Genomic DNA, 115,343 nt, shown 5'->3' on the forward strand with positions numbered 1-115,343 from the left:
CTCTATGCTTTGAAACACATGGACGCCTCAAAACTAAAAATGACACCCGCCATCACAACGGCGCTAAACAAAGTGCTGGAGCAAAAGAAGGGGAAGATCGAATTTGTGGAGCTTGTCACGTTGTTCAAGCTGCAAAATCGCTCGAACGATCTGCTGCAACTGGCGATTCACTATCCCGACAGTGCAGTCGGAAAAGAATCGGCAAAAGTGCTCTTGAACTGGAACAAGACCGACCTGATGCAAAAGACCATCAACGGCAGCAACAAAGACAACGCCCAGGCAATGGTGAAAGCCCTGTGGCCGCTGATGTATAATTCGAAAACCATCTCCATCATGGAGTCGATCATGATGGACAGCACGAAGGACATCGAACTGCGAAAACTGGCCGTGAAAACCTTTGGCGGTCCGTGGGAAGCCGAAGACCGTTTGCTGGAGTTGGCCAAGGAGAACAAGATACCCACCGACCTGCAAACGGCGGCCGGCGGTGTATTTCAAACGGCATGGCGTGGCACATTGCGAGAGGAAGCGGCCAAATATCTGAAGCTCCCGGGCAGCAAAGCCGGTACGGCACTTCCGTCCATAGCGGTCCTCGCAGACAAGCACGGCGACGCTGCCAAGGGACAGCAAGTCTTTAAGACACTTTGCGTCACCTGTCATAAAGTGAAAGGCGAGGGCGTGAGCTTTGGGCCGGAACTCAGCGAGATCGGCGACAAGCTCCCCAAGGAAGCGCTCTACACATCCATTCTCTTTCCCGACCAGGGCATCAGCTTTGGCTTTGAGGGCTACCGGTTTAAGCTCAACGACGGTTCTTCTGCTTTCGGGCGTATCGTTTCTGAAACAGAGGACAAGGTAGAGGTGCAATACATGAGCAACCAGCAAACGGTGGCCAAGGAAAACATCGCGTCGCGCACCAAGCTGGAAACGTCGCTGATGCCTTCCAACCTGCAATCGTCCATGACGGAAGAGGAATTGGTTGATCTTGTTGAATACCTCAGCACGTTGAAGAAAGACGAGCGCGTCAGTAAGAACTAGGACCATCTTGTCAGACACAAAAAAAGAGGCTATCCCCTTAGGACAGCCTCTTTTTTATTCGCGTTGCGCGATTTAATTTTTCTTCTTCTTCAAGAAATTCTGGATCTTTTGTTTGGCTTCGTCCTCCACTTTTTTCTGAACGTCTTCGGTGGTAACGGGTTTTGCCTTGGCGGTATCGGCAGCAGCAGTTTTGGTGGTATCCTTTTTCTTGGTACCTAAAATGTCGCCGACAATTTTCTCAGCATCGGTTCCTTTCACGGCTTTCTCCAAGGCTTTTGTTCCTTCTTCCTTGGCCACGTTGGTCACCGCTTCCTTCACTTGTGCTTTTTGTTCCTCCGACACCAGCGACGCTTTGGGGCTGTTGTAGTTTCCACCCAAAGCGATTGTCACTGGAACGTTGCCGTTGGGATCGGTCTTGGCTCCGCCCGAGGTGTTTTTAGCAATGAAGGCATTGTACTCTGCGCCCAGTTTCCCAGCGGGCACGTCCATCTTCAGGAGGTAGGCAAGCGAACCGTCGAGGCCCGTGCTGCCGGCGACGTTGGTCTTATAGTTTCCAAACTTCACGTCGAAGGGCTTTACATTCAAGCGGCCGTCTTTGATGCTGGTGGACATCAACACATCCTTCAGCGTCACCTCGTCTGAGTTTTCCAGTTTGGTGAGCGAGGTAATGCCGGAGATCAGTTTGGATTGCGTCAGGGCTGCCTGGGCGATCTTGATGAGACCGTCGCCGCTCACCGTCGCCATATTCGGCATCATGGTGGGCAACAGTTCGCCGCTGAGCTTGAAGTCGGTAGAGAATTTGCCATTGATCAAACCGGCAATGGGTGCATAGCTTTGCACGATCGATGACTTGTTGGCGGCTTCCTTCATCGACACGCCATCGATCTTCAGACCGAGATCGTATTTGGGGTGTTTGATGTCTTTCGTATTGTAGGTTCCGTTCACCACAAAGCCTCCACCCAGCATGTTGAATTTCAATCCGCTGAGGTTGGCCACACCGTCCTTCACGATCACATCGCCCGAGGCGTTGGTCATGTTGTAGTCCATGAATACCACTTTCTGAATATTCGACTTCAATACAAAGTCGATATTGTCTGGTACCGGAAGCACGCCAAGACTAGCAGTGTCGGTGGTGGTGGTCGTCTCGGTGTCGGTCATGAATTCGTTCAGGTCGAGCAGGCCGGAGCTGAAGTTCACATTTCCCTTGATGGTTTCATTCTTCCCAAACACATAGCCGAGGTAATTCAGCACAGAGCCGTTCACACTGATGTCGCTACGTCCGATTTTGCCTTCCAGCTTTTGCAGGTCGATCTTCTTGGGGTCGAAGACCATGGTGGCCTGTGAAAGTGTTACGGCATAGGGCAGGTCCTTTGACGTGTACTTGAAATCGGTCAGCGACGCTGTTCCGCTGGTGGGCAGGCGATCGTATTTTTCGGCCTGCAGGTCGGAGTATTTTCCTTTGGTTTCCAGATCGGCTTTCACTTTTCCGGCCAGGTTCATGCCTTCAACGGGGAAGATCTTCGTGATCTTTTCGATATCAATGCCACCCTTCGCTTTCAAATCCCAGGTGTAGTCGTCAAGATTTTGCAAGGCCAGGTTGGCGTTGAAACGTTCGCCGTCCATGAGCATGGAAAGGTCTTTCACGGTGATGAACGTCTCGGCCATTTTTCCGGAGGCATTCTTTATCGTGGAATTAAATTTCAGGTCTTCAATGGGAATGGGAAACTGCGAAGATTTCACATAGCCATTGGCCAGCGACATGGAAGCGTCGATGGCCGGGATGATTTTCTTCAGGCTGTCGTAAACGCCTTTTGCGCTGAGGTTAAGGGCATAGTTGCCTTTCATCTCCAATCCTTCCATGGGGAACATCTTGCTCAACTCGGCCAGGTTTAGCTTAGCCATCACGTTGGCGTCGAGGTTGGTGGGATACATTTTGGTGATGAGCGCTTTAGCATCTACGGGGTTGGTGCCGAAATCGAGGTGAAGTTTTTTCAGGTCGATCACGGTGTTGTCGATCACGCCGTCTTTGTTATCCACCAACAGGTCGACGTTGATGTTGTTAATGGCCGTGGGCAGCTCGGGATATTTGAACATGGCGTCCTTCACCAACAGGTTCACGTTGAAGGCAGGCATTTGTTTTTCGCTGTAGGTACCTTTCACAAAACCATTAAAGGCTAGCTCGCCCTTGGTCTCGATGTTGTTGAAGCTTTTGGTGTAAATGCCCGGCACGAGCGAGAGCAGGCTCTTGAATGAATTCTCGGGGCTCTTGAACGAGATGTCCATGCCAAAGTCTTTTTCATTCATCTTGAACCAACCGTCGAAGCTCATGGCAAAGTCATTGACCTTGGCTGAGTTTTCTTTGAAGGTGTATTTGGTATACTGTTCCGCAATGGAGATAACCGCATCGATCTCGACGTGTTTGTTCGTCAGGTAATCCGTGCCGCCATAGCCTACCGTGACAGAGTCCGCTACGGTTTTTGTTTGCAGATCAAAAACATCTTGGGTGAAGTCGCCGCTGCCGGAGTGGTTCAAGCCCTTCAATTCCATTTTAAAAGGGAGCGACTTATCGTCATACACCAACTCGCCGTCCTGGATTTCCCAGTGGTCGATGCCGAATGAAAATTCGCTTGAACCTTCTTCTGTGGTCGTGGTATCGGACGAAGGGATGGCAATGTCGTAGTTGGCGCGGCCATCTTCCATCACGAGGACGGTGATCCTGGGACGCACCAGGGTGATCCCTTTCAGCCGCAGCTGGCTTCCAAAAAGAATTTCTTTCAGGTTCACCTCCACTTCAAATTTCTCGGTGGCAAAAAGCATTTCGCCTTCAAACGGTGCGCGATTGATCACGCCCAAATCGCTCATCTCCGCGGTGATGTTGGGGAAATTCCGGAAAAGTGTCAGATTAAATTTATCGACGTCAAACATCACATCGGCGTTCACCGACTTGGCCAGTTCCTTCTTTATGGCGGCCTGGATGTCATCTTTAAATACAATAGGAATGATAAAGGCAGCAGCCAGGATCAACACAACCAATCCACCGATGACAATAAAGGTCCATTTAAGCGCTTTTTTCATATATGAGATATTGTTTTTGAATAACGATTCAGGGGTTAAAGTTACTAAAGAGAAGATTAAATCTGCCTAACGGAACGGCATGTTAAAATCGTGTGCCGGTCGTTCAAAGAATTTTCTTATTCTGTTACAGGCCGTTAGGAGCCTTCGTCGCTTAAAAAAGCTTGAGGAACCAATCCATCAGTTTGCGCACACCGGCCGTGTAGGGCGGGTAAAACACGTTGGCCGTGGTGAACCCACGGCGTTGTTTCAGCACGGCCTTCTCGTTCGAAAAGGCCAGGAAACCCGCATAGCCATGCGATTTGCCGATGCCGCTGTTATTCACACCACCAAACGGCAAGTCGGGGTGCATAAAATGAACCCCGCAATCGTTCACACAGGCGCCGCCCGATGACGTTTCTTCCAACACGCGCGTCTCTGTTATTTTATCGTTAACAAACACATACAGTGCCAAAGGTTTCTGTTTCCCGTTCACGATCGCCAGGGCTTCGTCGATCGTGTCATATGCCAGCACGGGCAGAACCGGGCCAAAGATCTCTTCCTCCATCACCCTTGCCTGCAGGGGCACGCCGGTAAGGATCAGCGGGTGAATGAAACGCGACGCCGCATCCATCTTTCCGCCGAACTCTATTTTCGCGCCTTGTTGCAGTGCATTTTCCACCAGCGCATGGAGGCGTTCAAAATGTTTTTGATTGACGATGCGGCAGTAATGCGCAGAGTTTTCGAACGGCTCGCCTTTCTCGGTGAAAAGCAATTGAGTTTGTTCCATCAATGCCCTCGTAAAATCGGCCGCTTTTGTTTTGTCTACCAGCACATAGTCGGGGGCGAGACAGGTTTGCCCGTTGTTCAGGAACTTGGTGAAGGCAACGCGTTTGGCAGCGTCTTTCACATGGGCCGACGCGGTCACGATCGCCGGCGATTTCCCCCCCAACTCCAGGGTCACCGATGCCAGGTTTTCGGCCGCCGCCTTCATCACCAACTTACCAATGGCCGGGCTGCCTGTGAAAAAAATATGATCAAACGGAAGCTGCAAAAGCGCCTGCGAAACTTCCGGCCCTCCTTCCCACACGGAGACCACGGCACCCTCAAAGATCTCCTCCACCATCTTGTGGATCAGCACAGACACGTGCGGCGTAAGTTCCGAGGGCTTTATGATCACGGCGTTGCCCGCCGCCAGCGACGACACCAACGGACCCACACAAAGGCTGAACGGATAATTCCAAGGCGACAGGATCAGGCACACGCCGCGCGGCTCATATTGGATAAAAGAGCGCGTGCCCAATAGTGTTAGCGGCGCATCAATTTTTGTTGGCAGCGTCCACTCCTCCAGGTTGTCCAGGGCGTGCTTCAATTCTGCCAGCACGTGGTAGATCTCGATCGCATCCACCTCCGTGGGATTCTTTCGGAAATCGGCATACATGGCTTCCTGGATGTCGCGGCGGTGATCGTGTATCCAGGCCCGGAGTTTTTCCAGGCGGGCCCTCCGGTTTTGGATGGGCTCTTTGCGCAGGCTTTTGACGGCCGCCTGGTGGCGCGAAAAGTCGTCTGCAGGGGAAATTACTGCCGGGGTGGAGGCTATGGCTTGCATCCCTCAAAATAGCCAAAAAACCACCACTTCGCCTCATACATTACGCCCAGGTTATTTAACATGGATATTTGTTAAGTATATATTATATTTAATAATAGAAATTTAACATTAACGTAACATGAGGAGTTGGGTGGTTATTTTTCTGATCCCCTTTATGGCTTTTGGCCAGGGAGAAGAAATTGGACAGACGTCCCGCCTCACCTATTATTTCTCCCTCTACAGCCAGGCCGACGGCCCCACCACGGTCGATGTGGACGCGATAGTCGATTTTACCAACAAGCTTGAGCAAAAACGTACATCGTTCCGCAAGGAAAAAGACTTCCTGGAATATCTCTTTGTCAAGACGCATCGCCAGTTCCTGAAGACCTATGTGGAACAATCTTCTTTCCGCGACCTGACGGAAAATAAGAAGTACAATTGCCTCTCGGGAACGGCGTTGTATGCTTTGCTGCTCGACCACTTCCATATTCCCTACCGGGTCATGGAGACCAACTATCACATCTTTGTATTGGCTACAACTGCCGAAGGCACAGTGTTATTGGAAGCGACAGACCCGCTGCACGGTTTTGTGGACAAGGACAAAGTTGTCGAGGCGAGGATCGAGCAATACAAACAAAACGCACTACGCAGTGGCGCTCCATCCAAGACCTACTATAAATACGAAGCCAATCTTTACAATGAAGTGAACCTGGATCAGCTGTTGGGATTGTTGCATTATAATTTATCCGTCGTGGCCTTCAACGCGCGCGAATTTCCCGTGGCCGTTCAGCACTTGGGCAAGGCGTTGGATCTCTATACATCGCCACGCATAGAAGAGTTTTCACGCATCCTGATCCTCTCCGTGGTGGGAAGCGACCTGGATGTGTCGGTAAAAGAAAAATATCTGCGCAGCATTCAATCGCTCCGCAAGAAGCAGCTTGCCATGACGGCCAGCGTCCAATAAAAAAATCCGTTTCTTAGTTCTCGAGAATGCGCAGCTCCACGCGACGATTCAGGCGGTGCGCTTCCGGTGTGTTATCCCGCGACAGCGGCTGGCTACCACCGAAGGCTTTCGTTTTGATACGGCCCTTGGCGATATCTTTCTCTACCAGGTATTTCTTCACCGCGTCCACGCGCATCTGCGACAGCTTCAGGTTTTCTTTCGGGTCGCCCTGGAAGTCGGTGTGACCTTCCAATTGAATCACCATCTTTTTGTTTTGCTGCATCATGTTCAGCACGGCCTCCAATTCGGAATGCGAGTCGGGGCTGAGCCGGGCCTTGCCTACCTGGAAGATCAGGTTGTCGAGGCGGATCACCTTTCCCACTTCCGTTGACGGTGCCGAACTGCCCGTGGTGAGTTCGATGTCTTTGATCACGTTCTTTCCGTCTTTCGCTTCGGCGGGATCGAGCATGTATTTGGCCACCGAGTAGCCCGGGGCCTCCACGATGATCGAATATTTTTCGTTGCCGAACATCGGAAAGGAATACGCATTGTTATTGAGCACCCCAACCTTGTTGCCATAGGGCAAGCTTTGGTAGGTGATGCGGGCCGTCACCGGTTCTTTGGTGCTGGCGCTGAGGATTTTTCCTTGGGCTACAATCAGACTGTCTTCCGTTTGGCAAAGGGAACTCGTGGTGATGAAGAAAAGCGGGAATACCAGCTTAAAAAATTTTCTTCCCATATAGGTTTATGTTTAAGATTATAGTTTCAAAATCTTGAATTCAACCCTACGGTTTTTCTTTCTGCCCTCTTTTGTTTCGTTCGACTCTGTAGGCTTGGTTTCTCCAAAGAACAATACGGTCATGCGGTCTTTGGGTACGCCTTTATCACTAAAATATTTCATGACGGCTTTCGCTCTCCGTTCCGATAAGCCCAGGTTGTATTGCTCAGGACCCGAGGTATCGGTGTGGCCGGAGATCTCGATCTGCATGTTCGGTTTCTCTGTCATTAAAGTGACCACGCGATTCAACTCCGGGAAGGATTCCGACTTGAGGGTGGCTTTGTCGAAATCAAAGAACACGTTGTTCAACACGATCGTGACATTCTCGGCGATGGTCGCCACGGCGATCGGATCGAGGTTGAAGTCTTTGGCAATGACCTGGTCGGCTTTGATGTCGCGGGTATCCAGGTTTTGACTTTCGGAAAGTTTTCCATCCGCTTCGGCGCGCAGGCCATAGAGGTGGCCGGCAGGGAGTCTGATCTCATACTCGCCGGTCTCGGGATTGGACTGGGCTATGCCCACGCCTTTGCCGTCGGGCAGGCGTTCATACACGATCTTGGCACCCAGGGGCTGACCGGTAGTTTTGTCCACGATCTTGCCGCGCACGGTGATCCAAGGTTCGGGATTTTTGATGATGGGCAGCTTCACGCGGAAGATGTCCGTGTTGGTTTCGCTCACGCCGCGGGAATAATAGGCAAACTCGCTCGAGGCAGGTATGTTGAAGAAGAGGTCTTCCAGGGGCGAGTTGATCTCCGGTCCGAGGTTTTCGGGTTCCGACCAGTTGGTCCACGTGTCATCCAGGCGTTTGGACACGTAGATGTCGCTGCCGCCGTAGCCGCTGAAGCCGTTGGAGGAGAAGTATAAGGTCTTGTCGTCGGAGGCGAGGAAGGGAGCGGTTTCTTCGTTGGCGGTGTTCACCACGTCTCCCAGGTTTTTGGGTTCCGTCCAGCTGCTATCCGATTTCATAAAGGAAACATACAAGTCGCGGCTGCCTTTGGTGTCCTCGCGCTCTACCGACATGAGCAATGTCTGGCGGTTGTCGGTGAGGAAATAGTTTGCCTTTTCGTTGTAGTTATAGTCGTTGTCGATGTTGAGGGCTTTGGGCTTGGTCCATTGGCCATTCACATTCGAGCTGATGGAAACACCGGCCTCCATCTTACCATTCTTTGTGTACTTGTTACCGAGCAACATGATGGCTGACTTGCCATCGGGGGTTACCGAGCGGATTGTGTTCACAAAGTTCGGTCCGGCGTTGTTGAACTCGCGGCCCATGTTCTGGGCCAGTTGCCAGTGGCCTGCCGAATCCAATTGAGAATACCAGATGTCCTCCTTGTCGTTCACACCACCGATATTTTGCGGGTGGTTCTTCCGGCTGAAATAGAGTGTCTTTCCATCGGGCGACAGCAAGGGGTTTAATTCGCTGTACTCGCTGTTCACATTCTTGTCCAGGGCTTCGATGAGAATGCCGGATGCCAGCAGTTGCATCGTCGGGATGTCGGCGATGATGGGATAGTTGGAGTCGGAGATGGCCACAGCGTCGATGCTGTAATAGTCGGGCACGGCGGCACCGTCGAACTCGATCTTGATGGCAGCCACCTTATAGGGCGTGGGGTCCATGAACAGGTTCAGCATCCGGCCCTTGAGGGGTACAGCGCTGGGGTTGAGTGTATTCACGACATATTCTTTGCCGGCTTCATCGTAGGCCAGCACGCGGTAAATGGCGCTGGGGTTGTGAGACTCGGCGATGGCAATCTGACGGATGCTGATGGGGTTGTCAAAACCCAGTTTCAAGAATTCTTTGCGTTTGGGTTTGTCGGGAGCCCAGGCGTTTGGACTTTGACCGCCGGCCGGCAGCACGTTGGGCTTGCCCAGGGCCTGTTTAGCCGAGTATTGGACGGGCGTAAGCTCTGATGAAAACTCAATAACTTTGGATGCCCATTGAACCACTTGGGCTTTTGATGTAAGGGTAATTCCCGCCAATAAGATTAGGGAAAGTAGAAAACGCTTCATGCACACGTCGGGTTAAGAATTCTAGTTTTAAACTTAGCTAAAAAAATCAAATTTCGGCCCAAAACAGTACATCAAAAAGGAATTAAAATGCTAGAGTCCAATGTTTGAGGCCCCCAAGCCTTTACCTATCCTTTATTCCAGCGAGTGTTTGTTAAACAACAGGAAGCCCACGTGTAACAAAATCCCCAACTGGTTCTCTTTGTCATCATAATAATTGACGCAAAGGCTGAGGGGTCCGATCGGTGAGTGGAAGACAAGATTGGCCGAGCCCGCGAAGAAGATCGTGCTCAGGTCTGCTACATTCACGGCTTCCTGGTCGGCGTTCTCACGCAGGTATTCCCAGGGTTTGAACAGGTAGGCTTCCAACCGAAAATCGAGCTTGCTTCGAAGGGAAAACACGTTGCGTATGCCCCCTGCGAGGTAGTTGAAGGAACGGAAGTTTTGCAGGATCAGCGTCCGGCTGTCCTGGATGGGAAAGAAGGAGGGCGCATTGATGATGGTGCCAAAGTAGTTTTGAAAGGCGGGCTGGTTGGAGATCACACCTTCCACCAGGAAACCCAGCTTATACCAGCCAAAGTTCACATACTGTTCGGCCGACCCCCTCAGCCGGAACCAGGAGTGATGGAGCGACACAGGCTCTGTCTTCACCGAAGTATTGCCTGGCGTGAACCGTTCCCGCACGGAAAAGTATTCGCCGGAAAACGAGTAGGCCCTTCCCGCTGAAGCATATTGCCGCCGGTTCAACGTGTTGGTCGAGAAACTCAGACCGGTTTTGTATCCACTCAGCCGGAGTTCATCCGGTTTGTCGGTGCTTATAAAAACTTCTCCATTGATATAACGGTCATAGGTGCTGATGCCCTCGATGCTTGCAATGGCCTTGAATGAATTTTTTACCGGCACGCCAACGTGCACGCCATACTTCCGGTTGATGCGGCGGAGCACGGTGGGCGACGAAACGGTTGCGAGGAGATCGTCGTTGTTCAGGTAGTTCCAACTGTCGAACTCCACGAGAGGCTCTATATAAAATTGGTATGGAAAATCCAGGCGCACTTTGGCGAGGGCCGATTTATAAAAATTGCCGGTTTGAAAACCCACCGACGTGTGGGTCAGGATCTTATTAAAGGAGTAATAATTCAATCCCAGAAAAACGTTGCTGATGTCGCGCGTGGCAATCACGCCGCCAAAGCCGATCTGAAAATTTTGCTGGGGACGGCGCGTGAGTTGGAAATTGAAGTTGTTCTTCTCATGATTATACAGTATGCCCGGGTAGGCGTTGCTGAAATAATCCTCCGACACCAGGTTGAAGTAGCCTTTTTTGATTTCGCTGTAGGTAAACTGATTTTGGTTTTTCCGGTTGCGGAAGATCGCGCGTATATACCCCCGTTGGTTCGAGTTATAGCCTTTGAAAAGCAAGGCATCGAAAGCCATGGGCACATTCTTGTTGTTGAATTGGTTGCGTTTCACCATCACCTCCTCGCAAGCGGCCCGTGCGGCGATCTTCTGTTTGATCTCGGGCATCTGGCGCATCGTTTGCGCATAGCCGCTGTCGATGAAGCTTTTCACCTGCGCGAAATCATAGGACGTGAAGCCTTTCAGGTTGGGCTGGATGTATACGCCGTTTTTCGGAATGCGCTTGGGATCCGACTTGTCCAACAGCAAATACAGCAGCGAGTGCGAGATCAGCCGCTCGTCCTGATCGTAAGGATATTCATCAAAGATCTTTCCCGACACATTCACGCCTACAATGACGTCGGGTTTGAAATCGCGCTGGGCAACGTCTACCGGAAAATTGTTGTAGACCCCGCCGTCGAAAAGATATTTGCCGTCTACGCGGATGGGGTTGTAAAAAAACGGAACGGTTTGCGTGGCGCGGAGGGCGTCGCTGAGCGAACCTTTGGCGAGGATCACTTCGTTTTGGGTGAAGATCTCGGCCGCCACGGCGCGGAATGGCACAAACAGGCTGTCGAAGTTGTTGCGCGAGATGGCCGAGGCCTGCGCCATTTTTTCGGCCAGCACAAAATTGAGCGACACGTCGTTGGCGATGCTGGAGTTGAGCTGAAAATTAAAGGTGGAGTCGAGCGCCAGGTTCACTTTCAGGAACTGTGGCGTTTCTTCGGGGCGATGGTAGTAGTAATTGTAGCCGGTTTCGGGGAGGCCGTTGATCCAACGCAAGAATTGATCGGAAAGCACAAGGTCTTCGATCGCCGAAGGGCTCATGCCGGCGGCGTAGCATCCCCCGATGATTCCCCCCATGGAAGTGCCGACTACGTAGTCGACGGGAATTTCATTTTCTTCCAGGGCTTTCAGCACGCCCACGTGGGCCAATCCTTTGGCAGCGCCTCCGCTGAGCACAAGCCCCACCTTTTGAGCGTGGACGAGAACCGTCGCAGAGAGAAAGCATACCAGTAGCGCGTGTCGCTTCATGAAACATTTGTTTAGCAAAAAAAGCTAAGAAATGCACATGATCTCCAAAGTGGAGCAAATAAAAGAAATGAGACGAAAAAGAATTAAAGTGAAGCGATCGGATCCTGCTTCTGTTCAGGGAACGGAATGGCCTCCAGCTTCTTGATGAGATCATCCTTCACCTTGTTGAAGTCGGCCACATGGTCTTTCTTCACCGGTTCGGAAGGGGGAAGCTCAACGCGCAGGGCGTCTACTTGCACACCGTTGCGCCAGAAGCGATAGCAGAGGTGCGGGCCGGTGGCCAAGCCTGTGCTGCCCACATAGCCGATGGTCTGGCCTTGTCTCACCCGCGTGCCGGCGCGAACGCCGTCGGCGATGCGCGACATGTGGAGGTATTGTGTGGTATAGGTGCCGTTATGGCGCACTTTCACGTAGTTGCCGTTGTTGGATTTGTATTGCGCTTCTTCCACGATGCCATCGCCCACGGTACGGATAGGCGTGCCCACAGGAGCGGCGAAATCGGTGCCCAAGTGTGCCTTCCAGCGCTTTTGCACGGGATGGAAACGGCTCATGGTGTAGCGTGAGCTGATGCGTGTGAATTCGATGGGATATTTCAACAATGCCTTGCGGGTGCTTCTGCCTTGATCGTCGAAGTAGTCAACGCCGTCGCCCTGATCGAAAGGGACTGCATAGTAGGGGCTGCCAAAGTGTTCGAAGTAAATGCCGTTGATTTGCTTGATGCCTACGGATTGTCCTTCTACTTGCGCTTCTTCATAAATGAGTTTGAACTTGTCGCCTTTTTGCAGGCGCTGGAAATCTACCTGCCATCCGAAGATGTCGACAAATTTATTGGTGAGTTCGTGGGAGATGCCCAGTTCTTCGATGGTCTCGCTCAGGTTGGAGCGGATCTCGCCGGCAACATTTTTTTCGACGATCACCACATCGCGTTTGTGCACATCTACCTTCAGCGAGTCGCCAAAACGGAAGATGATGTATTCGATGGGGTTGGGTTCGTATACCAGCACTTGCGCCGTTTTGGCCGAGTCCTGGTTGCAGAGCAGTGTATATTTCTTGTTGGGGGCGATCTTGCGCACATCGAAAATGCTGCGCGAAATCAGCGATACCTGGTGGATCAGCTTAGCGGGTACGTTGTAGGCCGTGAGGATGTCGCCCAGGCGCTCGTTGCGTTTGATCTTGTCTTCAATAACGGTGTAGTTGTCCACCACCATCCCGTAGAGGATGCTGGGTTCTTTTACAACGGCCTGTTGCACGGTGTCGGCTTTAGCGACTTCCGTTTCGACCAAAGTAGGAAGGTAATACTTGTTGACGAGCACGACTGCTACGGCGAGCAGGGCAATGACTAAAAATCCAAACCAGCGTTTTTTTTGCATGAGGGTCTTGTCTTTTGGCCTTTCGGCATTAAAAAATAGAGTGACAAAGATACAAAGTTTAAAAAATTGACCTACGCGATGTAAGAAACACCTTGTAATTCAAATATAAGGGTTTGTTTGAGAATTAAAAATCTCACTGAAGGGGTCTTAACCCTTCTGGATCTGGGCATTGTGCAGAAATAAACCCAGGACTGGAATGTGCGAATTAGGAGTTAAAACATCATTTTGATGCCAGCTCCGAGAATTTCTTCTTGGCGCTGTCCAGGAACTTCACGAACTCCTTTACATCCTTTTTATACCCGTAGGGCGACACCAATACTTTTTCATCGTTACCCTCCAGGATGTAGAAAGGCTGCGCATTGTTGTTGAGGTTTGCGATTTGAAGATCAGCATTTTGCTTGCCGATCGTCTTTTTCACTTTGTTGTCATATTTAGAGGTGTACCACTGCGACTCGGGGAGTTCGGTTTTGTCGTCTATGTATAAGGCGACGACCACGAAGTCGTTTTGGAGTCTTTTCAATACCTCGGGGTCGGACCAGACCACGGCCTCCATTTCGCGGCAATTGGTGCATCCGTGACCCGTAAAATCTATAAAAAGAGGTTTTTTCTGTTGACGGGCGCAGGCCAGGGCCTGGTCGTAGTCAAAATAGCCCTGCAAACCGTGGGGCAGGTGGAGGAACTCGGCATACTTGGGCTCGTCACAGATCTGGTTTGCCGGGGTATTGCGCGAGATCAAATCAAAGTCATGGGTATAGAGCGGGGGCAAATATCCGGCGAGGGCTTTCAGGGGCGCACCCCACATGCCCGGAATGAGATAAACCAAAAAGGTGAAGGACGCCATGGCCAATACCAGACGGGGAACGCTCACCCGTTTGTCTTCAGCGTCTTTGCCCGTGTCGCCCGGAAGGCGGAAAGCTTTCATAAGATATAGACCGAGCAAAGCAATGACGACGATCCAAATGGCAATGTTCACTTCCCGGTCCAGTATTCTCCAATGAAACGCCTGGTCGGCGATGCTGAGGAATTTAAACGCCAGGCCGATTTCAATAAAACCCAACACCACTTTTACGGCATTAAGCCAGCCGCCCGATTTGGGCAGTGTACTTAGCCAGCCTGGAAAGAAGGCAAAGAGCGTAAACGGAATGGCAAATGCGAGCGAGAATCCGGCCATGCCAATCACGGGTTTGAGAACCTCGCCACCGGCCGACGACACCAGGATGCTGCCTACCAATGGACCCGTGCAAGAGAACGACACCAGCACCAGTGTAAACGCCATGAAGAAAATACCAACCCAGCCGCCTTTTTCTGATTTCTGATCCATCTTGTTGATGAACGTGCCGGGTAATGTGATTTCAAACAATCCCAAAAAGGAAAGGCCAAACACGATGAACACGGCAAAGAAAATGATATTGGGTAGCCACTCCGTTGAGAGGTGGTTGGCGGTTTCAGGACCCATGAGGGGCGCGACGGCCAGACCGATCACGGTATAAATGGCAACAATGGAAAGTCCGTAGACGATGGCGTGCATTTTTGTTTTGCCTCCGCCGGTGAAGAAGCTCACCGTCATCGGCATCATCGGGAAAACACAGGGCGTTAGCAACGCTACTAGTCCCGCTACAAACGACAACAGGAAAAAGCCCAGAAAAGAATTTTTTGACGGATCGTCTTTGATCAGCGAAGGATCTAATTGGGGGCCTTTGTTTTTGCCGTAGGTTTTTGCCGGCGATGCATTGCCAACGGTGGCGTTGGCAGCTGAGTCGACTTTTGTTGTGGCGGGGATTGCTTCGAAAGTCGCTGGCTCCGGAGAAGATACCTGAGCTTCGGTTTTTATCTTTGCCGGTGCGGGGTTGGCGGATTTTTCACCGGAGTTTTTTTTTTTCGCCCGTTACCTTTACCGGTCCCACCTGCAAATCGCCCATGATGGGAACGCATTTCCCTTCTGCTGTCGAGCAGGATTGCCCTTCATAGCTGGCGCTGATCTTCAAGTTTGCCGACAGCACTTTGATCTTTTGACGAAACTCGCCCGTGCCCTCAAAGATCTTCACATCGCAATCGAATTGCTTGTCGTGTTTGGTGTGGTCGCCTACGCCCCGGAGGCCGCCGACTAAACTGAAGCTGGGATGTTTCTCCAGCGTCACGCTCATGGGTATCGGACCGCAATCCTCATCGAACCCGACAGAATAGAGGTACCAGTCTTTATCGATGGTGGCTTTAAAAACCAATTCGATCTCGTCGCCGACCGCTACCGGTTTGGTGGGTGTTTCCACGGTGAGCTTGGCGGGCTGCAAAAGCTGCGCCTGGCTCACGCCGAGCAGGAAAACACTAAAAATGAGGCTGAATGCGAACCGTTTCAACATGGGATCAGATTTTCGAAGTGCTAAAATAACGAACGGTTTCTCAAAAAAGTTGATGCCACTCGTGTAAAGGTATTCCAGGCGACAATTCTACACGTCTATTTCCACCTGGTGTTTCAGGATATCGTCCAGCGTTTCGCGTTCGCGAATCAGTTTGGCCTCGCCGTTGATGACCAGCACTTCGGCCGGGCGGAGCCGCGAATTGTAGTTGGACGACATGGAAAAACCGTAGGCGCCTGCGTTTTTCAAGGCCAGGACATCGCCTTCGCGAACCTCGTTGAGCTTGCGATCGGCCCCAAACGTGTCGGTTTCGCAGATATAGCCCACTACGGTATAGACTTTGTTGCCACCCTTCGGATTGGAGACGTTGAGAATGTGGTGGTAGGAATCGTACATCATGGGCCGGATGAGGTGGTTGAGTCCCGAGTTCACACCCACAAACGTGACGGTGGGGGTGGACTTCACGATGTTGGCTGTCACCAAAAGTGTTCCGGATTCGCTGACGATATATTTTCCGGGCTCTATCCACAGCTCCAGTTTGCGTCCGTAGTGCTGGCAGAAGTCGGTGAATATTTTGGTGAGCTTCAAGCCCACGTCGTATACGTTCGTGACCATGTCGCCTTCCTTGTAGGCCACTTTGAACCCGCTGCCAAAGTCGATGAACTTGAGATCGGGAAAATCGTTGGCTACGCTGAAAAGGATCTCGGCCATTTTCAGGAAGATATCCGTTTCCGTGATCTCCGAACCGGTGTGGACGTGGAGACCGTGAATTTGTATGCCGTATTTATCCACCACCTCGCGGATCTGCGGAAGCTGGAAGACCGAAATACCAAACTTGGAGTTGCTGTGGCCGGTGGAGATCTTGTAGTTACCACCCGCCAGAATGTGGGGGTTGAGGCGGATGCCACAGGGATATGTGCCCTTGTACTTCTCACCAAACTTTTGAAGCGACGACAGGTTGTCGAGGTTGATGCCCAGCCCCATGCTCACGCCTTCCGCGATCTCGCTAAAGTCGACGCCGCTGGGCGTGAAAACGATTTCGTATGGGGTGAAGCCTGCCTTGAGGGCGATGTGGGCTTCCTGGAGGGAGACCACTTCGATGCCGGCTCCATTTTTCCGGATCAATTTTAAAATGGAAAGGTTGGTGAGGGCCTTGGCGGCGTATTTAATATTCACGTCCGTTCCCGAAAAAGCGTTCCGCAGACTTTTGATCTGGTCGGCGATCTTGTTGGCGTCGTACACATAGAGTGGTGTGCCGAATTGCCGGGCGATGTCCAGCACGGGGAGGCCTTGGATCGAATAGGTTCCGTCTAACAATTCCATTGGTAAAATTAAAAGTGTCAAATATACCGCACGGGGTCTTATATTCTGCTTTCCCCTTATTTAATTTGCCGCATGCAATTATTTTTTAGGGAATACGGCGCAGGCCGGCCGCTCATTATCCTCCACGGACTGTTCGGCTCCAGCGATAACTGGCTAACCCAGGCCAAACTTTTCTCCACCCAATTCAAAGTATACACCGTCGACCAGCGCGATCATGGCCAGTCGCCACACAGCACAGCCTTCGACTATCCCTCGATGGTGGCCGACCTGGCTGAATTTATCGACACGCACAACATTCAGAATCCGGTGATCATCGGACACTCCATGGGGGGCAAAGTGGCCATGAATTTTGCGCTGGCGCATCCCGACAAGCTGGAGAAATTGATCGTTGTGGATATTTCTCCCCGGCTCTACGACCTGGAGCACTATGTGATCGTGAAGGGACTGAACGCCATCCCCATCCACAGCATCGCCTCGCGCAACGAAGCCGACGCCCAGTTGGCCGAATACGTGCCCGAGTCCGACGTGCGCCAATTTTTGTTGAAAAATCTGCAGCGCAAGGCCGAGGGTGGATTTTCGTGGAAGATCAACCTGCCCCTCATCAGCGCCCAGCTCAGCAACATTGGGGTGGACCTTCAGGTGCAGGGAACGTTTGAAAAACCCACGCTTTTTATCCGCGGCGTCCGCTCGAAATATGTGCCCGACTCCGATTGGCCCAAGATCACCAGCATCTTCCCCAACGCCCGCCTCGAGACCATGGAAACCGGCCACTGGGTGCAGGCAGAAAAGCCCCAGGAGTTTGTGAACGTGGTAACGCAATGGTTGAACGCATAACCCGAATTTTACATGGAACGCAAAGCCCTTCATAAAGACGGCCCCATCTTTTCACGCATCGTCGTCGGCGCCTGGCGCTGGAACATCGCCGTGGAAACGGTAGCCCAACTTATTCATAAAGCCCTGGACATGGGCATGACCACATTTGACCACGCCGACATTTATGGCGACCACAGCAACGAGGAGATCTTTGGCCGCGTGCTGAAACAAGATCCGGGGTTGCGGCAGAAGATGGAGATCGTGTCGAAGTGCGGCATCAAGTTCCCGTCGGCCAAACGGCCCGAGTCGTGGGTGAAGCACTACGATACATCGAAGAAGCACATCGTTTGGTCGGCCGAAAATTCGCTGAAGATGTTGGGCACCGACCGGCTCGACCTGCTGCTGATCCACCGGCCCGATCCGTTGCTGGATCCTGAAGCGGTGGCCGAAGCTTTCTCTTTGCTCAGACAAAGCGGTAAGGTGCTGCACTTTGGCGTTTCCAACTTCACACCCTCGCAGTTTGAAATGCTGCAAAGCTATTTGTCCTTTCCGCTGGTGACCAACCAGCTTGAAATTTCCATCACCCACCACAGTCCCTTGTTCGATGGCCATGTGGATGTGCTCATGAAACACCGCGTGGCACCCATGGCCTGGTCGCCTTTGGGTGGAGGTTCGCTGATGGATCAGCACCTGGAGCAGATCTTTTCAAAGGCCCCGGCCTACCAGGCAACACCGGCGCAGCTTTCGCTGGCGTGGTTGCTGCGCCACCCGGCGTCGATCTTTCCCGTGATTGGCACGACCAAACCCGAGCGTGTGGCAGAAAGTGCGAAAGCCACCGACATTCACCTGGATGTACAGGATTGGTTTGAGATGTTGAAGGCTGTTCAGGGGCGGGAGATGCCTTAAAGGGTAAAGGGATTTATATTGGTACTGCGTTATCTTTTTTCGAACCATTCGCTGGTTTCATCCGTTTAATTTAGCTTGACCTTTTCGCTATGCGAAAGCGTCAATTATTCGATTAGTTCCCGGTTTCTCTTTTAGTTTATGTATTTTATTTTTTAGTTGTACTGCAACAATAAGGCGTACATTTTTGTATTCTTCTTTAATACCCTTCATGGCCAAATCAGCAGCGAAAAAGAAATTTGACTCTACGGGCCACGATGTCATCGAGATTGTCGGTGCCCGTGAACACAACCTGAAAAACATTTCCGTCAGCTTTCCGCGCAACAAGCTTGTGGTGATCACCGGCATCAGCGGAAGCGGCAAATCGTCGCTGGCCTTCGACACGATCTATGCCGAAGGGCAACGCCGCTACATGGAAAGCTTCTCGGCCTATGCGCGCAGCTTCATGGGCAACCTGGAGCGCCCCGACGTGGACAAGATCAACGGTCTGAGCCCCGTCATTTCCATCGAACAAAAAACTACTTCCCGCAACCCGCGCTCCACGGTAGGTACCGTCACGGAGATCTATGACTTTATGCGCCTGCTGTTTGCCCGCGCCGGCGAAGCGTTTTCGTATCTCAACGGCGAGAAGATGGTGCGCCAGTCGGAAGACCAGATCCTGGATTCGTTGCTGACGCATTTCAAAAACAAAAAGCTCGTGTTGCTGGCGCCGATCGTTAAAGGACGCAAGGGGCACTACCGCGAATTGTTTCAACAGATCCGTAAGTCGGGCTATACCAAAGTGCGCGTCGATGGCGATGTGCAGGAGATTACCGCCAAGATGCAAGTGGATCGTTATAAAATTCACGACATCGAAATCGTGGTCGATCGCATTGTGGGCGACGACAAAGACCGTGCGCGCATCGGGCAATCCATCAACAAGTCACTCAAAGAAGGCAAAGGCATCATGATGGTGATGGAAGAAAATGGAAAGGTGCATCACTTCTCCAAATTTCTCATGGACCCGAAAACCGGCCTGGCCTATGACGAGCCCGCACCTAATACGTTTTCATTCAACTCGCCTTATGGCGCTTGTCCCACGTGCAACGGTCTGGGTCAGATCGAAGAGATCACCGAAGCTTCGGTCATTCCCGACAAATCGCTCAGCATTAGCCGGGGTGGCATTTTGCCGTTGGGGGAGTATCGCGACATCTGGATCTTTAAAAAAATAGAATCCATTTTGAAGCGGTACAAGGCCACGTTGAGCACGCCCATCAAAGACATTCCCAAGGATGTTATTCAAATCATGCTCTATGGCGACGACGTGCCGGTGGCGGTGTCGTCGGTAAAATATCCGGGTACGGAGTGGAACACAAAGTTCGAAGGCATCATCAGCTTCCTTGAAAAGCAGCGCGATGAAGGATCGGAGGCCATCAAGAAATGGGTGGAGGATTTTACGATCGTGAAGACCTGTCCGGATTGCCACGGCATGCGTCTGAAAAAAGAATCGCTTCATTTCAAGATCGACGACAAGAACATTGCCGAGCTCGCCATGCTGGACATCACCGCGCTGCAGAAATGGTTCGAGGGTTTGGAGAAACGTCTCAACGAAAAGCAACGCGTGATCGCCACGGAAGTGCTGAAAGAGATCCGCAAGCGCATCGGCTTCCTGCTGGATGTGGGCCTGGACTATCTCAACCTGAACCGGCCCATCCGCACGTTGAGTGGTGGTGAATCACAACGCATACGCCTCGCCACCCAAATTGGAACGCAACTGGTAGGCGTGCTTTATATTTTGGACGAACCCAGCATAGGTTTGCACGCGCGCGACAACGTGAAGCTCATCAAAGCGCTGAAAGATCTTCGCGACCTGGGCAACTCCGTGGTGGTGGTGGAGCACGACAAGGACATGATGCTGGAGTCGGACTACATCCTCGACATTGGACCCGGTGCGGGCCGGCATGGAGGCCACGTGGTGGCAGAAGGTGTGCCGGAAGAATTCTTGAAAGGCAACAGCTCCACGTCAAAGTATCTGAACGGCAAACTCAAGATCCAGATCCTTCATGAACGGCGCAAGGGCACGGGTCAAAAAATAAAGCTCACCCAAGCGAGCGGCAACAACCTGAAAAATGTGGACCTCACCATTCCGCTGGGCACGCTCACGTGCATTACCGGCGTTTCGGGAAGCGGCAAATCCACGTTGATACACGAGACATTGTTCCCGTTGCTCAATCAATATTTCTACAATTCGCGCACAGAACCGTTGGCGCATAAAAAAATAGAAGGACTGGAGTTGGTCGACAAAGTGATCGAGGTCGATCAGTCGCCCATCGGCAGAACACCGCGTTCGAATCCCGCTACCTACACCGGCGTGTTCTCCGACATCCGCGATTTGTTCTCACAATTGCCCGAGGCCAAAATCAGAGGCTATAAAACCGGTCGCTTCTCCTTCAACGTGAAGGGTGGCCGCTGCGAGACCTGCGAAGGTGCGGGCTTGCGGTTGATCGAAATGGAATTTCTTCCCGACGTCTACGTGCCCTGCGAAACCTGCAAAGGCAAACGCTACAATCGCGAGACGCTGGAGGTTCGCTTCCGCGGAAAATCCATCAGCGACGTGCTGGACATGACCGTGGAAGAGGCCGTAACGTTTTTCGAAAATCAACCGAAGATCCTCCGGAAAATTCAAACCCTCAGCGAAGTAGGTCTCGGCTATATTTCCTTGGGACAACATGCCACGACGCTCTCGGGTGGCGAAGCCCAACGCGTGAAACTGGCGACCGAACTTTCGAAGCGCGACACCGGAAAAACATTTTACATCCTCGACGAGCCCACCACCGGCCTCCACTTCCAGGACATCGCCCATTTGCTGGATGTGCTTCAGAAGCTGGTGGACAAAGGCAACACCGTGCTGGTGATCGAACACAACATGGACGTGATCAAATCGGCCGACTACATCGTGGACATGGGGCCTGAAGGCGGTGAAAAAGGCGGACGGGTTATCGCCCTGGGAACGCCGGAGGAAGTTTCGAAGAACCCGGCCAGCTACACCGGAAAGTTTTTGAAGCTTGAATTGAAGGCCTGATCGCGTGAAAAATTTCGAAAGGCAACCGACCGATCTTTTCACGCGTGTCGTTGCGTTTTCATTTTTGTTGGGCATCGGGTTGAGTTTTAAACTTTGGGTTTCCGATCGCCAGTTTCCACTCGTGCCGGCACATTCCATTTTTCTTAGCGTGTTGCAGCCCATCGATGGCTTCTTGTTGATCGTGTTGATCGGTTCTTTGGTTGCCTTACTGTTCACAAAAAAACAATGGATCGTCGCGCTCATGTTGGCATCGCTCCTGCTGCTGGTGGCCGAAGACCAGATGCGGCTTCAGCCGTGGGTATATTTATATTTTCTCATCTTCCTTCCTTTTGCATTCCCACAACAACCCGGAGATGCAACCTTCGTCTCGCGTTATCTTCAATGGATCTTTGTGGCTTGCTATTTCTGGAGCGGCCTGCATAAGATCAATCCGAATTTTATCGATAAAACATTTCAGGATGTGCTCCGTCATTTGTTTAGCATGTCCCTTCCCGAACGGTATAGGATTTTTGGTTACGTCATCCCTTCTGTGGAGATCGGCATTGCCTTTCTCCTAGTCTTTGTTAAAACCCGGCGGGCCGGTGTGGTTGTCGCACTGGGCACCCATCTTTTTATCCTGTGGTATTTAAGTCCACTGGGCATCGACCAGAACTATGTGGTGTATCCCTGGAATGTCGCGATGATGGCTGGCGTTGTTTTACTTTTCTGGAGAAATGAGGAAACACTTTTCGCATTTCCAAAAGGGAAGGTGTGGCGCGCATTTCAGTTGAGCTCGCTTGTACTTTTATTTGTCCTGCCGTTGTTGAATCTGGCCGGCCGTTGGGATCATTATTTATCGTTCTCGCTGTATGCCGGCAAGACCCATCACCTCTTTATCGCCATCGAAGAAACGGAAGCAAAAAAATTGAACGGCCGCTACGACAACTATGTGGTGGCGTTACCCGGTGTGGCCGGCGGTCGCATCATTGGTGCCGATGCATGGTCGATGAACGAACTTCACGTGCCGGTCTATCCCGAGACGAGGATCTTCAACAGCATTGCGCGACAATTTTGCAGACACGAGATCCCGGAAGGAAAAATGGTGTTTATGGAATGCCAGTTGCCCCTTTCACAGAACGCACTCCAGACGTTTGGATGCGACCTTATTCGTCACCCTAATTACACCAACCCCTGATTTGCATTTTTGCAGGAAGCCAGTAGCTTGCAACCTGTCTCCCCACTATGAACGCACGCACTCGACAATATCTTTTCGGATTCATTTTTTTTGCCGTGGGCATCTATCAGCTCACCCGGCACGACGCCCTGGAGGCATCGCTATACATGGCCGCGGGGACGGCCTTTGTGTTCAACAGCCTGGCCATGGAGCCGCGGCTGCTCGCCTACAAAAAGGGGCTGGTCATCGTCACCTGGGCACTTATTATCGGCACCGGCCTGTTGCTGTTGTGGCTGGTCCAATTCAAATACCTCTAACCATCCACATAAAAGACCGGAAACCGTGGCGCGGTTTACGTAACTTTACCTTACGGTTAATAAGGCGTGAACAAGCACAGAGTATATTGGTCGATGCAGATTGGCGGGTGGCTGTTGTACGCCTTGGTCCAAATCGTGGGCAGCTACCTGGCATCGGGTGGAATTTCGGCTAAACGTCTGGTCTTCCTCCTGGCCGAGGCGCTGTTGTGCCTGGGGGTCACCCACGGGTTCAGGGTGCTGCTGAATCGCTGGCGGTGGCTGTATTTGCCCATGCATAAATTGCTGCCCAGTGTGTCGGTGGCCCTGTTCATTATGGGTCTGCTGGTGTATTTTCTGCGCATTCCGGTGAACCTCATGCTGGGCCGCCTGTTTAACCCCATGGATGCCCTCGATATTCAACAGATCCTGGGACAATCTGTGTTTTATATCTTCGTTTTCTTTCTGTGGACGGTGTTCTATTTCACCTACCACTATTTTGAACGCTATAACAAGTCGCTGAAGTACGAGGCTTCCATGATCGAGATCGAACTGAACAACCTGAAGTCGCAGCTCAACCCCCATTTTATCTTCAATGCCTTGAACAGCATCCGGGCGTTGGTGGACGAAAATCCATCCAAGTCCAAGCAGGCCATCAACCAGCTCTCCAACATCCTGCGCAATTCGTTGGCGTCGGACAAGAAGGGGCTTACCAATTTTGACGACGAGTTGAAGATGGTGAAGGACTACCTGGGCCTGGAGAGTATCCGGTTTGAAGAACGCCTGAAAACAGAGTTCGACATCGACCCGGACTCGACGAAGTTTCGCGTGCCGCCACTGATGATCCAGACCTTGGTGGAGAACGGCATCAAACACGGCATCTCTAAACTGACACCGGGAGGTATCATCCAGCTAAAGACCTTTGTTGCAGACGACCGCTTGAATATCCATATCCGCAACAGCGGCCACCTCATCAATGGGATCAAACGCAGCAAGTCGGGCCTGGGCTTGAAGAACACCGTGCAGCGTTTAAAACTTATTTATGGAGACGAAGCCTCCTTCCGTATTGTAAATGAAAACGATAATTTTGTACTTACTGAAATAATCATTCCTCAAATCAATAGCCATGAGAGCATTAATCGTAGATGACGAACGTTTGGCCCGCAAAGAACTGATGAAGTTGCTGGAAGACCATCCCATGATTGAAGTGGTAGGCGAAGCCATGAACGCCGAAGAGGCCACCCAATTGGTAAACGACCTCAATCCCGACCTTCTTTTCCTCGACATCCAGATGCCGGGAAAAACGGGCTTTCAATTACTGGAGGAGCTCGACTCCGTTCCCCTGGTGGTGTTCACCACGGCCTACGATGAGTTTGCTTTGAAAGCTTTCGAAGTGAATGCACTCGACTATCTGTTAAAGCCCATTCAACCGGAGCGTCTTGCCGAAGCAGTAGCCAAGCTGGCCGATAAAGAGCGCGCCAAGAACGCCGCCATCCGTGGCCCCGAAAAGAAGCTGGGGCTCAACGACCAGGTGTTTGTGAAAGACGGCGACCGCTGTTGGTTTGTGAGCCTTTCGAATGTGCGCCTGTTTGAATCCGATGGCAACTATATCAAAGTATATTTTGACAGCAACCGCCCGATGATCCACAAGTCGCTCAATGCGTTGGATGAAAAATTGGACGAGCGCGCTTTCTTCCGGGCCAGCCGGAAACATATTGTCAACCTCAGTTGGGTGGAAGGCATCGAGCCTTGGTTCAACGGTGGACTGATGGTGAAGCTTCGCGGAGGCGATAAAGTGGAAGTGAGCAGACGGCAGGCGGCGAAGTTTAAGGATATGATGAGTTTGTAATTCAACTCGATTATTTTAAGACCCTCGTTGTTCACCTTAACAACGAGGCGCTTTACCCGTTCGACTCAATGAAAAAAGTAGTTCGTGAAAGTTCACGAAGCCAGTGGTTGACGATTGTCCTTGGTCTGCCGCTGACTTTGGTTTCTGTATTCCTTTTGATAAAGGAAAATTCGTGGCAAGCTTGGACAGGAACTTTTCTTTTTGGCGCTGGCCTGGCGTCAGCCATTTACAATTTGATGACCAAGGAATACGTCTCTCCCAGTAGCCCAAGGGGTCAGAAAATGATGGAAGAAGATATCGCAGCAATGTTGGAGGACGATGGTATCTTCACATTTCATGCCGACGGATTTGCGCTAGAGATTGAAAGTAGGCCGCTAAACTATCGATGGGACGACGTTCTGAAAATAATCGCCTACAAAACTGACCGACTTACAATTGATCAAATCTGTATTGAAGTCTTTTTGCGGGATGGCCAGATGTTTCGCATTTCAGAGGAGACGTTGGGCTACTACCAATTTATGGAGCATGCGAAGCGTGAGATCACCGGACTTCTACCGGATTGGGAACTGAAGGTCGTCCATCCTGCCTTTGAAAGGAATGAAACCATTTTGTTAGACAGGTGATGCGCAAGCATTGATCTCGCCGCTGAAATTTGAAAGATTCCTAAGACGGCTCACGTCCTTCATTCATAGAAAAAAGTACTGAAATTTTACTCGGGCTTCTTTTTCTTCTTATCGAAAGCGACTCCTTTCTTCTTTTTCTTAAATGTCACCTTCGACAGTTCGAAGGAATTTTCCTTCTTTTTACCGGGCGTTGTCGTCTTCTTTTTATCAGGCGGTGTCGTCTTCTTTTTATCGCGGGGCGCTGCTTTCTTTTTCGGCTCAGGAGTTCGCTTCTTCTCATGAAACGCCCCTTTAAAATCAGGATTCTCTTTTCGTTTTTGCCAGTCGATATCCAACGCCATGGCCTGTGCCTCTTCGTAGGGCGTCTTCGTGATCTCTACTTCTTCCGGGATTTGTTTGACGGGAATTTTTTCACGGATGAGGGCTTCTATCTTTTCGATGTGATACAACTCCGACTTGGTCACAAACGTGATGGCCTTGCCTTCCTGAAATGCGCGACCCGTTCGCCCGATGCGATGCACGTAATCTTCATGCAAAGGAGGCACATCGAAGTTGATCACGTGCGACACTTTCACCACATCGATCCCACGCGCCGTCACATCGGTCGACACCAATACCCGCAATAACCCTTCTTTAAATTCATTCACCGCATTGATGCGGCTGTTCTGTCCTTTGTTGGAGTGGATCACTTTCACCGGACCCAGTCCCTTTCTTTCCACGAAATTGAAAACACTATCGGCCACTTCCTTGGTGCGCGTAAAGATCATGACGCGGTTGAACGCTTCTTTATCCTGAAGCAAGCGCTCCAGGAAGTTGATCTTCGTGCGCATGTTGGGGACGTGATACAACTCCTGCTCTACCTGCTTTGCCGTGGTGGCTTGCGGGGTGACTTCGATCTTTATGGGGAACTCTAAAAATTCAGCTGACAATTTTTCCACGCGCTCGGAAAACGTGGCGGAGAACAACAGGTTTTGTCGCTTGCGCGGCACCACCTCCAGGATCTTGCGCAGCTGGTGCATAAAACCCATATCCATCATGCGATCGGCTTCATCCAAGACCAGGAATTTGATTTGCTTGGTGGGCAGCTCGCCTTTGAGATAGAGCTCCAGAAAACGACCGGGTGTGGAGATGATGATGTCGATGCCCTGGCGGATCTCTTCGATCTGTGTTTTGGGACCGATGCCTCCATAGATCGGGAGAATGCGCAGGTCGGTATATTTTGCCAACGCCTTGGTGTGCTCGGCGATCTGGATGGTCAACTCCTTGGTGGGCGCGAGGATCACGGCGCGGGGTTCGTCGCCTTGGGCATACTTCACTTTCATGAGGACGGGCAACAGGTAGGCTGCCGTTTTGCCGGTGCCGGTTTGCGCGATGCCAATCACTTCCTGGCCGCCCAGGACCAGCGGGATGCATTTCTGTTGGATCTCTGTGGGTGTTGAGAATCCCAGGTCAGCCACCGCGTTGAGCAGCTGTTTGTTGAGATTAAAACCTTCAAAAGTTGGGATTGCTGACACTTTAGCTTTTAATTTTACCGGCGATGAAGACAAAACTGATCACCAACGCAAATATAGTCAATGAAGGCAAGGTCTTTGAAGGCGACGTGCTGATAAAGGGACAATACATTGAAGCCGTGGGCAAAGACCTGTCCTCGCGGTCGGCAGACGTGATCATCGACGCTGCCGGAAAATACCTGTTGCCGGGCGTAATCGACGACCAGGTGCACTTCCGCGAACCCGGACTGACCCACAAAGGCAACATTCACTCCGAATCCAGGGCGGCCGTGGCCGGCGGGGTGACCAGTTTTATGGAGATGCCCAACACCAATCCGCCAACGTTCACCCAAGCCCTGCTGGAACAGAAATACGTCATCGCCTCCCAAAACGCCCTGGCCAACTATTCCTTCTTCATCGGCGCCTCCAACGACAACCTGGAGGAAGTGATGAAGACCGACATCACGCGGGTGTGCGGACTCAAGATCTTCATGGGATCGTCGACAGGAAATTTATTGGTGGACGATCCGAAAGTTTTAGAACACTTCTTCTCGCGCTTCCCCTCGCTCATTGCCGCGCATTGTGAAGACGAGGGCACGATCAGAAGAAACACGGCCCTCTATAAAGAAAAGTATGGCGAAGATGTGCCCATCGCCTGCCACCCGCTCATTCGCAGCGAAGAGGCGTGCTATCTCTCTTCGTCGTTTGCCGTGAAGCTGGCCAAAAAGCATGGCACGCGTTTTCACATTCTGCACATCTCCACGGCGAAGGAAACTTCGTTGTTCGACAATAGCATTCCACTCGAACAGAAGAAAATCACCGCCGAGGCCTGCGTGCATCATCTCTGGTTCAACGATGCCGACTATGCGCGGCTGGGTACGCGCATCAAATGGAACCCGGCCGTGAAAACCGCCCACGACCAGCAGGCGATCCTCAACGCCGTGCTCGACGACCGCATCGACGTGATCGCCACGGACCACGCACCCCATACGTGGGACGAAAAGAGCAACACCTATTTCAAAGCGCCTTCGGGTGGGCCACTCGTGCAGCACAGTCTGGTGGCGATGCTGGAGCTGTATCACCAGGGGAAAATAAAACTGGAAAAGGTCGTTCAGAAAATGAGTCACCACCCGGCCATACTATTCCAGATCGAAAAGCGCGGTTTTATCCGCGAGGGCTACTTTGCCGACCTGGTGCTGGTAGATTTGGACGCTCCCTGGAAAGTAGGGCGCGAGAACATCGTGGCCCACTGCGGCTGGTCGCCCCTGGAAGGCGTGACGTTCCGTTCCACGGTGGAGCGCACCTTTGTGTCGGGGCATCTGGCCTATAGCCTGGGTGCATTCGACGAGAGCAAAATGGGCGAGCGGTTGCGATTTGACCGGAAATGATTTAGAAAATCGTTTTTGCATATTTCCGCCGTCTGTCTAACTTTGCAGTCCTCAAATGGTGGATGTAGCTCAGTTGGTTAGAGCATCAGATTGTGATTCTGAGGGTCGCGGGTTCGAGTCCCGTCTTTCACCCCAAAATACTTGTAACCCTATGTTTATCAACGACATAGGGTTTTTGTTTTAGCCCAGCGGGCGGCTGCGACGCTGGTATTTTGGCGTTCTAGCCCGGGTCTGCGTGTAAATCCTGGATTTTCTATTTTTTGCCCCGAAAGTATTTGATTTGATTGAGCCGGGTGACGGCATCTTCCTCGGAATGCTCATTGCCATCCAGAGTTTCAACGGACTTGAAATTGCCAAACCTTAGACCAACTGCGTCCTCGCCGCTTGAAAGTAAGTTATACTCCTCACACAAGTTGCATTGGCAAATTATCCAGCAGTTCGGAACTCCATCCTGCTTCGAGGTGATGTCCAGATTCAACGGAGTGTTACACGCCGTGCATGGAGAAGATCTGGTTTCAATAATGACTTCTTTCTTTTTCGTAAGACGAATCATCGTTCCCAAAAACTTACCGTACAGCCAATCGTTTAGGTTGTCCCCTATATTGATCCCGATCAACTGACCAATTTTATAAAACTCATCCCCTATAAATTCTTTCTCCTCGGTGTCGTAGCACGTTGTGTCGAATCGCTTTAGTCCTTTTATCAAGATTCGCTTCATTTGTTTTTCAGACGCATCGGACTGGGCATCGGCCAATAGTTCGTCAAGACACATATTGGTTAACCGCGTCATTTCTTCAATGACTTCCGGATCGGATGGATTAAGTCCGCGGCGCTCCCAATCGGCGCTCGTGAATTTCCTTTTTTCCCGCAACGTCATCAGTTTCTCCAAGACTCCTTTTTCTATTGCCATGTTAGTGGTCTATTAAAAATCCTACAGAAAAAATCGTACATCGTCCACAAGTTAATGTCATTTCACACGATGGCATAGACCTCTTCTTCTCTTGAACAATACTATGGAAATCCTACGCAGTGAGGACCCATCGCCTACTTTAAAGAAAAACTAAGCCAGAATCAATCTTGCGCTCCAATTATTTTTAGCCTATGTTTAATTCATGATCGCATATACTGAATTTGATGAGTTGACGCTGGAGGATAAGATCAGTACGCTCTATGAAAAAGGCACTTTTGTGATGGCCATTCGCTATTACGGCTATAAAATAAATTTATACTTGCTCGGTAATTTTTACCTCGAAGTATTCATCAATCACAAGTTCTCGCTCATCGAGAAAATAATTCCGCTGGACCGCATGCATTCGCGGATGAAATTCTATTCCGACCAGATCAAATTGCCGAAAGAAGAACTTTAAACGGCAGAACGCCTCGTTTGTTTTCGAATCGCCGGTATTTTTTTGCTCCCTTATTCAAAAAAAATAATTGCCGGTGAATGCACGGCGATGTCACGCAGGCGACATCGTTTTTGTTTTGGATCGAATTTCTTTGAAGAATAAATTCATTCAAAATTATGAAATCATTCATGACCGGTATTTTCCTGATGCTGTTGCTCGCTCCCGCATTTGGACAAGAAGTATTTTCAAAATCAGAAGCGGCTATTCAAGGTTATGATCCTGTTGCCTATTTCAAGGAGGCAAAACCTGTAGAGGGAAAAAAGGAATTCAGCTACACCTGGAAAGAATCGACCTGGCTTTTTTCTTCCGCACAAAATCTTAACGACTTTAAAGCCAACCCCGAAAAGTTCGCGCCACAGTTTGGAGGCTATTGTGCCTATGGCATGTCGCAAGGTCACAAAGCATCAACCTCGCCCGATGCCTGGACCATTATCGATGACAAGCTGTATTTGAACTATAACAAGGACGTGCTGGTGCTTTGGAGAAAAGATCCGGCCGGCTACATCACGAAGGCCAACACGAATTGGCCCACGGTGAAGAAAGAAAAATTCAAGTGAGCCTTCAGATGTGAAAAACCCACTCGGCGTATAGCGGATCGGCGGGATCAAAATCGTTGCGTACAAAAAACGGTCGCGGCAATACTTTCACACTAGAGCATTCCACCAGCATCAGGTTCCGGTATCCGGGACCTGTGCTTTTGGCGCTGTAGCCATATTCCTGCCAGCACACGATCACGATCTTGTTTTGTTTGGTGCGGCAGACACCATAGGGGTGCACGACTCTCGATCCTGTTTCCTTGAACAACTGTATGCTGCATACGCGTTTTGATTGCGCGGCGTCGTATAGTTGCTTGGTGATGACGCCGGCGTCATAGTCAGGTAAAGGCATGGCTATCCGGTTAAATTAAAATTCTAACGATCACTTTGCATAACCTTTTCATACGGCAATCCGGAAGGTGAACCACGGCATCGGGTCCATCCCCTTTTTTAAATTTTCCTTCTTGCGTTGAGTTGCCTTCGCGCTCTTAAAAGTTCGGCGACAATAAGTATTTGGAATAGAAATCGTCGATGACGCGCACAGCTTCCTCCGGGGTGTCGACCAGGTTGAAAAGATCGAGGTCTTCTTCGTTGATCATCTTGTCGGCGACCAGCACTTTCTTCCACCAGTCCAGCAAGCCCTTCCAGAAACTTTTGCCCACCAGCACGATGGGGAACCGGCCGATCTTTTTGGTTTGGATTAGCGTCAAGGCCTCTGTCAATTCATCGAGCGTGCCAAAGCCGCCGGGCATGACGATGAAGCCTTGTGAGTATTTCATGAACATGACCTTTCTCACAAAGAAATAGTCGAACGTGATGAGCTTGTCGGCGTCGATATAAATGTTTCCTTTTTGCTCGTGGGGCAGATAGATGTTGAGGCCCACGGATTTTCCCTTGGCCCGGTTGGCCCCGCGGTTACCGGCCTCCATGATACCCGGACCACCACCCGTGATGACGCCATAGCCGTGTTGCACCAGTTGATAGGCAATTTCGTCGGCCATTTTATAATACGGATTGCTGGGCTTTACGCGAGCCGATCCAAAAATGGTGACACAGGGACCGATCTTGGCCAGCTTCTCGAGGCCCTCCACAAATTCCGACATCACCTTGAAGATCATCCAGCTATTGGAGCCCTTGATCTCGGCCCAATCTTTGTCTTTGAAAGCCCTGCGGATGCGTTGCTCTTCTTCCAGCGCCTCGGGGCTTAACGATACCTCTGCATTTTTCTTTTTCGTCTTCATACCTATACCTTGTACATAAAAAACGAATATACAAGGATGAAACGAAAAACAAGCGTCTTCCACTTTTCTCTTGCGCTCGGCGCATGTATGGTTCTGTTTGGTTGTCAACCCAAACCAACGACCACCACCGGAACGACGTGGGCGCTGGTGCCGTTCGAAAAAGCCGACAGTGTGAACCCCATCCTGCTGCCCGGAGAAAATATATTCGACTGCCCCGTGTTGGGAAAGCCCGTGGCATGGGAAATCAAAGATGTTTTCAATCCCGCCGCGGTGGTTCGCGAAAACAAAGTCTACCTGCTGTTCCGGGCCGAAGACACCGTGGGCCGCTTTGCGGGTACGTCGCGCATCGGCCTGGCCACAAGCGATGATGGCCTGCATTTTTCAAAGATGAAGGAACCCATTCTCTATCCCGACAACGACAGCCTGAAACGCTATGAATGGGAAGGTGGCGTAGAGGATCCCCGCGTGGTGGAGTCGGAAGAAGGCCACTACATCATGACCTATACCGCCTTTGACGGTACAACGGCCAGGCTATTGCTAGCCACGTCGCCCGACCTGATCCATTGGTCAAAGCAAGGCGCTGTGCTGCAAGGCAGCCACAAAGATACCTGGAGCAAGTCCGGCGCCATCGTCGCGCGGCGCGAAGGGTCGAAGATCGTAGCCACAAAAGTGAACGGGAAGTTCTGGATGTATTTTGGCGACACAGACCTGTTTGCCGCTACCTCCACAGACCTTCTCCATTGGACACCTGAATTAGAAAACGGAAAACTAAAGTCTGTCCTTAAACCGCGCAAAGGCTACTTCGACAGCTTTCTCGTAGAGAGCGGGCCCTATGCCTTGCTCACCGATGCCGGCATCGTGCTGCTCTACAACGGCATGAATCACAACACGCAGGGCGACACCACACTGGCAAAGGGAGCCTATTGCGGTGGGCAGGTCTTGTTTGCTAAGAACAATCCCATGCAAGTAGTAGACCGGCTCGAAACAAATTTCATCCGGCCCGACAAGCCTTATGAGATCACCGGGCAAGTAAATCAAGTGTGTTTTCTGGAGGGCATGGTCTATTTCCACGACCGGTGGTTTTTGTATTATGGTACCGCCGATTCAAAGATCGGGGTGGCGGTGAAGCCATAGACCGGCTATTCTTTTGTGATGTTGTCTGCCCGTACACGCTCATTTTTTTGGAGCAAATTCACCAAGGCGTCATCTACGTTCGTATAGGCAAACTTGAATCCTGCCTCTTGGATTTTTTCGCTCGACACTTTGCTTCCACGAAGCACCAGGTCGGCCATTTCGCCCAACAGCAATTTCAGAATAAAGGAGGGGATGGCCGGAAAAATGATGGGCTTGTGAACCGCGTTTGCAATCGCCATGGTGAGCTCCCGGTTTGTCGCGGGATGGGGTGCTACAGCGTTGTAGGCGCCCTCCATGGCATTGTTCTCGACGGCCATGATGAAGATGTTACAAAGATCGTCGAGATGAATCCAGCTCAGATATTGATTCCCCGATCCCAGTGGCGCGCCGGCGTACCACCTTATTGGACGCAGGATCTCATTTACCACGCCGCCCTCTGCACTCAGTACGATACCAATACGAATGCGCACCACGCGAATATTTAGCTTCAGGAACGCATCCACTTCCTGCTCCCAACGCCGCGTAACCTGTGCGAGGAAATCTTCTCCCGGGGGATCGTCCTCCTTGTAGATGGTTTCCTCGTCTTTGAAGCCATAGTAGCCGACCGCGGTGGCAGAGATGATGGTCTTTACGGAGTGGTTGCCCTTTTTGAGTTCGTCGTAAAGCAGCTGCGTGGATTGGGTGCGGCTTTCGAGGATTTCGCGTTTGCGTTCTTTCGTCCAGGGCTTGTCGGCAATGCCCGCCCCGGCGAGGTGAATGATGGTGTCGGTGTCCTGGAGGGCACCGCGTTCGATATAGCGTCTGTCGATATCCCAAACGAAGGACCGGGCTATGCCATCGCGCTTTGCGCGGCCGAGATGTGCCACACGGTGGCCATGGCTATGCAACATGTTGGTGAGCCGTGAGCCGATGAGGCCGGATGCGCCGGTGATGAGGATGCTGTGCACAAATTCCACGATTTGTAAGCTTGCTGGACTTATACTCTAATTTAGGATTATTTGCATTTCTTTCCGCTTCCGCTTAACGTCTTCGGATGGACCCGGCTGCCGCCAAATCGCCCTTCCATCCCCTTAACAACGCATTGTTAGGCCTTCGTTTTCCACTTGCGCTCTGCCTTATCATAATAAACATTAGGATCGGGAAATTCAACGTACTCCTCGCCGTGACTGTTCTTCGTCCAATAGGGCTCCAGTGATTCACCCTTCACCATGCGGTCGAACAGCATGCCGCCTCGGCGAAGTAATGTGTCGGGCATCATCTTCCAGGTTCTGAAAATTTCCTCGTACTCGACTAACTCGCCCTTATCGTTCAGTTTGAATTTTCCACCCGTAGCGTGGCGCTTTCCATAGAGGCTTGCCGCTTGTTGAGAGATCAGGAAATAGGTTTCGCCATCGGCAGGATAGTAGAACTCCAGCTTGGCGCGGCTCATTTTGTCGAGATAGTATTGGTCGAATCCTTTGTCGAATTTCTCTGCGTCGGAAGTGTTTTCTGGTGGCTTGGCCAGATACCGGATCACTTTCGTCATCACCTCATCTTTTGTCGCGGCCGTCAGGTGGTCATCGGGATTATAGCTCGCTTTCTTATCACACGAAAAAAACAGGAGCGCCAGGGCAAAGAGTAACAAATGGTTGAACTTCATAGTCAGTATAGAATGGGTGTAAAATTAAAAAGACTTACCCACAGTAGGGGTAAGTCTTTTTACAATAATTCTTTTGTCCTATTTTATTCTATCGAAGCGATTAGTACGCTTTTACGCCAGGCTGGAATTCAGTCCAGCTGTCAGTCCAGTCGCTCGATCCGAAAGCACCAACATACGTCGGGGTCTTGTCGAAGAAGGTACCGAATTTCGCGTTGCTGTAGTCAGCACCAGTAGCCAGTGTTCCGGAGCCCACGCTGAAGTCGGGGTTGGTAGGATATGCACCAACCGCGCCAGCGCCCCAATAGCTGCTCAGCGGTACGCCGAAACCAGCGTAAGGAGGAAGTATTGCGCCGGCAACAGGAGATCCGGCAGTAGCCGACCACTGTGTGGCCACGGCAGCAGGAAAGAATGTGGAGTTATCGTTGGCAACGGTATTCCAGTAAGTCTTCACAGCCGTAGCGTCGCCGCTGGAAGTATTGGTAGAATATACCACGCCAATTTCACCCGAAGACGTTCCAACTTCTTTATACGTTGCACTTGCACCCGAACCGATAAGGCCCGTTGTCGTAACCGTCAAAACGTTGTTCGCCAGTACACCCAATCCAGTTTTGTAGGCTGCGATAGTAGCATCGTCATCCATACGGAGACCGGTAGTGAAGCCAGACAAATACGAGTTGAAGATAGAGATGTTCGTTCTTCTGCGGATGTGCATGGTGTTCTGGAAGCTACCCGAGATCGTACGGGAGTTGACATCCTTAGGACCGAGCACGGTGATGTTGGAGAACACGGCTTGCGTACAGCCTTCGTGGCCACCGCCGGTTACGCCGGTTCCATCAAACGTGAAGTCGCAACCATTTGTCGCATTGGCGTTACCTTGGTTATCGCTTTCAAAGGCGTTGGAACCGGATTGGTCAGCATAGAAAGGATAGCGCACTACAAGCGCGAACTGAACATTTCCACGGAAACCGAAGTCGGTATCCAAATCGTCATCCCAAGCGCTGAAAGAAACAAGGTGTTTCGCATTTACCGTACCGCCGAACCATTCGAAGCTGTCGTCGCCACCATAAGAAGATTGTACGTGGTCGATGGTCGTACCGTTACCTACACCACCCATGGTCAAACCATTGGTTTCGTTGTTAGGTGTGAGCTCGATACCGGCATATTCAATTCTAACATAGTTCAATGTTCCGCTGCTTTGATCAGCATTGGTAGTAGGCGTTGCGCTTTCGGCTTTCGACGAACCGTAGAGAACAGAAGGCGTGATACCTTCGATGCTAGGCTTCGTGTCCTGGTTCACCCATGCACTTCCCAAAAGGAGGATGCCGGCCCAGTCGCCACGGTCACGGCCGTTTGCAGGCTGTGCGGATGTGAATACTACCGGCTTGTCGGCAGTTCCGTTACAAACGAGTTGTCCACCCGGCTCAACGATCAACGCAGCTTTCGAAGCTTTGTCACCCTTGATAATGGTACCCGCGGGAACTGTCAACACGGCACCGTTCTTCACGAACACCTGGCCCACCAGCAAATAAGCCTTCGTGGCATCCAGGGTTTGGCTAGCACTGATATTACCCTGCAAAGTGATCACCGGGTTGCCCACAGTAATGGTGAATGTTACAGGAGCAGAGTTTTGATTGGAGTTATCCGACACCGAGAAAACTACCACGATGGTAGAGCCTACGACAGCGGAAGCAGGAATGGCAATGACCACGTCCTTATCTACGGTAGTAGCACCGGCCAGGTCGATGGTTTGGGTTGAACCGCCCGTAACGAGCAGTGATTTTCCACCACCCGGGGCAGTCACAGAGGCTTTCACTGTAACATTTGCGCCAGGCACGTCTTGTGCGGTGGATGTGCTTAAGCTAACGGTGGGGGCTGTTGGGGTTGATGGATCGTCATTATTACAAGCGACGAATCCCAACATCGCAGAAAAAAGGAATAGTCCTAAGATTTTTTTCATGGTGTCAGATTTAGAATGGTTCGAATTGAATGGCTCAAAGGTATGCGGACCATGTTCAATGGGTGTTAAACCCATTTTAACAAATCGTTACGTGTTGTTTCCGCGCTGTTAACATTTAACATTAAAAAATAAAAGAGGCCGGAGCCTCTTTTACTTTAACGGTTCTGTCGACACCCTTTTATTTTTTCATGAACTTCCACGACCACGATAAAGTGAAAAGTTGCGAGGTTTGATATACCTGGATGGGGTCGTCTATTTTTTCGTCGATCTTCTGGTTCTCGTCATTGTCCTGGAAGAGGCGATATTTTGCGTTGAGAACATTTTGTACGTTCACTTTCACTTCCATTGAATTCTTAAACTGCTTTGCTACCTGGAGGTCCACGGCATTGCGAGGTCTCTCAATCCAGGAGGGCGCGATAACACTTCCGACGGCCATGATCCGGTTGCCGATCACATTGTAGGCCACGTTCACGGAGTAGCCCAGGTCCGGATCGTTATAGTACAATCCCGAGTTGATCACATAAGGAGATTGTCCTTGCAGGGGCCTTCTTCTTTTCTGGAAGGTCACATCCGCCCCCATATCTACTTCACTCTTCATCAACGACGAGTTGATGTTCACCGAAAGGTTGCGGAGAAACTTGGACACGCCAAGGCTGGCCAACGACTTGCGGACTTCCAATTCAATACCCGCCGTGTAGGCCTTGGGCGCGTTTTGATAGCTGAACTGAATGTTACCCGATGCATTTTGCTGGTAGAATTCGATCGGGTTTTTGAAGTTTTTGTAGAATGCTCCAAAGCTGATCAGTTCACCCGGGTTAGGATATAACTCCCAGCGAAGGTCGACGTTGTCGATCGTGGCGGATTTGAGGGCTGGATTTCCGATCAGGTTCAGGTTATATTCAAATTGATAGAACAGGAAGGGAGCAAGCTCGCGAAACTCCGGGCGATTCACGGTTTTGCTGTAAGCCACTCGCACCAATGACCGCTCCGTTAAATTATAGGCGATGTTCGCCGAAGGCAGGATCGAAGTTTTTACGTTGTGCACGGGATCAAGGTACGTCTCCAATTTCTGGTCGAAGTGTTCTACGCGTACGCCTCCACCGATGTCAAATTTTCCAACCGGAATGTTGCCCATGACAAAGCCCGAAGTAACAAATGTCTTGCCGTGATAAACGAACGATGGATCGCTTCCCTCCTGGATAGCAAACCCAGGGGATTGTGTTCCGTCGGCGTTGTTCGCGAACATATTCTGCTGCGAGAAGATCGTATTGATCGGCAAATAGGAAAGCTCGTTGCCATAGGCGCCGTCGAAGTTTGCAGGATACAAATAAGAGACATAGCGTGCGCTGAACGCGCGTTTCTTATAGTCCAGGAAATATCCGGCCTTCAAACTGGGGGTTCTTTTCTCTTCCAGGTTTCCGAAACGTTTTTCAAACGTCACACTGTTCTGGTAGCCGTTGTCCGTCAAACTGGAATAGTAGCGGTTGGCGTCAAAGAGGTTGGAACCCGGAGGCAGGATCATCCGAAACTCGCCGCGTGTGTCGTCAAAGTTCCTTCTGAATTTGCGATAATCCGGCTCGTTCCGGTCAACATAGTTCATCGCCAACATCCAGTTGAATTTTCCAGAGTTGTCTTTCAGCGAATATGTGCCTTCTAATTGGCCGGAATAAATAAAGCGGCTGAGGTAGTAATAAGAGTTGTTATTCCACAAGCCCGGCAGCTGGGTGTAGTCGTGGCCTTCGCGCAATGTTGTTTTGTTGTCGCCAATCTGTACGAGGAGGTTTTTGAACTCGATCTTGTTTCGATCACTCAGGTTGAAGAGCCAGTTGTGAATGAGGCTGATCTTTGTTTCGTGACTATAGTTACTATCCTTGAAGTCATTTTGAAAGTCCGACTTCGTTTCCGGATCCGTGTCAAAGGTTGTATAGCGATTAAAGCTCGCCTTATAGTATTGGTAGTTGACCGAGTAATTCAAAGAGGTGAGTGTGCTCGCCTGTATTTTTCCAAACATGACGTTGCGGGCATAACCAAAATTGAATCCATAGTCCACCGGAGCCTTCGACGTCGTGTAGTCAAATTGGTTGGAGAGCGACTTGCCGGCTTGCTCGCGAACCGGTGACGTTTGGCCCGTAGTCTTCAAGGCTTCCACGGAAGGGAAACCACTGGGCAGCGACCGGAATCCGTTATCGTAGCCTAAGAAATCGGTAGGGCTCTTTGCCGACTCATTGAAATCCTTGAACGACGTGTTAGCGCGGTAACCAAAGTTCAGGCCAAAGCTGGTATACTCATCGGAAGTCGTCTGCTTTGTCTTCACCTGGATAACACCCCCAGCAAAGTCACCGGGTAGATCGGGCGTTGCCGATTTGTAGATCAACAACTGGTCAATGGCACCGCTGGGTATAAGATCGAACGCGAAGGTTCTTTTATCTACTTCGGTACTCGGCGCAATCGCACCATTGATCATCACTTGATTGTATCGATCGGGCACTCCTCTCACCAACACAAACCGGTTGTCCACGATCGTGACTCCCGGCACCCGTTTCATCACCTGGGCTGCGTCGTTGTCGGGTAATTTTACGATTTGTTCGGCGGAAATACCGCTCACCACAAGCTTGCTTTCTTTAATGGCGTTGATCAACGACATGTCGTTGTTGATCTCGCGTGTTGCCGCCACTACGATTTCAGTCAGCTCTGTAGCATCGTCTTCTTGCATGGGCACTTTAAGATCCGTGCGTTTTGCACTCTCCACCACCACGTCGTTGACGATGTTGGCCTTGTATGTGATAAATGAAATGGCCAACGTGTATGTACCGGGCTTCACGTTAGCAATCGTGAATTTGCCCTCGACGTCCGTAACAGCACCCACCTGCGTGCCTTGAATGACGACGTTTGCTCCAACGATAGCTTCGCCGCTCTTGGCATCGGTGACAACACCGCCGATGGTACCGTTTTGTGCCAGTGCGGCGATGGAAATGAGGAAGAATAGTGGGGGAAGTAGACTTCGCAACATATAGCAGTAATTTGTCGCAAAGGTGAGGTCTTAATATTACCTGACGGGGACGGGTTTATTACCAAATTGTTAAGTGGAAAATAATCCCAACCGTGTGTTCAAACCTGCAAATTGAGCTGTTTGGGGCTGTTCCGTGATAATCAGCGGTTTTCGAATATGCCGGCTTAACAATTATTACAACTTTTTTTAATGTGCATAACGTCGCCATAATAAAACAAAAGTCCTGTGGCCCTACCGTTGACCAAAATTGAATTTGGTTTTGGGTGGAACGCAAAACGTCCGTCACGCGCCCCGTTCCCATCCAAAAAAATAGCGTGACTACGCCACGGCTAGAGATCTTATAAAAGACGTTTTGATCATTACTTCGTGATCGGCACTTTGTTCAGAATGGCCTTGATCACATCGGCGGTGCGCACGTTGTCGGCCTCGGCTTCGTAGTTGAGGATGATGCGATGGTTCATCACATCGCGGGCCACTTCCTTAATATCTTCCGGCAACACATAGTCGCGGCCTTCCATATAGGCCAGCGCTTTTGCCGACAGGTTCAGGTTGATGCTGGCGCGGGGACTGGCGCCGAATTGGATGTACTGCGCTTGTTCGTTTAGCTTATACTCCAGCGGATTGCGCGTGGCATACACCAACTCGATGATGTAACGCTCCAGCGATTCGGAGATCTTCACCTTGTTCACCTGGTCGCGCACGGAGAAAATATCCTCTTTGCTCAGGATGGTGCTCACCTTATAATCGAATTGCATGTTGGAGATCCGGCGCATGATCTCGATCTCCTGGTCTTTGGTAGGGTAATCTACAAACACCTTCATCATGAAACGATCGACCTGCGCTTCGGGCAACGGGTACGTGCCTTCCTGGTCCACCGGGTTTTGGGTGGCCAGTACGAGGAAGGGGCGGTCGAGTTTGAACGTCGTTTCGCCGATGGTCACCTGCTTTTCCTGCATGGCCTCCAGCAAGGCCGACTGCACTTTGGCAGGCGAGCGGTTGATCTCATCCGCCAGAATGATGTTGGCGAAAATGGGACCTTTCTTTACATCGAACTTGCCGTCTTTCTGGTTGTAGATCATCGTACCCACCAGGTCGGAGGGGAGCAGATCGGGGGTGAATTGGATGCGCTGAAAATCCAGGTGCAACACTTGCGCGAGCGTGCTCACGGTGAGGGTCTTGGCCAAGCCTGGCACGCCTTCCAACAATACGTGGCCGTTGGTGAATAAACCAATGAGGAGGCGATTCACCATGTATTCCTGGCCCACCACCACCTTGGCCATTTCGGCGTATACCTGCTTTACTTTTTCCTTATGTTCTTCGTGCTTTTCTACGGCCAGGGCTTCCATGGGAATTCTTTTTGTTTAAAAAATCAAAAATAAGGCAATTCTAAAAAAATGCCCTTTAAAAATGCGATGAGAGGGATTTTTTCGGGGAAAATGTTTTGAGAAGGGTCGGGGTGGGATGTGGAGAGATGGGTGGAAGCTGATTTGTTGGTGAAGAACAGCAACAAAGGCGTCGGCATTATAAAACAACCACCTCGGCTCCCCTGGGATTGGTGATGTAGGAGTGGATGAGATTTTTTACGGTCGGGGTTTCCACGCTGCGTTTTATGTAGTTCTTGGCCGATTCCAGGTCGGAGATGGAGGCCTGGCGATCAAAAAAGCCGAAGCCCACGTAGGCCCCACGCTCCACCAGCACCAGGGATTGCTCCTCGATGTTTCTTCCCTTGCCGATGATGGCCACGGATTCGCCATCTTCCTGGAAGGACTGGATACACTTGACGATGCGCTTGTTGTATTTCTTGGCAGACTCCACACCCATGCAGGCACCGTGACATTCACCGGCTTGGTAGTCAAAGCACAAGCCTTTGGCCACTTGCAGTCCACTGAGTTTTGGGCAAAGATCGAATTCGCGCACTTTTTGCCAGAGGAAATTCCAGGCATCTCCTTTTGTTCTGAAGCGCGTGAGGGGACGCGCCCCGCGGTTCACCACATTCACAGAAAAGCGACGGTAGCCGTTGCGGTCTTCGTATTCGAAGATGCCCCACTCTTCGGTCTTGAATTTCTGGGCTTGGTTATACTTCGGCCACAAGCGTCGAATTTCCTGTGACTCGAGGATGAGGGCGATCAGTTCGTTGCCCGTCAGTTCGTAGTGGATGTGATGGATCTCGTTCCGGATCTTGGAGCGGCTCCATTCGCGGGCGTCGCCGGTGAAATGACCGGCAATCCTTTTCTTGATATTCAATGCCTTGCCCACATAGATCACGTGGCCGCGGGCATTCTGGAAATAATATACACCTGGCAACGCGGGGAGCCGGTCGAATTCTTCTTTGGGTAGATTGGGCGGCAGAATGGTTTCGCCGGAATTGTGCTTCAGCATTTTCACGATGAAGCCGTCGTGGTCGCGGCGCAAAAGCTGGTCGAAGACCCTCACGGTGGCGGCCGCATCGCCCCCGGCCCGGTGGCGGTTCACAATCTCGATGCCGAGACTTTCGGCCAGGCTGCCCAGGCTGTAGGATCGCAGACCGGGAATGATCTTCCGGCTGAGGCGAACCGTGCACAGCTTTTTAGACTGCCAGTTGTAGCCGGCCTGTTCCAGCTCTTTTTTCAAAAAGGAATAGTCGAAATGGGCGTTGTGCGCTACGAAGATCTTGCCTTCGAGGCGGAGGAAAATTTCTTCGGCCACTTCCTGGAAGGTTGGCGAGTCTAACACCATTTCGGTGCTGATGCCGGTGAGCCCGGTAATATAGTAAGGAATGTTCCTTCCGGGGTTGACAAGTGTGTGGTAAGTATCCGTGATCTGGATGCCGTCGTGGTGATAGATGGCAACCTCCGTGATACGGTGATTCTCTGCGTAGCCTCCCGTGGTCTCTATGTCAACAATGGCGTACATGCGGGTGTAAGTTAAAATTTGACAATTGAACCTAAAAGCAGAAATTGAATCAAATTTTAACAACGCGAAAATGAGTGGAATTGTTCGTTTTCTATTGTCCGGATTGGCCGTTTTGCTCACCGCCTACCTGCTTCCCGGAGTTCACGTGGAACATTATGGCTACGCCTTGCTGGTCGCGGCGGTGCTGGCGATCGTCAATTTCATCATCAAACCGATCCTCGTCGTGCTCACCATCCCCATCACCGTCCTCACCCTGGGTCTTTTTCTGTTGGTGATCAACGCCCTGATGATCCTGTTGGTGGATTCGCTTATCGACGGGTTTAGGGTGGACGGTTTTTGGTGGGCGCTGGCGTTCAGCCTGATCCTGTCCGTTTTCAATAGCCTTTTTTCAGATCTGGCCGGGGATAAAAAGCGGGATTGAAATTTGTCGCGATTCAATCTGGAGCCTTCCATTGGGGAAATCAAATTCCGTTCTAAACAGCAACAAACCCATAAAAGGTGTGTGGTGTTATTGACTACTGGCCACTGAATGCCGAGTAGAAGCTCCTGGCTACTGGCTCCTGGATTCTGGCTCCTGACTCCCAACAAAGCTCTCCCGGGACGAGCCCGGTGAGAGATGTCAGATTACCAACTACATTCAAAAGCATGATCCAACGTAGGGAGAGAGGGCCTTACATGTTGGGATTGAAATGCGGGAAACGGAGAATTTTTTTGAGGCGCGTGGCGATCAATTCAGCCGGGAGTTCGACAGGAGATCGTTCCACTTTTTGTCCGGCTCGGGTCTCACCTGGTCGCTCACGATGCCGGCCAGCCGGTTGTCTACTTCGGTCATGACCAGCATAGCGGCTACGCCCAGGGCGTTGCCCAGGTGTTGCGTTTTTTCGTCTACTTCGTCGGACAAGAAAATGACAGGGGTGTTTCGGTTCACAGAGTTGGTGCGTACAGAACGCACGAGTTCAAAACCTGTGACCACAGGCAGGTCGGTGCCGCAGATTATCAGATCGAAATGTTCGATTCGCGAGGTTAGGAGCCCATCCAAACCAGATTCTGTGTGAAGAACAACGGGATTGCAATTGCTAAGCACCGACTTTATTTGGCTAACGATAGTTTTCTGCCTGTGGACCACAAGGATTTTCATTGTCTGTATATGTGGTGTTAAAAACATTTTTGCTGCCCTGATACCTATATGAAAGGTCGCTCAAGAATTTGAACCTTTGGAAAAACCGGGAAAAGCGGCGGCCGACGAGTTTGGTAGGTCAATGAAAAAAGGTGCCAAAACGGTGACAAAAAACGACTTTTAGGGCTGGGGTATCCCTGGATACTGGTAGTAAGAAAATACTAGAAAAATAGTACAATTGTACTACTCCCACTTTCCGGAAATCAGGTGATCAATCCGGTTTCGTAAGCATATTTTACGAGCCCCACGATGTTATTGACGCCCACTTTGTCCATGATGTTTACCCGGTGGTTGCGCACCGTGTTTTCACTAAGGAACAGGCGTTGGCCGATCTCTTTCATGGTGAGCTCGCGGCAGATCAGCAACAGGATTTCTTTTTCGCGATCGGTGAGCTCGGCTTGCTGGAAAACGGGACGTTGTCCGGTTTTGCGATCCTTCACATTTTTTCGCAGCACGGACGCCACGAGGTCGTTGTGATAAAAATCTTTTTCCACCACCGAGTAAATGGCTTTCTCCAGTTCGTCGGGTTCCGTGTTTTTTAACAGGAAGGCATGCACGCCCATCTCCATCATGTGGAGGATGAATTTGTTGCTGTCGTGCATGGTGAGGATGATGATCTTTATTTCCGGAAATTTTTGAATGATCTGCTCGCTCGTTTCGGCGCCGTCCATCACGGGCATTTGCAAGTCAACGATGACCACATCGGGCGCTTCGTACTTGATGAGCGTGAGCAACTCTTTGCCGTTTTCAGCATCTTTCACTTCGCTCACGCGCTCGAAGGTTCGCAATAAATTCACCATCGCTTTGCGAAAAAGGGTATGGTCGTCGGCGATGTATACTTTATACGAGGGCTTCATGAGGTATCGTCAGGGTGATCTTGCTTCCTTTTTTCCGATGCGGTTCAAAATCGAGGTGGGCGTTCAGGAGCCGCACCCGGTTCTCGATGTTGAACAGGCCGAGGCCTTTACCACTATGGGTCACGTTGCGCTGCACTTCGATCTCGAAACCCACGCCATCGTCTTCCACTTCGATGCGCAGGTTTTGGGTGGAGTATATGCTCACCTGGATGCTGGTGGCCTGCGAATGCTTGATGGCATTGTTGATCAGCTCCTGGATGATGCGGAAGATCATCAACTCTTTTTTGGGATCGAGGGCGGGCACATCACCCTCTTCATGAAAAACGACGGGTAGCAGGGAGGTTGCCTGGAAACGGTCGCAGATCTCGCGCACGGCCTGCACCAGACCGAATTTTTCCAGCGTCGAGGGCATAAGGTCGCGGCTGATCTGTCGCACCGAGGCGATGGTGTCGTCCAGCATCTGTTTGGGTTGCTCGATGCTTTCGGGATCCGGGATCTGGCGCGCCAGGGTGGAGAGGCCCACGCGAATGGTGGATAGCATACCCCCGATGCTATCGTGGAGGTCGCCGGCCACGCGGCGGCGTTCGTTCTCCTGCGATTCGAGCGCGGCCTCCATCATTTTTTGTTGATAATCCAATTCCAATTGCTGACGCTTCATTTGTTCCTGGATCATTTTCTTTTGATAGAACACCATAAACATGATGATCGCAACAGAGAGCAGCAACATAGCTACCGTGCCAACGGCTATGATGAGGGCAACCTGATATCCTGGAGATCCATCCATAACCTGAGGAATGTCTGAAAAAATGTCAGCGGTGAAATTGTCAGGAAAAGTCCAGTAAATCAATAAATCATAGTGAAATTTTCAAGAAATCACGCTGGAACATTTCCAGTAATCATCGAGCATACCAATCCTTGCACGTCGTTTATCGAGACCGAACGCTATTCGTGACAGAAAAATTCAACATCGCGGAATAAGAAATTCTCTGTCGCGCGTGCAGGCTAATTTTCTCCGTGAAGTTTTTTTGAATCTGAGGATACGCACATTCGTGCTCAATGTTAGCGAGATATTTCGCCGAGCGAGCACATTCGACAGCGACCCCTATGCCAACCGTTGTCGTGAGAAGTCCAATTCAACGGAGGCTAAGTTTCTCCGGCCGGAACAATTCTGAATTTTTCTGTAGTCATAGGCTCCCGCTATGTTTCTTTTTGAACATTCATATGGAGTTTACCCGACGCAGTTACCACGTTTTTGAAGTCTATCGATATGCCAATGATGATCAGAACTAGTTCAACGATACCCATTAGGCCGTGAAGGATCCAGTAAATCAACACATCATTGAAAAAAAACTTGGTCAAATAGGCGGTAAAAAGATACAAAAAAGTCGCTGCAGCACCCTGCACCAGAAGGCCTGTGCTGATCCAGAACATTGGAACGTGCTGTAAGTGCCGTTCAGGCAAATCCTTCATAAGCCTATAAAAATAGATGACACTGTAGGCCATGATAACGAAACTAAAGACCGATGCGGAGTACGAATTGAAGTAGATTTTCTGAATGAAGAAAATATTGACGAACCAAAAAATCGTAAAAAGCACAACCAAGGTTAAAAAAAACGCAGCGTACCGCTTCTGAAATTGAACGTAGTAAAGAGCCGTCAAGGAAAAAAAGGAAGTCAGGATCTCTATATTGGTTGGAATGTTCACCTCCATGCCCTTGAGTTGGAATACGCCCATACTGTGGTAGCTTAGGAATAGACACAAAAAATTAACGCCCAAAAACTTTATTTGCAAGCTGCGCTGTTTAAAATATGAAAAGCAAAGCACGATAGTCAATCCATGCAGAACCATGGTGATCTTGAGGATAATTATGAAGGTCTCTATCGTCATATATAACTGCATTACGGGTAGTCAGCTTATTTTTCTGCTGGCCTTGCGTCTATTACATTTTCATAACATCAATCGTGAAATATTTTTCTATGGTCACGATCTTTTAGGAACACCGTAATGCATAGATAGCGAGAAAAACTAATTTGACTGTCATGCGATGAATGTACTTTGTACGATTCGCGACAGTATTTTTTGAGATCGAGGATGCGGTAGCTACCGAGACAAGGACTCTTTTTTGCAAGGACAGAATGCGAATTGCGCGGCGGCCAAAGAGCGGCCGCTAGTGAAGTAAAGATTCTCTGCTCGAACCGATCGGTTTATCTTTACGCGACGCCTGGATGGTATTTCTTAGGTCTATGGATACACCAATAATTACCAGGATGAGTTGAAAAATACCCATCAGGTTGTGAATGGTCCAATAAATAAGCACATCGTTGAAGAAAAACTTGGTGAGATAGTCCGTAAAAAGATACAGGAAAAATGCTCCGGCTCCCTGCACCAGAAACCCCGTACTGATCCAGAACATGGGCACTTGTTGCAAATGCTGTGCAGGTAAATCAATCAGTAGCCTATAGAAGTAAGTGACGCAATAGGCCATGATGATAAAATTCAGGAACGATGCCGTGAAGGAATTGAAAAACATCTTCTGAATGAAGAGAATATTAGTAAACCAAAAGATGATAAAAAAGACGCCAAGCGTTAAGAAAAGTCGCGAGTAGCGCTTCTGAAATTGAATATAATAAATGGCTGTAATGGTAAGAAAAGAGAACAAGAGTTCGACATTGTGCGGAACATTTACCTGCATCCCCCTCAAGTCGAATACCCCAAGACTGTAGTAAACCAGAATTGGGGCTAGAAAATGAGCTCCTAAAAGTTTTATTTGTAGTGTTCTCCTTTTAAAAAATAAAAAAGAGAACACTACGATCACCCCCGTCAGCACGAGGATGCCTTGTAGGATGGTCATGAATTTTTCAATCGTCATATATTTTTAGGGCAATAAGGGGGGCAAGGAGCGCCGGAGTCATAGGCGCCATCTTGCAGCAACGTACTTTCCTTCCAAAGCAACGTGCCGTCTTCCGTTGTGCCGACCATGACGAGGTCTACAACATCTTTCCCTGCGAAGTCACTGTGCTTCAGCGCCAGGAAAAAACTGATGCCCGTGCACGCATCACCTGCCTGATTAAGGATTTCGTTTATTGCATCCTTTCCGAAAAAAATCGACTTGGTGTCCTTGCCCTTGTCGGCGCGGAGTTGGTCGTCATACTTTTTGATCATGGCCTCGGCGTCACTTTGTGAAATACCGCTGCCCACATTGGGTTTAAATTCGTCTGCCATAAAAAATTGAGGTAAGGGTTAGGGTTAAGGTTTAAAATTACGCCTGAAAATAGGGATTTTTTTTTAACGGGATTTTTTGCTCCCCTGCTCCGGTCTATATTTGTCGCCTACGATACAACCATGCACAGCTCTTCCAAACTCACACAAAGCGTTCACGCGGGATCGCCCGGCGACCCCCAATTCAATGGCACGGTAACACCGGTCTACCCTTCTTCAGCATACGATTACGAAGGGGTGCCGACGTCGCTTTACCCGCGTTATTTCAACACCCCAAACCAAAAGAACGTGGCCGAGAAGCTGGCGGCACTCGAAAACGCCGAAGACGGCATCATCTTCAGCTCGGGCATGGCGGCCATCATGACGGCCATCTTCGCCGTGATGAAGAAAGGTGATCACGCCATTTTCCAAAACGACCTCTACGGCGGCACCTTCCACGCCGTGATCACGGAATTGCCGCGCTACGGAATGGAATACACGCTCGTCGACGGCCAGGTGGCGGCAAATTTCGAGAAAGCCATCCGCCCGGAGACCAAACTGATCTACATCGAAACGCCGTCCAACCCAACCCTGACACTGACCGACATCAAGGCCGTGGCCGGCATTGCCCGCAAGCACGGCATCCTCACCCTGATCGATAACACCTTTGCCTCGCCCGTCAACCAAAATCCCATCGACCTGGGCATCGACATGGTGGCGCACAGCGGCACCAAATACATCGGCGGCCACAGCGACATTTGCTGCGGGGCCGTGCTCACCTCCAAAGTGTTGGCCCAACAGATCTGGAAGAGCGCCATCAACTACGGCGCCTCACTGGATGCCCACACCTGCTGGCTGGTGGAACGAAGTCTGAAAACCATCGTGTTGCGCGTTCGCCAGCAAAACCTCAATGCGCAGGGCATCGCTGAGTTTCTCACCACCCATCCGAATATCGGTAAAGTGTATTACCCAGGTCTTGCCTCGCACCCGGGTCATGCCCTGGCCAAAGCGCAAATGCCCGGCGGCTTCGGCGGCATGCTCTCCTTTGAGGTGAACCCCGACGCGCATCGCTTCATGAGCAAGCTCAAGCTCATCAAGCGGGCCATCAGCCTGGGCGGCGTGGAGTCTACCATCACATCGCCGGTCAAAACTTCGCACAGCAAGATGGACGCCGCCACGCGCAAAGCCATCGGCGTCACCGACAACCTGGTGCGGCTCTCCGTGGGCATCGAAGAAACGGAAGACCTGATCAACGACATCAAACAAGCGCTGGCATAAGCCGGCAAAATCCTTCATCATGATCCACATTCAGAAAGCCACGCTTCAGGACATCGATACCTTGATCGACTTCCAGCAAAAGCTCGCCTCCGAATCCGAAGGGGTGACGCTCAACGGCGACGTGCTGCGCAAGGGATTACAAGCGCTTTTCGCAGATCGCAACAAAGGTTTCTATTTCGTGGCAAAAGAAAATGCCGAGGTGATCGGCTGCCACATGATCACATTCGAGTGGAGCGACTGGCGCAATGGCATGGTGTGGTGGATCCAGTCGGTCTATGTAAAAGAAACTCACCGCAAGAAGGGCGTGTTCAAATTGATGTTCGACAACCTGCTCAACATCCTGAGCACCGACCCGGGCATTATCGGTCTCCGGTTGTACGTTGACAAATCTAACGCCCGGGCTATGAAGGTCTATGAAGCCATGGGTATGGATGGTTCACATTATACGGTCTATGAGCGTATGAAAAATTAGTACTGCGGCGACTGCGGCGACCGCTACTCCACCTCCACGACTACCTCTACTTCAATGACCATGCCGTTCGGCAAGGCGTTCACCCCCATGGCAGCACGGGCATGCTTTCCTTTTTGCTCGCCAAACACGGCCACCATCAGATCGGAAAATCCGTTCACCACCTTTGGCTGGTCTGCAAATTCCGGTGTGCAATTCACCCAGCCGTTCACCTTGACGATGCGTTTCACCTTGTTCAAATCGCCAAGTTCCGCCTTCAGGGTCGACAGCACGCCGATCGCCGTTTGGCGGGCCGCCGCATAGCCTTGTTCGATGGTGAGGTCCTTCCCCACCTTGCCCAGCATGTAGGTGCCATCCGCTTTAGCAGGCCCTTGCCCGGAAATAAAAAGCAGGTTGCCGGTTCGCACGGCCTTCACATAATTGGCGATCGGCTTGGTGGGCGTCAACAATTCGATATTCAATTCCTTAAACTTCTTATCAAAGTCGACACTTTGCGCGAGCGAGGCCGTATATAAGAAGGTGATAAAAAGAAGCGCAACAATATGTTTCATAGTCGATAATTTTTTTAAACTGGATAAATTCCGCGCCCGCTGAAGCTTTTAGCGAAAGGGGCCCATCACCAAACTTAACCCTATTCCAAACAACACCCATGGCCACACAAGAAAAATTCCGCTGCCCCTGGTCGTTAGGCTCCGACAAATACATCGAATACCACGACAAAGAATGGGGCGTCCCCGTTCACGACGACAACACGCATTTTGAATTCCTCATCCTCGAAGGCGCCCAGGCCGGGTTGAGCTGGTCTACCATCCTCAATAAACGTGAAGGCTATCGCAAAGCCTTTGCCAATTTCGACCCAAAAAAAGTGGCCCGTTTCACCGAAGCCAAATTGGAAAAGCTCTTGCTCGACCCCGGAATCGTGCGCAATCGCCTCAAAGTATACGCCGCCGTGAACAACGCCAAGCGTTTCCTGGAAGTGCAAAAGGAATTCGGAACCTTCGACAAATACATCTGGGGGTTTGTGGGCGGCAAGCCTATCGTGAACCAGCTGAAAACCCTGAAAGAAATTAAACCCACCACCCCGGAGTCGGACGCGTTGAGCAAAGACCTGATCAAAAGAGGATTCAAGTTCGTGGGCAGCACCGTGATCTACGCACACATGCAAGCCTGCGGGTTGGTGAACGACCACCTGGTGGACTGCTTCCGTTACCACGCCGTGCCTAAGCGCTGAGTTTAGTCGGTAGTCCTGAGTCCTTAGTCCTGAGTAAAAAAATACGAATGACTAAGGACTCAAGACTAACTACTCATTTCCTCGGCATCAGGCCTTCGCGGTTTGCGGCCCCAATGGCAAACGTGGCCAGCATGACGGCATTTTGCTTCAGGTCGGCTTCCACCGCGCGTTCGTACATGTCCATGCTAGAATGCCAGCTTCGCGCGAAATATTCGATGGGATCGGTGATGAACTGAAATCCCGGCAACCCCACGTTGTCGAAGGGGATGTGGTCCGTGCTGCCGGTGTTGCTCAGGCTTAGGGTGGACGTTCCGTCTTTTTCAAACGGCTTCAACCACTCGCGAAAAACAGGCCGCACATTTTCGTTGCCTTGCAAGTATACACCCCGCCACCGGCCGCCGCCATTATCGGTGTTGAAGTAGACAGAAAACTTCTCTCCCTCCATGGTCAGCTTTACGCTATCGGCCACACGCTCGCCGAGATGCTTCTTTACATAGGCCGTTGACCCGAGCAAGCCCTGTTCCTCGCCACCCCACAAGCCGATGCGAATGGTACGGGAGGGCTGCACGCCGGCGACCTTCAAAAGACGCATGGCCTCCATGCAAATGGCCACGCCCACGGCATTGTCGGTCGTGCCGGTTCCGCTGTGCCACGAGTCCAGGTGGGCACCAAACATCACCACTTCTTCTTTTTTATCCGTTCCCGGAATTTCGCCAATCACGTTGAAGCCGTCTTCGGCTTTCGTGAATTCCGTTTCCATGGCCAACTCGAGCTTCACCGTCAAACCCTGTTGAAGTTGTCGCACCAGTCGATTATAATGTTCGGCGGCCACCACAATTTGTGGAAGGATTTCGGGTGCATTGGCGGCTTGTGCGCCGATGCGCGCACCAGACGCCGTGGGATCGGTGGGGACGGTCGCCGCGCTGGCATAGAACGTTCCATAACTTCCGCGACTGCCTTCCAACACAGCCAACGCTCCTTCACTTTCACAGAGCCTCCATTTTTTGTAGGTCAACATTTCGGGCGCCCCGGCCGCAAAACGTCTCCGCGAACCACCGGAGCGACTCGATGCCGCGGCGTTGGCCATCTTCAACAACGTGGAGTCGGTGAGTCGCGTGGCATCGGGTTTGAAAGCGGGCTTGGGCATGATGGGGAAATCGAAGAGCACGATCTTTCCCTTCAACTTGCCTTTGTATTTTTCGAGGTCTTCTTCGCTCTTCACATCCAGGTAGATCGCTTCGGTCTTGTGTGTTCCTTTCACGCCGGGCGACCAGGCTTTGGGATAGCCAATCACCGAAAAATAAACCGGCGCCATAACCTGCAGGCTGAATTTTTTTATAAACCACCCCCGCCCAAAAGGACCAAACGAATCGAAGTGCACATTCCCGACACCCCAACTTTCCAAGGCGGACTTAGCATAGTTCGCGGCGTTCTTATAACCGGGCGAGTTGGTGAGCCGCGGACCGTTCACGTCGGTGAGCATGCTCAGGATCTCCATCACCTTGGAATTCTTCAATCCTTCTTTTCTGAACTTCGACACCAGCGCAGTGTCCACCGCATCGCGCGATTGCCCCTGTAGCACCGGGGCGAAAAGCATGAGCAGGGCAACGCATAGATAGCAACGGAATTTTTTCATAGACGGCATGACCATTTGAGGTGGTGAATTTAGACTTCATTGCGCTGCATCGAGCTACCGCTTATTTATTTTTCGGGAGATGCCGAGAAATTCTTTCGAATCGGAAAAGGACGCCGGTTATTTGAGACGTCAAAAAAAGGAGGAAAAAGACCGAGACCGGCGAACACATTCCTTCGCCAGATCGAATCGTTTGTCACTTCTGTTTTTTGCTGAGCGAAAGGATGACATCCTTCTTGGCCCGGTAAATATTCCAAACGCCGTCAACATTCACGGCGCCATCGGGCAACGGTGAAACAAGGGGTCGCGAATACAGCACGGAGTCATAGTCTTCCTGCCGGCCCTCCTTGTAAATTTTCTGGATGTTGTCTTGCGTCGAGCCCGTTTCCGCGCCGATCACATAGGCCTCGATGAGCTGACGCTCCACCTCCATGGCGTTGCCCGAACCAGGCACGATCCACCGCGCGTGGGCATGGTAGTGACGGGCAACGGAGTCGGTCTTTGCCGGATCGAAATGCACGGTTTCCAGCGCCTTGAAAATCTCCCGCCCCTGGTCCAGCGCACCGGTCATGATCTCAGCATCCGACAGCTTCACGATTTGGTGCTGCTCCATGTCCTCGTGCATTTTCCGGCGTTGTTCGTCGGTTAGTTTCCCGCCACAGGCCACCAGGACAAAAAGTCCCGCAAATACGATTTTTCTCATGGGCCAAAGGTCCTACGGGCGGCATGAAAATCCAAGCCACAGGCCCATATTTAGCGCCCACCCAGAGGCTACGTTTTCCCGGGAAACAACAATATTCCGTGGACCCTTTACGTCTTTCTTTTTGTTACCTTTGCGGGTTCAATATTGGGTATGATCGAAAAACTGGAAGAAATCAAGCTGCGTTTTGAGGAGCTGGGCCAACTGCTGGCACAGCCGGAGACCGTGAAGGACATCAAGAAATTCTCTCAGCTCAGCAAGGAATACCGGGACCTGGAAAAGATCGTCATCAAATACAATCAATTCAAGGACGCCCGCAATCATTTGCAGCAGGCCAAAGAGGTGCTTCAGAAGGAAAAAGACGAAGAGCTTCGCGAATTGGCTAAAATGGAGATCGACGAACTGGAGCCCAAAATCGAGCACCTGGACGGCGAGATCAAGGAATTGCTCATTCCCAAAGACCCCAACGACGACAAGAACGTGATGCTGGAAATTCGCGCCGGAACCGGTGGCGACGAAGCGGCTATTTTTGCCGGCGACCTCTGGCGCATGTACCAGCGTTTCTGCGAACGCCGCGGTCTGAAAATGTCCGTGCTCGATGTCACGGAAGGCACAGCCGGTGGCTACAAAGAAGTGATCTGCAGCGTGAGCGGCGAGTCCGTTTATGGCTTGCTGAAATTTGAATCGGGTGTTCACCGGGTGCAGCGCGTGCCGGCCACGGAACAGATGGGTCGCGTCCACACATCGGCCGCTTCTGTGGTGGTGATGCCGGAAGTGGAAGATGTGTCCATCGAGATCAACCCGGCAGACCTGGAATATCAAACCGCGCGCTCCAGCGGAGCGGGTGGTCAGAACGTGAACAAAGTGGAAACAAAAGTGCAACTCACGCACAAGCCCTCGGGCATCGTCATCACTTGCCAGATCGAACGCTCACAACATGGCAACCGCGAGCGCGCCCTGCAAATGTTGAAGACAAAATTGTACGAGATCGAATTGGAAAAACAGCAATCGGAAATCGGTGCCACCCGCAAGTCGATCGTGCGCACCGGCGACCGCTCTGAAAAAATACGTACCTATAATTATCCACAGAGCCGTGTCACCGACCACCGCATCGGTTACACGCAACACAATTTACCGGCCGTCATGAACGGCGACCTCGATGGCTTCGTTGAACAACTGCGCATCGCCGACAGCGCCGAGCGCATGATGGAAAGCGCTACGCAATGAGCATCGTAAAATATTTTATTAACTTGAATAGATTCCTTTTCAGTAATTTCGTTTCAAACTAAAAAAGCAATATGAGCAAAGGATTATTGATAACCCTCGTTGTAATCGGAGTGGTTGTTATTTCAGTCTTCGGATTTATTTCCTGGGGCAGCGGTGTTTATGACAATGCTGTGAAGCTACAGGAAGACGTAAATGCCCAATGGGGCGATGTGCAGGCAGCCTACCAACGCCGTGCCGACCTGGTGCCCAACCTGGTGGCCACCGTGAAAGGTGCAGCCGAAAATGAAAAAGGCATTTTGGTAGAGGTGACACAAGCCCGCGCCGGCATCGTGAACGCAAAAACTCCGGAAGACCTGGAGATTGCCGGTCGCAAAATCAACACCGCTATCAACCTGGCGTTCGAAGCCTATCCGCAGATCCGCTCCACGGAAAATTTCCAGGACCTGCAATCTCAATTGGAAGGCACCGAGAACCGCATCAACGTGGCGCGTCAACGCTTTAATGAATCCATCAAAGGATACAACACCTTCATCCGCGGCTTCTGGAAAAAAATGGCCCTGGGTTGGTTTGGTGGCGACGAAGACTTTAGTATCCGCAAAGGATTTGAAGCCTCGCAAAGCGCACAGGATGCACCACAAGTAAAATTCTGATCACACGATCTTACCTCTCCGCTTGCACGAAGAGGGGCCCCGCCAGAATTGGTGGGGCTTTTTTTATTTTATTTATTCTGTACCGGCTCACCTTTTAAATAAGAAATAAACAGTAGCGCTGAGAAATTTGGTAGATTCGTAGACCTACATAACACTACGCCTATGCTACGACCGCTTCTTCTTTTTGTATGGCTGCTCGCGTGTGGCCTCACCGCCCAGGCCCAATACGAAGCCAACTGGAATTCCATCGACAGTCGCCCCGTGCCCACCTGGTTTCAGGATGCCAAGTTCGGCATCTTCATTCACTGGGGGGTGTTCTCAGTGCCCGCATGGGGACCCACCAAATCGGCCGTCTACGAACAATATGCGGAATGGTATTGGTGGCGCCTGCTCGATCCCAACGCAGCGACGCACAAAGAGTTCAATGATTTTCACAACCGCACCTATGGCAAAGATTTCAAGTACCAGGATTTTGTCAAAGGTTTTACGTGCGAGATGTTCGAGCCTGCCGATTGGGCCACCATCCTCGAGCAGTCCGGTGCACGCTACGTCGTGCTCACCTCCAAACACCACGAAGGCTTCACGCTTTGGCCCAGCGCCCAATCCTGGAATTGGAACGCGGTTGACGTAGGGCCGCACCGCGACCTGGCCGGCGACCTCTCGAAAGCCGTGAAAGCAAAAGGTCTGCACATGGGCTTCTACTATTCCCTCTACGAGTGGTTCAATCCCCTCTACAAAACAGACGTAAACAAATACGTTGACGACCACATGATCCCCCAAATGAAAGACCTCGTGACCCGCTACCAACCCGATGTAGTGTGGACCGATGGCGAGTGGGATCACCCCAGCGAAACCTGGAAAAGCACATCCTTCCTGGCGTGGCTCTACAACGAATCGCCTGTCAAAGAAACGGTGGTGGTGAACGATCGCTGGGGAAAAGAAACGCGGAGCAAACACGGCGGCATTTACACGACCGAATACGACCTGGTGCATGATCAAACTTCTGTTGGAAAAAAGATCGAGCACCCCTGGGAAGAGTGCCGCGGCATTGGCGGATCGTTTGGCTACAACCGGAACGAACAACTCGCGGACTATTCGACGTCTGAGAAACTCGTACACATCCTGGTCGACAAGGTTGCGCGCGGAGGCAATCTGCTCCTGAACATCGGCCCCACTGCTGACGGACGTATTCCCGTGATCATGCAACAACGCCTGGCCGACATGGGTGGTTGGCTTCGTGTGAATGGTGAAGCTATTTATGGCACGCGTTCGTGGGATAAGGCTCCTGCGGTGACGGCCGATACCAAAGTGTATTACACCCGGAAAGGAAACGATCTCTATGTGATCTGTACAAAATTTCCCGAGCAAACCCTCACCGTGAAAGGCGTTAGCAAAAGCGCGAAGGTTTCTTTGCTGGGATATTCCGGTAAGGTAGCGCAAGCCGCCAGCGGAAGCGATCTCAAGATCACGCCTCCTTCGCTGAACCCGGCCACCAACCCCTGTCAGTATGCCTGGGTATTTAAAGTAGCGAACGCCCTATAAAAAAATTAAACCACAAAGGCGCTAAGACGCAAAGTCAAACGCAAAGCCCTTCTCTGCATTTAACTTTGCGTTCTTTGCGCCTCACTTTGCTCGCCGAAGCTTTAGCGAAGGTGAGGCGGTTCTATATGATTTTGGACAAATTCGCAAAACTCGTCGTCACACTCTCCATCGACGGCGCCATATCTTGTTCGTAAAAGAAATGCTTCATTCCCGAGAGCTTAGCATTCTCAAACACGGGCTTGAACTGCACCACACCATTCCCGATCTCAGTGATCGTATTCAAATCGCTACCGATATCCTTCACATGCCATAACGGGAACCGACCCGGATATTGCTTGAACAAATCCACCGGATTCTGCTTCGCCTTCGTGGCCCACGCCAAGTCAAGCTCCATCTTCACCAGCTCTTTGTCGGTTTGCGACATGATCAAATCGTAAGGCCTCTTTCCCTCCACGAGATCGAACTCCGTAGCGTGATTGTGATAAGCAAACTGGATCTTCGCCTTCTTACAAGCCTCCCCGGTCTTACTAAAAATATCGATCGAACCTTTGATCTCATCCAACGTACCCACCGGCGCACTGGCGCATACGAGATAAGGCAATCCTCCTTCCGCCGCTTCGTCTACCAGTTGCTGATAGTTGTCGCGAAGATTTGGCAGCGACGCAATGAACGCATACTCCGGCGGCAATGCGCGACCGTCAGGCATCTTGAATGGGGCGCCCATCACGTGGTGGCTGCGCCATTTCATACCCGCGTCTTCGATCATGGTCTTTAGTTCCTTCGGCTTCAGGCCGTAGTAATATCCCTTGGGACTGAACGCCGTTTCAATGTCCTTGAACCCGATGTCGGCAAGCTTCTTGAAGGTTCCCTTCACATCATCGCCCATCAGCCTCAGCAACGTGAACATCTGGATGCCGATGGGTTTGGCAGCCGCTCCCTTCAAGAAAGAAAACGCTTCGGCACTTCCCGGAAGCATAAGGCTGCCCAATGCCAACGCACCCGAGCCCTTCAAAAAATCTCTGCGATTGATCATGTCTCTGTCTGTTTAATGAATTTTTTGATTTTACTTATTTCGAATACGACAACCCAAAACCGAATTTGTAAAGCGGATCTTTCGAGTCGTACGGCACATCTTCTTTTTGATTGCGCACGGCCTCCATCGACGAGGGCAATTCAAACGGCAGCTTGCCTTCGGGTTTTGCTTTTCCAAAGATCACATCCAACAGCGCCGCATCGCTGGCACCATAGTTGGCTACGAGCGCTTTTGCTTTGGCACTGATCTCGGGGATCACGGCCGGCCGGTCAAGGTAGATGTCCACGATGGTGGGCACAGTGTTGAGCAACTTGAGGATGTCGTCCTTCTCTTTACCTTTGAAATCCAGGTCGCCGTGGTGGAACATTTTCGCCAGAAAATTTTCGGTTTCAATAGGTACCCACGGTGTTTTCAAGCGAATGATGGCCAGCTCGGCCGCCTCCGGTGTGTCGACCACTTCACCGTATTGCGCAGCCACCGTCTTGTCGATATTTTGAACAAAGATCTTTTTCTTGCCCGAGAGGGGCAGGGTTTTCGCGTCGTTCTTTAGCAACGTGATGGCACGGCGCTGTGCTGCTTCGCCGGCTTTCTTAAATTCGTCCTTGCCCACGATCTGTGTAGCTTTGTCGACATCCACATACGGGTTGTCGAACAAACCCAATTCAAACTTCTGACGGAGCAGCCGTCTCACGGATTCATCCACACGCTTCTCACTTAATTGACCTTCTTTCACCAAGGCAACAACATAGTCCGGCACACTCTCACCACCAAATTGATCCACGCCGGCGTTTATCACCTTCAACACGCGTTCCTTCTCGCTCAACTTCTCCACACCCCACGCGCGGGCGGGCCACACCACGTTGCCCATTTTGGCATCGGTGATCAGACCCCAGTCGGTGCAAACCACACCGTCGTATTTGTATTTCTCGCGCAGCAACTTGGTGATGATATCCTTGTTGAAACTGAACGCCACGTTCTCGCTGGTCTGATCCGTCGGCACGCCATAATAAGGCATGATGGCCGCTGTCTTTGCCGCGAAGGCTGCTTCAAACGGAATGAGGTGATAATTGAAATTATTACCTGGGTAAACTTGTCCTTTTTGGAATTCGAAATGAGGGTCAAGTCCTTCTTTCTGCGGACCTCCTCCCGAAAAATGTTTCGTCATACAAGCCACGCCATTCTTGTCGAGGGTGGCTCCCTGGAAACCGAGCACATAGGCCTTGATCATTTTGGCCGACAGGTTGGCGTCTTCGCCAAAGGTTCCGCTCACGCGAGGCCAACGCGGCTCCGTGGCCAGGTCGGCCATGGGGTGCAAAGCTTCACGGATGCCCACCGCCAAATATTCCTGGCGGGCAATGTCAGCAAACTTGCGGGTGAGCGCTTCATCGCCAATGGCCGCAAAGCCAAGCTGCTCCGGCCACTGCGAAAACGTCTCCGCCGACATCGCAAAAATGTTGTTGCTAAAATAATGACGCGGGTCCGATGCCAACGTGATGGGAATTCCCAACCGGCTTTCCTCCGCCATTTTCTGAATGTTGTTATACCACGTGGCCAACGCCTTCGTGCCTGGCGCTGCCCAGATGTTGAGGTGGTTCATTTTCTTATCGCGGATCAGCGCAGGCGCGGTGGGTGCAAAGGCAAACATGCCCGTGCCCGGCCGTTCTTCGAGACTGCCATCGTCGTTGAGGCGCACGCCGTTGATGAACATCATGCCGGCCTTCTCCTCCAGGGTCATCTGCGACAAAAGATCATTGACCCGTGCCGCCACCGGCTTCGATGCGTCTTCATACACGTCCATCTTACCGTTTTTATTGAGGTCGCGGTAGGCCGGGCGGGTGGCAAAGGACAGGCCCAGGACGGCTGCCAGCGGGATGGCCAGCAGGGCATATCGGAAAGAAATCTTCATTTTTATTGTGTTTGTGGTACACAATGATACAAATTTTCAATGTGTCTGAAGTACGCATTGAAAAATTTTTTATGCACCCCGCGGTTTCTCTATATTAGCGGAATGGGAAAAAAACCAGCGCAGAAGCTTAGTCGGCGCGAATTCTTTGAGAAAGGGCATCTGTATTACCTCACACACCTTTCCATCGACAATGTGATCTTCGGCTTTCACGACAACCAGCTCAAGGTTTTGTTGCTGGAGTGGAAGGATACGCGCCGCTGGTGCCTGCCCGGCGGATTCATTCTCAAGGGCGAGCACATCGAGGAAGCAGCGATCCGGGTGCTTCACCAGCGGACCGGGCTCAACAACATTTACTTGCAGCAGTTCTACGCCTTTGGCGATCCCAACCGCGAACGATCCAAGCATGGCATCGAGCCTCCCCTGGAGGTCAAGAACAAATCATGGCTCACCGAACGCTTCGTCTCGATCGGTTATTGGGCCCTGGTGGAATTTTCCAAAGTGGTTCCCAAGCCCGACGAGTTTTCGGAAACCTGTCAGTGGTGGGACATCGATAAAGTGCCAACGCTCATCCTGGATCATAACAACATCCTGGAGAAAGCCCTGGATTCTTTGCGCCGGAATCTCAACGACTACCCCGTGGGAAGGGACTTGTTGCCTCCAAAATTCACCATGCCGGAGCTGCAGCGGATGTATGAAACCATCCTTGACAAACAACTCGACCGTCGTAATTTCCAAAAGAAAATGCTCGCCCTCGATATCCTGGAACGCCTCAACGAACGCAAACAAGGCGGCGCCCACAAAGCGCCGTTCCTCTATCGCTTTGATCAACGCAAATATGAGAAGGCGATGAAGCAGGGATTGAGAATTGGTCTTCAATAAAAAAACCCTGACCGGTTCGATCAGGGTTTCTTCTTTATTTTTTTGACTTCGTTTTTTAACGATCTACGAGCGTCTTACAAAGTTCTCTTCACTTCGCGTTGTTCGTAGCTTTCGATCACGTCGCCCACTTGCATGTCGTTGAATCCGTCGATGCCGATACCGCAGTCGAAGCCTGTCTTCACTTCGCTTGCATCGTCTTTGTGACGTTTCAATGAACCCAGCTTGCCGGCATACACCACGATACCATCGCGGATGAGGCGGATCGGGTTGCTGCGTTTGATAGAGCCATCGGTCACCATACAGCCGGCGATCGTTCCGATCTTGGAGATCTTGAACACTTCGCGCACTTCGGCATTGCCCACGATCACTTCCTCGGTTTCCGGTGCCAACATACCCTCCATAGCGGCCTTCACATCGTTGATGGCGTCATAGATGATGGAGTACAGACGGATTTCGATCTCTTCGTTGTCTGCTACACGGCGCGCTGCTGCGGAAGGCCGCACCTGGAAGCCCAGGATAATGGCATCCGATGCCGATGCCAACAATACATCCGATTCTGAGATCTGGCCCACACCTTTGTGGATGATGGACACTTGTATTTCTTGCGTCGAAAGTTTCAACAGGGAATCGGTAAGGGCTTCCACCGATCCGTCCACGTCACCTTTCACGATCACATTCAACTGTTTGAAGTTACCGATCGCCAAACGACGGCCGATCTCATCCAGTGTAATGTGTTTCTTCGTGCGGATGCTTTGCTCACGCATGATCTGTCCGCGTTTCGTGGCCACTTCGCGTGCCTCACGATCCGTTTCCATGACCATCACTTTTTCACCGGCTTGAGGCGCTCCGTCAAGACCCAGGACCACCACGGGTGTGGAAGGTCCAGCTTCAGCTACTTTCTTTCCGGTGTCGTCGAACATGGCTTTCACGCGTCCGTAGTTTGCGCCGGCCAGCAAGATGTCGCCTACCCGCAAGGTTCCGGTTTGCACCATAATCGTGGCCACGTAGCCACGGCCTTTATCCAACGATGCTTCAATGACCGAACCGGTGGCCCGGCGATTGGGATTTGCTTTCAGGTTCAACAATTCCGCTTCGAGCAATACCTTTTCCAGCAGGGAGTCGATACCCTTTCCGGTTTTCGCAGAGATCTCGGAGCTTTGATATTTACCACCCCACTCTTCCACAAGAATATTGATCTTGGAAAGACCTTCGCGAATGCGTTCGGGGTTGGCCGAGGGCTTGTCAATTTTGTTGATGGCAATTACGATGGGCACCCCAGCCACTTGTGCATGGTTGATGGCTTCTTTCGTTTGCGGCATCACATCGTCGTCGGCAGCCACCACGATGATGGCAATGTCCGTCAGCTTGGCACCGCGTGCACGCATGGCGGTAAACGCTTCGTGACCGGGTGTATCGAGGAAGGCGATTTTGTGACCGCTCTTGGTCATTACGTCGTATGCACCTACGTGCTGCGTGATACCGCCGGCCTCGGATGCTGTTACTTTGGTATTGCGGATATAATCCAGCAATGAAGTCTTACCGTGGTCAACGTGACCCATGATCGTCACGATGGGTGCGCGCGGTTGCAAGGCGTCTTCGTCCTCAATTTCCTCTTGCATATCCAACTCTTCTTCAGCAGAGGTGAATTGCACGGCATAGCCAAACTCGTCGGCAATGACGGTGATCGCCTCTGCATCGAGGCGTTGGTTGATGGATACGAACATACCCAAGCTAAGGCAAGTAGAAATGACATCGTTCACTGAAACGTTCATCATCGAAGCCAAGTCGTTGGCGGAGATGAATTCCGTTACTTTCAGTGTCTTCGATGCTTCCTGATCTTGCAGCATTTGCTGCTCTTGCGCATCGGAGTTCGCTTGACGTTTTTCTCTTCTGTATTTGGCGCCGCCTTTCTTGTTGCCACCGCCGCTCAACTTGGCCAGCGTGGCGCGGATCTGATCTTGAATTTCTTTTTCGGTAGGCTCGGCCTTTTGAACGCGCGGAGCTTGAGGGCCCCTGCCACGCTGCGGCGGTTGCTGCGGGCGTGGTCCACGCGGCGGGCCTCCACCAGGCTGTTGCTGCTGCGGGGGTGCATTGCCACCGGGTTGATCGGTAGGGATGCGCTTGCGGGGGCGTTTGCCCTTGTTGTCTTTCTGTGTATCGGAAGACGCTACGGGAGCATCTTTCTTCTTTTCGGGAAGCTGGATCTTGTCCACAACTTTCAAGCCCTGCAACCGGTCTGCGCGACCTTTGATCAACTCCTGTTCGGGTTGTTTTTCTGCCACAGGTTCTTCCTTCACGGGCGGCACCACCACGACGGGGGGTTCCACCGGCTTTTTGGGTTCAACTACGGCGACGGGCTCTTCGATTTTCTGAACTTCTTTCGGAGCTTCTTTTTCTACCTTCTTTTCCGGTTCAACAACTTTGGCGACGACGGGCTTTTCTTCCTCTACTGCGGCTTTCTTCTCCAGTTCGATTTTGCCCACCACTTTGATGCCTTCCAGCTTCGGCTTTTCGCGCTCCACTTTTTCGGCCTTGGGTTCCTCTTTGGCCTTGAGGTCTTTGGAACCCAGGTTCTTGATCATGATGCTGCTTTCTTCATCATCGACCCGCTTTTTAGCCGTTTCTTTTTCCGTTTCCAGCACAACGTTGTCGGCGTGTTTCACGCCGATGGAAAGCCCGGAGGCTTCCAGTTTTTCGGTGGCGGAAGAAGCAAACTCTTTCGACAAAAGAGTTACTTGCTCAGGAGTGAGCTTGGCATTGGGGTTGTTTTCTACCTCAAAGCCCTTCTTCGCCAGAAAATCCAAGATGGTGCCATGGCCCACATTGAGCTTCCTTGCTGCCTGACTCAACCTGATCAATTTTTCTTCTGCCATACTCAAATATGCCTGTTTTTTAAACACTTTAAAACCTATATCGCCGATGCCGCGAAATTTAACGTTGTATTCATGCTTGCATCACAGCCTTACCAACTTCTCTATCCAAACTTGCGGCGAACAGATAGGTTCGCCCTTACTCAAATTCCTTCTTCAATATGCCCAGCACGCCATCGACGGTTTCTTCTTCGAGGTCGGTGCGGCGCACCAATTCTTCTTTCGACAATGCCAATACACTCTTGGCGGTATCCAAACCGATGCGGTTCAATTCGTCGATCACCCAGCTTTCGATCTCGTCGGAGAATTCGCTCAGATCCACATCCTCTTCCGATTGTCCTTCGGCCAATTCGCGGAATACATCGATTTCATAACCCACTAAACGGCTGGCCAACTTGATATTCAAACCACCTTTACCGATGGCGAGCGATACCTGATCGGGTTTCAGGTAAACAGAAACGCGCCCGTTGTCTTTGTCTATCTTAATGGAAACAATTTTCGCAGGACTTAGTGCCCGCTGAATGTAAAGTTCCAGGTTTTCCGTGTAGTTGATCACGTCGATGTTCTCGTTCTGCAATTCGCGAACAATGGCGTGGATCCGCGATCCTTTCATACCCACGCAAGCACCCACCGGGTCGATGCGGTCGTCATAGGATTCTACGGCCACCTTGGCGCGCTCGCCGGGCTCGCGCACCACTTTCTTGATGGTGATCAAACCATCGTATACTTCCGGCACCTCTTGCTCGAACAGCCGCTCCAGGAAAACGGGCGACGTGCGCGACAGGATGATCTTCGGATTGCCGTTCACCATCTCTACCTTGTGCACAATGGCACGAACGTTTTCGCCTTTGCGATAACGGTCTTTCTGAATTTGCTCGTTGCGCGGAATAGCTACTTCGTTGCCTTCGGCATCGGTCAGCAGCACTTCGCGGCTCAACACCTGGTACACTTCGCCGGCGATGATCTCGCCCACCAGGTCTTTATATTTTTGGAAAAGGATGTCCTTCTCCAGGTCTTTCACTTTTTGAATGAGCGTCTGACGCGCCGTGGTCACCGCGCGACGGCCGAAGTCGTCGATGAAGATCTGTTCCGAAACTTCTTCGCCCACTTCAAAGTCGGGCTCGATCTTGTGGGCCTCCGTCAGGCTGATCTTGTCAAAATCCCAAATGTCCTCGGAGTCATCATCCACGATCTCGCGGAAGCGATAGATTTCCAAATCGCCTTTGTCGGCATTCACGATGATGTCGAATTTCTCATCGGAGCCAAATCTCTTTTTAATCATGTTGCGAAACACATCTTCCAGGATCCGGATCATCGTGGGCCGGTCGATGTTTTTCTGCTTTGCGAATTCAGCAAACGACTGAATTAATTCATGTGCATCCATGGTTATGTCTATTTGAAACTAACTAACACAAATGATTTTTCGATCTCTGAAAAAGGAATATCCAGCAACACTGTCTCTTTCTGCTTGCCGGTTCCCGTTTCCTGGATCACCGCGATCTTGTCGTCGGCCACCTCGGTGAGTTTCCCCTCCACGATCTTGTCGCGGAGCTTCAATTTCAATTTCCGACCGATGTGCTTTTTATACTGGCGATGGAGCTGCAGGGGCTGGTCTACGCCGGGGGTGGAGACTTCCAGCATATAGGCTTCGTCCATGAGGTTGGACTCTTCCAATGCCTTTCCAATTTCCCGGCTCAGGTTGGCGCAGTCGTCGATGTTCACACCTTCGTCGCCATCCAAGGTGATCAACACCTTTTTAGGCCCCTTCCGTGCCGAAACCACCACGTCCACCACAAAATGGTGGGGGTTGAGCAGTTTCGAGACCGCGATTTTCCTGATTTCCTCCGCAATTTCCATCTGAAAATATTCTATAAACAAAGAGGGGACTGTTTGTCCCCCCTTGATAATTTATCAGAAACTTGCGCAAAAGTAAATCTTTTTTGGGTTTTTACCAAAACCCGGAGGAATTCTACTGATCCTAATACCGAATTACAGGGTTTCTAGTTCCCGGACCAGGTTTTCCCGGGCCGGTCCCTCATAACGCGTTTGGAAAGCCTGGGTTTTAAAGATTGCCGGCAAGTCCAAAAAATGTTGCAAAACCTTGCGCCGGCCGGGCTTGTAGAGCAAATCCGGATAGATGGCATACTCCTTTCTGATCTGCTGATAATATTCCCGGTATGCCTCCCAGGGAGCTCCCAAAACCGACAGATCGGCATCAGTGAAAAGGTTCGTGTCGTTGTCCTCGCTTATGTGATGGGACTTTGTGGCCAGGATGTGGGCCGCGACGCGATCAATGGCTGACAAGGAATATGACAGGGAAGTCAATCGCTTCCGGGCCAATTCAGCGCTCTTCTCCTCGTTATCTTTTTTCGTGGCATTGTAGACGACATCGTGATAGACAATCGCGAACACAACGGCATCAAAATCCTCGATCTGTTCTTTGACCATCACCAACTCGGCTGTCATTTTCTCCAAATGCGCCAACGTGTGATAGCGGCGTGACCGGTGGCTATACTGTTTCCCGATCTCTGCCCAGAACGACTGGACCAGGGAAGCATCGGACGTTACCTTCGAGGCGGTAGCGATAAAAAGCTCGCCGATCATCATGGGATCAGAAATAGTCGGGCAAATTTTTCAGGTAGCTGCCATAGCCACTCTTCTCCAACGGCTTGGCTAGCTGCAGGAGCTGGTCCTTCGTGATAAAATTCATTCGGAAAGCAATCTCTTCGATACACCCTACTTTCAGTCCCTGGCGTTGCTCGATCACCTGCACGAAATTGCCGGCTTGCATCAGCGAATCGAATGTGCCCGTATCAAGCCAGGCGGTGCCGCGGCTCATGGGCGCCACTTTCAATTTTCCCCTGCGCAGATACTCGTTGTTCACATCCGTGATCTCCAACTCACCACGAGGACTTGGCTTCAGGGCTTTGGCAATGGCCACCACATCGTTGTCGTAGAAATACAATCCGGGGACAGCGTAGTTGGACTTGGGCTGTTTGGGTTTTTCCTCTATGGAAATCACCTTTCTGTTCGCATCGAACTCGACCACACCATACCGTTCCGGGTCAAGGACGTGATAGGCAAATACGACACCACCATCGGGGTCGCTGTTGGATTGAAGAATGCCCTGCATGCCGGAGCCATAGAAAATGTTATCGCCCAGGATCAACGCCACCTTATCCTTGCCCACGAATTTTTCGCCGATGATAAACGCTTGCGCGAGACCGTCGGGCGAGGGTTGTACTTCATATTGAAAATTACATCCCAACCGTTTGCCGTCGCCGAGCAATTTTTCAAACATGGGCAAGTCATGCGGTGTAGAGATAAAAAGGATCTCCCGGATGCCGGCCATCATCAATACAGACAGCGGATAATAGATCATGGGTTTATCATACACGGGCATGAGCTGCTTGCTCACCGCCATCGTCAGCGGATACAAGCGCGTGCCCGATCCACCGGCAAGAATGATACCTTTCATAGAGTAGGGTTTTATACAGGCCTTAGGCCTGGTACATTTTAGTATAATATTTCAGATAGTCGCCCGACGTCACGTTTTTCAACCATCCCTCGTTGGCGAGATACCAATCCACCGTTTTTTCCAGTCCTTCCTCAAACGTCACTTGCGGCCGCCAGCCAGTTTCGGCAGTCAGTTTGGAAGCGTCGATGGCATAGCGCAGGTCGTGGCCCAGGCGGTCTTTCACGTAGGTGATCAGCTTGGCCGATGTGCCTTCCTCGCGACCCAATTTTTTATCCATCGTGTGACAGAGGAAGTTCACCAGGTCGATGTTCCGCCATTCGTTGTTCCCACCGATGTTGTACACTTCACCGGTTTTGCCAAAGTGGAAGATGCTGTCGATCGCCCGGGCATGATCCTCCACAAACAACCAGTCGCGAATGTTTTCGCCTTTGCCATAAACGGGCAGCGGTTTGTTGTTGAGAATATTGTTGATCATCAACGGGATCAGCTTTTCCGGGAAATGGAAAGGACCGTAGTTGTTCGAGCAACGGCTGATGCGCGTGGGCAATTTGAAGCTGTTGTGAAAAGCACTCACAAAGTGATCGGAGCTGGCCTTGGATGCCGAATAGGGCGAGCGCGGATCGATGGGCGTGGTCTCGGTAAAGAAACCACCGTGGTCCGCAGAGCCATACACCTCGTCGGTGGAAATATGATAGAAAACTTTTCCCTCATAGCCATTCGTCCACGACGCTTGCGCGGCGCGGAGAAGGTTGAGCGTTCCTAAAATATTGGTCTCGGCAAATTCCGTGGGGTTATGCAGCGAACGGTCCACATGCGATTCTGCCGCCAGGTGGATCACGCCGTCGATGTCGTACTTTTTGAAAACTTCGAACAGAAATTCCACGTCGAGGATGTCGCCTTTCTCAAAGTGATAGTTCGGCTTCTTCTCAATGTCGCGCAGGTTTTCCAGGTTGCCCGCGTAGGTGAGCTTATCCAGGTTGACGACGGTATAGTCGGGATACTTGTTGACAAACAGCCGGACCACGTGCGATCCGATAAAGCCCGCTCCACCTGTAATTAAGATTTTTCGTTTTGTCATAGCAGTTTTGAACGTTAGCGCACGTACTTCTGAAAGTCCTTATGATCGCGTTGGAAGAGCACTTCCTGAGGCAGGCTCTTGAAATATTCATAGGTGATCTTCAAGCCGTCGGCACGCGACACTTTCGGTGACCAACCCAGCAATTCCTTGGCCTTCGTAATGTTGGGCTGACGCTGTTTCGGATCGTCCTGGGGCAAGGGTTTGTACACCACTTTTTGCTTGGTGCCAGTAAGCTTCACGATCTCCTCGGCAAAATCGCCAATGGTGATCTCATCGGGGTTGCCGATGTTCACCGGGAAATGATAGTCGGACATGAGCAGGCGGAAGATGCCATCCACTTCGTCATCCACATAGCAGAACGAACGGGTTTGCGATCCGTCGCCAAACACGGTCAGGTCTTCACCGCGAAGGGCCTGCCCGATAAAGGCGGGGAGCACGCGGCCGTCGTTCAGGCGCATGCGCGGGCCATAGGTATTGAAGATTCTGACAATGCGGGTTTCGAGGTTGTGATAGGTGTGGTAGGCCATGGTGATGGCTTCCTGGAAACGCTTGGCTTCGTCGTACACACCGCGTGGACCAATAGGGTTCACGTTGCCGTAGTACTCTTCCGTCTGCGGATGTACCAGCGGGTCGCCATAGACTTCGGAGGTAGAGGCTACTAATATCCTGGCTTTTTTCGAACGGGCCAGACCCAACAGGTTGTGGGTTCCCAGCGAACTTACCTTCAACGTCTGGATCGGAATTTTCAGATAATCGATCGGACTGGCCGGAGAGGCGAAGTGCAAAATGTAGTGCAACTCTCCGGGAATGTGCACGAAGGTCGACACATCGTGATGATAGAATTCGAAATCGGGACTTTTAAAAAGGTGCTCGATGTTGCGCAGGTCGCCTGTGATCAGGTTGTCCATCGCGATCACATGAAAGCCTTCTTTCAGGAAGCGGTCGCAAAGATGCGATCCCAAAAAACCGGCGCCACCCGTGATCAGCACGCGTTGCTTCTTAGCCATGGATAACCTCCCTTCCAATGCTGTAGTAGACGTATCCTTGTTCCTTCATAAAATTCAAATCGTATAAGTTTCTGCCGTCAAAGATCACCTTATTTTTCAGGATCGACGACAGCTTGTCGAAATCCGGTGTACGGAATTCGGGCCACTCGGTTGCAATGAAGATGGCATCGGCATCCTGTGCGGCTTCATAGGGCGTGTGGCTGTATTGCACTTTGTCGCCAACCACTTTCTTCACGTTGTCCATGCTTTCCGGATCGTGCACTTTCAAGATGGCGCCTTCCTTCAGCAACTCGTCGATGTTGTACAACGACGGCGCTTCGCGGATGTCGTCCGTGTGAGGCTTAAAGGAAAGTCCCCAGATGGCGATGGTCTTGCCTTTGAGGTTGCCATTGAAATATTTCTTGATGTGGGGAATGAGGCGTGTCTTTTGCGTTTCGTTCACGTCCATCACCGCGGTCAGGATCTTGAATTCATAATTCGCGTCTTCCGACGATTTGGCCAGCGCCTGCACGTCTTTCGGGAAACAGCTTCCGCCATAGCCGATGCCAGGAAACAAGAACCGTTTGCCAATGCGGCTATCGGTACCCACGCCTTTGCGCACCGAGTCCACGTCGGCCCCCAGAAGTTCGCAGAGGTTGGCGATCTCGTTCATGAACGTGATCTTGGTGGCGAGAAAAGAATTGGCGGCATATTTTGTCAGCTCGGCAGAGCGCTCATCCATGAAAATGATCGGGTTTCCCTGACGCACAAAGGGTGCATACAGCGCTTCCATCACTTTGCGGGCTTTGGGCGAATTGGTGCCCACCACCACGCGATCGGGTTTCATAAAATCGTCTACCGCCACACCTTCGCGTAAGAACTCAGGATTGGAAACCACATCGAATTCAACCTTCGCACCGAGGGCTATTTTCTTCTGCACTTTTTCGGCGGTGCCCACGGGAACGGTGCTCTTGTCTACGATCACCGCATAGTCTTTCAACAGCGGGCCAAGATCTTCGGCTACTTTCAGAACATATTTGAGATCCGCTGCGCCGTCGGCCCCGGGAGGAGTGGGGAGGGCGAGAAAAATAATTTTTGCGTCCTTAATGCCTTCTTCCAGGCTGGTGGTGAAAAAAAGACGACCTTGTTTGATGTTGCGGTCGAACAACTGCTCCAGACCGGGTTCATAAATGGTGATGCGGCCACTTTTCAATTTATCGACTTTCGCCTGATCGATGTCCACGCAAGTGACCGTATTACCCGTTTCTGCAAAACATGTTCCGGTTACCAGACCTACGTAACCTGTGCCAACTACAGCAATTTTCATGATTAGAGGGGATTAAAGGATTTTTGGAATGCGAAATTATGAATTTTAGTGACACAAGTTGCCTGAACACGGCCTTTGGGCCATTTCTTAGCCACTTTTCTTAAGCAATCGATTTAACCTAACATTCGTTTGTTAGTTGATATTTTAATCGTACTTTTATGCCCTCAAATTTTACCCTCTAACTATGCAAGCATTAATGGACAACCCGATGACCGTGAACTTCCAGGAAACCGAAAACCAAAAGATGATCCGTGATATGGTTCGCGACTTTGGGGCCAAGGAAATAAAGCCACACATGATGGATTGGGACGAGCGCCAGGAATTTCCCATAGATCTTTTCAAAAAAATGGGAGGCCTGGGACTGATGGGCGTGCTGGTGCCGGAAGAATATCAAGGTGCCGGCTTTGGCTACCTGGAATATATCACCGCCATCGCCGAAATAGCCCGCATCGACGGATCCATTGGGCTTTCCATGGCGGCGCATAATTCGCTTTGCACAAATCACATCCTGCTCTTTGGCAACGCTTCTCAAAAACAGGCCTATCTCCCCAAGCTCGCCACCGCAGAATGGATCGGCGCCTGGGGTCTCACCGAACCCAACACCGGTTCGGATGCCGGCAACATGCGCACCGTAGCGGTAAAGGATGGCGACTACTGGGTGCTCAACGGAGCAAAAAATTTCATCACCCATGGCCGGTCGGGCAATGTGGCCGTAGTGATCGTGCGCACAGGTGCTGTGGGCGACTCGCGCGGCATGACGGCCTTCGTCATCGAAAAAGGCACTCCTGGATTCACCTCGGGAAAAAAGGAAAACAAACTGGGCATGCGCGCCTCCGAAACCGCCGAACTGATCTTTACTGACTGCCGGATTCACAAAGATCAGATGCTGGGAAAAGAAGGAGAGGGCTTTATCCAATCCATGAAAGTGCTCGATGGCGGCCGCATCTCCATTGCCGCCCTCAGCCTGGGCATTGCCATGGGAGCCTACGACGCCGCCCGAAACTATTCCAAGGAACGTCACCAGTTCAACCAGCCCATTTCGCAATTCCAGGGCATCGCCTTCAAGCTGGCCGATATGGCGACCAAGATCGAGGCTGCCAAATTGCTGACCTTCCGCGCCGGCGACATGAAAAACAGGGGGTTGGACGTCAATAAAGAATCGGCCATGGCCAAGCTTTATGCTTCGGAAGTGGCCGTGGAGGTGGCCAATGAGGGGGTGCAGATCTTTGGAGGCTACGGTTATACCAAAGACTTCCCGGCCGAGAAATATTACCGCGATGCCAAGCTGTGTACCATTGGCGAGGGCACCTCGGAAATACAAAAACTGGTCATTTCCCGCTCAATCTTGAAGTAGCGTTTGCAAAAAGGCCAGCTGTATCCTATATTTGCAGCCCTAAATAAGAATTATGCTCATTGTTAACGTTAAAGAAAACGAATCCATCGACAAAGCCCTGAAGCGCTTCAAGAAGAAGTTCGAAAAAACCGGTGTTTTGAAGGAATTGCGTTCCAGAACAGCTTTTGAAAAGCCTTCGGTTACCCGTCGTAACCAAATCATCCGCGCCGCTTACCGCGAGCAGATGAGACTTTCTGAGACCAAAGTCTAAGGATTCTCTCCCTTTTTGATCTGAATACTTTGTTGATAGCTGAAAAGTTATCAACAATCGATCCGCATTATATCCACTAATACCCTTTAAGTCTTTCTTAAAGGGTATTATTTTTTTACATTGCTTCTACTGCTGGGTTTGGTGTAGCAAGCATGATAGAATCCTTCCTTAAATACGTCCAATTCGAAAAGCGGCTCAGCGCTCACACCGTGCTGGCCTACAAAACGGATCTCGATCAGTTCACGGTTTTTCTTGCCAACACATTTCCAGACTATACGCCTGAGACCGCAGACCACGGTGTTGTGCGCACGTGGATCATTCAACTGGTGGAAAGCCACCTGGATGCCGCGTCGGTGAACCGGAAAATTGCCTGCCTTCGCTCCTTCTACAAATTTCTGCTGCGACAAGAGGTGATCAGCAAGGATCCCCTGCAGAAGATCACCCAACTAAAAACAAAAAAGAGATTACCCTCCTTTGTCAAAGAGGGCGATATGGCGCATTTGCTGGACGAGACCGAATTCGGTCCAGACCTCGAGGGTGTGCGCGACAAACTCATCCTGGAGTTGCTATATGCCACGGGCATTCGTTTGTCGGAGTTGCTCACGCTAAAAGAAAATGAGATCGATCTTCACGGACGGACGCTGAAAGTGCTCGGCAAAAGAAACAAAGAAAGAATAATCCCTTTCACGGCCGGAATCGTTAATACTATGAAAGCCTACCGGACCGTGAGAAACAAGGAAGTGGAATTGAAAGGACACGGATATTTTTTTGTCACCAACACGGGCGAGCCCTGCTACCCGATGATGATCTACAGAAAGGTAAAGAAGTACCTCGGCCAGCACACTACGGCCGAGAAAAACAGTCCGCACGTTCTGCGGCACACCTACGCCACACATTTATTGAACAAGGGAGCGGAGATCAACGCCGTGAAGGACTTGTTGGGCCACAGCAGCCTGGCCGCCACACAGGTGTACACACACAACTCGATGGAGAAGCTGAAGAAGGTCTTCGATCAAGCTCACCCCAAAGCATAAACATTTCTATGTACAAAGTCTTATACCTTATAACCACTATAAAACCACGGCGCGCATGACGAGATAACTACTGACCGACTGCTGGCAGGTCGTAAGAAATGCCGGACTGTTTATTGTTTCACTTAAATTTTTAACATTATGAAATTACAAGTGCATTCCATCCACTTCGATGCAGACATCAAGCTGATCGATTTCATTCAGAAAAAGCTGAATAAACTGGAGACGTTTTACGACCGGTTGGTGGATGGTGAAGTTTTTCTGCGCCTAAACAACGAGGGAATTGAAAATAAAACAGTGGAAATCAAAGTTCGCGTCCCCGGCAACCAGCTCTTTGCCATCGAAAAAGCCCGTTCGTTTGAAGCGGCCACCGACCTGGCTGCGGACGCGCTGCGCATGCAACTCAAAAAATTCAAAACCAAGGTAAACGACGGGCGCGCCTGATGAAGCGCCTGAAAATAGTGTCATAAAATTTTACCGGAAGGCCCCATCGCGGGCCTTCTGTTTTTTTTATCCCTTCGAAATCGATAGAAGATTGCGCGATCGGCCGGTCTTCCGAAATCATGAGGATAAGCCGATTAATTTCGCCATCTTTGCGCGCCGAACTAATGACCGGGTTTTCCGGTTTTACTCAGTAAGGGTGAGGCATTTAGCAGCACCGGTTCATCTAAAAAAATACAACCATGGGAAGACCTCCAGTATTACCGAAGAAGAAAAAAGACGGGTTTTATCTTGAATTGCGTAACAAAGGCGCAAAGTCGGGCATTATCGTTATTCGCGACACCAAAGAGGCAATGATGCAAGCTGCCAGGCAGTACGAAAACACCAAGGATGTCATCATCCTGGGCGAACATAAAAATGGTAAGAAAGTAGAGGAAGGCCGCAAGAAAGTAGCCAGCGCTTAACGTTCAAACGGTTTTAATACTTCTTCAACACTTTTCGCAGTAACGAAGAATTCTAAAAGACGCAACAGTACGCGATCCACTAACGTGTCCGGGCAAGAGGCACCGCTGGTAAGAATGATTTTTACAGGACTTTTGCCAGGTAAGTAGTGTTGCGTCTTTTCTTTCTCCTTCCGGGGATAATTGAAATGCTGGATCTCTTCGTGTGAAAGAATCTCCTTTTCTGAATTGATAAAGTAGGTTGGGAATTTACGCTCGCACAATTCCACGATGTGCGATGTATTCGAGCTGTTATAGCCCCCAATCACCACCGCCAGATCGGCGTCTGTTTCCAATAATTTATAGGTAGCCTCCTGGTTATCGTTCGTGGCATAGCACAACGTATCTCTTGTATCGGCAAAATGCTGCTTCAATGTTTCTGCCCCATACTGCTGAAGCATCAACTGGCGGAAGTAGTCGGCGATGGCTTGTGTTTCGGTGGCCAGCATGGTGGTTTGATTGACCACGCCAACTTTTTTCAAATCGCGTTCCGGGTCAAAGCCCGTTGAATATTTTCCTTCGAACTCCGCGTAGAATTCCTGCTTCGATTTTTCTCCGGTGATGTATGCTCCCAACGCATGCGCGTCCTCCATGTCGCGCACGACCACCGACGCGCCATGATGCGCGCTATGCGAAAAGGTGGCGCGCGTTTCTTCGTGCTTGGGTTTGCCGTGGATGATGATAGTATATTCGTCTGTGCCCAGCTTTTCGGCACGGTTCCAAACTTTTTCAACGAACGGACAGGTGGTGTTGTATTGCTGAACTTCCATGCCCTTGGACTCCAACAGCTTTTCTATTTCCAGCGTGGTCCCAAACGCCGGCACGATCACCACATCTTCCGGTTTCAGGGCGTCCCAGGGAATGAATTGGTTGCCCTCTGGGTCCATGATGAATTCGATGCCACGGCTTTGCAGATCGTTGTTCACCTCCTGGTTGTGGATCATCTGGCTGAGCAGGTACACGCGCTTGCCTGGGTTTTCCTCCAGCGCTTTATAGCTGATCTCTATGGCGTTCTCCACACCATAGCAAAATCCAAAATGACGGGCGATGTAAAATTGAGCGGGACCGAAATCCAAAATGGTAGGGGAAAAATCCTGTTTGCGCAGGTCTTTCAAACGTCGCCACTCCTTGATCTTTCCGGTGATGGCCGACTTATAGTGGGATGGGATCTCGAACTTTTTGATAACAATACTGTATTACGTCTAACGGCAAAGTTAGCGTTTGTTGGGAAGGATCGTGAAAGGAAAGCCCATTATTCTCTTCTCCTGACGGTGTCAGGCAACTGAGAATAATGGGTTTTCAATTTCTACAGAATTATGCTGCTTTAGAGAGCTTATCTTCCTTGATCTTGTTTGTCCTTACCTCTTTGGCTTCCAGGTCGAACCACTTCACTTCGACAAAATTGTTTTTGATGTACTTCAAAACCTCCACCACTTTTCCGTCAATCTTGCTGCGAACACGTTCGCCTTTTCTAAACAATCTCCTCATAATAATTACTTAATCTATTGTTTACATCCTCAAGGCGTAGTTGAATTCCCGCGGAAGGTCTTCATAGGTTCCGGAGAAAATCACCAGGTCGCCAGGTTTCTTTTTCTTTACAATCTCATTGAACTCTTTTACGGATTTTACAGGTTGATCGTTCACTTTGGATACAATAAAGCCTTCCCGCATGTCGGTGTACTTGGATATTTTGCCATTTCCAAGGGCTTTTATCCGGACACCGTGATCAAGATCGAGTTTTTTTAGGACTTTTCCATCTATCTCCTCCAATTGTACGCCCAGGGCCGAAACTTCGTCCTTTATAGCGGCTGTCACCGCTTCGGCTTTTCCATCCCTGTTTTTCAGGGTCACGGGAATGGTTACTTCGCTTCCTTTACGGTTGACCACCATGTTCACCTTATCGCCAGGACGGTGACGACCGATGTACTCGATCAAAGCCGTGCTCGACTTGATGGGCGCTTCGTCTATCTTCACCACTACGTCGCCTTCTTTCAAACCGGCTTCTTTGCCAGAGCTGTGCTCTGCGAAGCCGGAGATGTAAGCGCCTTCGTTTACTTTGAGATCAAATTCTTTTGCCAGGTCGCTGTTCACACTGCCGACAGACACACCCAACCAGCCGCGTTGCACAGCACCGAACTTGATGAGGTCTTCCACGATCTTGCTCACGATGTTGGAGGGGACGGCAAAGCCATAGCCCGAATACGATCCAGTAGGACTGGCAATCGCGGTGTTGATGCCGAGCAATCCACCGTTCAATTCTACCAATGCACCACCACTGTTTCCAGGGTTGATGGCGGCGTCGGTTTGAATAAACGATTCGATCGCCGTGTTGCCTTCACCATTGTTCCGATTCAGGATGCTGATGTTTCTGCCTTTTGCGCTGATGATCCCGGCCGTTACAGTAGACGTAAGGTTGTAAGGGTTACCTACCGCCAATACCCACTCTCCGACCTTTGCCTTATCGGAATCCACAAAGGGAAGATAAGGAAGATCTTTCTGATTGATCTTGATGAGGGCGAGGTCGGTGTCGGGGTCGATGCCGATGACTTCTGCTTTGTAGGCGCGGTTGTCATACAGGGTAACTTCCACCACATCGGCGTCCTGTACCACGTGATTGTTGGTGACAATGTAGCCGTCAGCATTTATGATGACACCGGAGCCTGAGCTTTGACTCGGGCCTTGCGGCGTGCGAGGGCCGAAAAATTCACGGAAGGGATCCATGGATTGAGTTTGTTCCGGGCGATGAGGGCCGTCTTGCGTAGATTTTATGAACACTACCGCCGGCATTACCTTCTCGGCGGCGGCCGTAAAGTCGAGGGGAACCGCTTCGCCTTTTTCGTTTACACGGTAGGCTACTTTTGAGGCCGGAACACCGGTGAGGTATTCGAGCTTGGTCGCGGGGTCCTTTTTATCCAGCCATTGAAATGATGCTATCGTGCAGGCGCTTCCCAGCACGGCAGCAAAAAAAAGAGAACCGAATTTTTTCATGTTGAGTCTAAATTTTAAACCTGTTTACACCCATACAAAAACCAGGCAAAAGGGCTTCTGACGTAAATTTTGTCAGTTTTTTTCAGTCTCTAACCGCCTTCTTTTCAGCGCCTTCTGTCATGGTTTCGAGGGATTGTCCTCTAAATACGAAAAGTTTCGGATTTAGGTTCGTCCTCGTCTGCCAATTTTACACGATCGGTTCACAGGGTCATTATAACCAAGGTTGCGGGCGATTGTTTTCTGCCACACAGTTTTTATCTTTCCTATCATGAGAAACGTCCTGCTGCTGTTTGTCCTTCTTTTGACCGCTCACCCGGGCAGGGCCCAGGACGTGAAAGACTTCCAATGGCTTGTGGGCACCTGGAAAATCGTGGACACTCATCCGGACAAGAATAGCTATGAAGTTTGGAGGGACACGGGCCACAACACATTAGCCGGCATTTCCTACAACATAAAAAATGCAGATACCTTGGTGACGGAAGAGATCAAGCTCTTGCGCAAGGGCGGTTCCGTGTACTATACCCCAGACGTTGCGGGACCTCAGGAAGAAGTAAAATTCAAGATCATTTCCTATGACGCGAATGGCTTCGTGGCCGAAAATCCCACCCATGATTTCCCAAAGAAAATACGCTACCGTCGTGTGACGAAACAACAGGAAGAACGACTGGAGGCAACGATCGAAGGGGGTGGCAAATCGATTTACTACACATTCGTTAGGGTGAAATAATTATCACCCCTATTTCGGTATTTATGTTGGTTTGAGGAACGTTTTACAAAAAACGATGTCACAACATAAAACTTAGTAGCGGTCCTCCCGTAATCGGTGTTATGGAAGACCTATACCGTACCACCCATCCCTCGCAGGGTGATGATAAAGATCACCAAAGACGCAAACTGAAACGGCTTCGGTTTATGCTCATTTTCTGGTTCGTTTCCTTTGTGATCGTTGTCCTCTGGTTTTACCTGTCCCCCAACGATTAAATCCCCGCCCGTACAGCTTTTTTAGATACTTTTGCCCCCTGATAGACACGCTACCATGATCATCCAGGGAAAAATTACGCTTAAAAAAGGCAAAGAGCACTCCATTGAGCGGTTTCACCCGTGGATCTTTTCGGGCGCCATCCAAACGCTCGAAGGGGCTGTGGAGGATGGCGGATGGGTAGAGGTGAAGAGCTACAAAGGCAAAGTGTTGGGCTTTGGTCATTTTCAAAACGGAAGCATTGCCGTGCGCATGCTTTCGCAAGCCGCGGAGACCCCCTCACAAAATTTTTGGGTAGACAAACTCAGCGCTGCCGTCACGTTGCGGGCTGCCGCGGGTCTTCCCGCCTCTTCGATCAACGCCTTTCGCCTCATCCATGGCGAAGGTGACGGGCTTCCCGGCCTCATCATCGACCTGTACGATGGCGTGGCCATCATGCAGGCGCACTCCGTCGGCATGCACATCGATCGTCATGCTATTTCGGAAGCCTTGCAGCGGGTTCTCGGCGAGGGTCTGAAGACGGTGTATTATAAAAGTCAATCGACACTGCCGGGAAAAATGCGGAGCGCCGACCAGGACGAATACCTTTTCGGGATGACGGCCGTGCCGCACGTGATCACCGAACACGGCAATAAATTCTTTATCGACTGGGAAGAAGGACAGAAGACAGGATTTTTTCTGGACCAGCGTGAAAACCGGAAACTGTTGGGCGATTTTTCAAAAGGCAAGCAGGTGCTCAACACGTTTTGCTACACGGGCGGATTTTCGGTCTACGCACTGCAAGCCGGCGCAGCCCTGGTGCACTCCGTCGATGCTTCTGAAAAAGCGGTCGCGCTCACGCGGAAAAACATTGACCTGAACGGATTCAACTCCAACTATCACACCAGCTACGCGGAAGACACGTTCGATTTTCTCAAAGACAAAAAGGATCAATACGACGTGATCATTCTCGATCCACCTGCCTTTGCCAAACATCGCGACGCGCGTCACCAGGCGGTGAAGGGCTATCAACGGCTGAACATGGAAGCGATGAAGGCGATAAAAAGCAATGGCATCCTGTTCACGTTCTCGTGTTCACAAGTAGTGGACCGGCAATTGTTCTACGACACGATCGTGTCGGCGGCCATTCAGGCTGGGAGACAGATCAAGGTGTTGTATCACCTGGCGCAGCCGGCCGACCATCCGGTTTCTATTTTTCATCCGGAAGGGGAGTATCTAAAAGGACTGGTGCTATATGTGGCTTGATGTTCGCCATACATAGCACCAGCATTTTTCTTTAGCCATTTCTATTTGTCTTATTCCTTTGCCGGAATCGGGGGCGGTCCCTCGGGCACGTAGGCTTTATAGATGTGTCCGTTGCGCCGGGTTTCAAATTCGGTTCGCATGTCTTTTCGCAGGGTCTCGTTTTCAAAGAGATCGACCATGGTCATGGCCAGTGATTTCGCAGCGAACAACATGCCCTTGTGACCAATGGACATGCCGCCACACGCCACCACTGCCCACGAATGCCAGGGCGCATTGGCAGGGGCTGTGGTGACCAATGCGGTGATCTCCGGAACGATCCAGCTGATGTCTCCCACATCGGTGGAACCTCCGTCCGGGTTTTCTTTCGTTTCTTTCAGCGGATGGATCGTGCCATCGAGGCCCGTTTGTTTACCCGTGCTCACCTCCTGGATTTTTTTGGCAAATGCAATTTCTTCGTCGGTATATTTTATCGGGCCGAGTGTCTCGATATTTTTCTGCAAGGCTTCGGCTCCTTTCTTGTTCACGAGCAATTCATAGTCGCCACCGATCACGGTGATCTTCGACTCCACGCCAGCCATGAGACCTGCCCCTTTGGCAGCCTCTCTCACACGCGCAAACACATCCTCCACGCCTTCGCGTTTCGAGTCCCGGATCCACATCCAGGCTTTGGCATATTCGGGCACTACGTTCGGCACATCGCCTCCTGCTTTGATCACATAGTGCATGCGTACAGAAGGCTTCACGTGCTCGCGCATCATGTTCACGCCGTCGAGGAAAAGTTCGAGGCCGTCTACGGCGCTGCGTCCATTCCAGGGATCGCCGGCGGCATGGGCAGCTTTACCTTTAAACTCAATTATGAAATCGACCATGGCTTGGGAGCTCTGCATGTTGGCGGCGATCTCCACGTCGGGATGCCAGTCGAGGCAGACGTCGACATCGGAAAATAATCCTTCACGCGCCATGTAGATCTTTCCTCCCACCGACTCTTCTGCCGGTGTGCCATAGAAGCGGACGGTGCCTTTCAACTTGCCTTGCTGGATCTGTTCTTTTATGGCTATCGCGGCGCCCAGACTTCCTGCACCAAACAGGTTGTGACCACAACCATGGCCGGGTGCTCCTTTCATGAGCGGTTCTTTTTCGGGTTGTGCTTTTTGCGAGATACCAGGGAGGGCATCAAATTCGCCCATGATTCCAATAACGGGTTTACCCGAACCAAATTCGGCCGTGAACGCCGTGGGCATTCCCGCCACACCGCGCTTCACCTGGAACCCCTGGGCCTCGGCATAATCGGCGAGGACCTTTGACGATTTTTCTTCTTTCAGTGCAGTTTCAGCGTAGGCCCACACCTCGTCGCTGAGCTTGATCAGTTCCTGTTGGTGCTTGTCCACCGACTTCATCACGGCGTCTTTGTTGGGATTGATCTTCTTGGCCTGCGCGTATGCGCCGCCTGCAGCCCACAGCGCAAGCAGCAGAAAAAATAGTTTCCTTCTCATAGGGTTCAACATTAGGTTAATGGTTAAGGTTGACCCAAGATAAAAAATTGAAATCTAGGAAAAAGTTTTTTATCCGGTTTCGGTCAAAGAACCCGCAGGCTGGTTGTTGATTTAGGATGGTCGCAAGAGTTGCCGATCAGTTTTTCGAATGTTCGCGTTGATAATGCTCACGCAAAATGTCTTCGCCAAAATCGTTGGTCAGGTCGCGCACCACGGTGTGGACATGGTTGGCATTGGTTTGCGTGTTGTCATACTCGATCAAAAGCATGGAGCCCTGGATGCGATAGTAATGACCCGCTCCCGGTTGCAGACTGCCGGCCCAGGCGAACGAGAGGTTTTCGATGCCGGCCTTTTTTATTTTGGCCATCAATTTGTCGGAAAATCCCAGCTCATAGTTCTTCACATAGACGTCCAGCAGTTTGAGGAATGTGTTCTTTTGCGATTCGGTCATCGAGGTGTAGGGCAGTCCTTTCGGGTCGAGGGGTTCTGCTTTGCGTTTGTCGAACGACACAATTTCGGGAAGGGCGGTCTCGGAGATCATGGCTTCCTTGCGCTGCGGATCGGAGAGGGAATTGATGAGGGTGAAGCCGAGGCTGGTCTCGTCTTTCAACACTTGCTTGCCTCTTTCGGAGCCCTCGCGCACAATGCCGGGATTCGATCCGAAGAAGGAGGGTGTGGAGGATTCGATTCGGTTGTTTGCGGTGGAAAAATTAAGGGCGACGTGGTGGCCTTCGAAACGCCAGCCCCACGGTGCGCGGCCGGAAGGGTCTCCAAAAATGGTGACATAGTAGTTCAAGGGGTCGCGATAGTTGTCTTCAGGGCCTCGTTTCTCCACTTCCTTTAATACATTCTCGAGTGCCATGATGGCATTGGCCTTATTATAGCCTTGCAGGCTCATGGAAGTCTTCAGTAAATCCAATGCGGCCTGGCGTTGGGCTGGGTTGAAGTCGCGGAAGCAGGCGCCGTTTCGCTTGGTGGGCACAAAATGCCAATTCTGACGTTCGTCGTCTTCCAGTGTGTAGCGGGCCTTTGCCTGGAGCTCAGGTGTGAGACTGGCCAGGAACGCGTTTGCTTTACCGGCCAGGTCCGGCGTTTGGGCCATCGCGGAAGTGCTGACGAAAAATAAAAAGGCAATCCAGTTTTTCATGATGACGGGTTTAGTTGTGTTTGCCGATGAAGACCCCTTCTCTCTTTGCGGCGATCGCGTGAAATGTAAGGCTCCTGACATTTCACCCAAAAGGGAAGATCCATATTTGCATTCTTTACGTATTTAAAATCTATACTTCAAAAATGACTTCCCGCACGCTACAGCACCCTGACCATCGGATAAGCCATTTACACAAAAAAAGAATACCCATGAAGATAATTTACGGCGTTGTACTCTTTATCCTGATCATCGGTCAGGCGCAAGGCCAAAGCGACGATGTGCGGAAGAAACAATACAATGTCAAAAACGCTGTTGCGCTCCAAGGCTATGATGCTGTGAGCTACTTTGATGGCAAGCCATTGGAAGGAGAGCCGGAATTCAAAACTGTCTACAAAGGGCTTGTCTACAAATTTGCCACACAGAGCAACCTCACCAAATTTACGGCAAATCCCAGCAAATATGAACCGGCCTATGGCGGTTGGTGCGCCTTTGCAATGGGAGAGTCGGGCGAGAAAGTGAAGGTCGATCCCGAAACCTTCACCATCCTCGACGGCAAACTCTATCTGTTCTATAATTTTTGGGGCAACAACACCTTGACCGACTGGAAAAAAAATGAGAAAAAATTGAAAGAAGCCGGCGACCGCAATTGGGACAAATTCGTTCACTGATCCAAAATTTTTTGAACAACTGCAACCGCGCGCTGAAATATGAAACGTTTTCTCTTAACTTCGAAACTTAACTCCCCATTATGAACTTGAACCAGGCATGCGCTAACATTCTTGCCCAACTGACCGAGTTGGTGAATCAAATTCATGAGCCCGACTTTACAAAACCTGCCGAAACCCTCAGCCGCTCCACCATCGGACAACACCTGCGCCATACGCTGGAGTTTTTTATTTGTTTTGAAAATGGTTTTCAGCAAGGGCTCGTCAACTACGACAAGCGCGCACACGACAAGCGAATGGAAAGCGACAAGTTTATCGCGCTTTCGACCATTGACCGGATCCGGGATTTTGTTTTCCGGTTAGAAGAAAAAGCCATGCGTCTGGAAGTGGGGTATGACCTGGAACGCGAAGATTTTATTACGATTGAAACTACCGCCATGCGCGAGCTGGTGTACAATATCGAGCATGCCGTGCATCATATGGCCATCATGAAAATCGGCATTCATGAGATCGCTCCCTATGTTAACCTTGCCCCCGATTTCGGAGTAGCCGCTTCCACATTGCGCTATAAAGAAATTGCTTTTTCCCATGCCCATAGTTAGATCGGAATGTCATTGGTCAAAACGGTAAAGCGCAGTAATTTTTTTATCAAGCTCACCCATTGGGAATACTGGCCGTTCGGCATCGTGCAATTTCCGGTGATGCTTTATTTTGGCTGGCTGTCGCTGCGGGCACGATCGTTTTTCTTTTTCTCGGCATCTAATCCCGGGATACCGATGGGGGGTATGTTCGGAGAATCGAAATACGATATCCTTTCAAAGGTCCCGCGGGCCTATACGCCCACTACCATTTTCATTCCCGCCTCCTCGACAAAGGAGGAAGTGCTGTCGCGATTGAAAGAAGGCCATCTGGAATTTCCGGTGATTTTTAAACCCGATTTGGGTGAGCGCGGATTTATGGTGAAACGGATCCGGTCCGCAGCGGATGTTGAAGCCTATCTTCAGCAAATGAAATTTGACTTCATCGCACAAGAACTGGTCGACCTTCCCCTGGAGTTTGGAGTCTTCTATGCCCGCTTTCCACAAGAAGCCCACGGTCGCGTGACCTCAGTAGTGAAAAAAGAAATGCTTACGGTGACGGGCGACGGCTCAAGTACCCTTCAACAACTCATTCTTACCAAGGATCGCGCAAAGCTGCAATGGGAGACGTTGAAAAATACCTATCGCGACCGTCTAACGGAAGTGCTAAAGGCCGGACAGACCCTGGAGTTGGTGTCCATCGGCAACCACTGCCTCGGCACAAAATTTCTCGACGGCACCGCGTTGATCTCCCCGGACCTGTCGGCCGCATTTGATCGCATCAGCCAGCAAATCGATGGATTCTACTTCGGCCGTTTCGATTTGCGCTGCGCTTCTGAGGAGGACCTGACGGACGGCCGCGTGAAGGTCATGGAGCTAAACGGCTGTGGCGCGGAACCTGCCCACATTTATCACCCCGGGTACTCTCTGCGCAAAGCGCTTGGGGTGCTCTTTACACACTGGCGTAATATCTTTATTATTGCCCGGGAAAATTCAAGACGTGGTGTGCCGTATACTTCCTGGAAAGAAGGCGTAAGCTTTTACCGGAAGTTCAAGGCTGCTACGCAAGCCAAATGATCGTACTGCTCAACTTTGTGATGGGTTTTGTTTTCAGCTTTATCGGCTCCATCCCGCCGGGTACGCTCAATCTTTTGGTGTTGCAGTTGGGCATGGAAAAAAAAATCAACATCGCCTGGCGATTCATTCTGGCCGTGGCCCTCATCGAGTATCCCTATGCCTGGATCGCGGTGGTGTTCGAACAACTGATCACCTCCACGCCCGTGATCGTTGAAAATATGCAGCTGATCACGGCCATCGTGATGACCGTGTTGGGGATCTTGAATCTTTGGCCTACCAGCAACACCCCGTCCACCTTTTCTCAAAAATTTAACAACAGCGGTTTCCGGCGGGGCATTGTGTTGAGCATCCTCAACCCACTCGCCATTCCGTTTTGGATTGGCACCACGGCCTACCTGAACGGCCAGGGATGGATCGAATTGAACACCCCGCTCCGGCTTCATAGCTATATTTTTGGGACCTCGATGGGTGTGTTGGTGATCCTGGTGCTGATGGCCTACCTGGCACAGAAAGTTATCTCCGAATTTCAGCATAGTTCGTGGCTGAAAAAGATCCCCGGCATAGCCTTGCTGATATTGGGTCTTTACGCTTTCGTGCGATATTTGATGTAATCGACATTGCTCATGAAAAACCCGGCGTGGAAAATCTGGATTGATACGGGAGGAACCTTCACGGATTGTATCGCCGTGTCGCCAGCGGGAGAATTGACGCGTCTGAAAGTTTTGAGCAGCAGTGTGCTGCGCGTGCGCATCGGTGGCGCGGAGGGAAGCAAGATAACGGCGTATCTACCGGCAAATGTTTCTGCTGACTTTCCAAAAGGGATGCGCTTCCGCTGCGGAAAAGAAATTCGAACGATCACGCACTACGACCCCTCGAGGCAAGAAATATCGCTCGACAAATCCCTCACAGGAAGACTTCCTCTTGAAACGGCTGAGTTGTTCACCGGCGAAGAAGTTCCTGTTTTCGCTGCGCGATGGATCACCCAAACGGGCCTGAACGACACGTTTCCGCCCATCGAAATGAAGCTTGGTTCTACGCGCGGAACCAATGCGCTGTTGGAGCGAAAAGGCGCGCGAACGGCGCTGCTCGTTACCAAAGGTTTTAAAGACCTGCTGCTGATCGGCAACCAGCAACGCCCGGAACTTTTTACGCTGGCCATCAAAAAAGAAAAACCACTGTACACCGATGTGATCGAACTAGACGAGCGCATCGAAGCAAACGGCAACGTGCTGCATCCCCTGCACGCGAACAACTACGATAAGCTCGTTCTCCGTCTCCAGAAAAATAAAATCGATTCCATTGCCATCGCGTTGCTGAACAGCTATGCTAATCCAGCCCACGAAATTGAGGTGGAGCAAATCCTTCAACGCGCTGGGTTTTCGTATCTATCCCTTTCCTCGAAACTTTCTTCACAGATCAAAATACTTCCCCGTGCTGAGACGGCGCTGGTCAATGCTTATCTCGATCCCATCATCCATCAATACATTTCCAATATCCGTACCGTGTTGGTTTCGGCTGATCTGAAAGTGATGTCCAGCGCAGGCGGATTACTCCCGGCCGATGATTTTCAGCCAAAAGACAGTTTGCTCAGTGGCCCCGCAGGCGGTGTGATGGGAGCTCTCTTTAAAGCCCGGCAGTCGGGCGTCGACAAAATACTGACGTTCGATATGGGAGGCACCAGCACGGATGTGTCGCGTTGCAACGGGCGGCCCGACTACCGCTTTGAGGCTACCGTGGGGCCGCTCAAAATACTGTCGCCATCGCTCGCCATTGAAACGATCGCTGCCGGTGGCGGCTCGATCTGTGCCTATGACGGTTTCCGCTTCACGGTAGGTCCACACAGCGCCGGGGCCGCTCCCGGACCCGCATGCTATGGCGCCGGTGGACCGCTGACCATCACCGATGTCAATGCTCTATTAGGACGACTGGATGAAGACAATTTCTCCATTCCCATCAAGCTCTCCGCTGCCGATGACGCCTTGGACGAATTGTTAAAACGCGTTCGTAAAAAAAGAAAAGCGGCGCCCGGCAAAGAAGAGGTGCTCGAATCGTTCATCGACATTGCCAACGAAAAAATGGCCGAGGCCATTCGGAAGGTTTCACTCTCGAAAGGACACGATCCGCGCGAGTATGCCCTGCTCAGTTTCGGCGGCGCTGGCGGCCAGCATGCCTGCGCGCTGGCTTCCATCCTGGACATGCAACACGTCATCATTCCCTACGACGCCGGGCTACTCAGCGCCTATGGCATCGGCCACGCCCGGCTAGAGCGTGTAAAAGAAAAGTTGGTGTTGAAAAAATTGCGCGACGTGTTTTCCCAACTCGACAACGACTATCAACTTCTTTCAGAACAAGCCAAAGCATCGCTGGCTACCAGCGCCAGCGAACCGCTGCAAAATATTCAGGAGCACCGGTTGATCTTTCTCCGGTTGAAAGGACAGGAAACTTCCTTAGAGATCGAATTCACGACAAAGGAAGATCTTGAGAAAAAATTCATAGCCCAATATAAAAGTGTCTATGGTCACTGGCTAAGCGACCGCGACATCGAAGTGGAATCGTTACGCGTCGTGATGACGACCGGCACGGAGCCGCGGAATGATGCGTCAAAAGGGAAAGCCTATGTGCCCGAGCCCATCAAACAAAAACGGATGTTCATCTCCGGCAAATGGCGGAAATGCAATGTCTACCGTTGGGAAACACTGTCGCCCGGTGCCCGTATCAAAGGACCCGCCCTCATCAGCAGTCTCAACTCCACCGTGGTGCTGGAAGACGGTTGGACGTTCGACCTGGATGAAAAACAAAACGCCCACATTCGTCATGAGCGTGTCACCAAAAAAAGAACGGTGGCCTCGCCGGAAGCCCAACTGGAATTATTCACCAATCGCTTCACCGCCGTGGCGCTCGAAATGGGCACACTCTTGCAACGCACGTCCTTCTCCGTAAATGTGAAAGAACGTCTGGACTTCTCCTGTGCCGTGCTGGATGCTCACGGCAGTCTCGTGGTGAATGCACCACACATTCCGGTTCACCTGGGAAGTATGGGTGTCTGTGTTCGTTCCGTCATGAAAACGTTGCCCATGAAAGACGGCGATGTGATCATCACCAATCACCCAGCGTTTGGCGGCTCGCATCTTCCTGACATTACGCTGATCCGTCCCGTGTTCTTCCGCAAACAACTCGTAGGCTTTGTGGCCAACCGCGCCCATCACGCCGAGATCGGAGGAAAGAAACCCGGTTCCATGCCGGCAGATGCCACGTGCCTGGAAGAAGAAGGCGTGGTCATTGCGCCTCAATATCTTGTGAAAGGCGGCATTCCCCAATGGGAGAAAATTGAATCGCTATTTTCAAATGGCCCCTACCCGACACGATCCCTCCAGGAAAATCTCGCTGATTTAAGAGGCGCATTGGCCTCGCTTGTGCTGGGCGCTGATGCGCTGAAGAACTATTGCCAGCAATTCGGCTTTGCTACGGTGCAACACTATATGCAATTGCTAAAGCAGCACGCCGCGACGCTCATGCATCAAAAAATAAAAAACTTTGGCAACGGAACATTCAAAGCGAAAGAATTTCTGGACAGCGGCGCTCCCCTGCAAGTTTCCATTTTCAAAAAGGGAAAGACACTGCATTTTGATTTCACCGGCTCGGCCACTGTGCAACCCGGAAACCTCAATGCCACCGTGGCCATCGTCAACAGCGTAGTGTTGTACGTGCTGCGCCTCTGGGTAAATGAACCTGTTCCGTTGAACGAGGGGTTGTTGAAAGATGTGAAACTCATTCTTCCTCCCGGTTTGCTCCACCCCAAATTTTCGGAAGACAACAAAAAGTCGCCGGCGGTGGTGGGCGGCAATACGGAAATCAGCCAACGCCTAACCGATACGTTGTTGAAAGCCTTGGGGCTCTCCGCGTGCAGCCAAGGCACCATGAACAATTTCCTGTTTGGGAACGAACGCTTCGGCTACTATGAAACCATCTGTGGCGGCGTGGGCGCAGGGCCGGGATTTGAAGGCGCCGATGCGGTGCATCAGCACATGACGAATACGCGGATCACCGACCCGGAAATTTTGGAATTTCGTTATCCCGTGCGCCTGGAGAAATTTGAGATCCGTCGTGGCTCCGGCGGCAAGGGAAAATGGAAAGGTGGCGACGGCGTGGTCCGCGAATTTTATTTCAACGAGGCGCTCGACACCAACTTGCTCACGCAACATCGCACGGTTCAACCCTTTGGTATGAAGGGTGGCGGACCGGGAAAAACCGGCGAACAATTCATCGTCCGTCAATTGGGCAAGAAGGAAAAGCTTCAAGGCGTGGATGGCGCGCGCATCCAACCCGGCGACAGACTCACGATCAAAACTCCAGGTGGCGGAGGCTGGGGCAAGGCCAAATAAAAAAGCCACCGCGAGGGTGGCCTTTCTAAAATTTTAGGTCTTAGCGACTTAGTATACGAGGCTGTTCTCCGTCATAAACTCAGCGATCTGCACAGCGTTCGTAGCGGCACCTTTGCGCAGGTTGTCGGCCACGATCCACATGTTGAGGGTGTTGGGAGCAGACTCGTCTCTGCGAATTCTTCCAACAAATACTTCATCACGGTTGTGCGAATTGATCGGCATCGGGTAGATGTTGTTCTTCGGATCGTCTTGTACGATCACGCCCGGTGTCGTAGACAAGATCGAGCGCACTTCGCTCAGATTGAAGTCTTCGTAGAACTCTACGTTCACGGCTTCGGAGTGGCCGCCAATAGAAGGAATACGCACGGTAGTAGCCGTTACGCCAATGGTGCTATCGCCGAGAATCTTGCGGGTCTCATTCACCATCTTCATTTCCTCTTTCGTGTAGCCGTTGTCGAGGAACGAATCGATGTGCGGCAGCGCGTTCATATCGATCGGGTGAGGATATACTTTCGGGCCGTTGATGCCTTTGCGTTCATCCATCATTTGCTGAACGGCATCTTTACCGGTGCCGGTCACCGACTGATAGGTAGATACTACTATTCTCTTCAGCTTGTATTTCACATGAAGCGGAGCCAACGCCATCACCATCTGAATAGTGGAGCAATTGGGATTGGCGATGATGCGATCGTCGATGGTCAGTTCGTGGCCATTGATTTCAGGCACGATCAATTTCTTTGTAGGGTCCATTCTCCAGGCCGACGAGTTGTCGATCACCGTAGTGCCAGCCGCGGCATATTTGGGAGCCCACTCCAGGGACGTGCCACCACCAGCTGAGAAAATCGCGATGTCTACACCCAGTTTGGCGCCTTCTTCAATGCTCTTTATGGTATAGTCCTTACCCTTAAACTTTATAACCTGCCCTACCGATTTCGGCGAGGCAATCAAATGGAGTTCGTCAAATTCAAAACCTCTTTCCTCTAATACTTTGAGGATTTCCTGGCCCACGAGTCCGGTGGCGCCTACTACTGCGAGTTTCATTTTTTGTTTATATTTAGAAAGTGTAAAATTAATCTTTCCCGTTGTGCTTATGAAAAACCACATGCAAATATGCAGGTTTTCAAACTTGCAATCGTTTACAGCAGCAATTTTTCTAACGCTTTTCGCTGCCCTCCCCACCCAACAAATGTTCGCTCAGCTCTCGGATGCATTCGATGACGGCGATTTCAATCAACAGCCCGCATGGTCCGGAACGTCGGCATTCTTTCAGGTGGTGAACCAACAGCTCAGACTGATCGCTCCGCCTGCAAATGGTCTGGCGTATCTCTCCACACCGAGCAACGCCCTGGAGGACGGTTCCTGGGAGATCGATCTCGCACTGGACTTCAACCCCTCCGCCACGAACTACGCTCGCATCTATCTCACCTCCGACCAATCCGATCTCTCCGGACCACTGAATGGCTATTTCATTCAAGCGGGCGGCGCGACAGACGATGTGAGTTTATACCGGCAAACCGGCCTTGTCACAACAAAGGTCGTCGACGGACAAGACGGCTTGCTAAACCAGACCGCCGTCGCCTTGAGCTTGAAAGTGACACGCGACGCCAACGGTTTGTGGCAGCTCTTCTCCGCCCTCGGATCTTCCCCAAGCTCGCTGGAAGGAACCGTAAACGATCAAGTCGTTCTTTCCGCAGCGTACTTCGGTGTGTCCTGTGTTTTTACGGCCACGCGTTCCGACAAATTTCTCTTCGACAATTTCATCGTAACCGGTCATGCCGTCACCGATAAAACTCCGCCTGTGCTGAGCGGCGTCCAAGTGCTTTCCTCCAGAACGCTTTCGCTGACGTTCTCCGAAAATCTTGACCAGGTCTCTGCCGAGACTTCCGGAAACTTCAGTTTGGAGTCAAACGGGGAAGAGCCGGTTTCGGTTATTCTTCAGCTCGATGGCCGGACCGTCGTGCTGGGATTCGCCAAGGATTTTGCCAATGGATTTCCGACAAAAATCTCGGTCACCGGGGTGTCGGATTTGGCCGGGAACCATATGGCGGCCGTCCGGCGGGAATTTACCTACCTGGAGGCGGTGGCTCCGGTCGCCAAAGACATCGTGCTATCGGAAATCTTTCCGGATCCCTCGCCCAAAGTGGGACTTCCGGAGACCGAATTCGTGGAGCTTTTTAACCGCAGCCAGCACCCCTTTTCGTTAAAAAACTGGAACCTGACCGACGGCAGCTCAGTGGCCGTTCTGCCCTCCAAAATCTTGCTTCCCGGTGACTATCTCGTGCTCGCATCGCCGAATGTAATCCTTACCCAAGTTCAAAATGTTATTTATCTAGCCAATTTCCCATCACTAAACAACGGCGCCGACGACCTCATGCTAAAAGACGATCAGGGCCTGACCATCGATTCCGTCCACTATTCAGACGCCTGGTATGGTGACGACGACAAGAAACAGGGGGGTTGGTCGCTGGAAATTATCGACCCCGACAACCGGTGTAGCGAACGCCAAAACTGGACGGCCAGCGACGACCCCACCGGCGGAACACCCGGAAGACAAAATTCCGTTTTCGCCTCCAAACCCGACCTCACCGGACCCAAGCTGCTGTCTGCGGTGCCGGGCTCGGCGAGCGAATTGGTACTGACTTTTGACGAAAAACTGGCCAAGGCCTTGCCGGGGGTATCCGATTTCAAAATTGAACCCTCCATCGAGGTTGCCAGCGTGTCGTTCGCCGATGCCGCACTCACCCAGTTAAACCTGACGTTGCCCTCCGCGTTGCTGCCAGGCCTGGACTATGCCCTGACGGTTAATCATGTTCAAGACTGCGCAGGAAACAACATGGCGGAAACCCTTCTTTCCCTTGGCTTGCCCGAAACCGCCGATAGTCTCGACATCGCCTTGAACGAAATCCTGTTCAACCCCAGGCCTACCGGCACGGATTTCCTGGAGATCGTCAACGTTTCAAAAAAATATTTCAATCTCAAGAACTGGTCAGTGGCCAATCGGGAGGATGGGATGATCAAAAATGCCAAAGTCATTAGTACAACTGATTTTTTACTTAAACCAGGAGCGTATCTGGTGCTGACGGTTTCATCGAATGTCCTGAAGGGAGAGTATCCGCTTTCGCAAGAGGAGAATTTCCTGGAAGTGCCTGCGTTGCCTTCGTGGAGTGACGGCGAAGGATCGGTTGCGTTGCTCGACGACACGGGGCTGCTGATCGATCATTTCTCCTATACAAAAAACCTTCACTCCCCTTTCATAAAGGACGACGAAGGCGTGTCGCTGGAACGGATATCGTTCGATGTGCCGGCCTATGTTCCCACCAATTGGAAATCGGCCAGTTCTACTATCGGATTTGCCACACCGGGTTACGTCAATTCTTCGGCAGTGCCGTCCTTACTGTGGGACGAAAGCACCGTGCAAGTCACACCACCGGTGTTTGTTCCTTCGCTGGGACAACCCAACTTCACGCAGATTCACTATGCCTTCGCGCAAGGGGGCTTCGTAGCAAACGTGAACGTGTTCGACTTACAGGGACATCGCATCAAGACGATTGCCAACAATGAGATCCTGGGGACAGAAGGATTTTTCCGGTGGGAGGGTGATCGGGACAGTGGCGACAAGGCGCGGATTGGTCCGTATATGGTTTGGTTCGAGATCTTTGATGGAGATGGGAATGTGACAACTTTTCGGAAGGAAGTGGTGGTGGCAGCGAAATTTTGAATCAGGAGCCAGAATTAAGAGCCACTAGTCAATCAGAAGCGTGAGGGAGTTTATTGGATTCGGACGCAGGTCCAACTGGCTTCTACGATCTTTTCGTCGGCGTGGTAGCCGGTGCCGGTTTGTTTGATCAGTTTGGGGTTGAGGCGAAGGTTTTGGATGACCATGCGGAACTGTTTTTCATAGGGAAGTCCTTGGAAAAAGTTGGCGAACTCTATGGCGGCGAGGGCAAAGAGTCCGTCGGTAAAGCCAAGTTTTTTTACGCCCGCGCCACCGCATTGGGCCAGCGATTCGACCAGCACTACACCGGGGACAAAGCCAAATTCTGGGAAGCTGCCGTTCAGGAAGGAGTCGGCGCTACTGAAGGTTTTTATGCCGATGATCTCCTCCTTCGAAAACGAAAGTACTTCGTCGACATACAAAAAGGGATTCCGGTGTGGAATGAGGTTTTCGATCTCTTTCATAAGCATGTTTTACTCGTCACAGACAAAAAATATTCGTTGTCTAGCCTTGGGGTTGTGTCATTCCTTGAAGATAAAAACTTTGCCTTCGCCTTTCCGCGTGATGTAGCCGCGATACATGCCGGAAGTGCAAAACGGGAATGCGAAATTTCCCTGGCGATCGAGGACAATCGCGCCGCCATTGCCTCCCAAGGCGGGTAGCTTTTTCAGGATCACGCTGTCGGCGGCTTGCTGCACGCTGAGGTTGCTGTACTTCATGAGGCTGGCAATGTCGTGGGCGGCGCTGAGTCGGATGTAGAATTCTCCCCAGCCTGTTCCGGACACGGCGCAGGTGGCATTCTCGGCATAGGTGCCGGCGCCAATGATGGGAGCATCGCCCACCCTTCCGTATTTTTTGTTGGTCATGCCGCCGGTGGAAGTTCCTGCCGCCAGGTTGCCGTATTGGTCGAGCGCGACGCAGCCGACCGTCCCGAATTTTTTATCTTTTATGTACGGGTCGATCCATTGGGCCTCGCGGTTTTTTTCGTTGGCTTTTGCCTTGAGCAATTGCTGGTAGCGGGTGGAGTCGAAGAAGTAGCTGTTGGGCACGATGTCGAGGCCTTGCTCTTCGGCAAATTTCTCGGCACCTTTTCCCGTCAGCATCACGTGCTCCGACTTGGTCATGACCGCATAGGCTGCGGTGATGGGATTTTTGATGGTGGTGACACCGGCCACGGCGCCGGCCATGAGATTGCTGCCATCCATGATGGCGGCGTCCAGTTCGTTTATGCCTTCGCTGGTGAAGACGGCCCCTTTGCCGGCATTAAACAGGGGCGAATCTTCCATGATGCGAATGGCGGCGATCACGGCGTCTGTGCTCTTGCCTCCGCGCTCCAACACGGCGTAGCCCGAGTCTAGGGCGGCCGTGAGACGCTCGCGGTAGGCAGCCTCTTTTTCGGGTGTCAGATTCTCACGGAGGATGTTTCCTGCGCCTCCGTGGATCACCAGTGTGATGGGGCCAGGTTTTGCGTCGGCAAGTGCCCGTTTCTTCCCGTTTTTTAGCGTGCAGCCCAGGGCAACAACGAGTAGTAAAGGGAAAAGAAGTCTCACCATATACCGAAAACATGGGTTAAGAAGGCGGGGAAATTTAATCAGAACACCGGTTCGGCAATTAATTAAGTCAATATTTTTGTTTTCGTGCATGGACGCATAATTTTGCGCATCTTTTACCAAACGGAGAAAACCCATTATGGCTAAGAATAAGAAAACAACCTCGAAGGCAGCAAAGAAAGCCCCTGCAAAAGCTAAACCGGCAGCCAAAGCGAAAAAGACGGTCGCCGCGAAAGCTAAAAAAGCTCCAGCCAAGAAGGTTGTGGCCAAGAAAGCAGCCCCCAAAGCTCCGGCCAAGAAGGCAGTGGTAGCAAAGAAAGCAGCTCCTAAAAAAGCCGTAGCCGAGAAAAAAGCAGAGAAGCCCGTAGCGCTCAAGGTCGAGAAGGCCGCACCCAAGGTTGAAAAACCTGCGCCCAAGGCAGCTGTTGCCCCTAAGCCGGTTGCCAAAAAAGTGGAATCCGCTCCCAAGAAAGTAGAAAAAGAAAAAACAGATAGGCCGGTGCAATCTGCCCCCTCGGCAACCAAGCCGGCTCCGCCACAATTAAACATTTTTCCTGTGCCAAATCAGAGACCAATTGCGCATAAGCAAGTGAAAGTATCGACCGGTGAAGACAGAACGCGCTACTCCGAAGATGAACTGAGAGAATTTGAAACACTCATCAACAAGAAGCTGGACAAAGCCAAAGATGAGTATAGAATCCTGAAAGAAACCCTGAATCGCAACAACGACGAAGGAACCGATGCTACATCGGGTGGAAATACCAAAGTGCTGGAAGACGGTGCGGAAACTGCGGAGAAAGAAAATCTCAGCCAACTTGCCGCTCGTCAACAGAAGTACATCATGAACCTGGAAAATGCATTGATCCGTATCAAAAACGGCACCTATGGCATCTGCTCCGTCACGGGCAAGTTGATCCCCAAGGAACGCCTCATCGCTGTGCCGCATACGACACAGTCGATCGAAGCGAAAATGATGCAGCAGGACTAGAGCCGATCCCTTTCTCCATCCGGCGTTGCCGGATGGAGTGTTTCCCTTTTTACCCGGAATTTTTACCGTATCTTTATCAACGCTGATTACCCGTGGACTTTTTACAAAATCATATCGAGGCCCTCATCTTTTGCACGCCCACGCCCATCAAAACGGCTGACATCAAGGCGTGTCTTTCCGAAATGTTCAATGCAGACGTTCCGGAAGAAGACATTCAGGGCGCCATTCAGCGACTGGACGAAAAATTTCAGGGCGAAGAATTTTCTTTTCAGCTCTTCAAATCGTCTGGCGGCTATCAATTCCTGACCAAGCCAGCCTATCAGGCCAGCATCGGCATTATGCTGAAACAGCAATCGAAGAAGCGGTTGTCTACGTCGGCGATGGAAACGCTTTCCATCATTGCCTACAAACAGCCCATCTCGAAAACCGAAATTGAAAATATACGCGGCGTAAATTGTGACTATGCCGTGCAAAAATTGCTCGACAAGAGCTTGATCGAGATCACCGGTAAGGCTGACACTATTGGGCGTCCGATGTTGTATGGCACCACGCCCAAGTTCATGGAGTACTTTGGAATTAATGATCTCGCGGAATTGCCAATCCCGAAAGATTTCGTGGCAGAAGTAAACACGATTGGCGAAAATCCCGAGACCGAAACCACAACTACCCCAGACCCCGAACCCGATGCCCAGATCTGATTCCTCAAGTTCATCACGCGGCCGCAAAGGCCCCTCATCCAAAAGCACAGGGGGAAGATCCGCCGGCCGTTCAGGTGACAAACCCTTTAAGAAACCCGCTGGAAAATCGTTCCGGAAAGATTCCGATGGAGGTTCTTTTGCTGCCAAACGCAGTGCGAAACCCTTCGGCAAAGACCGCGATGACAAACCCGCTTTCAAAAAGAAAACTTTCGGTGCCGAAAGCGGCGCCAAAAGACCTTACAAGAAATTCGATAGCGACGACAAACCCGCTTTCAAAAAGAAAACGTTCGGTGCCGAAGGCGGTGCCAAAAGACCTTATAAGAAATTCGATAGCGACGACAAGCCGTCCTTCGGAAAACGAACCTCCGCTTCATCGCGCGGCGAGCGCCCTTTCAAAAAGGCAGGAGGCGAAGACAAGCCTTTCGGCGATCGGAGACGCTCGTCCTCTACAGGTCCTCGCGAAGAGAGACCCTACAAGAAATTTAGCAGCGAAGACAAGCCTTTCGGTGATAGAAGACGTTCGTCTTCCTCCGGACCCCGCGAAGAAAGACCTTACAAAAAATCCAGCAGCGACGACAAGCCCTTTGACGACAGGAGACGTTCTTCTGCTCCTCGCGAGGAAAGACCCTACAAAAAAAGATCGGATGCCGGCGACAAACCTTCGTTCCGCGACAAGGGAACTTCGCGTGGTGAAAGACCTTTTAAAAAGGCCGACGATGCTGAAGATCGTTCTGCAAGAAAATTCGATAGCGGCAATTTTGGCAAGCCTTACAAAAAAGCCTATCCGAAAAAAGACGACGAAAACGAGAAGCCCGTTCGACGCGAAAGAAGCGCTCCTTCCGAAAGAAGTGCGCCGCTGGAAAGCCGTAGTGACAGACCGGTAGAGAAATTCGACAAGGCCAAGATCGTTCGCCGCAAGCCGTCGGATAGCGCCAGCGCCGCCCCTTCCAAAGGCAACGAAGCCGAGGCACCGGCACAAACTGGAAAGATCCGTCTCAACAAATATATCGCGAACAGTGGTGTCTGCTCGCGCCGTGAGGCCGACGAACTCATCACCATGGGGTTGATCTCGGTGAATGGCAAGACCGTCACCGAGCTGGGCTATAAAGTAAACCCCGGCGACGAAGTGCGTCACGAAAACAAAGTGCTGCGCGCGGAGAAACCGGTTTACATTTTGATGAATAAACCCAAAGGGTTTCTCACCACCACTTCCGACCCGCAGGAACGCAACACGGTGATGCACATCATCGGCAACCACGTGAAAGAACGCGTCTATCCCGTCGGTCGCCTGGACCGCAACACGACCGGTCTCTTGTTGCTCACCAACGACGGTGACCTGGCCGACAAGCTCATGCACCCGTCCTACAATGTGAAGAAGATCTACAAAGTGGAGCTCGACCGCCCCATCACCAAAGGCGATGCGCAGACCATTCTCGAAGGCGTGAAGCTGGAAGAAGGCCGCGCCGTGGTAGATGATATCGCCATCGTTTCGGAAGATCGCAAAACCGTGGGCCTCGAAATTCACATCGGCTGGAACCGCGTGGTGCGCCGCATCTTTGAATCGTTGGAGTATCAGGTGGTGAAACTGGATCGCTCGGTGTATGCGGGGCTGAACAAGAAGGACCTCGGCCGCGGCGAATGGCGATTCCTGACGAAGGAAGAACTGATCCTCCTAAAGCACTATAAATAGGCTCTAGGCGTTCTCCAGCACAATTCTAAACGTACTTCCCTTTCCCAACTCGGAGTCGACCAGCACGATGCCTTTGATCTTGCGCAGGGCCTCCTGCACGATGTACAGGCCCAGGCCGGTGCCCTCCGTGTCGGATGAGGCGCGGTAGAACATGTCGAAGATCTTCGAGATATTTTCTTTTGCAATACCCCTGCCGTTGTCCTCCACGGCAATCTCCACCACTTGTTTGACACGCTTGAACGTTACCCGGATAAAGGGATTGGGCTGGTCCAGGTTGTGATACTTCACGGCGTTGGCCATGAGGTTGTTCAGGATGATCTTCATCTGGTTGTAGTCGCTCTTGAACAGGTGGCTGTCTTCGTTGTTGTAGTCGAGGGAAATCGCAGAGGCGCCTTTGTTAAAGCGGATGTCGTTGATGGTGTCGTCCAGCAGTTTGGTGAGGTCAAGCTCCTCCACTTTCAGGTCGATCTTTTTGCTACGCGACAAACTGAGAATATCGCCCATGACAAGGTCGAGACGTTTGATGCGCTCTTCGATCATGTTCATGAAGGTGCGCGCCTTTTCTTCCTCGAGTTCTATTTTTCCCAGATAGGTGAGCCCGAGAATGGATGCGATGGGAGTGCGCAGATCGTGAGAGGTGCTGGACAGGAAGCTGTCGAGTTCTTTGTTTTCGCGGTTCAGATTTTCGCGTTCGTCTTCCAGGAACCACATCACCATGCTCATGCCCATGAGACAGATCAGCAATAAATCGACGGCCCCAAACAAATCGAGAGCGTTTACTTTTATGCCCAGTACATTGAACAATTTGATGGTAAAATAATACAGTTGGTAGGCGCTGAAACTGATCAGCGAACCCGACAGCAATTGCTGGCCAAATCCCTTCGAAAATTTCTTGTTGGTCCACACCACCATGCCGGCCATGAGAAAGCCGATGCCCGTGATGATGGCGCGACTGCCGAAGCTCAACAAATAATAAGAAAACGGTCCCGACTGGCTAAAGGCCACCACGGAGAAGAAGGCCAGAATAGAAGAAGCAGCCAAAATCATATTGAATCTCCGGCGGGGGAAGGCGCGCTCATAGACCAGTTCGTAGGTGCCCCGCAAAATGAGGATGATCTGGAGAAAACACGACAACTGTGCCACCACACTGACCGCCTTCCGGAGCAGCGAGCCGGTGGGATCCAGGAAAACCGAAAGCACGCCCGAGCTGCCCACGTAGATGGTGAATGCCATCCAACTGAGGGCCCATGTGAAAAGGAACCGGCGACGCGCCAGCTTGCCAAAATGTCTGAAAATAAAGTAAAAGATCAGGCCTAGAATCACTTCGGCCAGATAGATGTAGAGCAAACGGGTATGGTCTTCGGAGAGGTTAAGCGAACCCATTCAGTACGTTTTGATTAAGCCCCCACGGAAGGAGACCGGTTTCTATGCTAAATTACTAAAAATGACACGTGTGCGGGCAAAAAAGAAAAAGCCTCCGAGGGGGAGGCTTATCTTTTGCGTGGTGATGGAGGGAATTGAACCCCCGACACAAGGATTTTCAGTCCTTTGCTCTACCAACTGAGCTACATCACCTAAAAATGAGGCACAAAAGTATGTAATTTTAGTTTCCATCCAAAAAAGGATCAGGTTTTATTAAGTACTGCTTTCCTTTTAAGATTTAAGAGTTTAAATCGGAATATGATTCAGCAGATCGCATTTATCATCGTTTTGGGGGCCGCTGGCTATTTTATCCGGAAACGCTTTTTGTTTATCTGGGCCAATATTAAGCTTGGAAAATCCAAGGAGATCAAGGATCGTGGCGCCGACCGGATGCGAAACATGCTGTTGGTGGCTTTTGGCCAAAAGAAGATGTTCAAGCGGTTCATTCCCGCTTTTTTGCATTTTTTTATCTACATCGGCTTCCTCATCATCAACCTGGAGGTCCTGGAATTTATCATCGATGGGATGGCCGGTACACACCGGATTTTTGCCCCTTATCTGGGTGCTCTTTACCCATTCCTGATGAATCTCTTTGAGTTCCTGGCCGTGGCGGTTCTGGTGGCCTGCGCCATCATGCTGATCCGGAGAAATGTTATCCGCGTGAGGCGCTTTTGGTCGGCCGAAATGACGGCATGGCCCCGTTTGGACGCCAACCTCATCCTGATCACCGAAATTGTTTTGATGACGGCCATTCTCACCATGAATGCGACCGACCAGGTGCTGCAAACAAAAATGCCCGAGCACTATGCCGCCACCGGCAAATTATTCTTTAGCGCCAACCTCATTCCGCTTTTCCAGCATCTGGATGTTGTGCCCCTGGTGATCATCGAGCGTGTGGCCTGGTGGTTTCACATCCTGGGGATCCTCGGGTTTGCCATCTACATCACCTACTCCAAGCACCTTCACATTTTCCTGGCATTCCCCAACACGTACTTCGCCAACCTTGAACCCAAGGGCCAGATCATCAACATGCCCGTGGTGACAAACGAAGTGAAATCGATGCTGGGTCTTACCGACGCCGCGGCCACCACCGGACCTCCGGCCGAACCCGGACGCTTCGGCGCAAAGGATGTGAACGACCTGACCTGGAATAATCTGCTGGCCGCCTACAGCTGCACAGAATGCGGACGGTGTACATCGGAATGCCCGGCCAACCTTACCGGCAAAAAACTATCACCCCGCAAGATCATGATGGACACCCGCGACCGCATGGAAGAAGTGGGCAAGAGCCTCAGCACCGGCGGGGCCGGGCTAGGCGATGGCAAAACGTTATTGAATGACTACATCACCAAAGAGGAGATCAACGCCTGCACCAGCTGCAATGCCTGTGTGGAGGCCTGCCCGGTGATGATCAATCCCCTTGAAATTATCCTGGAGTTAAAACGCTACGTGGCCATGGAAGAATCGGGATCACCCGCTTCGTGGAACTCCATGTTCCAGAATATCGAGACCAATTTTGCGCCCTGGAAATTTTCGCCGGCCGATCGCTTCAATTGGGTCAATGAACTAAAGAACAAGTAAAGAAAACAAGGCATGTCAGACGTAACGTTTTCCGTACCCACCATGGCCGAGCTGGCGGCCAAAGGAGAATCGCCCGAAGTACTTTTCTGGGTGGGATGCGCCGGCTCTTTCGACGACCGCTACAAGCGCGTGACCAAGGCTTTTGTAAAGATCCTGCATGCCGTCAACATCAAGTTTGCTGTGTTGGGCACGGAAGAGACGTGCACGGGCGATCCGGCACGCCGCGCGGGCAACGAATTTCTTTTCCAGATGCAGGCCATGAACAATATCCAGGTGCTGAATGGCTATGGCATAAAAAAGGTGGTGACCGCGTGTCCGCATTGCTTCAACACGATAAAGAACGAATATCCGGAATTGGGTGGGACCTATGAGGTCATCCATCACTCCACTTTTCTTCAAAATTTAATTTCCGAAGGGAAGATCAAGCTGAAGGAAGGCGGCTCGTTCAAGGGAAGAAAGATCACGTATCACGATTCCTGCTACCTGGGCCGCGCCAACAATGTTTATGAAGCGCCCCGCGCCGTGTTGGAAGCGCTGGATGCCGACCTGGTGGAAATGAAACGCTGCCGCACGACCGGCCTTTGCTGTGGTGCGGGCGGCGGGCAAATGTTCAAGGAGCCCGAAAAAGGCAACAAAGACATCAACGTGGCACGCACAGAAGAAGCCCTGTCGACGGGTGCCGCAACGATTGCCGTGGCCTGTCCGTTTTGCATGACCATGATGAGCGACGGAGTCAAAAATAAAGAGCGCGAGGCCGATGTTCAGGTGAAGGATCTCGCCGAACTTATTGCCGAGGCGCAAGGTTTATCCTGAAAACGAAGTAGCCATGTTTGTACCTTTCGAATCCCTGGCCGACCACAGCCGCTTGTGGATCTACCAATCCAATAAAAAATTAAGCGCCGGCGAAATCGATATACTTTCCGACGCCTTGCGCGCGTTTACAGAGCAATGGACCGTGCACGGTCAACCCATGAAAGCTTCCTTCCACATTGCTCACAACCGGTTTGTCATGCTGGCTGCCGACGAAGGATACAACGCCGCGAGTGGCTGTTCCATCGACGGTTCGGTGCGCACGCTAAAAGCATTGGGCCAGGAATTGAATGCCGACTTTTTCGACCGCACCCAGGTAGCCTTTCAATTGAACGACGAGGTGGTGGCGCTCCCAATGGCTGAATTAAAAAGTAAATATGAAGCAGGTTTGTGGACCGCGAAGACACCCGTCTTCAACACGCTGGTAGACACAAAAGGCAACCTGGCAGCACAATGGCTCACCCCAGCCGGGGCAACCTGGTTGAAACGCTATTTACCAAAAGAAACCATATCGGGCTAAGCCGGATATTTTGTAGTTTTATTGCATATTTTAGAGACTGTTATGAGGTTAAGATTTTTACTATGGATCGTCCCCATTTTTCTGGTAGCCTGCAGCGCCGAGAAGAAAGCGCAAAAAGCGTTTAAGCTAGGCAAGTACCAAAACACGATAGATATTTATAAAAAAATCCAGGCCAAGAACCCCAACGCAGGCAAGCCTAATTATTTCTTAGCCGAATCGTATCGTCTCTCCAACCGCGTCAAAGAGTCTGAAGCCTATTACGCAAAAGCCGGCGGCAAAGGAATCGACAAAGACACCGTACAATACTATTATGCTGAAGCGCTGAAAGCCAATGGCAAATATGCCGAGGCCAAAGAGGTGATGAACAAACTCGCCGCCAACGCGGAAACCCCGGCAATGAAAGACCGGGCAAAAGCAGGAGCGGATGGCATCGCGTATATCGAAAACCTGGAGACCAAGAAAAATTACTATAAGATCAAGAACCTGGAGCTGATCAACACGCCTTCCAGCGAGTACTCGCCCGTGTTCCTGAACAATGAATTGTATTTTACTTCCTCCCGCGGCAAGGATCGCATCTATGAGGCCACGGGTACACCCTTCACCGATATCTACAAAGTAGCCAGCCGGGGTGCCAATGTGGATGTCGCGACCGTTGCACCGCTTCCGGCCGGTATCAACTCCGAAAGCATCAACGACGGTTGCATCACCTTCTCGCCCGATGGCAAGACCATGGTTTTCGCCAAGGGCAACAACGGTAAACGGAAGGGCGCGGAAGACGTGGACTTGTACATCTCCCGTTTCAGAAATAACGTGTGGACCGAACCCGTTATGATCAACGTCAATATTGCAAATGCCTGGGATTCGTCACCCGCGTTTAGTCCCGATGGACGCACCCTCTATTTTGCGTCTAACCGGAAAGGTGGCTATGGAGGAGACGATATTTATTCTGCCCAAATGGATTCGCGTGGACGTTTTTCGAAGGCCCGTAACCTCGGTCCCGAGATCAACACCCCTGGCAACGAACTCTTCCCCTACATGGCGGAAGATATGAAACTCTATTTTTCATCCGATGGACACCCGGGATATGGTGGCCTCGACATCTTTGTGGTGAAGCGGGTGAATGGAAAAAATTCCATCGAAAACCTTGGCCAGCCCATCAACAGCACGGGTGATGATTTTGGCATGTTCCTATTCCGACCCGACCGTGGTTTCATGACGTCCAACCGCGAAGGCGGCAAAGGCGATGACGATATCTATACGTTCGTCAATGAAGATCCCAACCTGAAAGTGGTGAACTACTATTTGCAGGGTATTACCTATGGCAAGGACAAAGAGGAGAAGGTTCAAATACTGCCCAACACAAAAGTAACGGTCCTCGACGGCAAGGGTGAAGTGATGCAGGACTTTGTGACCGGTAACGACGGCAAATTCTTGTTCCGGGTATACGAAAACGAAGACTATACACTGACCGGCACCACCGATGGATACCTCATGAAACGTCAGACCTATACAACCCGTGGCCGATCGGTAGATCCTTTGTCCTTAAAAGAATTGCTGACCACTATCACCTTCGATACAACCCTGGTGCTGGATAAAACTGAAACCGGCAGATCCTTCGTACTCGACAACATCTACTACAATTTCGACCGAGCCGAAATTCGCCCGGACGCCGCTGTGGAATTGGATAAGCTTGTACAGTTGCTGATCGACAACCCGGAGATCAAGATCGAATTGGGTTCGCACACCGACAGTGTGGATATCGAATCCTACAACCTAGATCTCTCGCAACGCCGCGCAAATTCGGCCGTCACGTATATCATTCAACATGGCATTGCCCCCGACCGTCTCGTGGCGAGGGGTTATGGTGAATCCAAACCCATTGCCCGCAACACCAACCCCGATGGCACGGACAATCCAGTAGGCCGCCAAAAGAACCGGAGAACCGAATTCAAGATCCTGGAAATAAGAGCTGTTCCAAAAACGCTCGAAACCGACGACTCCTTCGACGAGGACAAGTACTTTAAAACCGATGGCAATTAGGGCCTGGTGAAAGCCAGGCAAAAAGGTTGACCTAAGTTTTCTTGGGGCTTGCTACGTTTTTAACGGAGTCTGATTATGCCAAGCATACCCACAATAACGGCATTGGCTTGCGTAAGGTGTTCTCGCCAACCTATTGCACTTCGCACATCGATTGAAGAATATCTCATTCTTGTGCTCCGTCATAATCCGTTCTAAAGCATCTCGCTTTACCGTTTCGAATCCAACAAATTGATAGCTAATGATTTTTTTCTCATCGTCTGTCAAAAAACGGTGAGCGAAATACCGGTATACATAATCTTTAGTCTCTTGATCCATGTGCATCGAGATTATATTCCTTATTCTATTATTACTTCCTGAGAAGTCTGCCCGTATCGTACGCGCTAGGACAAAAAGTAGCCCTTTGGATGGGGTGACATTCCCGACAGTCACTAGTAATTCCATTACTATGCAAACAAAAAGAGACCGCCACAAGGCAGTCTCTTTTCATTTTATGCTAGTGGAGAAAGCGCTTACGCCGCCTTCTTCTCCGACTTCTTCATATTTTCCATCTTGATCTCTTTGTAGCGAACGATCTGGATGGCGCCGACTTTGTGCAATAGTTTGATCACAATGTAGGTCGGGTCGATCTCGTGCCAGCGGATGCCGCCGAAGTTTGCACGTGAGCCGTTCTTGTGGTGATTGTTGTGATAGCTTTCGCCCATCATCAGGAAATCTACCGGGAGGAAGTTGCGTGAGGTGTCGCCTACTTCAAAGTTTCTGTAGCCGTATTTGTGTGCAAACCAGTTGATGATGGCACCATGAACAGGGCTCATCAGGAATTGGATGGGCAACAGGAGCCACAGCCACCAATGGTTGGCATACACTGCATATACGCTGATATAGATAGCAGCCCAGAAAATTCTGGATGGCCATGAGCGCGCAAATTTGTCGAACGCTTCCCAAGTGGGCACGCCTTCGGTGAAACGTTTCTCGGGAACCAGCTTGCGGTTAGCGATGTCGGAATAGATGGTCTTTGTTTTCCACATCATGTTCCAGATGGTCTCGTCGTATTTGGGGGAGTGCGGGTCGTCTTCGGTGTCGGCAAAGGCGTGGTGCATCCGGTGCATCACTCCATAGCCGTAGGCGCTAAGGTAGTTGGCTCCCTGGAAGATCCACGTGAGCACAAACGTTACCTTTTCGGCAAACGGGCTCATGGTAAAGGCTTTGTGGGCGGCGTAGCGGTGCAGGAAAAATGTTTGAAAGAACAGGGACAGATACCAGTGCGCTATAAAGAAGATCAAAATGACGGTCATGAAAATGTTTTATAGGTTTAAAAGTTTTTTACAAAAGTCCGCAAAACCACGGGGGCTTTTACTGCTAGACAAAGTCGAATCCGTTTTGTGACAGATTTGAAGAAAATTATTAGGATTTTTTTGAGGCGGCGTCAGAAACGTCCTTTTTGAGCTCCTGGACGAGCTCCGCGGCATTTCCAAAATCACAAGCCTTGCGAAAAGTCTCTAACAAGGTGGATTTATCGGGAAGATCGAAGTTCAGTTTAGCCGTTTCCTCGCTTAGCTTTTTCTTGGCCCGGCAAAAGAGTTGGCGGCAGTGATCTTTTTTCTTGTCGAAAGTGTCCTGGAGGGCTTCATAGTCGAAGTCGAATACCTCCTTCAATAAGTAAACAGCCCGTTCCAGCGGCTCCAATTTGGCGTGCAGGATTTTCATGGCCTTGGCCAGTTCGGCATCCAGATCAAGGTGGGCAAAGCTGGTTTCCTTGAAGCGTCCTATGATTTCGGCGATGGTGTGCTGGTTTAGCAACTCTTCCTTTTTGTGCCGCAGGGTGTTGATATGATTGAGGCAGTTGTTGCGCACGGCGCGGATGAGATAGGCCCGGGTATCCTCCACTTTCTTGGGGCCCAAACTCAGCCATTTCAGGAAGGTTTCCTGCACAATATCTTCCGCATCGGCCTTGCAGCGTACAATGTTGTAGGCAATGGCATGCAACATCGGTTGGTAGAGTGTTATGGCTTGGTCTCGACTCATAAAAATGGTAGTAAAGATACGACGATATGGGGGATAACACACCATGCATTTAGTGCTTTTCGACGGGATAATTCGTTACCATACAGTTGTTTGCCCCGCAAGATTAACACACTTGGGCGAACCATACCGCCGAAAAACATTACCTTTGCGGCGTGTAAGGATCATTTGATTTTTTAGCGCACTAGTTTTCGCCTTTTTTGGTTACAAGCGATATGACAGAATCAACCGTAAAACCCGAAGTCCGGAGCAAACCCATTATCGTGCAGGAGATTGCTTTTGCAGCGATGCATTTGCTTCCCCTCGGAGCCCTGTATACGGGCGCTACCAAATTCGATTGGATCGTTTGTGCTGTCCTTTATTTTGCCCGCATGTTCTGGGTCACCGGTGGATACCACCGCTATTTCGCCCACAAATCCTATAAAACTTCCCGTTGGTTTCAATTCGTGATCGCATTCATGTCGCAGACCACGGCGCAGAAGGGCGCGCTCTGGTGGGCAGCCCATCACCGCCACCACCATCGCCACAGCGACACGCCGGCCGATCCGCACTCGATGAAGATCTATGGCTTCTGGTATTCGCATATCGGCTGGATCGTGGGACCCGACTTTAAGGAAACCGACTACAAGGTGATTGGCGACTACGCTAAATATCCCGAGCTGGTTTGGCTCAACAAGCACTACCTCGTGCCGCCCACCATCCTCGCGTTGGTGGTGATGGCTCTCGGAGGCATTGTGAATGGCGGAAGCATCCTGGCCATGTTCACCACGGCCGGGTTCTCTTCGCTGTTTGTCGGTTTCTTCCTGAGCACCGTCATCCTGTACCATGCCACGTTCTCGATCAACTCGGTCATGCACAAGTTTGGAACGCAGCGCTACGAATCGAACGACGAGTCGCGCAACAGCGTATGGCTGGCGTTGCTCACCATGGGTGAAGGCTGGCACAACAATCACCATTATTATGAAACAGCCGCCCGCCAGGGATTTTTTTGGTGGGAGATAGACATCACCTATTACATCCTACGGGGCTTTGCCGCCGTGGGGTTGATCTGGGATTTGAAGGAAGTTCCGAAGCATATCAAACTTTCCAAGAACAAGCAGGAAGCTGCTGCACTACGGAAAGCCTATGAGGCGGAAAAGATCAATGCAGCATAAGGGCACGGCCTGAAAAATCAGGCCGTGCTTTTTTAATACTTATACCGTGTACTAAACCGCAGACCGACGCGTAGTCAGAATACCGATTGGAGTCATTCCTCGTATTCTTAAAAAAATAAATTTTCATATCGTAAAAACATCTCAATTGACTTTCCAGGATTTTAAATTTGACGAGAAGCTGTTGGAGGGATTGTCCTCCATGGGTTTCAACAACCCGACGCCTATTCAAGAGCAGGCCATTCCCAGCATTCTCGAAGGACACGACCTTATCGCCTGTGCCCAAACCGGCACGGGGAAAACGGCAGCTTACTTGCTGCCCATCTTGAACAATATCATCCACGCAGAAACACGGCACCTCAACACGCTGGTCATCGCTCCAACGCGCGAGCTGGCGCAACAGATCGACCAGCAGATTGAAGGCTTTGGCTATTTTATCGGTGTGAGCTCCATCTCTGTTTACGGTGGTGGCGACGGCGCTACCTGGGACCAGCAACGCCGGGCCCTGGAGCAAGGAGCCGACATCATCATTGCTACGCCCGGCCGGCTCATCGCCTTGCTGGCAACAGGAAAAATTGTGCTCGATCATTTGGAGCACCTGGTCTTGGATGAGGCCGACCGCATGCTGGACATGGGTTTCTTTGACGACATCGTGAAGATCATCAACTATCTTCCTAAAGACCGGCAAACCATTTTGTTCTCGGCCACCATGCCGCCGAAGATCCGGACGCTGGCCACCAAGATCCTCAATCAACCCAAAGAAATAAACATCGCCATTGCCAAACCGGCAGCGGGCATTCTGCAGCAGGCCTACGTCGTATACGACGCACAAAAGGCAGCCTTGATCAAGCATGTGCTAAAGAGCAATACGTGGAACAGTGTCATTCTTTTTGCCTCCACGAAGGAGACTGTGAAGAAACTGGACATCGCTTTCCAACGGGCGGGACTCCCCGCACGGGCTTTTCACTCCGACCTTGATCAAACCGAGCGTGAACAAATTTTGCGAGCGTTCAAGAACAAGCAGATCAACATGCTGATCGGTACGGATGTTTTGTCGAGAGGGATTGATGTGGAGGGCATCAGCATGGTGATCAACTATGATGTGCCGCCCGATCCGGAAGATTATGTACACCGCGTGGGTCGCACGGCCCGTGCTGAGACGACGGGTACGGCCATTACTTTTATCAACGAGAGAGATCAGGGCAAATTCTATAGCATCGAAAACCTCATTGGCGACACCATTCCCAAATTACCATTGCCCGAATCTATCGGTGCCGGCCCGGCTTACGAGCCACGCGCAAAGCGCAACGGCAACGGGCGAGATGGCGGCGGACGAGATGGCGGTAGTGGTTTCAAGAAGAGAAGAAATTTCCGCAAGGGCCCGCCGCGGAAAAAATAATCTACTTTTTATTCAGCACGGTGATCACCTCGTTGAGCTTTAGCAAAGCCTCAACGGGACTTACCGTATTGATGTCTACTTTTCCCAGCAATTCCTGGATTTCGGTGAACCGCGGATCGGAGGCGAACAAGCTCATCTGTGGTGTGGGCTTTGGCATTTCCTGGATCTTTTTCCGCTGTTCATTCTTGTGTTTATCCTTCTCCAAAAAATGAAGGATCTCATTGGCGCGCAACACCACTTTGTTGGGCATGCCGGCCAATTGCGCCACGTGAATCCCAAAGCTGTGTTCGCTGCCGCCTTCTTTCAGCTTGCGCATAAAGATGATGCGGTCGCCAACTTCCTTCACCGACACGTTGAAGTTTCTCACGCGCACCAGATCCTCTGCCAGTTGGTTCAACTCGTGATAGTGCGTGGCGAACAAGGTCTTCGGTCTGCAATCTTTGTGGTTGTGCAGATATTCCACGATGGCCCATGCAATGGACACGCCGTCGTAGGTGCTCGTGCCGCGGCCGATCTCGTCCATGAGAATGAGGCTTCGATCGCTGAGGTTGTTCAGGATGCTGGCCGTTTCGGTCATCTCCACCATGAATGTGGACTCGCCTCGCGAAAGATTGTCGGAGGCACCCACGCGGGTAAACACTTTGTCGACAATGCCTACTTCCGCCGCCTGGGCGGGCACGAAGCTTCCCATCTGAGCCATCAACACGATGAGCGCGGTTTGTCTTAGCAAGGCCGACTTACCGGCCATGTTGGGACCCGTGATGATGAGCAATTGTTCTTTGTCGCTGTCCAATAAAATATCGTTGGGCACGTAGGACTCTCCCACTGGCAGTTGTTTTTCAATAACCGGGTGTCTTCCTGCCGTGATGTTGAGCACGAGCGATTCGTTGATCTCCGGTTTCACGTAGCGGTTTGCCTTTGCGGTGAGCGCAAAGGACAACAGGCAATCCAACTGCGCCAGTACACGCGCATCTTGTTGAATTTTCGGGATAAAATCCATCGCGCTTTGGATCAGGGCGGTGAAGATGCGTTGCTCGATCACGCCGAGTTTGTCTTCCGCATGCAGGATCTTTTCTTCGTATACCTTCAACTCCTCGGTGATGTAGCGCTCGGCATTCACCAGGGTTTGTTTGCGGATCCAGTCGTTGGGAACTTTGTCTTTGTTGGCGTTGCTCACCTCTAGGTAATAGCCAAACACTTTGTTGTAGGAGATCTTCAGCGAGTTGATGCCGGTTCGTTCCACTTCCCGCTTCTGAATTTGAAGCAGATAATCTTTCCCCGAGAAAGCGATCTTTTGCAACTCATCCAATTCCGCATCGATGCCCTCCTTGATGAGGCCGCCCTGGTGAATGTTCAAGGGCGCATCTTCGCGCAGTTCGCGTTCAATTTTATCGAGCAGAATTTCGCAAGGATCAAGTTGGTCGCCCAGTTTTTTTAACACGGGAGATTCTTGTTTTTCCAAGGCCTGTTTGACGGGCTGAATACAGCGGAGTGAGCGCTTGAGCTGCAGCATCTCGCGCGGGTTGATGCGATTCACGGCCACCTTGGAGATGAGGCGCTCCAGGTCAAAGATCTGTTTGAGCGGTTCGGTCAAGCCATCGGCCAGGGTGGTGTCGTTGAAAAATTTTTCCACCACGGCAAGGCGCTCGTCGATGGCGGCTTTTTCTTTTAGGGGAAGGATCATCCACTTCCTCAACTGGCGCGAGCCCATGGGGGTGAGGGTGCGATCGAGTATGTCGATCAGGGGAACGCCGCCTTCCTGTTGGGCGTGCACGATCTCCAGATTTCGAATGGTGAATTTGTCCAGCCATACAAACTTGTCTTCGTCGATGCGCGAGATCGAAGAAATGTGCGACGTGTCTTTGTGTTCGGTGTCTTCGAGGTAGTGGAGAATGGCGCCGGCGGCGATCACGGCTTCGCCCATGCCTTCGATGCCAAAACCTTTTATGGAAGTGGTCTTGAATTGATGGGTCAGTTTTTCATACGCAAAATCAAATGCGTATACCCATTCGTCCAGAGCATAGACACTGTATTCGTCGCGGAAAAGATTTTCGAAATGTGCTTTGGACGATTTGCTGTAGATGATCTCCGAAGGAGCAAATCCCTGGATGAGTTTCAGCACATAATTCTCACTTCCCTGTGCAGCATAAAACTCGCCGGTGGAAACATCGAGGAAAGCAACGCCACAACTGTCTTTGGTCTTGAAGAGGGAGGCCAGGAAGTTGTTTTGTTTCCGGTCCAGCACATTATCGTTGAATGAGAGCCCCGGTGTGACCAACTCGGTAACGCCGCGCTTCACGATGCCCTTCACCGAACGTGGGTCCTCCAATTGGTCGCAGATGGCCACGCGATGACCCGCTCGCACCAGCTTGGGCAGATACGTGTCGAGGGAGTGATGGGGGAACCCAGCCAGTTCGGTTTCAGAGGCCGAGCCGTTACCGCGTTTGGTGAGCACGATGTCCAACACTTTGCTGGCGGCCACGGCATCCTGACCAAAGGTCTCATAGAAGTCGCCCACCCTGAACAGCAAAAGCGCACCGGGGTGTTTCGCCTTTATGGCGTTGTATTGCTTCATCAACGGGGTTTCTACGGGACTTGTGGTTGTGGCCATAAGGCGCAATTTATAAGGCTGAAGTCATAATTTGGAATTTTTGACGCGTGAGTTTCAGGTTTTAATGGCGGTTTTTCTTCTTATCCGACGTAGGGGGTCTGAAGGTCGGGTGTTAATTTCGCGCCATGAAAAAACTATCGCTGGACGAGTTGGGACGAATGTCGGTGGACGAGTTCAAGGAATCGCAGAAAATTCCCGTTTGCCTCGTGCTGGACAATCTCCGCAGCCTCCACAACGTGGGCTCCGCCTTCCGCACCGCCGACGCTTTCCGGATTGAAAAGATCTACCTGACCGGCATTACCGGCACCCCGCCCCATCGCGAAATCCAAAAGACGGCTCTGGGGGCCACCGAATCCGTGGCCTGGGAGCACGTGGAACATACCGCCGAACTCCTCAAAAAACTGAAGACGGAGGGGTATACCGTCATCATCGTGGAGCAAACCACGGCCAGCATTCCGCTGCACACCTTCCAGCCCAATTCAAACCAAAAATATTGCCTCGTCTTTGGTAACGAAGTGAACGGCGTATCCGAAGAAGCCGTGGCCGAAGCCGACCTGGCCCTGGAAATCCCGCAAGCCGGCACGAAACACTCGTTGAATGTCTCGGTTTGCCTGGGCATCGTGGTGTGGGACCTCTATAAAAAACTGAATGGCTGACCCCCGCTGGCCCCAGCCCTTTTGAAATTATTTCGCAACTTTGCCCTTCACTTCGTAACCGAAAAGAACGTGTCCGATCGCTATACCCAACGCGGTGTTTCCGCCTCTAAAGAAGATGTTCACCAGGCCATCAGCAAGCTCGACAAAGGCCTGTTCCCAAAAGCGTTCTGCAAGATCGTTCCCGACTACCTGGGCAACGACGACACGTTCTGCACCGTGATGCACGCCGACGGCGCGGGCACCAAATCCTCTTTGGCGTATTTGTATTGGAAGGAAACCGGCGACCTCTCCGTCTGGAAAGGCATTGCGCAGGATGCCATCATCATGAACATCGATGATCTGCTTTGTGTGGGCGCCACGGAAAATATTTTGCTGTCGTCCACCATCGGCCGCAATAAAAATTTTATTCCCGGCGAAGTGATCTCCGCCATCATCAACGGCACGGAAGAAGTGTTGGAGATGCTGCGCCAACATGGGTTGGGCATCACCAGCACCGGTGGCGAAACAGCCGACCTAGGTGACCTGGTGCGCACCATCGTCGTGGACAGCACGGTGGTGAGCCGCATGAAACGCGGCGCCGTCATCGACAACAGCCGCATTGCCGCGGGTGATGTGATCGTTGGCTTGTGCTCGTACGGTCAGGCTTCCTATGAAGATGCTTACAACGGGGGTATGGGAAGTAACGGGCTCACCTCGGCCCGTCATGATGTCTTTCATAAAGACTATGCTGCTGCATATCCCGAATCCTATGACAAAACCGTGCCTCCCGATCTCGTGTACACCGGCCGTTATAAAGTTACCGACACGGTCAAAGATGCGCCGGTGAATGTAGGCAAGCTCGTCCTGTCACCCACACGCACCTATGCGCCCATCATCATTGAGGTTTTAAAACATCTTCGCTCTCAAGTGCACGGCATGGTGCATTGCAGTGGGGGAGCACAAACTAAAGTATTGCACTTCATCGATGCTTTGCATGTGATAAAAGATAATCTCTTCGATGTGCCTCCGCTTTTCAGAATTATCCATGAAGAAAGCGGCACGGCCTACAAGGAAATGTACAAGGTCTTCAATATGGGTCACCGCATGGAACTGTATTTACCGCAACAACACGCGCAGCAGGTGATCGATATTTCGCGCAGCTTCAACGTAGAGGCTAAAGTCATTGGCCGGGTGGAGGCCGCTTCGCAAAAGCAGGTTACGGTGCGCAGCCCTTTCGGGGAATTTGTGTATTAACCCTCATTAACGCCCTTTCTACCCGCTTTTTCCTCCTGAATAATTTCTGGCACTGCATTTGTCTTTCTCTGGTCAAAGGACTGGTTCCTTCGAAAAATAAACCAAGTGCAGTATGAAAACGAAAGCAGCAAAACTTGCCCTCCTCCTGACGGCAGCGTTTTTTATCGGTTTGAATTTAGAATCAGGTGCACAATCGCGTGGACGTGGTAGAGGTCATGACCAGCATCAATCGGGCAACCAACACAACGGAAATCACGACAACGACCGGCATGATGGCCACCATGATAACGGTAGACACGCTAGCTATTACGATCATCGTGGTTCAGCATACCATGCCTATGAACCCAGCTATCGTCGCCTGCCACCCCAACGGGTAGTGGTGTACAGACAACAGGCTCCTCGTTACGTGTACTATCGCGACTATAATGTTTACTATGACTATACGCGCAACGCTTACATTTCTTTTTCCGGTCGCAATTGGGTCATAACGACTACCGTTCCGGTGGGGATGCGATATGTGAATCGTGCGGGGTTGGCCTGTGAGAATGTGGGCTATTACAATGACGACTTCCCGCAATACCTGGATCGCGGATGGTCGTACTAGAAGATATGGTTTTGGTTTAGGTTAAGTGGATTGAATGCGAAAGGCTGCTCCGAAAGGGGCAGCCTTTTTGTTGTTTGAAAGATGATATTCGCAGATCTTCTAACGAAGCAATTCGCGCGAGATCACCATCTTTTGTATTTCCGTAGTGCCTTCATAGATCTGTGTGATCTTGGCGTCGCGCATGAGGCGTTCCACGTGATATTCTTTTACATAGCCATAACCACCGTGGATCTGAACCGCTTCCGTGGTCACTTCCTGTGCGATTTGCGAGGCAAACAATTTGGCCATCGCCGCGGCTTTAACAAAGTCTTTCTTTTGATCCTTGAGCCACGCAGCCTGGTGCACCAGCAGTCGTGCAGCATCGATCTTGGTGGCCATGTCGGCCAGCTTGAACTGGATGGCCTGATGTTCGGAAAGGGTCTTGCCAAAGGCCTTTCGCTCTTTCGAATATTTTACAGCCAATTCATAGGCACCCGCGGCAATGCCCAATGCTTGCGAAGCAATGCCGATGCGGCCGCCGTTCAGGGTGGTCATGGCAAAGCTGAATCCAAACCCGTCGTCGCCAATGCGGTTTGCCTTGGGCACCTTCACATCGGTGAACATAAGTGAGTGCGTATCCGACCCGCGGATACCCATTTTGTCTTCCTTTTTACCGACGACAAAACCGGGCATGCCCTTTTCGACGATGAGGGCGTTGATGCCTTTGTGTTTTTTTGCCGCGTCGGTCTGGGCGATCACAACGTATACGCTGGCGGTACTGCCATTGGTGATCCAGTTCTTCGTTCCGTTCAGCAAGTAATAGTCGCCCTTATCTTCGGCGGTCGTGCGCTGACTGGTTGCATCGGATCCGGCTTCGGGTTCGGAAAGACAAAACGCTCCGATGCCCTGGACGGCAAGCTTCTTCAGGTATTTCTCTTTTTGTTCCTCGCTGCCATATTTCTCCAGCCCCCAGCACACCAGCGAATTGTTCACCGACATGCACACCGATGCCGATGCATCCACTTTCGAGATCTCTTCCATGGCCAGCACATAGGAAATGGAATCCATGCCGCCACCATTGTATTTGGGGTCTACCATCATGCCCAAAAATCCCAGTTCACCCATTTTTTTTATTTGCTCTACCGGGAATTTCTGATGTGTATCGCGTTCGATCACGCCGGGTAACAATTCATTTTGAGCAAAGTCGCGGGCGGCTTGCTGTACGGCAAAATGCTCTTCGGTCAATTGAAAATTCATATGCATTTAGGTTGGCCGTAAGAAACAAAAAAGGCCTGAGGTTTACTCAGGCCTGTAAGAATAAAATATCGTTTCGTGTGCTGTTGCGACGGGGTTACCGGTCGCGCGAGCCGAGGAATAACATCACGTAATAGAACAGCGTCGTCAACGCACCGATGGCGGCAACCACGTAGGTCATGGCGGCCCATTTCAAGGCGTCCTTGGCCATGTCATATTCCTGGTTGTTCACAATGCCACGGGCTTGTACCCAAGCCAACGCACGCTTGCTGGCGTCGAATTCTACGGGCAAGGTGACGAGTGCAAACAAAGCGAAAACGCCGTAACAGGCAATGATCACCAGCAGTGCCGTGCTCCAAGGCATAATGCCACGGAAAGCATACGAGCCGAAGATCATCAGCATGAAGATGACGTTGATCACCTGTGCGCTCACATTCTGGATCGGCACCAGGGCCGAGCGAAGTTGCAGCATGCCATACGCTTTCGCGTGTTGCACGGCGTGACCGCACTCGTGGGCTGCCACTGCGGTTGCGGCGGCATTCCTACCATGGTAAACGGCTTCGCTCAGGTTGACCGTTTTGGTAGCCGGGTTATAGTGATCCGACAACTCGCCTTGAACGCTAACCACCTGCACGTCGGTAATACCGTTGTCGGCCAGCATGAGGCGGGCCACATCGGCGCCCGTCAGGTCGCGGGTGAGATGGATTTGAGAATATTCGCGGAATTTACTTTTCAGCCGGCTGCTCACCATCCAACCGATGGCCATAAAGAAAAGACCGATTATTAAAGCTCCCATTTATCTATAGTTTTTTAGTTGCTCCAAATATATCAAGCTTTGCGCCAAACTCGAATATTATGACAAAACGGCATTTTTTATGCAGAAATGCCATGGCCCGAAGGCGGATCCCACAGCCCGCTCGCCCGCTGAAGCTTCAGCGAAGGAGGGGTTAAAACTTAAACGCCGCCATCACCAAAAAATTCGTTCCGGCCTGCGGAAAGTAATAATTCTCCCGGTACTCGGTTCCACCACCAAGATAGCCCCACGTATACCCATTCGACTGATATTTCTCATTCAAGAAATTATTCAGCAATCCGCTCAACGCGATCTCGCGCATAAACGACGGGTGGATGGTATACGTCAGCCGCAGGTCGTTAACAAAGTAGTCGTTAATGCGCCGGTTTTTATTGGATGTATTGTCCAGATATTGGGCACCCACATATTTTGAAAGCCAGGTGACCTCGACGTTCTTGAAAGGACGGTAGGAAAAACCCGAGCCCACAATCACGTTGGGAGAGAACGCAATGTCTGTGCTTTTATAGCTTCGCTTCACTTCCAGGTATTGATCGAAGTCCTGGCCATAGTCATACAGGACTTCGTTAAAGTTGCGGATCTTGTTGCGGCTCAACGTGACGTTGGCCGTCCACGAAAATTGCTGTGAAATGCGCAGCAACCCTTCCACTTCCACGCCGGTGCGATAGCTTCTGTCCACGTTCGTCCGCAAGGAAGCGCCCA

General features: G+C 51.2%; 100 protein-coding genes and 2 tRNA genes (2 of these 102 running past the window's edge). 48 read left to right on the forward strand and 54 right to left on the reverse strand.

Annotation, left to right across the window (positions count from 1 at the left end):
• A protein-coding gene (locus D4L85_RS07695; protein WP_119753781.1) for a PVC-type heme-binding CxxCH protein crosses the window boundary here: on the forward strand, positions 1 to 1,032 show its final stretch. It extends 1,998 nt beyond the left edge of the window; the window shows 1,032 of its 3,030 coding nt (coding positions 1,999–3,030); its start codon lies beyond the left edge, outside the window; its stop codon occupies positions 1,030 to 1,032.
• 72 nt (positions 1,033 to 1,104) lie between these two features.
• On the opposite strand, the gene D4L85_RS07700 is transcribed toward D4L85_RS07695, so the two are convergent.
• Entirely contained in the window at positions 1,105 to 4,107 is a 3,003-nt protein-coding gene (locus tag D4L85_RS07700) for an AsmA family protein (RefSeq protein WP_119753782.1), read from the reverse strand.
• Between the two features lie 151 nt (positions 4,108 to 4,258).
• Positions 4,259 to 5,692 carry an aldehyde dehydrogenase family protein gene (locus tag D4L85_RS07705; RefSeq protein ID WP_119753783.1) on the reverse strand — a complete coding sequence of 478 codons (1,434 nt, stop codon included), beginning with the start codon at positions 5,690 to 5,692 and terminating at the stop codon, positions 4,259 to 4,261.
• Between the two features lie 118 nt (positions 5,693 to 5,810).
• On the opposite strand from D4L85_RS07705, the gene D4L85_RS07710 reads away from it, so the two are divergent.
• Positions 5,811 to 6,635, forward strand: a complete 825-nt coding sequence (locus tag D4L85_RS07710) for a hypothetical protein (protein ID WP_160143598.1) — start codon at positions 5,811 to 5,813, stop codon at positions 6,633 to 6,635.
• Positions 6,636 to 6,648: 13 nt separating this feature from the next.
• Here D4L85_RS07710 and D4L85_RS07715 read toward each other — a convergent pair whose 3' ends face one another.
• The 7 genes from D4L85_RS07715 to lysA all read right to left on the reverse strand — a co-directional run bounded on the left by D4L85_RS07715 (position 6,649) and on the right by lysA (position 16,873).
• The gene (locus D4L85_RS07715; RefSeq protein WP_119753785.1) at positions 6,649 to 7,353 is read right to left on the reverse strand and encodes an OmpA family protein; all 705 of its coding nucleotides are present in this window, start codon (positions 7,351 to 7,353) and stop codon (positions 6,649 to 6,651) included.
• A gap of 18 nt (positions 7,354 to 7,371) precedes the next feature.
• The gene (locus tag D4L85_RS07720) at positions 7,372 to 9,402 is read right to left on the reverse strand and encodes an OmpA family protein (protein ID WP_119753786.1); all 2,031 of its coding nucleotides are present in this window, start codon (positions 9,400 to 9,402) and stop codon (positions 7,372 to 7,374) included.
• 132 nt (positions 9,403 to 9,534) lie between these two features.
• The gene (locus D4L85_RS07725; protein WP_119753787.1) at positions 9,535 to 11,826 is read right to left on the reverse strand and encodes a patatin-like phospholipase family protein; all 2,292 of its coding nucleotides are present in this window, start codon (positions 11,824 to 11,826) and stop codon (positions 9,535 to 9,537) included.
• 83 nt (positions 11,827 to 11,909) lie between these two features.
• Positions 11,910 to 13,196, reverse strand: a complete 1,287-nt coding sequence (locus D4L85_RS07730) for a M23 family metallopeptidase (RefSeq protein ID WP_119753788.1) — start codon at positions 13,194 to 13,196, stop codon at positions 11,910 to 11,912.
• A gap of 220 nt (positions 13,197 to 13,416) precedes the next feature.
• Positions 13,417 to 14,772 carry a protein-disulfide reductase DsbD family protein gene (locus D4L85_RS35050; protein WP_160143599.1) on the reverse strand — a complete coding sequence of 452 codons (1,356 nt, stop codon included), beginning with the start codon at positions 14,770 to 14,772 and terminating at the stop codon, positions 13,417 to 13,419.
• Between the two features lie 283 nt (positions 14,773 to 15,055).
• Entirely contained in the window at positions 15,056 to 15,553 is a 498-nt protein-coding gene (locus D4L85_RS35055; protein WP_119753790.1) for a protein-disulfide reductase DsbD domain-containing protein, read from the reverse strand.
• An 87-nt stretch (positions 15,554 to 15,640) separates the two neighbouring features.
• Positions 15,641 to 16,873 carry a diaminopimelate decarboxylase gene (lysA, locus tag D4L85_RS07745; protein WP_119753791.1) on the reverse strand — a complete coding sequence of 411 codons (1,233 nt, stop codon included), beginning with the start codon at positions 16,871 to 16,873 and terminating at the stop codon, positions 15,641 to 15,643.
• A 72-nt stretch (positions 16,874 to 16,945) separates the two neighbouring features.
• On the opposite strand from lysA, the gene D4L85_RS07750 reads away from it, so the two are divergent.
• The 8 genes from D4L85_RS07750 (at position 16,946) to D4L85_RS07785 (ending at position 25,568) form a co-directional block, all read left to right on the forward strand.
• Positions 16,946 to 17,707, forward strand: coding sequence for an alpha/beta fold hydrolase (locus D4L85_RS07750; RefSeq protein WP_119753792.1), 762 nt, complete (start codon positions 16,946 to 16,948; stop codon positions 17,705 to 17,707).
• Between the two features lie 12 nt (positions 17,708 to 17,719).
• Entirely contained in the window at positions 17,720 to 18,592 is an 873-nt protein-coding gene (locus D4L85_RS07755) for an aldo/keto reductase (RefSeq protein ID WP_119753793.1), read from the forward strand.
• Positions 18,593 to 18,800: 208 nt separating this feature from the next.
• On the forward strand, positions 18,801 to 21,650 hold the full coding sequence (uvrA, locus tag D4L85_RS07760) for an excinuclease ABC subunit UvrA (RefSeq protein WP_119753794.1): 2,850 nt from the start codon (positions 18,801 to 18,803) through the stop codon (positions 21,648 to 21,650).
• Between the two features lie 4 nt (positions 21,651 to 21,654).
• Positions 21,655 to 22,824 (forward strand): MauE/DoxX family redox-associated membrane protein, encoded by a 1,170-nt coding sequence (locus D4L85_RS07765; RefSeq protein WP_119753795.1) that lies wholly within the window; start codon positions 21,655 to 21,657, stop codon positions 22,822 to 22,824.
• 47 nt (positions 22,825 to 22,871) lie between these two features.
• Entirely contained in the window at positions 22,872 to 23,120 is a 249-nt protein-coding gene (locus D4L85_RS07770) for a hypothetical protein (protein WP_119753796.1), read from the forward strand.
• A 66-nt stretch (positions 23,121 to 23,186) separates the two neighbouring features.
• A complete protein-coding gene (locus D4L85_RS07775) occupies positions 23,187 to 24,245 on the forward strand; it encodes a sensor histidine kinase (RefSeq protein WP_228450805.1) in 1,059 nt (352 codons plus the stop codon).
• Entirely contained in the window at positions 24,223 to 24,945 is a 723-nt protein-coding gene (locus tag D4L85_RS07780; protein ID WP_073142812.1) for a LytR/AlgR family response regulator transcription factor, read from the forward strand. The genes D4L85_RS07775 and D4L85_RS07780 overlap by 23 nt, the downstream gene beginning before the upstream one ends.
• A gap of 68 nt (positions 24,946 to 25,013) precedes the next feature.
• On the forward strand, positions 25,014 to 25,568 hold the full coding sequence (locus tag D4L85_RS07785; protein WP_119753798.1) for a hypothetical protein: 555 nt from the start codon (positions 25,014 to 25,016) through the stop codon (positions 25,566 to 25,568).
• 86 nt (positions 25,569 to 25,654) lie between these two features.
• Here the strand turns inward: D4L85_RS07785 and D4L85_RS07790 are convergent, their stop codons facing one another.
• The gene (locus tag D4L85_RS07790) at positions 25,655 to 27,082 is read right to left on the reverse strand and encodes a DEAD/DEAH box helicase (protein ID WP_174236148.1); all 1,428 of its coding nucleotides are present in this window, start codon (positions 27,080 to 27,082) and stop codon (positions 25,655 to 25,657) included.
• A 23-nt stretch (positions 27,083 to 27,105) separates the two neighbouring features.
• Here D4L85_RS07790 and D4L85_RS07795 point away from each other — a divergent pair, with 23 nt between their 5' ends.
• Complete coding sequence (locus D4L85_RS07795) at positions 27,106 to 28,446, forward strand: dihydroorotase (protein WP_119753799.1); 1,341 nt, start codon at positions 27,106 to 27,108, stop codon at positions 28,444 to 28,446.
• 58 nt (positions 28,447 to 28,504) lie between these two features.
• Positions 28,505 to 28,581: transfer RNA gene (locus D4L85_RS07800), tRNA-His, on the forward strand.
• Positions 28,582 to 28,699: 118 nt separating this feature from the next.
• Here D4L85_RS07800 and D4L85_RS07805 read toward each other — a convergent pair.
• On the reverse strand, positions 28,700 to 29,356 hold the full coding sequence (locus D4L85_RS07805) for a DUF4844 domain-containing protein (protein WP_119753800.1): 657 nt from the start codon (positions 29,354 to 29,356) through the stop codon (positions 28,700 to 28,702).
• Between the two features lie 202 nt (positions 29,357 to 29,558).
• On the opposite strand from D4L85_RS07805, the gene D4L85_RS07810 reads away from it, so the two are divergent.
• Positions 29,559 to 29,813, forward strand: coding sequence for a hypothetical protein (locus D4L85_RS07810; RefSeq protein WP_119753801.1), 255 nt, complete (start codon positions 29,559 to 29,561; stop codon positions 29,811 to 29,813).
• A 155-nt stretch (positions 29,814 to 29,968) separates the two neighbouring features.
• Complete coding sequence (locus D4L85_RS07815) at positions 29,969 to 30,409, forward strand: YHS domain-containing (seleno)protein (protein WP_119753802.1); 441 nt, start codon at positions 29,969 to 29,971, stop codon at positions 30,407 to 30,409.
• Positions 30,410 to 30,413: 4 nt separating this feature from the next.
• On the opposite strand, the gene D4L85_RS07820 is transcribed toward D4L85_RS07815, so the two are convergent.
• Both D4L85_RS07820 and D4L85_RS07825 read right to left on the reverse strand, forming a co-directional pair.
• Positions 30,414 to 30,740: a hypothetical protein gene (locus D4L85_RS07820; RefSeq protein WP_119753803.1), complete on the reverse strand. Its 327-nt coding sequence runs from the start codon at positions 30,738 to 30,740 to the stop codon at positions 30,414 to 30,416.
• Positions 30,741 to 30,876: 136 nt separating this feature from the next.
• A complete protein-coding gene (locus D4L85_RS07825) occupies positions 30,877 to 31,629 on the reverse strand; it encodes an LOG family protein (protein WP_119753804.1) in 753 nt (250 codons plus the stop codon).
• Between the two features lie 36 nt (positions 31,630 to 31,665).
• Here D4L85_RS07825 and D4L85_RS07830 point away from each other — a divergent pair, with 36 nt between their 5' ends.
• A complete protein-coding gene (locus D4L85_RS07830; protein ID WP_228450806.1) occupies positions 31,666 to 32,763 on the forward strand; it encodes a glycoside hydrolase family 130 protein in 1,098 nt (365 codons plus the stop codon).
• Between the two features lie 5 nt (positions 32,764 to 32,768).
• Here D4L85_RS07830 and D4L85_RS07835 read toward each other — a convergent pair whose 3' ends face one another.
• From D4L85_RS07835 to D4L85_RS07860, 6 genes are all read right to left on the reverse strand, one after another.
• The gene (locus D4L85_RS07835; protein WP_119758695.1) at positions 32,769 to 33,710 is read right to left on the reverse strand and encodes a TIGR01777 family oxidoreductase; all 942 of its coding nucleotides are present in this window, start codon (positions 33,708 to 33,710) and stop codon (positions 32,769 to 32,771) included.
• Between the two features lie 137 nt (positions 33,711 to 33,847).
• Positions 33,848 to 34,402 carry a hypothetical protein gene (locus D4L85_RS07840; RefSeq protein ID WP_119753806.1) on the reverse strand — a complete coding sequence of 185 codons (555 nt, stop codon included), beginning with the start codon at positions 34,400 to 34,402 and terminating at the stop codon, positions 33,848 to 33,850.
• Between the two features lie 100 nt (positions 34,403 to 34,502).
• Complete coding sequence (locus D4L85_RS07845; RefSeq protein ID WP_160143600.1) at positions 34,503 to 36,359, reverse strand: hypothetical protein; 1,857 nt, start codon at positions 36,357 to 36,359, stop codon at positions 34,503 to 34,505.
• A 178-nt stretch (positions 36,360 to 36,537) separates the two neighbouring features.
• Positions 36,538 to 39,369: a TonB-dependent receptor gene (locus D4L85_RS07850; protein WP_119753808.1), complete on the reverse strand. Its 2,832-nt coding sequence runs from the start codon at positions 39,367 to 39,369 to the stop codon at positions 36,538 to 36,540.
• Positions 39,370 to 39,728: 359 nt separating this feature from the next.
• Positions 39,729 to 40,715, reverse strand: a complete 987-nt coding sequence (locus tag D4L85_RS07855; RefSeq protein WP_119753809.1) for an AAA family ATPase — start codon at positions 40,713 to 40,715, stop codon at positions 39,729 to 39,731.
• A gap of 175 nt (positions 40,716 to 40,890) precedes the next feature.
• Positions 40,891 to 42,261: an exonuclease domain-containing protein gene (locus D4L85_RS07860; protein WP_119753810.1), complete on the reverse strand. Its 1,371-nt coding sequence runs from the start codon at positions 42,259 to 42,261 to the stop codon at positions 40,891 to 40,893.
• 70 nt (positions 42,262 to 42,331) lie between these two features.
• Here D4L85_RS07860 and D4L85_RS07865 point away from each other — a divergent pair, with 70 nt between their 5' ends.
• Positions 42,332 to 42,682 carry a phage holin family protein gene (locus tag D4L85_RS07865; RefSeq protein WP_119753811.1) on the forward strand — a complete coding sequence of 117 codons (351 nt, stop codon included), beginning with the start codon at positions 42,332 to 42,334 and terminating at the stop codon, positions 42,680 to 42,682.
• 306 nt (positions 42,683 to 42,988) lie between these two features.
• Here D4L85_RS07865 and D4L85_RS07870 read toward each other — a convergent pair whose 3' ends face one another.
• The 6 genes from D4L85_RS07870 to D4L85_RS07895 all read right to left on the reverse strand — a co-directional run bounded on the left by D4L85_RS07870 (position 42,989) and on the right by D4L85_RS07895 (position 47,517).
• Positions 42,989 to 43,426: a response regulator gene (locus D4L85_RS07870; RefSeq protein ID WP_119753812.1), complete on the reverse strand. Its 438-nt coding sequence runs from the start codon at positions 43,424 to 43,426 to the stop codon at positions 42,989 to 42,991.
• A 215-nt stretch (positions 43,427 to 43,641) separates the two neighbouring features.
• On the reverse strand, positions 43,642 to 44,295 hold the full coding sequence (locus D4L85_RS07875) for a response regulator transcription factor (RefSeq protein ID WP_119753813.1): 654 nt from the start codon (positions 44,293 to 44,295) through the stop codon (positions 43,642 to 43,644).
• Positions 44,279 to 45,079, reverse strand: a complete 801-nt coding sequence (locus D4L85_RS07880) for a sensor histidine kinase (RefSeq protein ID WP_119753814.1) — start codon at positions 45,077 to 45,079, stop codon at positions 44,279 to 44,281. Before D4L85_RS07880 ends, D4L85_RS07875 begins: the two co-directional genes overlap by 17 nt.
• A gap of 413 nt (positions 45,080 to 45,492) precedes the next feature.
• A complete protein-coding gene (locus D4L85_RS07885; RefSeq protein WP_119753815.1) occupies positions 45,493 to 46,182 on the reverse strand; it encodes a hypothetical protein in 690 nt (229 codons plus the stop codon).
• A 280-nt stretch (positions 46,183 to 46,462) separates the two neighbouring features.
• Positions 46,463 to 47,164, reverse strand: a complete 702-nt coding sequence (locus tag D4L85_RS07890) for a hypothetical protein (RefSeq protein ID WP_119753816.1) — start codon at positions 47,162 to 47,164, stop codon at positions 46,463 to 46,465.
• Positions 47,161 to 47,517 (reverse strand): hypothetical protein, encoded by a 357-nt coding sequence (locus D4L85_RS07895; RefSeq protein ID WP_119753817.1) that lies wholly within the window; start codon positions 47,515 to 47,517, stop codon positions 47,161 to 47,163. The genes D4L85_RS07890 and D4L85_RS07895 overlap by 4 nt, the downstream gene beginning before the upstream one ends.
• A gap of 120 nt (positions 47,518 to 47,637) precedes the next feature.
• Between D4L85_RS07895 and D4L85_RS07900 the strand changes: the two genes are divergently transcribed.
• Both D4L85_RS07900 and D4L85_RS07905 read left to right on the forward strand, forming a co-directional pair.
• A complete protein-coding gene (locus tag D4L85_RS07900) occupies positions 47,638 to 48,771 on the forward strand; it encodes a trans-sulfuration enzyme family protein (protein WP_119753818.1) in 1,134 nt (377 codons plus the stop codon).
• A 19-nt stretch (positions 48,772 to 48,790) separates the two neighbouring features.
• Complete coding sequence (locus D4L85_RS07905; RefSeq protein ID WP_119753819.1) at positions 48,791 to 49,243, forward strand: GNAT family N-acetyltransferase; 453 nt, start codon at positions 48,791 to 48,793, stop codon at positions 49,241 to 49,243.
• Between the two features lie 23 nt (positions 49,244 to 49,266).
• Here D4L85_RS07905 and D4L85_RS07910 read toward each other — a convergent pair whose 3' ends face one another.
• Entirely contained in the window at positions 49,267 to 49,791 is a 525-nt protein-coding gene (locus D4L85_RS07910) for a RidA family protein (protein WP_119753820.1), read from the reverse strand.
• Between the two features lie 98 nt (positions 49,792 to 49,889).
• Here D4L85_RS07910 and D4L85_RS07915 point away from each other — a divergent pair, with 98 nt between their 5' ends.
• Positions 49,890 to 50,471, forward strand: coding sequence for a DNA-3-methyladenine glycosylase I (locus D4L85_RS07915; protein WP_119753821.1), 582 nt, complete (start codon positions 49,890 to 49,892; stop codon positions 50,469 to 50,471).
• Positions 50,472 to 50,544: 73 nt separating this feature from the next.
• Here the strand turns inward: D4L85_RS07915 and D4L85_RS07920 are convergent, their stop codons facing one another.
• The gene (locus tag D4L85_RS07920) at positions 50,545 to 52,107 is read right to left on the reverse strand and encodes a M20/M25/M40 family metallo-hydrolase (RefSeq protein WP_160143601.1); all 1,563 of its coding nucleotides are present in this window, start codon (positions 52,105 to 52,107) and stop codon (positions 50,545 to 50,547) included.
• A 193-nt stretch (positions 52,108 to 52,300) separates the two neighbouring features.
• Positions 52,301 to 52,807, reverse strand: coding sequence for a hypothetical protein (locus D4L85_RS07925; protein ID WP_119753823.1), 507 nt, complete (start codon positions 52,805 to 52,807; stop codon positions 52,301 to 52,303).
• A 150-nt stretch (positions 52,808 to 52,957) separates the two neighbouring features.
• Between D4L85_RS07925 and prfA the strand changes: the two genes are divergently transcribed.
• From prfA to D4L85_RS07940, 3 genes are all read left to right on the forward strand, one after another.
• On the forward strand, positions 52,958 to 54,031 hold the full coding sequence (prfA, locus tag D4L85_RS07930; RefSeq protein ID WP_119753824.1) for a peptide chain release factor 1: 1,074 nt from the start codon (positions 52,958 to 52,960) through the stop codon (positions 54,029 to 54,031).
• Between the two features lie 71 nt (positions 54,032 to 54,102).
• Positions 54,103 to 54,681, forward strand: coding sequence for a LemA family protein (locus D4L85_RS07935; protein WP_119753825.1), 579 nt, complete (start codon positions 54,103 to 54,105; stop codon positions 54,679 to 54,681).
• A gap of 162 nt (positions 54,682 to 54,843) precedes the next feature.
• Complete coding sequence (locus D4L85_RS07940; protein ID WP_119753826.1) at positions 54,844 to 56,223, forward strand: alpha-L-fucosidase; 1,380 nt, start codon at positions 54,844 to 54,846, stop codon at positions 56,221 to 56,223.
• A gap of 121 nt (positions 56,224 to 56,344) precedes the next feature.
• Here the strand turns inward: D4L85_RS07940 and D4L85_RS07945 are convergent, their stop codons facing one another.
• On the reverse strand, positions 56,345 to 57,256 hold the full coding sequence (locus D4L85_RS07945) for a sugar phosphate isomerase/epimerase family protein (RefSeq protein WP_119753827.1): 912 nt from the start codon (positions 57,254 to 57,256) through the stop codon (positions 56,345 to 56,347).
• Between the two features lie 34 nt (positions 57,257 to 57,290).
• A complete protein-coding gene (locus D4L85_RS07950) occupies positions 57,291 to 59,162 on the reverse strand; it encodes a glycoside hydrolase family 3 protein (RefSeq protein WP_119753828.1) in 1,872 nt (623 codons plus the stop codon).
• A gap of 102 nt (positions 59,163 to 59,264) precedes the next feature.
• Between D4L85_RS07950 and D4L85_RS07955 the strand changes: the two genes are divergently transcribed.
• A complete protein-coding gene (locus D4L85_RS07955; protein ID WP_119753829.1) occupies positions 59,265 to 60,041 on the forward strand; it encodes an NUDIX hydrolase in 777 nt (258 codons plus the stop codon).
• Positions 60,042 to 60,115: 74 nt separating this feature from the next.
• Here D4L85_RS07955 and infB read toward each other — a convergent pair whose 3' ends face one another.
• From infB to D4L85_RS07995, 8 genes are all read right to left on the reverse strand, one after another.
• On the reverse strand, positions 60,116 to 62,914 hold the full coding sequence (gene infB, locus D4L85_RS07960) for a translation initiation factor IF-2 (protein WP_119753830.1): 2,799 nt from the start codon (positions 62,912 to 62,914) through the stop codon (positions 60,116 to 60,118).
• Between the two features lie 136 nt (positions 62,915 to 63,050).
• Complete coding sequence (gene nusA, locus D4L85_RS07965) at positions 63,051 to 64,295, reverse strand: transcription termination factor NusA (protein ID WP_119753831.1); 1,245 nt, start codon at positions 64,293 to 64,295, stop codon at positions 63,051 to 63,053.
• A gap of 8 nt (positions 64,296 to 64,303) precedes the next feature.
• Positions 64,304 to 64,768 carry a ribosome maturation factor RimP gene (locus tag D4L85_RS07970; protein WP_119753832.1) on the reverse strand — a complete coding sequence of 155 codons (465 nt, stop codon included), beginning with the start codon at positions 64,766 to 64,768 and terminating at the stop codon, positions 64,304 to 64,306.
• Between the two features lie 132 nt (positions 64,769 to 64,900).
• On the reverse strand, positions 64,901 to 65,518 hold the full coding sequence (locus D4L85_RS07975) for an HD domain-containing protein (protein ID WP_119753833.1): 618 nt from the start codon (positions 65,516 to 65,518) through the stop codon (positions 64,901 to 64,903).
• Positions 65,519 to 65,522: 4 nt separating this feature from the next.
• Entirely contained in the window at positions 65,523 to 66,389 is an 867-nt protein-coding gene (gene rfbA, locus D4L85_RS07980; RefSeq protein ID WP_119753834.1) for a glucose-1-phosphate thymidylyltransferase RfbA, read from the reverse strand.
• 22 nt (positions 66,390 to 66,411) lie between these two features.
• The gene (gene rfbB, locus D4L85_RS07985; protein WP_119753835.1) at positions 66,412 to 67,467 is read right to left on the reverse strand and encodes a dTDP-glucose 4,6-dehydratase; all 1,056 of its coding nucleotides are present in this window, start codon (positions 67,465 to 67,467) and stop codon (positions 66,412 to 66,414) included.
• Between the two features lie 14 nt (positions 67,468 to 67,481).
• Positions 67,482 to 68,474 carry a UDP-glucuronic acid decarboxylase family protein gene (locus D4L85_RS07990; protein WP_119753836.1) on the reverse strand — a complete coding sequence of 331 codons (993 nt, stop codon included), beginning with the start codon at positions 68,472 to 68,474 and terminating at the stop codon, positions 67,482 to 67,484.
• Positions 68,467 to 69,780, reverse strand: coding sequence for a UDP-glucose dehydrogenase family protein (locus D4L85_RS07995; RefSeq protein ID WP_119753837.1), 1,314 nt, complete (start codon positions 69,778 to 69,780; stop codon positions 68,467 to 68,469). The genes D4L85_RS07990 and D4L85_RS07995 overlap by 8 nt, the downstream gene beginning before the upstream one ends.
• A 184-nt stretch (positions 69,781 to 69,964) precedes the next feature.
• On the opposite strand from D4L85_RS07995, the gene D4L85_RS08000 reads away from it, so the two are divergent.
• The 5 genes from D4L85_RS08000 to D4L85_RS08020 all read left to right on the forward strand — a co-directional run bounded on the left by D4L85_RS08000 (position 69,965) and on the right by D4L85_RS08020 (position 73,320).
• Positions 69,965 to 71,134 carry an acyl-CoA dehydrogenase family protein gene (locus D4L85_RS08000; protein ID WP_119753838.1) on the forward strand — a complete coding sequence of 390 codons (1,170 nt, stop codon included), beginning with the start codon at positions 69,965 to 69,967 and terminating at the stop codon, positions 71,132 to 71,134.
• Positions 71,135 to 71,186: 52 nt separating this feature from the next.
• A complete protein-coding gene (gene rpsU / locus D4L85_RS08005; protein WP_119753839.1) occupies positions 71,187 to 71,384 on the forward strand; it encodes a 30S ribosomal protein S21 in 198 nt (65 codons plus the stop codon).
• Positions 71,385 to 71,536: 152 nt separating this feature from the next.
• The gene (locus tag D4L85_RS08010) at positions 71,537 to 72,418 is read left to right on the forward strand and encodes a tyrosine-type recombinase/integrase (RefSeq protein WP_119753840.1); all 882 of its coding nucleotides are present in this window, start codon (positions 71,537 to 71,539) and stop codon (positions 72,416 to 72,418) included.
• A gap of 138 nt (positions 72,419 to 72,556) precedes the next feature.
• The gene (gene hpf / locus D4L85_RS08015; protein WP_073142904.1) at positions 72,557 to 72,859 is read left to right on the forward strand and encodes a ribosome hibernation-promoting factor, HPF/YfiA family; all 303 of its coding nucleotides are present in this window, start codon (positions 72,557 to 72,559) and stop codon (positions 72,857 to 72,859) included.
• A 239-nt stretch (positions 72,860 to 73,098) separates the two neighbouring features.
• On the forward strand, positions 73,099 to 73,320 hold the full coding sequence (locus D4L85_RS08020; RefSeq protein ID WP_073142906.1) for a hypothetical protein: 222 nt from the start codon (positions 73,099 to 73,101) through the stop codon (positions 73,318 to 73,320).
• Here D4L85_RS08020 and D4L85_RS08025 read toward each other — a convergent pair.
• The 3 genes from D4L85_RS08025 to D4L85_RS08030 all read right to left on the reverse strand — a co-directional run bounded on the left by D4L85_RS08025 (position 73,317) and on the right by D4L85_RS08030 (position 76,344).
• Positions 73,317 to 74,540 carry a 4-hydroxy-3-methylbut-2-enyl diphosphate reductase gene (locus tag D4L85_RS08025; protein WP_119753841.1) on the reverse strand — a complete coding sequence of 408 codons (1,224 nt, stop codon included), beginning with the start codon at positions 74,538 to 74,540 and terminating at the stop codon, positions 73,317 to 73,319. The genes D4L85_RS08020 and D4L85_RS08025 overlap by 4 nt on opposite strands.
• A gap of 130 nt (positions 74,541 to 74,670) precedes the next feature.
• Positions 74,671 to 74,844 carry a hypothetical protein gene (locus D4L85_RS34370; protein ID WP_160143602.1) on the reverse strand — a complete coding sequence of 58 codons (174 nt, stop codon included), beginning with the start codon at positions 74,842 to 74,844 and terminating at the stop codon, positions 74,671 to 74,673.
• Between the two features lie 21 nt (positions 74,845 to 74,865).
• On the reverse strand, positions 74,866 to 76,344 hold the full coding sequence (locus tag D4L85_RS08030) for a Do family serine endopeptidase (RefSeq protein WP_119753842.1): 1,479 nt from the start codon (positions 76,342 to 76,344) through the stop codon (positions 74,866 to 74,868).
• Positions 76,345 to 76,612: 268 nt separating this feature from the next.
• Here D4L85_RS08030 and D4L85_RS08035 point away from each other — a divergent pair, with 268 nt between their 5' ends.
• Positions 76,613 to 77,071 carry a DUF6265 family protein gene (locus tag D4L85_RS08035; protein WP_119753843.1) on the forward strand — a complete coding sequence of 153 codons (459 nt, stop codon included), beginning with the start codon at positions 76,613 to 76,615 and terminating at the stop codon, positions 77,069 to 77,071.
• Between the two features lie 309 nt (positions 77,072 to 77,380).
• Positions 77,381 to 78,568, forward strand: coding sequence for a class I SAM-dependent rRNA methyltransferase (locus tag D4L85_RS08040; protein WP_335621960.1), 1,188 nt, complete (start codon positions 77,381 to 77,383; stop codon positions 78,566 to 78,568).
• A gap of 50 nt (positions 78,569 to 78,618) precedes the next feature.
• On the opposite strand, the gene D4L85_RS08045 is transcribed toward D4L85_RS08040, so the two are convergent.
• Both D4L85_RS08045 and D4L85_RS08050 read right to left on the reverse strand, forming a co-directional pair.
• Positions 78,619 to 80,061 carry an amidohydrolase gene (locus tag D4L85_RS08045; protein WP_119758697.1) on the reverse strand — a complete coding sequence of 481 codons (1,443 nt, stop codon included), beginning with the start codon at positions 80,059 to 80,061 and terminating at the stop codon, positions 78,619 to 78,621.
• Between the two features lie 136 nt (positions 80,062 to 80,197).
• Positions 80,198 to 81,208 (reverse strand): DUF3500 domain-containing protein, encoded by a 1,011-nt coding sequence (locus D4L85_RS08050; protein ID WP_228450807.1) that lies wholly within the window; start codon positions 81,206 to 81,208, stop codon positions 80,198 to 80,200.
• Positions 81,209 to 81,417: 209 nt separating this feature from the next.
• Between D4L85_RS08050 and D4L85_RS08055 the strand changes: the two genes are divergently transcribed.
• The 5 genes from D4L85_RS08055 to D4L85_RS08075 all read left to right on the forward strand — a co-directional run bounded on the left by D4L85_RS08055 (position 81,418) and on the right by D4L85_RS08075 (position 87,910).
• A complete protein-coding gene (locus tag D4L85_RS08055; protein ID WP_119753844.1) occupies positions 81,418 to 81,876 on the forward strand; it encodes a YHS domain-containing (seleno)protein in 459 nt (152 codons plus the stop codon).
• Between the two features lie 80 nt (positions 81,877 to 81,956).
• On the forward strand, positions 81,957 to 82,475 hold the full coding sequence (locus tag D4L85_RS08060) for a DinB family protein (protein ID WP_119753845.1): 519 nt from the start codon (positions 81,957 to 81,959) through the stop codon (positions 82,473 to 82,475).
• A gap of 6 nt (positions 82,476 to 82,481) precedes the next feature.
• Positions 82,482 to 83,528 carry an ATP-grasp domain-containing protein gene (locus D4L85_RS08065; protein WP_119753846.1) on the forward strand — a complete coding sequence of 349 codons (1,047 nt, stop codon included), beginning with the start codon at positions 82,482 to 82,484 and terminating at the stop codon, positions 83,526 to 83,528.
• A complete protein-coding gene (locus D4L85_RS08070; protein ID WP_119753847.1) occupies positions 83,525 to 84,139 on the forward strand; it encodes a LysE family translocator in 615 nt (204 codons plus the stop codon). The genes D4L85_RS08065 and D4L85_RS08070 overlap by 4 nt, the downstream gene beginning before the upstream one ends.
• A gap of 12 nt (positions 84,140 to 84,151) precedes the next feature.
• On the forward strand, positions 84,152 to 87,910 hold the full coding sequence (locus D4L85_RS08075; RefSeq protein ID WP_119753848.1) for a hydantoinase B/oxoprolinase family protein: 3,759 nt from the start codon (positions 84,152 to 84,154) through the stop codon (positions 87,908 to 87,910).
• Between the two features lie 48 nt (positions 87,911 to 87,958).
• Here the strand turns inward: D4L85_RS08075 and D4L85_RS08080 are convergent, their stop codons facing one another.
• The gene (locus tag D4L85_RS08080) at positions 87,959 to 88,951 is read right to left on the reverse strand and encodes an aspartate-semialdehyde dehydrogenase (protein WP_119758699.1); all 993 of its coding nucleotides are present in this window, start codon (positions 88,949 to 88,951) and stop codon (positions 87,959 to 87,961) included.
• A gap of 61 nt (positions 88,952 to 89,012) precedes the next feature.
• Here D4L85_RS08080 and D4L85_RS08085 point away from each other — a divergent pair, with 61 nt between their 5' ends.
• On the forward strand, positions 89,013 to 91,628 hold the full coding sequence (locus D4L85_RS08085) for a lamin tail domain-containing protein (protein WP_160143603.1): 2,616 nt from the start codon (positions 89,013 to 89,015) through the stop codon (positions 91,626 to 91,628).
• 50 nt (positions 91,629 to 91,678) lie between these two features.
• Here the strand turns inward: D4L85_RS08085 and D4L85_RS08090 are convergent, their stop codons facing one another.
• Positions 91,679 to 92,089, reverse strand: a complete 411-nt coding sequence (locus D4L85_RS08090; RefSeq protein WP_228450809.1) for a 3-hydroxyacyl-ACP dehydratase FabZ family protein — start codon at positions 92,087 to 92,089, stop codon at positions 91,679 to 91,681.
• Between the two features lie 57 nt (positions 92,090 to 92,146).
• The gene (locus D4L85_RS08095) at positions 92,147 to 93,178 is read right to left on the reverse strand and encodes an isoaspartyl peptidase/L-asparaginase family protein (RefSeq protein WP_119758700.1); all 1,032 of its coding nucleotides are present in this window, start codon (positions 93,176 to 93,178) and stop codon (positions 92,147 to 92,149) included.
• Positions 93,179 to 93,764: 586 nt separating this feature from the next.
• Here D4L85_RS08095 and D4L85_RS08100 point away from each other — a divergent pair.
• The 3 genes from D4L85_RS08100 to D4L85_RS08110 all read left to right on the forward strand — a co-directional run bounded on the left by D4L85_RS08100 (position 93,765) and on the right by D4L85_RS08110 (position 96,551).
• Positions 93,765 to 94,163, forward strand: a complete 399-nt coding sequence (locus tag D4L85_RS08100) for a TraR/DksA family transcriptional regulator (protein ID WP_119758701.1) — start codon at positions 93,765 to 93,767, stop codon at positions 94,161 to 94,163.
• Positions 94,164 to 94,255: 92 nt separating this feature from the next.
• The gene (gene scpB, locus D4L85_RS08105) at positions 94,256 to 94,861 is read left to right on the forward strand and encodes an SMC-Scp complex subunit ScpB (RefSeq protein WP_119753851.1); all 606 of its coding nucleotides are present in this window, start codon (positions 94,256 to 94,258) and stop codon (positions 94,859 to 94,861) included.
• On the forward strand, positions 94,848 to 96,551 hold the full coding sequence (locus D4L85_RS08110) for a pseudouridine synthase (RefSeq protein ID WP_119753852.1): 1,704 nt from the start codon (positions 94,848 to 94,850) through the stop codon (positions 96,549 to 96,551). Before scpB ends, D4L85_RS08110 begins: the two co-directional genes overlap by 14 nt.
• 3 nt (positions 96,552 to 96,554) lie before the next feature.
• Here the strand turns inward: D4L85_RS08110 and D4L85_RS08115 are convergent, their stop codons facing one another.
• Both D4L85_RS08115 and D4L85_RS08120 read right to left on the reverse strand, forming a co-directional pair.
• On the reverse strand, positions 96,555 to 97,934 hold the full coding sequence (locus D4L85_RS08115; RefSeq protein WP_119753853.1) for a sensor histidine kinase: 1,380 nt from the start codon (positions 97,932 to 97,934) through the stop codon (positions 96,555 to 96,557).
• Between the two features lie 119 nt (positions 97,935 to 98,053).
• Positions 98,054 to 98,126 (reverse strand) — tRNA-Phe (locus D4L85_RS08120).
• A gap of 105 nt (positions 98,127 to 98,231) precedes the next feature.
• Here D4L85_RS08120 and D4L85_RS08125 point away from each other — a divergent pair.
• The 4 genes from D4L85_RS08125 to D4L85_RS08140 are packed head-to-tail and all read left to right on the forward strand — an operon-like array spanning position 98,232 to position 102,924.
• Entirely contained in the window at positions 98,232 to 99,554 is a 1,323-nt protein-coding gene (locus D4L85_RS08125; RefSeq protein ID WP_119753854.1) for a 4Fe-4S dicluster domain-containing protein, read from the forward strand.
• Between the two features lie 12 nt (positions 99,555 to 99,566).
• Positions 99,567 to 100,367 (forward strand): (Fe-S)-binding protein, encoded by an 801-nt coding sequence (locus D4L85_RS08130; RefSeq protein ID WP_119753855.1) that lies wholly within the window; start codon positions 99,567 to 99,569, stop codon positions 100,365 to 100,367.
• 13 nt (positions 100,368 to 100,380) lie between these two features.
• Positions 100,381 to 100,884 carry a hypothetical protein gene (locus D4L85_RS08135; protein ID WP_119753856.1) on the forward strand — a complete coding sequence of 168 codons (504 nt, stop codon included), beginning with the start codon at positions 100,381 to 100,383 and terminating at the stop codon, positions 100,882 to 100,884.
• 42 nt (positions 100,885 to 100,926) lie between these two features.
• A complete protein-coding gene (locus tag D4L85_RS08140) occupies positions 100,927 to 102,924 on the forward strand; it encodes a CHU_0125 family OmpA-like outer membrane integrity protein (protein WP_119753857.1) in 1,998 nt (665 codons plus the stop codon).
• A 509-nt stretch (positions 102,925 to 103,433) separates the two neighbouring features.
• Here the strand turns inward: D4L85_RS08140 and D4L85_RS08150 are convergent.
• Both D4L85_RS08150 and D4L85_RS08155 read right to left on the reverse strand, forming a co-directional pair.
• Positions 103,434 to 104,216, reverse strand: coding sequence for an acyl-CoA desaturase (locus D4L85_RS08150; protein ID WP_119753859.1), 783 nt, complete (start codon positions 104,214 to 104,216; stop codon positions 103,434 to 103,436).
• Positions 104,217 to 104,325: 109 nt separating this feature from the next.
• The gene (locus D4L85_RS08155) at positions 104,326 to 104,946 is read right to left on the reverse strand and encodes a sigma-70 family RNA polymerase sigma factor (protein ID WP_119753860.1); all 621 of its coding nucleotides are present in this window, start codon (positions 104,944 to 104,946) and stop codon (positions 104,326 to 104,328) included.
• 212 nt (positions 104,947 to 105,158) lie between these two features.
• Here D4L85_RS08155 and D4L85_RS08160 point away from each other — a divergent pair, with 212 nt between their 5' ends.
• Together D4L85_RS08160 and D4L85_RS08165 are read left to right on the forward strand one after the other, a co-directional pair.
• The gene (locus tag D4L85_RS08160) at positions 105,159 to 106,097 is read left to right on the forward strand and encodes an acyl-CoA desaturase (protein ID WP_119753861.1); all 939 of its coding nucleotides are present in this window, start codon (positions 105,159 to 105,161) and stop codon (positions 106,095 to 106,097) included.
• Positions 106,098 to 106,242: 145 nt separating this feature from the next.
• Positions 106,243 to 107,493, forward strand: coding sequence for a DEAD/DEAH box helicase (locus D4L85_RS08165; protein WP_119753862.1), 1,251 nt, complete (start codon positions 106,243 to 106,245; stop codon positions 107,491 to 107,493).
• Position 107,494: 1 nt separating this feature from the next.
• Here the strand turns inward: D4L85_RS08165 and mutS are convergent, their stop codons facing one another.
• Complete coding sequence (gene mutS, locus D4L85_RS08170; RefSeq protein WP_228450811.1) at positions 107,495 to 110,104, reverse strand: DNA mismatch repair protein MutS; 2,610 nt, start codon at positions 110,102 to 110,104, stop codon at positions 107,495 to 107,497.
• A gap of 125 nt (positions 110,105 to 110,229) precedes the next feature.
• On the opposite strand from mutS, the gene D4L85_RS08175 reads away from it, so the two are divergent.
• From D4L85_RS08175 to D4L85_RS34375, 3 genes are all read left to right on the forward strand, one after another.
• Entirely contained in the window at positions 110,230 to 110,760 is a 531-nt protein-coding gene (locus D4L85_RS08175; protein WP_119753863.1) for an RNA methyltransferase, read from the forward strand.
• Between the two features lie 69 nt (positions 110,761 to 110,829).
• Positions 110,830 to 111,993: an AIR synthase related protein gene (locus tag D4L85_RS08180; RefSeq protein WP_119758703.1), complete on the forward strand. Its 1,164-nt coding sequence runs from the start codon at positions 110,830 to 110,832 to the stop codon at positions 111,991 to 111,993.
• Between the two features lie 112 nt (positions 111,994 to 112,105).
• A complete protein-coding gene (locus D4L85_RS34375) occupies positions 112,106 to 112,597 on the forward strand; it encodes a hypothetical protein (protein ID WP_160143604.1) in 492 nt (163 codons plus the stop codon).
• A gap of 99 nt (positions 112,598 to 112,696) precedes the next feature.
• Here the strand turns inward: D4L85_RS34375 and D4L85_RS08190 are convergent, their stop codons facing one another.
• The 3 genes from D4L85_RS08190 to D4L85_RS08200 form a co-directional block, all read right to left on the reverse strand.
• Complete coding sequence (locus D4L85_RS08190; protein WP_119753865.1) at positions 112,697 to 113,833, reverse strand: acyl-CoA dehydrogenase; 1,137 nt, start codon at positions 113,831 to 113,833, stop codon at positions 112,697 to 112,699.
• A gap of 94 nt (positions 113,834 to 113,927) precedes the next feature.
• On the reverse strand, positions 113,928 to 114,626 hold the full coding sequence (locus D4L85_RS08195; RefSeq protein ID WP_119753866.1) for a zinc metallopeptidase: 699 nt from the start codon (positions 114,624 to 114,626) through the stop codon (positions 113,928 to 113,930).
• A 151-nt stretch (positions 114,627 to 114,777) separates the two neighbouring features.
• Positions 114,778 to 115,343, reverse strand: partial view of a TonB-dependent receptor gene (locus D4L85_RS08200; RefSeq protein ID WP_119753867.1) — the 3' end only. The gene runs 1,891 nt beyond the window's last position; the window shows 566 of its 2,457 coding nt (coding positions 1,892–2,457); the start codon falls outside the window, past its right edge; its stop codon occupies positions 114,778 to 114,780.

The sequence above is a fragment of the Chryseolinea soli genome (assembly GCF_003589925.1).
Classification (GTDB): Bacteria; Bacteroidota; Bacteroidia; order Cytophagales; family Cyclobacteriaceae; genus Chryseolinea; species Chryseolinea soli.

Bases quoted from the DNA above. Each gene is read 5' to 3' on its own strand.
- D4L85_RS07700 (WP_119753782.1), bottom strand. From the start codon at position 4,107: ATGAAAAAAGCGCTTAAATGGACCTTTATTGTCATCGGTGGATTGGTT.
- D4L85_RS07705 (WP_119753783.1), bottom strand. From the start codon at position 5,692: ATGCAAGCCATAGCCTCCACCCCGGCAGTAATTTCCCCTGCAGACGAC.
- D4L85_RS07710 (WP_160143598.1), top strand. From the start codon at position 5,811: ATGAGGAGTTGGGTGGTTATTTTTCTGATCCCCTTTATGGCTTTTGGC.
- D4L85_RS07715 (WP_119753785.1), bottom strand. From the start codon at position 7,353: ATGGGAAGAAAATTTTTTAAGCTGGTATTCCCGCTTTTCTTCATCACC.
- D4L85_RS07720 (WP_119753786.1), bottom strand. From the start codon at position 9,402: ATGAAGCGTTTTCTACTTTCCCTAATCTTATTGGCGGGAATTACCCTT.
- D4L85_RS07725 (WP_119753787.1), bottom strand. From the start codon at position 11,826: ATGAAGCGACACGCGCTACTGGTATGCTTTCTCTCTGCGACGGTTCTC.
- D4L85_RS07730 (WP_119753788.1), bottom strand. From the start codon at position 13,196: ATGCAAAAAAAACGCTGGTTTGGATTTTTAGTCATTGCCCTGCTCGCC.
- D4L85_RS35050 (WP_160143599.1), bottom strand. From the start codon at position 14,772: ATGATGCCGATGACGGTGAGCTTCTTCACCGGCGGAGGCAAAACAAAA.
- D4L85_RS35055 (WP_119753790.1), bottom strand. From the start codon at position 15,553: ATGTTGAAACGGTTCGCATTCAGCCTCATTTTTAGTGTTTTCCTGCTC.
- lysA (WP_119753791.1), bottom strand. From the start codon at position 16,873: ATGGAATTGTTAGACGGAACCTATTCGATCCAAGGCCTCCCCGTGCTG.
- D4L85_RS07750 (WP_119753792.1), top strand. From the start codon at position 16,946: ATGCAATTATTTTTTAGGGAATACGGCGCAGGCCGGCCGCTCATTATC.
- D4L85_RS07755 (WP_119753793.1), top strand. From the start codon at position 17,720: ATGGAACGCAAAGCCCTTCATAAAGACGGCCCCATCTTTTCACGCATC.
- uvrA (WP_119753794.1), top strand. From the start codon at position 18,801: ATGGCCAAATCAGCAGCGAAAAAGAAATTTGACTCTACGGGCCACGAT.
- D4L85_RS07770 (WP_119753796.1), top strand. From the start codon at position 22,872: ATGAACGCACGCACTCGACAATATCTTTTCGGATTCATTTTTTTTGCC.
- D4L85_RS07780 (WP_073142812.1), top strand. From the start codon at position 24,223: ATGAGAGCATTAATCGTAGATGACGAACGTTTGGCCCGCAAAGAACTG.
- D4L85_RS07785 (WP_119753798.1), top strand. From the start codon at position 25,014: ATGAAAAAAGTAGTTCGTGAAAGTTCACGAAGCCAGTGGTTGACGATT.
- D4L85_RS07795 (WP_119753799.1), top strand. From the start codon at position 27,106: ATGAAGACAAAACTGATCACCAACGCAAATATAGTCAATGAAGGCAAG.
- D4L85_RS07805 (WP_119753800.1), bottom strand. From the start codon at position 29,356: ATGGCAATAGAAAAAGGAGTCTTGGAGAAACTGATGACGTTGCGGGAA.
- D4L85_RS07810 (WP_119753801.1), top strand. From the start codon at position 29,559: ATGATCGCATATACTGAATTTGATGAGTTGACGCTGGAGGATAAGATC.
- D4L85_RS07815 (WP_119753802.1), top strand. From the start codon at position 29,969: ATGAAATCATTCATGACCGGTATTTTCCTGATGCTGTTGCTCGCTCCC.
- D4L85_RS07820 (WP_119753803.1), bottom strand. From the start codon at position 30,740: ATGCCTTTACCTGACTATGACGCCGGCGTCATCACCAAGCAACTATAC.
- D4L85_RS07825 (WP_119753804.1), bottom strand. From the start codon at position 31,629: ATGAAGACGAAAAAGAAAAATGCAGAGGTATCGTTAAGCCCCGAGGCG.
- D4L85_RS07830 (WP_228450806.1), top strand. From the start codon at position 31,666: ATGAAACGAAAAACAAGCGTCTTCCACTTTTCTCTTGCGCTCGGCGCA.
- D4L85_RS07840 (WP_119753806.1), bottom strand. From the start codon at position 34,402: ATGAAGTTCAACCATTTGTTACTCTTTGCCCTGGCGCTCCTGTTTTTT.
- D4L85_RS07845 (WP_160143600.1), bottom strand. From the start codon at position 36,359: ATGAAAAAAATCTTAGGACTATTCCTTTTTTCTGCGATGTTGGGATTC.
- D4L85_RS07850 (WP_119753808.1), bottom strand. From the start codon at position 39,369: ATGTTGCGAAGTCTACTTCCCCCACTATTCTTCCTCATTTCCATCGCC.
- D4L85_RS07855 (WP_119753809.1), bottom strand. From the start codon at position 40,715: ATGGAAGCCCTGGCCGTAGAAAAGCACGAAGAACATAAGGAAAAAGTA.
- D4L85_RS07860 (WP_119753810.1), bottom strand. From the start codon at position 42,261: ATGTACGCCATTGTTGACATAGAGACCACGGGAGGCTACGCAGAGAAT.
- D4L85_RS07865 (WP_119753811.1), top strand. From the start codon at position 42,332: ATGAGTGGAATTGTTCGTTTTCTATTGTCCGGATTGGCCGTTTTGCTC.
- D4L85_RS07870 (WP_119753812.1), bottom strand. From the start codon at position 43,426: ATGTTTTTAACACCACATATACAGACAATGAAAATCCTTGTGGTCCAC.
- D4L85_RS07875 (WP_119753813.1), bottom strand. From the start codon at position 44,295: ATGAAGCCCTCGTATAAAGTATACATCGCCGACGACCATACCCTTTTT.
- D4L85_RS07880 (WP_119753814.1), bottom strand. From the start codon at position 45,079: ATGGATGGATCTCCAGGATATCAGGTTGCCCTCATCATAGCCGTTGGC.
- D4L85_RS07885 (WP_119753815.1), bottom strand. From the start codon at position 46,182: ATGACGATAGAGACCTTCATAATTATCCTCAAGATCACCATGGTTCTG.
- D4L85_RS07890 (WP_119753816.1), bottom strand. From the start codon at position 47,164: ATGACGATTGAAAAATTCATGACCATCCTACAAGGCATCCTCGTGCTG.
- D4L85_RS07895 (WP_119753817.1), bottom strand. From the start codon at position 47,517: ATGGCAGACGAATTTAAACCCAATGTGGGCAGCGGTATTTCACAAAGT.
- D4L85_RS07900 (WP_119753818.1), top strand. From the start codon at position 47,638: ATGCACAGCTCTTCCAAACTCACACAAAGCGTTCACGCGGGATCGCCC.
- D4L85_RS07905 (WP_119753819.1), top strand. From the start codon at position 48,791: ATGATCCACATTCAGAAAGCCACGCTTCAGGACATCGATACCTTGATC.
- D4L85_RS07910 (WP_119753820.1), bottom strand. From the start codon at position 49,791: ATGAAACATATTGTTGCGCTTCTTTTTATCACCTTCTTATATACGGCC.
- D4L85_RS07915 (WP_119753821.1), top strand. From the start codon at position 49,890: ATGGCCACACAAGAAAAATTCCGCTGCCCCTGGTCGTTAGGCTCCGAC.
- D4L85_RS07920 (WP_160143601.1), bottom strand. From the start codon at position 52,107: ATGAAAAAATTCCGTTGCTATCTATGCGTTGCCCTGCTCATGCTTTTC.
- D4L85_RS07925 (WP_119753823.1), bottom strand. From the start codon at position 52,807: ATGAGAAAAATCGTATTTGCGGGACTTTTTGTCCTGGTGGCCTGTGGC.
- prfA (WP_119753824.1), top strand. From the start codon at position 52,958: ATGATCGAAAAACTGGAAGAAATCAAGCTGCGTTTTGAGGAGCTGGGC.
- D4L85_RS07935 (WP_119753825.1), top strand. From the start codon at position 54,103: ATGAGCAAAGGATTATTGATAACCCTCGTTGTAATCGGAGTGGTTGTT.
- D4L85_RS07940 (WP_119753826.1), top strand. From the start codon at position 54,844: ATGCTACGACCGCTTCTTCTTTTTGTATGGCTGCTCGCGTGTGGCCTC.
- D4L85_RS07945 (WP_119753827.1), bottom strand. From the start codon at position 57,256: ATGATCAATCGCAGAGATTTTTTGAAGGGCTCGGGTGCGTTGGCATTG.
- D4L85_RS07950 (WP_119753828.1), bottom strand. From the start codon at position 59,162: ATGAAGATTTCTTTCCGATATGCCCTGCTGGCCATCCCGCTGGCAGCC.
- D4L85_RS07955 (WP_119753829.1), top strand. From the start codon at position 59,265: ATGGGAAAAAAACCAGCGCAGAAGCTTAGTCGGCGCGAATTCTTTGAG.
- infB (WP_119753830.1), bottom strand. From the start codon at position 62,914: ATGGCAGAAGAAAAATTGATCAGGTTGAGTCAGGCAGCAAGGAAGCTC.
- nusA (WP_119753831.1), bottom strand. From the start codon at position 64,295: ATGGATGCACATGAATTAATTCAGTCGTTTGCTGAATTCGCAAAGCAG.
- D4L85_RS07970 (WP_119753832.1), bottom strand. From the start codon at position 64,768: ATGGAAATTGCGGAGGAAATCAGGAAAATCGCGGTCTCGAAACTGCTC.
- D4L85_RS07975 (WP_119753833.1), bottom strand. From the start codon at position 65,518: ATGATGATCGGCGAGCTTTTTATCGCTACCGCCTCGAAGGTAACGTCC.
- rfbA (WP_119753834.1), bottom strand. From the start codon at position 66,389: ATGAAAGGTATCATTCTTGCCGGTGGATCGGGCACGCGCTTGTATCCG.
- rfbB (WP_119753835.1), bottom strand. From the start codon at position 67,467: ATGACAAAACGAAAAATCTTAATTACAGGTGGAGCGGGCTTTATCGGA.
- D4L85_RS07990 (WP_119753836.1), bottom strand. From the start codon at position 68,474: ATGGCTAAGAAGCAACGCGTGCTGATCACGGGTGGCGCCGGTTTTTTG.
- D4L85_RS07995 (WP_119753837.1), bottom strand. From the start codon at position 69,780: ATGAAAATTGCTGTAGTTGGCACAGGTTACGTAGGTCTGGTAACCGGA.
- D4L85_RS08000 (WP_119753838.1), top strand. From the start codon at position 69,965: ATGCAAGCATTAATGGACAACCCGATGACCGTGAACTTCCAGGAAACC.
- rpsU (WP_119753839.1), top strand. From the start codon at position 71,187: ATGCTCATTGTTAACGTTAAAGAAAACGAATCCATCGACAAAGCCCTG.
- D4L85_RS08010 (WP_119753840.1), top strand. From the start codon at position 71,537: ATGATAGAATCCTTCCTTAAATACGTCCAATTCGAAAAGCGGCTCAGC.
- hpf (WP_073142904.1), top strand. From the start codon at position 72,557: ATGAAATTACAAGTGCATTCCATCCACTTCGATGCAGACATCAAGCTG.
- D4L85_RS08020 (WP_073142906.1), top strand. From the start codon at position 73,099: ATGGGAAGACCTCCAGTATTACCGAAGAAGAAAAAAGACGGGTTTTAT.
- D4L85_RS34370 (WP_160143602.1), bottom strand. From the start codon at position 74,844: ATGAGGAGATTGTTTAGAAAAGGCGAACGTGTTCGCAGCAAGATTGAC.
- D4L85_RS08030 (WP_119753842.1), bottom strand. From the start codon at position 76,344: ATGAAAAAATTCGGTTCTCTTTTTTTTGCTGCCGTGCTGGGAAGCGCC.
- D4L85_RS08035 (WP_119753843.1), top strand. From the start codon at position 76,613: ATGAGAAACGTCCTGCTGCTGTTTGTCCTTCTTTTGACCGCTCACCCG.
- D4L85_RS08040 (WP_335621960.1), top strand. From the start codon at position 77,381: ATGATCATCCAGGGAAAAATTACGCTTAAAAAAGGCAAAGAGCACTCC.
- D4L85_RS08045 (WP_119758697.1), bottom strand. From the start codon at position 80,061: ATGAGAAGGAAACTATTTTTTCTGCTGCTTGCGCTGTGGGCTGCAGGC.
- D4L85_RS08050 (WP_228450807.1), bottom strand. From the start codon at position 81,208: ATGAAAAACTGGATTGCCTTTTTATTTTTCGTCAGCACTTCCGCGATG.
- D4L85_RS08055 (WP_119753844.1), top strand. From the start codon at position 81,418: ATGAAGATAATTTACGGCGTTGTACTCTTTATCCTGATCATCGGTCAG.
- D4L85_RS08060 (WP_119753845.1), top strand. From the start codon at position 81,957: ATGAACTTGAACCAGGCATGCGCTAACATTCTTGCCCAACTGACCGAG.
- D4L85_RS08065 (WP_119753846.1), top strand. From the start codon at position 82,482: ATGTCATTGGTCAAAACGGTAAAGCGCAGTAATTTTTTTATCAAGCTC.
- D4L85_RS08070 (WP_119753847.1), top strand. From the start codon at position 83,525: ATGATCGTACTGCTCAACTTTGTGATGGGTTTTGTTTTCAGCTTTATC.
- D4L85_RS08075 (WP_119753848.1), top strand. From the start codon at position 84,152: ATGAAAAACCCGGCGTGGAAAATCTGGATTGATACGGGAGGAACCTTC.
- D4L85_RS08080 (WP_119758699.1), bottom strand. From the start codon at position 88,951: ATGAAACTCGCAGTAGTAGGCGCCACCGGACTCGTGGGCCAGGAAATC.
- D4L85_RS08085 (WP_160143603.1), top strand. From the start codon at position 89,013: ATGCAAATATGCAGGTTTTCAAACTTGCAATCGTTTACAGCAGCAATT.
- D4L85_RS08090 (WP_228450809.1), bottom strand. From the start codon at position 92,089: ATGAAAGAGATCGAAAACCTCATTCCACACCGGAATCCCTTTTTGTAT.
- D4L85_RS08095 (WP_119758700.1), bottom strand. From the start codon at position 93,178: ATGGTGAGACTTCTTTTCCCTTTACTACTCGTTGTTGCCCTGGGCTGC.
- D4L85_RS08110 (WP_119753852.1), top strand. From the start codon at position 94,848: ATGCCCAGATCTGATTCCTCAAGTTCATCACGCGGCCGCAAAGGCCCC.
- D4L85_RS08115 (WP_119753853.1), bottom strand. From the start codon at position 97,934: ATGGGTTCGCTTAACCTCTCCGAAGACCATACCCGTTTGCTCTACATC.
- D4L85_RS08125 (WP_119753854.1), top strand. From the start codon at position 98,232: ATGATTCAGCAGATCGCATTTATCATCGTTTTGGGGGCCGCTGGCTAT.
- D4L85_RS08130 (WP_119753855.1), top strand. From the start codon at position 99,567: ATGTCAGACGTAACGTTTTCCGTACCCACCATGGCCGAGCTGGCGGCC.
- D4L85_RS08135 (WP_119753856.1), top strand. From the start codon at position 100,381: ATGTTTGTACCTTTCGAATCCCTGGCCGACCACAGCCGCTTGTGGATC.
- D4L85_RS08140 (WP_119753857.1), top strand. From the start codon at position 100,927: ATGAGGTTAAGATTTTTACTATGGATCGTCCCCATTTTTCTGGTAGCC.
- D4L85_RS08150 (WP_119753859.1), bottom strand. From the start codon at position 104,216: ATGACCGTCATTTTGATCTTCTTTATAGCGCACTGGTATCTGTCCCTG.
- D4L85_RS08155 (WP_119753860.1), bottom strand. From the start codon at position 104,946: ATGAGTCGAGACCAAGCCATAACACTCTACCAACCGATGTTGCATGCC.
- D4L85_RS08160 (WP_119753861.1), top strand. From the start codon at position 105,159: ATGACAGAATCAACCGTAAAACCCGAAGTCCGGAGCAAACCCATTATC.
- mutS (WP_228450811.1), bottom strand. From the start codon at position 110,104: ATGGCCACAACCACAAGTCCCGTAGAAACCCCGTTGATGAAGCAATAC.
- D4L85_RS08175 (WP_119753863.1), top strand. From the start codon at position 110,230: ATGAAAAAACTATCGCTGGACGAGTTGGGACGAATGTCGGTGGACGAG.
- D4L85_RS34375 (WP_160143604.1), top strand. From the start codon at position 112,106: ATGAAAACGAAAGCAGCAAAACTTGCCCTCCTCCTGACGGCAGCGTTT.
- D4L85_RS08190 (WP_119753865.1), bottom strand. From the start codon at position 113,833: ATGAATTTTCAATTGACCGAAGAGCATTTTGCCGTACAGCAAGCCGCC.
- D4L85_RS08195 (WP_119753866.1), bottom strand. From the start codon at position 114,626: ATGGGAGCTTTAATAATCGGTCTTTTCTTTATGGCCATCGGTTGGATG.